The sequence below is a fragment of the Sphingomonas sp. UYP23 genome (assembly GCF_054059235.1).
In genome coordinates, this window is the sequence record NZ_JBSSBX010000001.1 from 3,841,557 (window position 1) to 3,952,755 (window position 111,199).

Genomic DNA, 111,199 nt, shown 5'->3' on the forward strand with positions numbered 1-111,199 from the left:
AGGCGCGGCGGAAGCTCAGGCGGCCTGTGTTGGGGTGTTTCTGCACGTGCCTTAAAATAAATATTCCCATCGCCGGTTTTGTACCTCCGCCCTGTGCCCTGGCGAGGTAGAAAGCAACGACAATCAGCCATTCCTAAGGGTTTTCAGCCCCTTAGGTCGTGCTTGGTGCGGACGGCGGGACTCGAACCCGCACACCCTGAGGGCGAGGGATTTTAAGTCCCGTGCGTCTACCAATTTCGCCACGTCCGCGTGGGGTTCGTCCAAGCGCACCCGACGCGTCGCGTCAACCCGCTCAGACGTTCAAATTGGCGCGCATTTCCTTGCCGGGCTTGAAATACGGGACGCGCTTTGCATCGACATCGACGAGTTCGCCGGTGCGCGGGTTGCGGCCGGTGCGGGCATCGCGCGCGCGGGTCGAGAAAGCGCCGAAGCCGCGCAACTCGACGCGGCCACCGGAGGCGAGCCGTTTGATGATTTCATCGAAAAAGGTCGTGACCAGAGCCTCGATGTCGCGGAGCGACAGATCGGGATTTTCGGCAGCCAGTGTCTGCACAAGTTCTGATCGAATCATCGTACGCTTTCCTTACCCCCAAGCCCCGTCCGATCGGGACGATATGGCCGCTTCGGCTTGATCTACAGCAAGTCTAGCACGAGGATAGGTTGAAAACGACGGAAAAAAGCAAAACGGGGCGATTTCCTGTGAAGGAAACCGCCCCGCCGTCGCGCAAATTATTACTTCTTTGCGTCGGCGCCCTGCGCCTTGAGCGCTGCACCCAGGATGTCGCCCAGCGACGCGCCCGAATCGGACGAGCCATACTGCGCCACGGCCTGCTTCTCTTCGGAGATCTGCATCGCCTTGATCGAGAAAGTCGGCTTCTTCGAACGGTCGAAACCGGTGACCATTGCATCGAACTTCTGGCCGGTCTGGAACCGCTCAGGGCGCTGCTCGTCGCGATCGCGGCCGAGGTCGGTGCGCTTGATGAAGCCCGTCGCGCCGTCGTCGCCAACCTGCACTTCGAGACCCGCATCGCGGACTTCGAGCACGGTGACCGTGACGATGGCGTTCTTGTTGAGACCCGATGCCGCTGCCGAGATGCCGCCGGCGGCGACGCCGCCTGCTGCCGGAGCGCCACGCTCGAGCTGCTTCATGCCGAGCGAGATACGCTCCTTCTCAGCGTCGATGTCGAGCACGATGGCCTGAACCATCTCGCCCTTGCGATGCAGGTTGAGCGCGTCCTCGCCCGAAACGCCCCAGGCGATGTCGGACATGTGGACCATGCCGTCGACGTCGTTGTCGAGGCCGATGAACAGACCGAATTCGGTCGCGTTCTTGACTTCGCCTTCAACGGTCGAACCGATCGGATGCGCTTCTGCGAAGGCCTCCCACGGGTTGCTGATCGCCTGCTTGAGGCCGAGCGAGATGCGACGCTTGTCGGGATCGACCTCGATGACCACGACGTCGACTTCCTGCGAGGTCGAGACGATCTTGCCGGGGTGGACGTTCTTCTTGGTCCACGACATTTCCGAAACGTGCACCAGGCCTTCGATGCCCGGCTCGAGCTCGACGAACGCACCATATTCGGTGATGTTCGTAACGCGGCCGGTGAGCTTGGCGCCAACCGGGTACTTCGCGGCTGCACCTTCCCACGGATCGCTCTCGAGCTGCTTCATGCCGAGCGAGATGCGCTGCGTGTCCTTGTTGATGCGGATGATCTGAACCTTGACGGTGTCGCCAATGTTGAGAACTTCCGACGGATGGCCGACGCGCTTGTAGCTGAGATCGGTGACGTGGAGCAGGCCGTCGATGCCGCCGAGGTCAACGAACGCACCATAATCGGTGATGTTCTTGACGACGCCGTCGATGATCTGGCCCTCGGCGAGCGACAGGATGAGGCCCGAACGCTGCTCGGCGCGGGTCTCTTCGAGGATCGCGCGACGCGACACGACGATGTTGCCGCGCTTGCGGTCCATCTTGAGGATCTGGAAGGGCTGGGGGATGTCCATCAGCGGGGTGACGTCGCGCACCGGGCGGATGTCGACCTGCGAACCCGGCAGGAAGGCCACGGCGCCGTTGAGGTCGACCGTGAAGCCGCCCTTGACGCGGCCGAAGATGACGCCCTCGACGCGTGCGGTCTTGGCGAATTCGGTTTCGAGCGTGTCCCATGCGGCTTCGCGGCGGGCGCGGTCGCGCGACAGCATCGCTTCGCCATGCACGTTCTCGACGCGATCGACGAACACTTCGACTTCGTCACCGACCTTGAGATCGGCCTTCTGGCCCGGCATCGCGAATTCGCGGAGCGGAACGCGGCCTTCGGACTTCAGGCCGACGTCGATGACGGCCAGGTCGTTCTCGATTGCGGTGACGGTGCCCTTGACGACGCGGCCTTCGAAGCTGTCGGCACCGCCGAGAGTCATTTCGAGGAGGGCGGCGAAATCGTCGCGGGTTGGGTTTGGCTGAGTGGCCATAAAGGGATCAGATCCTAAATCATTGTTCCGGCCAGCCGGTTGTCTCCGGCGGTCTTGGCCTATGTGTCGGAACAGCCGAATGCCGGGCCGACATCCGCCGATTGACGTTCGCGGGGGCGGGCAACTCGCTAAATGCGAAAAGGGCGCGAGAGGACATGCCTGTCGCGCCAGCCTCCGCGAGCACCGCTCGCCGGACCTCGCGTCTATAGCCGAGCGGGGGAGGGGGATCAAGTCGCGTCGGCGTTGACAAAGATTGGCATTGTGAGATCTTCGAGAGCGGAGACTCACATGGCCACGATGAACATTTCCCTGCCCGATGCGATGAAGGATTGGGTAGAGGCCCAAGCTGCGACGGGGCGGTTCGGCAACAGCAGCGATGTCGTCCGCGACCTGATCCGGCGGGAGCAGGTTCGGGTGGATAAGATCGCCAACATGCAGAGGATGGTCGACGAAGCCCTGGAAGGTGGAGTCTCCGATCTGACAGCGGAAGACGTGTTTGCTGAAGCTCGCCGGCGTTTCCTCGCGCGCGACGGTAGCGATGCCCTATAGGCTTTCGCAGCCGGCAAGGCGCGACCTCGACGAAATATACATCCGGGGGGCGGAGCTATTCGGCATAGCCCAGGCCGACGAGTACAGCGCTGGCATGGCGCAGACGCTCACGTTTTTGGCATCCTATCCGCGCGCAGCGCGGGAGCGAACCGAGATCGTGCCGCCGATGCGTGCGCATCGGTACAAGGCGCATGTCGTGATCTATCGATTGGAGGAAGATGGGATCCTGATCTTGCGGGTCCGTCACGGACACGAAGATTGGACGTCCAACCCAGTATGATCAATCGCGGGTGATTCTCGACTCGACGATGTCGATGGCACGCTGGACCGCCGCCTCGATCGAGAGAAAGCTCGTGTCGAGAAATGCCGCGTCGTTGGCGGGGACGAGCGGGGCGTTCGACCGCGTCGAATCGCGCAAGTCGCGCGCGCGGATGTCGGCGAGCACCTTGTCGATGCTGATCAGCGATCCGTGCGACCGCAACTCGGCGTGTCGGCGCTTGGCGCGGATGGTGGGGGTGGCGCGCACGAACAGTTTGGCGTCGGCGTTGGGGGCGATGACGGTGCCGATGTCGCGCCCGTCGAGGACCGCGCCGCCGGGCTGCTGCGCGAAACGCTTCTGGCGCTGAAGCAAGGACGCGCGCACTAGCGGATGCGCCGAGACGACCGAGGCGAGCGAGCCGATCGCATCGCTGCGCAGCAACGGGTCCTCGAGCAGCGAATCCTCGAAGTCGCACGCGGCGACCGCATCGGCCTCGACCGCGGCGTCGAGTTCGAGCCGCCGCACGTTCGCCGCCACCGCGCGATACAGCAGACCGGTATCGAGGTGTGGGAGGCCGTAATAGCGTGCGAGCGCCCGCGCGATCGTGCCCTTGCCCGAGGCGGCGGGTCCGTCGACAGCAATAATCATCGGCGTCTAGCCAAGATGCGTACCAATCCAATGAGAGCGATTGCGGCCCAGGCCAGTTCGAGGGCGAGCGCCGGCAGGTTGTAGTTCACCACGAGCGAGAGCGCGAGTAGCGAAGCGCCAACAAAGTTCAGGCCGGTCGACAGCAGGTTCGGCGCGGCATTGCGCAGCGTCTGGTAGGCGAAACCTGCGAGGATGACGATCGCGCCGACGAAGCCGACCAGGTCGGCGGTATGCGAATCGATCATGCGCCGCCGCTCTGCAACTGCGCGATCTGGTCGAAGAAGGCAGGGTAGCTCGTCGCGACCGGGGACGCGTCGTCGAGCGTGATTCCGCCGCCGGCATTCCCCTTGCGGCAATGCAAAGCGGCGACAGCCATGCTCATCGCGATGCGGTGGTCGAGCAGCGTCGCGATCGTCGCGCCGCCGGGCAGCGGGTCGCCGCCGGTGCCGTCGATGATCATGCCGTCCTCGACCTCCTCGACCCGCGCGCCGATCGCACCCAGCGCGGCGGCCATTGCGGCGATCCGGTCTGATTCCTTGACGCGCAGTTCGTCGGCGCCGCGCGCGATCGTGCGGCCGGTGGCGAAGGCGGCGGCGACGAACAGCACGGGATATTCGTCGATCATGCTCGGCGCGAGATCGGGCGGGATCTCGATCCCGGTGAGTGCTGCGTGGCGGACCCGCAGATCGGCGACGGGTTCGCCCCCGACGTCGCGGGGCTTCTGCTCTTCGATGCTCGCACCCATCAGGCGGAGCGCGGTGAACAGCCCGGCGCGCGTCGGGTTGAGACCGACATTTTCGATCACCACGTCCGATCCCGGCACGATCGTGGCGGCGACGACCAGGAACGCGGCGGAGGAGGGGTCGCCCGGCACAACGATCTGCTGCGGCTTGAGCTCGGCCTCGCCGGTGATCTCGATGATGCGGCCCTGCGGCGACGGTTCGACCGTGACGGTCGCGCCGAAGCCGCGCAGCATCCGCTCGCTATGGTCGCGCGTTGCGATCGGCTCGATGACGCGGGTGATCCCGGGCGTGTTGAGACCGGCGAGCAGCACTGCCGACTTCACCTGCGCCGACGCGACGGGAAGCGTGTAGGTGATCGGGATGGCGGGGCACAGGCCGCGCAGCATCAGCGGCAGGCGGCCGCCCGGGCTCGACGTGATATCGGCGCCCATTTGCGACAGTGGCGTGATGACGCGCCCCATCGGCCGCTTCGACAAGGAGGCGTCGCCGATGAAGGTCGCGGTGATCGGATGGCTTGCGACCAACCCCATCAGCAGGCGCGTCGAGGTGCCCGAATTGCCCATCTCGAGCGCGGTCGTCGGTTGCAGCAGCCCGCCGACGCCGACGCCCTGGACGCTCCACACCGCGTCGTCGCTCCGCGTGATCGTCGCGCCCATCGCGCGCATCGCGGCGGCGGTGGCGAGCACGTCTTCGCCCTCGAGCAGCCCCTCGATCCGGCTGGTGCCGACCGCCAGCGCAGAGAGCATCAGCGAGCGGTGGCTGATCGACTTGTCGCCCGGCACGCGGACGCGGCCGGTAAGCGGGCCGGATGGTTGGATTTCGCGGGCGATCGGCGTAGGGTGTGTCATCGGGGCTGCGCTTTGACAGTGCGCTTGCGCTATGGCAAGGCGCGCACCACTTTGCGGCCCAACGGGTCGCGAGACCCGCTTCCTATCAGCCCAGGGCCGCAACGCCCGCCGGCTCAACAAAAGGTTCAATCGGCATATGATCCAGCCGGAATGGGGCACGAAGCGTACGTGCCCGAAATGCGCCACCCGTTTCTACGATCTTGGCAAGGACGACCCCGTCACCTGCATCAATTGCGGTGCGCATTGGGAGCCCGAGCCGATCCTGAAGTCGAAGCAGCCGCTGCCGTTCGAGCAGGCCAAGCCCGAGCTGGTCAAGAAGGACGACGATCTCGCCGGCGACGACGAGGATATCGATACCGGTGAAGACGAGGAGCCCTCGCCCGACGACGAGGTCGATCTAGGCGGCGACGACGATCTCGGCGTGGAAGCGCCGCAGAGCGAAGACGAGCATTGATCCACAGGTAATTGATGTTTTTATGGCAAGCGGCACTCAGACCGCTTGCCAAGGGCGCGTCGCCTCGGTAGGGGCGACGCCTTCCCGCAAAGAGGTTCCGGTTTCGGACCTCTTTCCAGAATACGATGGGGCCGTAGCTCAGCTGGGAGAGCGTTCGCATGGCATGCGAAAGGTCAGGGGTTCGATCCCCCTCGGCTCCACCATTTCCAATATATAGCGCGCGATTGATCGCAGCGTTCCGGTAAGACTGCCGATGGCGCAGCTTCCAAGCTTCTCCTTACACCCTCCGCTTCAGGTTTCGGGCGATCGCGCGCCCGGCGCCGGAAAAAGCGCCGCCCGCGCGCGCCTTATTGTTCGCGCGGACGATGTCGGCTTGCCCCGAAGCGAGGCTGGAATACTCTGCGTCAGCCAAGCGATCGTTGCCCCCCGCCGGCCGAAGCCGAAGAGGCGGCCGATTCGATCGACCAGCTTCGAGTCGGGGGCGTCCGACCGGCGGATCGGGAGCATCCGATCGGTGCGACCGGCGCGCGCCCGATCGTCACGCTGCTCGGCGTGATGCAACTGCGTGACGTCACGTGTCGTGTTGCGACGTTTTGCATCGTGGGCGGCGGCGTAGCCAGCGCGGGCGCGATCGAGCGGGTCGAAGGGACGTCGAATCGGCGGGGCCGGGTGATAGCCGCGCCATCGCGCCGGTATGCACGCCGCCGTAGCGCGATCAGCCAGGACCGGGATGCTGTGGGATAACGTTCGCAGAGGGTGCGGCGTCGTCACGCTCCGCCCAACCGGCGAGCGCCTGGAACATCGCCATGCCGCGATGGCCCCATTCGGTCAGCTCATAGACCTGCACCCGGCCGGAAGGCGGCAGCCGGCGCTGGCGGATCATACCGACCTTCTGAAGTTCCCGGAGACGCTGGGTGAGCACGTTTCGGCTGATCCCGGGCAGCTGGTCGAACAGCCCGCCGAACCGGAGCGGGCCCGACATCAGGAGGCGCACGGCGAGCATCGTCCAGCGCCGCGCGAAGATATCGAGCAGCGCCATTTCCTCGCGGGTCGGCGCGGCGAGCGGCGTGCTGGCCGTATCGTAGTAGAGGGGTGTGCCGAATTCGTGCACCGTGCGTCCTTATCGTTGTCCCGCCGCCATTCCGCCGTCGGGCATGGCTGTTATTCGATTGATCCGAGAACGATCGCGATCCCTTGGCCGCCGCCGATGCAGGGCGTGGCACGCGCATCGGGCTCGCCCTCGCGCTCCAGGATGTGCGCCGCCTTGGCGGTCATGCGTCCGGACGGCGCCGCGGCCCGCGCGACAGGGGCGGTGCCGAGGCGAGGGGGTCGCACACCGCGTCGCAGGCGATCCCGAGCGCGACGGTGCGATCGGCCGCGCGGGCGAGGTGGAACCGGCGGAAAAGGTCGTTGGGGGGCACGCCTCCGGCCTTGATCGCGACGCCGCCGAATGGATCCCAGCCTGTTTTCGGCATGTCGGGGATAGGGCGTGCGGTGGTATGCAAGGCGGTGTCTTTCGCGATCCGCTGGTGGCTCATGCGACAGAGACGGAGCGTCGGCGGGAAACCCGTAAGCGTTTTTCGGGGGCTGGCGTTTTGCCGCGCGGCGGGCTCGGGCGCGGCGTCGGGGGCGGTAAGCGGTCCCGCCGTCCTTGCGATATGCCGCTGGCCCCTGACGCCAGCGGCCGATGGCGGTGGCGCCATGTCGACCAGCGAGGATCGGGCGTAGCGCCACACCATCGACGCGCCGGCACCTCCGCTACGCGTCCCGACGGGCGAGGGGTAACCGGCCCAACCGCATTATCGCCGCCTGTTTCGTGCGCTGAACGCGCGCCAAAACAGCATGCAAACGCCGGCACAGCAGATTCTTTGCGGCGTATCGTGGCAAACCAACTCTCGTTATAGACTTGTGTTATGCAAGGGACTTGGCAAGGCCGGTCTCAGGGTTCTAGAGCCGCGAACACCCGACGCAGGACGGCCGTGTCGGCTCCGATGCGCCGTGCGGCGGTTGGCGCGGCGCACGACGCAGCATGACGATGGACCCTGGTTTTCGAAATGGATGCAGAACGGCAGGAAAGCGGGCTGCAACGCCTGATCCTCAACGAGCGTGCCCGATTGTTACGGTTTCTCGCGGTACGCGGCGCCGGCGACGAGGCCGAGGACGTGCTTCAGGATCTGTGGCAGCGCGTTGCCGCATCGACGGGGCAGCCGATTGCCGACCCTATCTCCTATCTCTTTCGCGCCGCGGAAAATCTGATGCGCGACCGGCGTAGATCCGATCTCAGCCGGGAACGACGGCACCACGAATGGCACACCGCCGGTGATGCGCCGACCGACCTTCCAGGCGGCGAACGCACGCTGATCGCGCGGCAACGGCTGCGCCAGGCCGAGTCGGTGCTTGCCGCGCAGGGGACACGCGTCGATCGCGTCTTTCGGCGTTACCGGCTCGAGGGCGAGGATCAGGCGTCGATCGCCGAAGCGTTGGGGGTCAGTCTGAGTTCGGTCGAGAAGGATCTGCAGAAGGCCTATCGAGCGCTCGCCGCCTTAAAGGTAAAACTCGATGCGGAATGAGCGATACCAATCCGTCTCGGGGGGGAGATGGTCATGAGCGCACCTGATGTCGCAACGGTCGAAGAGACGGCCCGCCGGTGGGTGCTCGGCATCCACGACGCATCGTTCGCCGACTGGGACGGCCTGACCGACTGGCTCGAACGCCATCCTGCGCATCTCGCCGCTTATGACGCCGCGGTCGCGGACGATGCCTGGGCGGAAGCGGCGCTGCGCACGCCGCCGCCGCCACCGGCGATCCCGGTCGATGCGCATCCGCGGCCGCGGGTCGGTCGCCGCTGGGCGATGGTCGGTGGCGCGGCGGCCGGCGCTGCAGCGTTCGCGTGTGTCGGCAGCTGGGTCGCGCCCGGTCCCGCCGCCGCGCGCAAGGAGATCGCTACGGGACTGGGCCAGCATCGCAGCATCGCACTGGCCGATGGCTCGACGGTGACCCTGAACGCCAATACGCGGATCGCGTTCGATGCAAACCGGCCGCGCGCCGTGACGCTTGCAACTGGCGAAGCGCTGTTCACCATCCACCACAATCCCCGCGATCCCTTCGTCCTGACGGTTGGCGGTACGCGGCTGGTCGATGCCGGAACGGTGTTCGATGTCGTCCGCAACGGCGGCGCGCTCGACGTCGCGGTGGCGCAGGGCGCGGTGGTCTATGCGCCCGACACCGACAATATCTGCCTGCAGGCCGGGACCATCTTGACGCGCGCGGACGCGACCGCGCCGCCGCAGCTCGGCAGGGCGACTCCGGAGTCCGTCGGGAGCTGGCGTAACGGACGGCTTTCTTACGACGATGCGCCGGTCGAGCGCGTCGCGCGGGATTTGAGCCGTAACATCGGCGCGCCGATAAGCGTGTCCGGCAAGGCGCGCGGCCTGCGCTTCAGCGGGACCGTGACCTTGACCAGCATCGCGCAACGGACGCTCGATCGGGCCGGCCCCTTACTCGGCGTTCGCTTCATCCGCGTGAACGAGGGCTGGGCAATGACCGTGACCGATGCTGCACCGTAGGGTACTCTGGCCGCTTGCCGCGGCCTGCATGGCGACTCCTGCGCTGGCACAGGACAACGCCGCCTCGGTCGATGTCGGCGCCGCACCGCTGGCGCAGGCGGTCCATACGCTGAGCATCCAGACCGGCACGAGTATCGGCTTTCGGGAGGCGCACCTCGCGGCGATCCTGGTGCGGCGCGCGCGCGGTCGGCTGACCGCGGCGCAGGCGCTCGCTCGCATGCTGAAGGGCACCGGCCTGCGCGCGCGCCGCGTCGCCCCGGCGACCTATCTGGTCGAAGCGGCACCGTCCGCCGCCGCCTCGGCAGCGGTGGCCGGCACGCGGGTGGCACAGGCGAGGGCCGAAACCGAGGCGCGCGATATCGTGGTAACGGGATCGAAGCGCGACATTCCGCTCACCGCCTATCCCGGCGGCGTACAGATCATCGACGGCCGAAACGTGAGCGCAGCCGCGGCGGGGCATGGCAATGATCTGCTCGAAACGCTGCTTGCCAGCGTCGCTTCGACACATCTTGGCCCGGGCCGCGACAAATTGTTCATCCGCGGCATCGCCGATTCGAGCTTCACCGGGCGAACACAGGCGACGGTCGGGCAATATTGGGGCAACAGCCGCATCACCTACAGTGCGCCCGATCCGAGCTTGCGCCTGTACGATGTCGATCGGGTCGAGGTGCTGGAGGGGCCGCAGGGCACGCTTTACGGGGCGGGGTCGCTGGGCGGCGTGGTGCGCGTCGTGCCGCACGCGCCGGAGCTCACCACATTCGGCGGGCAAACCTGGGCCGGCGTCCAGGCGGTGCAGCACGGTGGCGTGGGCGGCGATGGCGGTGCCGTGCTCAATATCCCCGTGCTGCCCGATCGCGCGGCAGTGCGCGCCCTCGTCTTCGCGTCGAGCGATGCCGGCTATATCGACGACGTGCAGCGTGGCGTGAAGAACACCAATCGCGTGCGCACCCTCGGCGGACGGCTTGGAGTGCGGATCGAGCCCGGGGACGGATGGACCGCCGATCTCGACGGCGTCGGCCAGAGCATCCACGGTGACGATGCGCAATATGCCGACCGCGGCGGCAATGGCCTGACCCGTGCCAGCGCAATCGCGCGGCCCTATCACGACCGCTACGCCCTGGCGGAGGTGGTTGCGCGCAAACGGTCGGGCACGCTCGATGTCACGGCGTCGTTGAGCTATAGCCGACAAAGCGTGGCGGAGATTTTCGACGCGCTGGAACTGGCCGACGCCGTCACGTCGCCCGTCGATCCGAGGACGAGCAGTCCAATCGCCGCGGTCGGACATACGAACCATATCGAGCTGGTCTCGGCCGAGGGCCGGATCGTTCGCCACAGCCGTGACGGCACCGGCTGGATCGTCGGGCTGAGCCTGCTCAGCAATCGCGCGAGCCTCAATCGCCGGACGTATCTTGGCGTCGCAGGATCGCTCGCGCCGGCACCGCTGACCGGCGTGCGTAACGCGGCGCAAGAAGCGACGGTCTATGGCGAAGGCACGTTCGCGCCGCTGCCGCGCGTGACGGTGACGCTTGGCGGGCGCCTGACAACGGTTCGGCTGTGGGGCCAATCGCTTGATGCCGTGCCCGCGATTGCGCTGCGGGTCGATCCGGGCGCGGAGTCGTCGCGGAGCGAGACGCGCTTCCTCCCATCGACCGCAATCGCCTATCGCATCGACGGCAGCTGGACGCTGTTCGCGCGCTATCAGCAGGGCTTCCGGCCCGGCGGGATCGCGGTGCGAGAGGACTATATCGAGCATTTCAGGGGGGATCGCCTCGGCTCGCTGGAGGTCGGCGTGCGGCGCCACACACGCCGGCTCGACCTGAGCGTCGGCGCCGCGTTGACGATGTGGACGAACATCCAGGCCGATCTGATCGACAGGCTGGGCTTCCCGACCACATCGAACATCGGCGACGGGCGCCTGCTGTCGCTCGGCCTCGCCGCGAAATGGTGCCCGGTCGACGGGCTCGAGCTCGATGGCGCGCTTTATATCAACGATAGCCGGGTGATCGCGTTCACGCCCGCTGCGATCGCGCTCGACGGGGCCACGCTGCAGTCGAGCCGCTTGCCCAACGTGGCCGACGCGAGCGGCCGGATCGGTCTGACCTACCGGCGCCGCCTCGCTGGCACGACGGCGCTCCAGCTGACCGGTTTCGGCCGATATATCGGCCATTCGACGCTGGGCATCGGCACGATCCTCGCAAAGCCGCAGGGAGGCTATTGGGATACCGGCGCAGAGCTCCGCGTCGGTCCGCCGCGCCACGGGATCAGCCTTGCGGTTACCAATCTGTTCGACAAGCGCGGCAACCGCTTCGCCTTTGGCTCGCCGTTCCTGCTGCGCGATCATGACGAGATCACCCCGTTGCAACCGCGCAGCGTCCGGCTCGGCGTCGATCAGGCGTTCTAAGCCGTCGGGCGCTGGCCCGTTGCGAGCCTGCCGCGCTCGGCCCTGCTTCCAGCCGGAGACCCGGCGCTGGACTGGGGCGGTCACGGGACGTCGCGCCGTCGCGGGCGGCGCGGTTGAGCGGTATATCGCGCTGTCCGAAGGGGGGCGTGTCCGGCCGGTCGCTCAAGCGCCGGCTGGGCCGTTCCGTAAAATGGGCGCCGGCACTTATGCCGATTCTATGCCCCCCGCGGCCAATCCGCATCGCCCCTTTATGCAGTCGCGCCCTATCTGCTTCGCTGCAAGCCTGTCCTCCCCCCTCGCACCTTCACGGTGCGCGCGCGGCACGGCGGATCAGCATGAGGAAGCGTAGCCATGATAGCGTCTCTCAACCCGGAGCCCGACCAAGCGCGCCCGGTCCTGAAGGTCGGACAGGATCGCGCCGGCCATTGGCTGGTGCAGGATGATGGCGGCACGCTCGAGGGGCGCTTCGTGTCACGCACCGCGGCGATGGGCTTCGCGCGGGGCGAACTCCACGCCTTTCCCGGTGGCACGATCGTGATGGCGGCGATGCCGCTGGTCCCGACGATCCCCTTCGCGCCGGTCCAGCCGTGGGAAACCGCGCAGCACCATCGCAGGGCCGCCTGATGCGCCCCGCTCTCATCCGCAGCGCGATCCGGGGTGCAGGGCGATGACCCATGTCGCCGAATATGGGATCGATGCGCCCATCCGCGCGCGCCGCGCGTCACCCAAGCGCGGGAGCGCCACCCGCCGCCCGCGCTGTCGCGATACGCGCTGGCCCGAGGTTGCAGCGGCGCTCTCCGCGTTGCGCGCCGCCAAGCGCTGCAGCGTGCGGATCGTCGACGCCGATTGCGGGGCGGGGACGCTGTTGCTGTGCGCGGTGCGCTTCGCGCGCGCGCTGGGGTTCACCGCGATCGAGGGGCGCGGGATCGCCACGGCCCCCGCACTGATCGGCCGCGCGCGCGCCGCGGCCGCCGCGGTGCGCGATCCGGCGATCGGCATCGTCTTCGAGCGGGGCGAGCCGATCGCGGCGTTGGGCGAGGAGTGCGCGTTTCCTGCCGACATCGTGCTGTGGCACGGCGCCACCGGCACCCCGGACGACACCGCAATCTGTACCCAACGCGCGGCGCGCTGCGCGGGGCATGCCGTGATTGCGGATCACCCGACGGAGTGGATCGCGGCATGACGCATCGCGACCGCTTCTGGCGCGGGCTCGGCGTCGCACTCGTCGCCGTGGCCAGCGTCGTCCGAATGACGGAGGGCTTCGAGACACAGATCGGCGCGGGTCTCGCTGCCTTCATCCTGATGCTAGCCGGTCTCGTGCTCATCGTCCAGGGCAAGCGCGTCCCCGCCGCGCTGCGCGTCGAGCGCAGCCGACACCGCCTGCTTGCCCAGGCGATCCGCGATCGCCGCCACCGGCGCCCGCGCGATCGCGACGCCTGATCCGCACGATCGACCGCGTCCCCTCTGCACGATGGAATCCCTATGTCTCTCCCTTTCGACTGTCGCGACGGCGTCCTCCATGTCGAGGACGTGCCGCTGCCCGCGATCGCGGCTGCGGTCGGCACGCCGGCCTATGTCTATTCGACCGCGGCGCTTCGCGCCTCCGCCCGCGCGTTCCGCGCCGGGCTGGCGGCGGTGCCACGCAAGCAGCTTGCCTTTGCGGTCAAGGCCAATCCCAATCTGGCCGTGCTGACGCTGCTCGCTGCCGAAGGCTATGGCGCCGATATCGTCTCGGCAGGCGAAATGCTCCACGCGCTGGCGGCGGGGATGCCGGCGCGCAGCCTGATCTTTTCGGGGGTCGGCAAGACGCGGCGCGAGCTCGCCGCCGCGCTCGATGCCGAAATCGGGCAGTTCAATCTCGAGCTGGAAGAGGAGGGCGTCGTCCTTGCCGGTATGGCCGCAGCGCGCGGCGAGCGGGCGCCGGCGGTGCTGCGGGTCAACCCCGATGTCGATGCCGGCACCCACGCCAAGATCTCGACTGGCCGCAAGCAGAACAAGTTCGGCGTCGCGATCGCGGATGCGGGCGCGATCTATGCGCGGCTGGCGCCGCTCGACGGGCTCGACCTGCATGGGATCGCGATCCATATCGGCAGCCAGCTGTCGGATCTGGGGCCGCTCGAAGCCGCTTATGCGCGCATCGGCGAACTTGTCGCCGAGCTTCGCGCGGCCGGGCACGCGATCACGCATGTCGATCTGGGCGGCGGGCTTGGTGTGACGTACCGGCCGGGGGAGGTGATGCCGAGCCCGGCGGCCTATGGCGCGATGGTCGCCCGCGTGACGCGCAACTGGGACGTGACGGTACTGTTCGAGCCGGGCCGCTTCATCGCGGGCGATGCCGGCGTGCTGCTGACCGAAGTGCTGTGGGTGAAGCCCGGCGCGGTCGATCCCTATGTCATCGTCGATGCCGCGATGAACGATCTTGCCCGCCCCGCGCTCTACGACGCCTATCACGATTTCGGTGCGGTCCGGCCAAGCGGGGAGCGGATGACCGCCAATATCGCCGGTCCGGTCTGCGAAAGTGGCGATACTTTCGCGATGGCGCGCGAGATCGATGCGGTCGTGGCGGGCGATCTGGCGGTGTTCCGCACCGCGGGCGCTTACGGTGCGACGATGGCCTCGACCTATAATTGTCGCGCGCTGGTGCCCGAGGTGCTGGTCGACGGCAATCGCTTCGCCGTCGTGGCCGACCGGATCGCGCCCGCAGCGATGCTCGCCGCGCAGCATCTTCCGCCCTGGATGACGGACGACGCGGCCGTTCCGCGCAAGGTCGCCTGAGGCCTCGCTAGGGGGCGTGCGCGGAAGGCGGCTCGCGGACCGCGATCTCGTCGAAGCGCATCCAGCGATAGATCAGGAAGCTGACGATCCACGCGCTCGCGAACAGCCCGATGATCCAGAAGCCGAGCAGGTTGAGATGGCTGCCGAGTCCGGTCGCCACGTCCCATACCCCGCCCGACAGATTGAGCTTGTCGGCGAGCAGCGCGGTGGTCTCGATCCCGCCGATCATCACCGCGACCAGCGCCGACACCGCGGTGATCGTGACGTTGTAATAGAGTTTGCGGATCGGCCGGACGAACGCCCATTCGTAGGCGCCGAGCATGAGGATCGCGTCGGCGGTATCGACCAGCGCCATCCCGACCGCGAACAGCGCGGGGAATACCAGCACCGCGGCAAACGAAAAGCCGTGCGCCGCCTGCGCGGTCGACAGGCCGAGGATCGCGACTTCGGTCGCGGTGTCGAAGCCCAGGCCGAACAGGAAGCCGAGCGGCGCCATGTGCCACGGACGCGTGATCAACCGGAACAACGGCCGGAACAGGCGGGAGAGGGGGCCCTTGCCGGCGAGCAGCACGTCGAGATCGTCGGCGTCATAGCTGCCGCCGTCGCGCACGTAGCGGAAGGTCTTCCACACCGAGCGCAGGATGACGAGGTTGATCGCCGCAATCGCGAACAGGAAGCCGGCGGAGAAGAGCGTCGCGATGACGCTCCCCGCCGCCTTGAGCGTCTCGAACTGCGCGAGCGCGTTGGCGGTGGCGGCGATTGCGACCGAAGCAATCAGGATCACCGCGCTGTGGCCGATCGCGAACCACAGGCCGACGCTGATCGGCCGCGTGCCGTCCTGCATCAGTTTGCGCGTGACGTTGTCGATCGCAGCGATGTGATCGGCATCGACCGCGTGGCGCAGCCCCAGCGTCCAGGCGAGCAGCGCGGTGCCGAGCATGGCGGGAGCGGCATGGAACAGGCTGCCGGCCCAGATCCATGCGCCGATGTTCGCCGCGAGGAGCAGGGTGAACAAGGCGACGATACGCGCCCGCAAGCGCCGCCCGTGGTGGGGCTCGCGTGCCGTCATCGGACGGTTTCCCACCCTGATGAAGGGCGGGCAGGCCGCGCGCTTGACCCACATGGGTGCGCGGTCGTCTCCCGATCCGCGCCGTACGATCGACATGGCATGAAAAGTCCCCCGGCGTCGGACGAAACCGGCGGGCCTTCCGTGTGAACGGCGGCAGTCGTGCCGTCCGGACGCCATCGCGACCGGCACGCCTGTTCGTGCGGCCCCCCGCACCTTCGTCGCTCGACGGACTTCACCGTGCCGCGGCCATCCCCTGGACCAAGGCAAGAGCGACCCACGCCGGCAGGTCTCCTGGCTCACGGGTCACCGCCACGCTGCACGGCCTTCCCAGGGCGATCACGCACGCGTGTCCGTCCCAGTGGCTGCCCTCGTCGCAACGACGGGGGCGATGTGCAGCGGGCTCGCCGCTTACAGTTGCAGGGACAGCCTCGGCTTCGGGGCAAGCCCCTCACCGCGTTCCCTTTTAAGTCCCTCACGGGACACCAGCGTGGTCGCGAGGCGGCCGGTCACGTCGACCGTTCGCCTCGATTGATGGCGTATCGAAACGATGGTGCACGAGCAAGCGCGCATCGTCAGCGTTCGAACAGGCGATCGGCAAGCGGTTCGCGTGCCTGCCAGTCGCGGCGTTCGAGCTCGGGAACGTCCGACGCTGCCAGCGGAGTGCCGAGGCATAGCAAGGCGACAAACGACCACGTTGCCGGCACGTCGAGCAGCGCTGCAACGGCTTCGGGATCGAGGATCGACACCCACCCAAGGCCGTATCCACGGGCGTGCGCCGCCAACCAGAGCGTATGGATCGCGGTGACGGTCGAATCGCGGAGCGTTTGGGCGATCGTCGCGCGGCCGAGTCCGTAGCCCGCAAGGGGATCGAGCGCATTGAACACCGCCAGGATCTCGGGGGCTTCGCGCAGGCCATGCAGCTTCAGCATGGCATAGTGCGCACGGCGCCCCGGGTCGGCGATACGATCGGCCGCGGCGCAGCTGGTGGCATCGACATGCCTGGCAAGCGTGTCGCGCAACCCCTGCGAGCGGATGCGGACGATCCGCCAGGGCTGTGCATTGCCGACCGACGGCGCCAGGGCGACCGTGGCGATCAGGTCGTGGAGATCGCATTCGGGGATCGGCCGCGTTTCGAAATGCCGGACGTCCCGCCGCCAGCGGAAGAGGTCATCCAGTCGCGCAACGAACGCATCATCGAAGCACGGTGGCGTCATGGCGCTTTCACTGCCCGGCGCAGCAGATAGGTGTCCATGATCCAGCCATGCTCGGCGCGCAACGCCGCGCGGCGCAGCACGATCGCGTCGGCGACGTCGGCAAGCGCGCCGGCGAGCAGCGCCTCCTGCGGCATGCCGAGATACGCGCCCCACCAGATCGCGACGCCCTCCGGCGCCAGCGTGGTGAAGCCGCAATCGCCGTCGAGCATCACCGCGAGACTGTCGGTCGCCTCGGGCCAGCCGTGATCGCGCAGCCGTCGACCGGTGGTGATGACAACCGGCGCGCCAAGCGTGTTGAGCGGGATCGCATGCGCCGCGGTCAGCGCCTGCAGGCTGGTGATGCCGGGGATGACCTGCACGCGCAGCGACATGCCATCGGTGCGCAGCCGCTCGGCGATCCGCAGCGTACTATCGTAAAGCGAAGGGTCGCCCCAGACGAGGAGCGCAAGCCGACCGCCGTGCGGCAGATGCTCGGCGATCTGCGTTGCCCAGGTCGCGGCGATCGCATCATGCCAATCGCCCACTGCGGCGAGATACTCGCCGGTCGCGGCGCGGACCGGCAGATCGAACTCGACGATCCGCACCGGCTGCGTCAGCGCGGTGGCGCAGAGCGTGCGGCGCAGGTCGATCAGGTCCGACGTGGCGTCACCCTTGCGTGGGAGCAGGATCAGGTCGGCGGCGTTCATCGCCGCCTCGGCCTGGCGGGTGAGATGATCGGGATTTCCCGTGCCGATGCCGATCAGAGCGAGGTCGATCATCACGCTTCCTCCATCAGCGGGCCGTAAAGGATCAGCGCGGGCGCAGTGCCGATGTCGGTGGCAAGGCTTTGTGCGAGCGCTGCGATGGTCGATCGGAGCAGCCGCTGGTCGGGATGGCCGACATTCTCGGCGAGCAAGGCGGGGGTGGTCGGCGGCAGGCCGTGCTCGACGAGGCGCGCGACGAGCGCGGCGAAGGTGCGCTTGGGCATGAAGATCACCGTCGTCGCCTCGGCGTCGGCGAGCGCGGCCATGTTGAGCGCGCCGGGCAAGCCGCCGGTGACGTCGTGCCCGGTGACGAACTGCACCCGCCGCGCGCTGAGCCGGCGGGTGAGCGGGATCGCCGCAGCGGCGGCGGCCGCCGAGGCGGAAGTGACGCCGGGGACGATCTCGAACGCGATCCCTGCGGCGCGGAGTGCGACGATCTCTTCCTCGAGCCGGCCGAAGATCGCCGGGTCGCCCGACTTCAGCCGGACGACGCGCGCGCCGGTCGCGGCATGATCGACCAGCAGTTGCGAGACGTGCGCCTGGCTCGGCGAGGCTCGCCCGGCGCGCTTGCCGACCGCGACAAGCTCGGCGCCGGGGCGGATATGGCCGAGCAGCGGGCCCGAGGAGAGATCGTCGAACAGCACGACATCGGCCGCCTGCAGCCGCGCGACGGCTTTCAGCGTCAGCAGTTCGGGGTCGCCCGGGCCCGATCCGACGAAGGAGACGAAGCCGCTCACTGCGCGGGCGCGATCAGGTGGAAGAAGGTCCCCGAGACGCGACCGCGATACGACCCGGCTTCGGCGACGGCCGTGCCCTCGGCGTCGACGACATGCGCGAGCGCGGCGTCGGGCTGATCGAGGATCGTCGAATAATGGAATTCGTGGCCGCGCAGCGCCGTGCTTTCGGGCAGCCCGGCCATCGGCGCGAGCAGCGTGGCATGGCGATAGCCCAGATGCATCTTGCGTTTCGCATAGCTGGTGACGAGCCCGAGCAGCCCCGCCATCCGGTGGCTGGTCCCGTCCGCGTCGATCAGCGCCTCGCCGAGTGCCATGTAGCCGCCGCACTCGCCGTGGATCGCGCGGGTGCGGGCTTGCTCGGCGAGGCCGGCGTGGAAGGTCGCTGCGGCGGCGAGGCGACCGGCATGGAGTTCGGGATAGCCGCCGGGCAGCCAGACGAGATCCGCGCGCGCGTCGGGCGCCTGATTGGCCAGTGGGGAAAAGGGTAGGATCTCCGCGCCGGCGTTGCGCCACGCATCGAGGATATGCGGATAGGTGAACGAAAAGGCGGCATCTTGTGCGAGCGCGATGCGCTGTGCGGGGGGTGCGAAACGCCATTCTTCAGACGCAGTGTGAGGTTTGGCGAAAGCCGCGTCGCGCAATCCGGCGAGATCGACATGCTCGCGCAGGAAGGTCGCGTAATGCGTGATGCGCGCGTCGAGATCGGCATGTTCGCCGGCCTGCACCAGCCCCAGATGCCGTTCGGGCAGCGTGAGGTCGGTCCGACGCGGCAGCGCGCCGAACACGCGGATGCCTGCCGCTTCCATCCCGCTGCGCGCGAGCCGGTCGTGGCGCGGGCTCGCCACGCGGTTGAGGATCACGCCCGCGATCCGCAGGTCCGGATCGTAGCGTGCGAAGCCGAGCGCGGTGGCGGCGGCGGATTGCGCCTGGCCCGACACATCGATGACGAGCACGACCGGCCATCCCATCCGCCGCGCGACGTCGGCGCTCGCGCCGTTGCCCGTCGCGCCCGCCGCCGCGACGCCGTCGAACAATCCCATCGATCCCTCGGCGAGCACGAGATCGGCGTCACGCGCGCTGGCGGCGAGGCTGTGGAGCATCGGCTCGGGCATCGCCCAACTGTCGAGGTTGAACGATCGCCGGCCGCTCGCCGCATGGTGGAAGGCGGGGTCGATATAATCGGGGCCGCTCTTGAACGGCTGGACGCTCAAGCCGTCGTCGCGGAACGCGCGGAGCAGCCCGAGCATCACCGTCGTCTTGCCGGTGCCCGAGGCGGGCGCGGCGATCATCAGGCCGGGGGTCATGCCGCGGACTCGCTGAAGGGGGAGGTGGCGCTTTGCGGGCGGAAGCGGCGGTCGTAGCCGGCGGCGTAGAGGCTGCTTTCGACGAAATCGTCCGCCGCTAGCACGGGGCCGACGAGGATCAGCGCGGTGCGCTCGGGGCCATCCGCCGCGGCCGCCGCGATCGTCGCGAGCGTCGCGCGGACGATCCGCTCGTCGGGCCAGCTTGCGCGCCACACGATCGCGACCGGGCAGTCCGGCCCATAAGCCGGGAGCAGGTCGGCGACGACGCGGTCGAGCGCGTGGATCGACAAATGGATTGCGAGCGTCGCGCCGGTGGTGGCGAAGGTGGTGAGGCGCTCGGCGGGTGGCATCGTGCTCGCGCGGCCGGGGGTGCGCGTCAGCACGACCGACTGCGTCAGGCCGGGCAGCGTCAGCTCGGCCTCTAGCGCGGCAGCGGCGGCGGCGAAGGCGGGGACGCCCGGCGTGATCGTGAACGGTATGTCGAGCGCACGCAGCCGGCGGAGTTGCTCGCCCATCGCCGACCAGATCGACAGATCGCCCGAATGGAGCCGCGCGACGTCCTGGCCCGCCGCATCCGCCGCCGCGATTTCGGTGATGATCGCGTCGAGCGACAGCGGCGCGGTGTTCACGATGCGCGCGCCGGGCGGGCAATGGTCGAGCAATGCCGGCGGGACGAGCGAGCCGGCATAGAGGCAGACCGGCGATCCGGCGATGCGGTCGCGCCCGCGCAGCGTCAGCAGGTCGGGCGCGCCGGGGCCGGCGCCGATGAAATGGACGGTCATGGATCGAGTCTTTCGGCGATGGCGCAGCTGGCCATGCGGTCGGGGGAGATATGGCGGTGCGCGATCAGGCGTGCGCCGGGGCCAGCCCCGGCGAGCGCGGCGGCTTCGGCGACGCTCCCCGCGCCACGCGCGGCGAGGCTGGCGGGGGATCGGGTCGGGGTCGGCGTGGCGCGCAATGTTGCCGATGAAACGGCGATCAAGGGGATGCCGAGGGTTTCGGCGAGCGCGGCGAGCAGCGTGGTTTTGTCGGCTGGCGCCGCAAGCGCGGTGACCGGCGGATGCGTGCCGCGCGCCAGGTCGAGCGCTGCAGACAGCGAGTCCACGCACGCGCCGGTTCGATAGCCGAAACCGGCGACGATCACAGCGTCACGCTCCACTGCACGATCGGATAGTGCGAACGCCAGCCGCGTCGCGTCCCGATCGGGGCAGCGCGCGCGAGCTCGATCCGCAACAGGTCGCCGCCTTTGCGGCCCTGCCACAGCGCGAGTAGCGCCTCGGATTCGAGCGTGACGGCATTGGCGACCAGCCGCGTGCCTGTCGGCAAGTGCTGCCACAGCCACACGAGCAAGGCTTCGGACAGCCCGCCGCCGATCACGACCGCGTCGGGGACGGGCTGGTCGACGAGCCTGTCGGGCGCGCGACCTTCGATGACGCGCAGCCGATCCATGCCGAGCGCGGCGGCGTTGTCGCGCGCGCGGGCGGCGCGGGTCGAGTCGGCTTCGAACGCCAGCGCGCGCATCGATGGGGCGCAGAGCAGCCATTCGATCGCAATCGATCCCGATCCCGCGCCGATGTCCCACAGCAATTCGCCCGGACGTGGAGCGAGCGCGGATAGCGTGAGCGCGCGAACCGGGTGCTTGGTGATCTGCCCGTCATGCGCAAACCAATCATCGGATCGGCCGCTGGCGGCTGGCAGAACCGCGCCCGAACCGGCAACCTCGATCCCGACAGCGACCGGATGCTGGATGTCGGCGAACGCTTCTGCCGCAGCGCTGGTCTGACGGATGCGTTCCCGCGGCCCGCCGAGTGCCTCGAGGACCCACAACGCGCTGTCTCCGAAGCCACGGCCGGTCAGATAACCCGCCAGCCCAGCAACCGCCGCGCCATCGCGAACCGTGACGATCACGCGGCGGCGGGGGGCGAGATACTGGCGCAGCCGCTGGAACGGCGCGGCGTGGAGGCCAAGGCATTCGGTCTCCTCGATCGCCCAGCCGAGCCGCGCCGCGGCCAGCGCAAAGCTCGACGGGGCAGGGTGCGCGACCCATTCGTGCGGCGCCAGCTGCCGCGTGACGACCGACCCCGCGCCGAACCAGAACGGATCGCCCGACACGAGCATCACCACCCGGCTCCCGCGCCGCGCGAGCAACGGCGCGATGCCGTCGGCGAACGGGACGGGCCAGCATGCCGTTTCGCAACCGGGATCGCGGAGCAAGGCGAGGTGTCGCGCGGCCCCCGTCAACCAATCAGCCTGCGCGATCGCATCGCGGCTTGCCGCGGACAGGCCTGCCGGTCCATCCTCGCCGATCCCGACGATCGTCAGCCACGGATTGCCGACACCCTCAGCCATGACGCACGTCCTGATCCTTGGCGGAACGACCGAAGCCAGCGCGCTCGCGACCGCGCTCGCCGAACGCGGCGTGCGCGCGACGCTGAGCTATGCCGGACGCGTCGCCCGTCCGAAGCCGCAGCCGGTGGCGGTGCGGATCGGCGGTTTCGGCGGCGTAGCGGGTCTGGTGGCGTGGCTGGGCGCGGAACGTGTCACGCATCTGGTCGATGCGACGCACCCTTTCGCGGCGCAGATGAGCGCGAACGCCGTCTCCGCCGCGGCACAGGCGGGGGTTCCGAACATTGCGCTGAGCCGTCCCGGCTGGGTCGAAGAGGATGGCGATCGCTGGACCCGCGTCGCCGATATCGCCGGTGCGGTCGCCGCGCTCGCCGGTCCGCGCCGAAATGTGATGCTCGCGCTGGGGCGAATGCATGTCGCGACCTTCGCGGCGCAACCGCAGCATCGCTATCTGCTGCGGTTCGTCGATATGCCGTCCGAGGCCGTTGCGCCGCCCGACTGTCGGCTGGTCGTCGATCGCGGGCCCTTCACGGTCGCTGGCGATGTCGCGCTGCTGCGGGAGAATGCGATCGATCTGGTCGTCTGCAAGGATGCCGGCGGTACCGGCGCCCACGCGAAGCTGATCGCTGCGCGCAGCCTCGGTGTGCCGGTCGTGATGATCGATCGCCCGTGGCTTCCCGAACGAACCGAGGTCCACGACGTCGCCGCGGTGCTGGCCTGGATCGGTCATGCCGCCGACCGCGGCGTATAGAGGAAGCGGGTCCCCGCGATCATCCGCGTGCGGCTCGACCCGACGATGACGACCGTGCGCATGTCGGCCATCTCGGCCCGGGCCTCGGGCAGCGCGACGACTTCCAAATGCTCGTCGGGCGTCGAGACGGCGCGCGCGAACAGCACCGGGCGCTGATCGGCACAGGTCTCGCGCAGGATGGCGAGCGCCGAGACCAGCCCATCGGGCCGCGCCCTCGAACGGGGATTGTAGAAGGCGATCGCGAAATCGGCTTCCGCCGCGAGCCGCACGCGGCGATCGATGATCGCCTGCGGCTTGAGATTGTCCGAGAGGTTGATCGCGCAGAAATCGTGGCCGAGCGGCGCGCCGGCGCGCGCGGCGGCGGCGAGCATCGCGGTGATGCCGGGAAGCACGCGGACGTCGAGCGTCCGCCATTCGGGCGCGCCCTGCTCGATCGCCTCGAACACCGCCGCCGCCATCGCGAACACGCCGGGATCGCCCGACGACACGACCACGACGCGATGCCCCGCCAGCGCGAGGTCTAGCGCGTGCCGGGCACGGTCAAGCTCGACGCGATTGTCGGAAGGATGCAACGTCAGCCCGTCGCGCGGCGCGACGCGCGCGACATAGGGGATGTAGCCAATCACATCGGTCGCCTCGGCGAGCGCCGCGCTGACCTCGGGCGTCACCAGACCAGCGTCGCCCGGCCCGAGCCCGGCAATGGCGAGCCAGCCGGTCACGGCCGCCGCCCTTGCCCGTGGATCAGCAGGATCGCGAAATAGGGGGCGACCGCGCCGGCATCGACCAGCCGCGTGACGCGCTGGTCGGGCATCGCGGCATGCTTGACCAGCCAGGCGGCATCCTCGCGCCCCGCAGCGGCGACCGCGCGGCGCAACTTGCCGAGATGGCGGCCGATCTTCATCACCACCAGCGCGTCGGTACCGCGGATGCGGCGCGCAAGCTCGTCCTCGGGCAGCGTCGCGGTCAGCACGGTCAGCACGTCGTCGCCCCAGGTGATCGGGCGCGCGCTGGCGGTCCACGCGCCCGACATGCCGGTGATGCCCGGGACGACCTGGACGGGCACGATTCCGGTCAGGCGGCTGTGGAGGTGCATGAACGACCCGTAGAAGAACGGATCGCCCTCGCACAGCACGACGACATCCGCGCCGCCCTGCGCCAGCGTCGCGAGCTGTTGCGCGCACTCGGCGTAGAAGCCGCTCAGCTGCGCGTTGTAGCGCGGGTCGGCGAGCGGGATCTCGGTGGTGACGGGATATTCCATCGCGAATTCGATCGCATCGTCGCGGAGCATCCCCTCGACGATGCGGCGGGCATGGCCGGGGCGCCCGGCCTTGCGGAAGAAGGCGATGTGGCGCGCGGCGCGCACCAGCCGATCGGCGCGTACGCTCATCAGATCCTGCGCGCCGGGGCCGAGGCCGACGCCGTGGATGGTGCCGTTGGTCATTCGGCGCGGCTCGCCAGCGCATTGATCGCGGCGACGGTGATCGCGCTGCCGCCCATCCGCCCCTCGACGATCACGCACGGCACCGGCTGCTCCGCCCACAACGCCGCCTTCGATTCCATCGCGCCGACGAAGCCGACCGGGCAGCCGATGATCGCGGCGGGACGCGGGCAGGCCGGGTCTTCGAGCATGTTGAGCAGATGGAACAAGGCGGTCGGCGCGTTGCCGATCGCGACCAGCGCGCCGGCGAGATGCGGGCGCCACAGTTCGAGCGCGGCGGCCGAGCGCGTGTTGCGCATCGCGCTCGCGCGCTCGGGCGTTTCGGGGGCGTGGAGCGTGCAGATCACGGGATTTTCGGCGGGGAGGCGGGCACGCGTGATCCCTTCGGTGACCATGCGCGCGTCGCACAGGATCGGCGCGCCGGCTTGAAGCGCCGCCCGCGCTACGCTGGCGAAGCCGGGCGAGAAGCGGATCTGCGCCGCGAGCTCGACCAGCCCGGCGGCGTGGATCATCCGCACCGCGACGGGTTCCTCGTCGCGATCGAAGCGCGACAGCGCGGCTTCGGCGCGGATCGTGGCGAACGACTGGCGATAGATTGCGGCGCCATCGGTCTCATAGACATGCGGCATCAGGCGGCTCCGAAATGGTCGAGGATCTGGCGCACGTCGAGGCCCGCGCGCGCCGGCGGCGCCCCGGCGCGGGCGTCGAACGCGAGGTCGTAGCGTCCGTCGCGGCCGGTCAGCACGACGGCGGCGGGGGCGGCGCGCGCGCAGCCCTTGGCGCATCCCGAGACGTGGAGCGGGCCGGTAACGAATGGGGCAAGCCGGATGGCGAGGTCGCGTGTCGCGACGCTGGCTTGCGGGCAGGCGGGCGCGCCGACACAGGCGTCGGTCGTGGCGAGTGGGTCGGGGGCGGGGTCATGCTCCGCGTCTTCGATCAGCAGCAGGCGCCATGGGGTGGTGCGGACGGCGCTGGCGGGAGAGGTGGCCAGCATCGCGATGAAGGATTTGGCATCGATCCGGCCGAAGGGGAGCGGCTGCGCGGCGCCGAGCGGATGGCGGCCGGGGGCGATCGGGGGTGCGGGTGGGGCCGGGCAATCTTCGCTGGCTGCCCAGTCGGGGAGCGGTGCGGTATGGCGCGCCATCCGACCGGCCTCCGCGCCGCAGGTGGCGACGAACCAAGTGGCGAGCGCGATCAGCGCATCGACTTCGCAGCCCATTGCGATGGCCACCCCGGTTTCGCGGCCTTCCGCCCGCAGGATCAGGCCGCCCGTCGCGGCGCGTTCGATGCGAAAATCGGCGGGAGCTTGCGCCAGGACCGGCGCAGGGCTGGCGTCGATCGCGAAGCCAACCTTGCCTGGCAAGTCAGGCAGGTCTGCGAGCCGTACGTCGAGTTCGGTAGCGATGCGATGCGTATCGTCGCCCGTCTGCCAGTTGGGCGCGACGAGGATCGCCCGGCGTGCTTCACGCTGTGGATCGGGATCGACCAAAGCCATGTCCACGAGCGCGCCGACAAGCGCTTGCCAGCTGGAATCGGTAGCCCCGCGGATTTGGAGGTTGGCCCGGTTGGTCACGTCGATCTGGCCGTTGCCATGCCGCACCGCCGCTGCGCACAGGCCCAGCATCTGCTCGCGGTCGAGCCGCCCGAGCCGCGGCCGAACGCGGACCAGCAAGCCGTCGCCCGCCGCCATCGGCCGCCACGCGGTCGGGCACCAGCCACGCACCGCGCTCATGCCGCGCCGTCCAGTTGCGCGAGGATCGAATTGCGCCGCGTCTGCCACAGCCCCGCCGCGCGCAGTGCCGCAAACCGCGCCTCCATCGCCGCGAGCGCACCCGGGTTTGCGGCGGCCAGGAATGCGCGGACATCGTCGCGCGCCAACGTCGCGTCGAAATAGAGGTCGAACGACTCAGGCGTCACCGCGCCCGCCAGATGCGCGAAGCTGCCAAGATGATCGAGCGTCGCCGCAATCTCGGCCGCGCCGCGATAGCCGTGCCGCATCATCCCGGCGATCCAGCCCGGATGCGCAGCACGCGCGCGGACGACGCGGGCGATTTCTTCGGGAAGCGGCCGCGCGCGCGGGCGATCGGGATCGGTCGCATCGAGGTGATAGGCGGTCGCATTCCCGCCCGTTACCGCCTGCGCGGCGGTAAAGCCGGCTTCGTGCGCGGCATAATCGGCGGCGAGCAGCAGGTCGGTTTCGGGCAGGTCCTGGACATGGACGAACAGATCGGCGGCGGCGACCCGCGCGCGGATCCCGGCGGGATCCGCGCGTTCGGCTTGGCCATCGAACGCGTGCGACGACGCGGCGAGCCACGCTTCCCCCGCGGATCGGCGTGCCTCGGGCGTGTAGATATCGACGGTGTCGCCCAGGCCGACGCCATAGCGTCCGGGTGCGGGGCCAAACACGCGCGCGGCGGCCGGTGTGCCGACGAACGGGTTGCGATCAGCGGGCTCGTCGCGTGCGGCGATCGCGCGGACCGCTTGGCCGAACATCGCGCACAGCGTTGGGAAGGCATCGCGGAACAGGCCGGATATGCGCAGCGTCACGTCGATCCGCGGCCGGTCGAGCAGCAGCAGCGGCAGGATCTCGACCCCGGTCACGCGCTCCGACCCCATGTCCCACACCGTCTCTGCGCCGAGCAGATGAAGCGCCATCGCGAACTCCGCGCCCGCGGTGCGCATCGTCGCCGATCCCCACAGGTCGATGACAAGCGCGCGCGGATAGTCGCCCTGATCCTGCAAATGACGGCGGATCAGTTCGTCGGCGAGCCGCACGCCCTGCGCGTGCGCCGAGCGCGACGGCACCGCGCGCGGATCGGTCGTGTAGAGGTTGCGGCCGGTCGGCAGCACGTCGCTTCGCCCGCGCCACGGCGAGCCCGACGGCCCCGCCGCCACGCGCCGACCGTCGAGCGCGGCGAGCAGCCCGTCGCGCTCCGCCGCACCTTGGTGCTCGCGACCGAAGACGTGGAGCCCGTCGCCGAACTGGCTGTCCTTTACGTCGCAGACGAAGGTGTCGATCCGCGTGATCGCCTCGGCATCCGAGCGCGCCGCGTCGAGCCCGAGCACGCCGTCGATCCCGAGCGCGCGCGCCTCGTCGCGGATGTCGCCGCGCAGCCGGGCGCGCCGCGGCGGATCGAGCCCGTCGGCGTTGGAGAATTCGTCGAGCAACGCTTCGAGCCGCCCAAGCCCGGCGCCACCTCCGCTGCACTCGAGCGGCGGGGGGACATGGCCGATCGTCACCGCGCCGATGCGGCGCTTGGCCTGCGCCGCCTCGCCGGGATCGTTGACGATGAACGGATAGATGACGGGGAGCGCGCCGGTCAGCGCCTCGGGCCAGCAGGCGTCCGACAGCGCGACCGCTTTCCCGGGCAGCCATTCGAGCGTGCCGTGCGCGCCGACATGGACCAGTGCGTGCGTGCCGCGCGCCTGCAGCCAAAGGTAGAAGGCGACGTAGCCGTGCCGCGGGCAGCGCGAAACATCGTGATATTCGTCCGCGCGGACTGCGGAACGTCCGCGTTCGGGTTGCAGCACGACGATGCTCTCGCCGCTGGCATAGGCGGCAAAGCGAAACTGGCCGTCGCTGACCGAAGGGTCGTCCTCGGGCTCGCCCCACGCGGCGAAGAGATCGTCGCGCAACGTGGCCGGCAGCCCGAGCAACGCTGCACGATACGCCGCGACTGGCCAGTCGAGCGTCTGCGTCGCGAGCATGGCGGGAAGATCGGCGGCGCCGGGGCCGGTGGCATAGCCGGCATCGGCCAGATCCTCCAGCATCGCCGCAACCGAGGCGATCGCGTCGAGCCCGACCGCATGCGCCAACTGGTGCGTCTTGCCCGGATAGGTCGACACGACGATCGCGAGCCGTCGCTCCGCCGCCGGGGTCTGCGCGAGCGTGATCCAGCCGAGCACCCGCGCCACGATCGCGGCGATCCGCGCGGGATCGGCACGATGCTCGCGGCGGGCGAATTGCAGGTCGCGATCGAACGGCGCGTCGTCCTTGAAGCTCGCGACGCCCGCGAACAGGCGGCCGTCGACTTCGGGCAGCACGACATGCATCGCGAGATCGACCGGCGAGAGCCCGCGCTGCGCCCCCGCCCACGCCGCGCGATCCGACGTGGCGAGCGCGACCTGAAACACCGGGACGCCCGCCCCATCGAGCGGGGTGGTGCCGGTGTCATCGCGCGCGGAGAAAGCGGTGGCGTTGACGATCGCCGCCGGCCCGAGGCTCGCGACCCAGCGTCGCAGCCAGCCGCTTGCCTCCGGGTCCTTGAGCGACGGCGCGAACAGCGCAAGGACGTCGCAGCCGCGCGCCTCGAACGCGGCTTGCAGCGCAGCGATCGGGTCGAGATCGGCGGCGGTGAGATACGATCGATAGAAGACGAGCAGGATGCGCGGCCGCGTCGCGGTAATCGCGAACGCTGCGGGGCAGACGATGCCGCGCCCAGCCTGCCACCCCCCGACCGGCGCGATGGCGCGCGCGCCATGGACCGGCCGGATATAGCAGCCCGAGGCCAGCGCGAATTGCGCAAGCGCCGCCTGCGCCGCCGCCGCGCCGCCGATATCGCACAGCTGCGCGAGCCGATGCAGCGTCGAGACCGGCACCGTCGAGGCGGCCTCGAGCCGTTCGTCGCGGCGCCCATCGGCGGGGATCACCGCCAGCGCGATCCGCTCGCGCCGCGCCAGCGCCTCGACCTGCTGCAATCCATAGGACCAATAGGCCGCGCCGCCGATCAGCCGGATCAGGATCCCCTTCGCGCCCGTCAGTGTCCGCTCGACATAGGTATCCACCGACAGCGGGTGCGTCAGCTCGGCGAGATTGGCGAGCCGTACGCTCGGCAGCGCGGCATCGCCGGCATCCGCCACGGCGCTGCGCCACCCGGCCGCGAACGCGCCGAGATCGCTGTCGGAGAACGACAGGAGCACGAGATCGGCGGCGTCCTGCCCCAGATCGCGGGGCGATGCGCTCTCCTCCAACCCGTGGGTTTCGCGGAAGATGACGTGCATCGCAGCGTCAGCCCTGCAGCGCCGCCCGGATCGCTGCGGGGTCGAGCCGGTCGCGCTCGGCGATCACCACCAGGCGCGTGGCGCGCGGTTCGTCGCTCCGCCACGGCCGGTCGTAATGCGTGCGGACGCGCGCGCCGACGGCCTGCACGAGCAGCCGCATCGGCTTGCCCGCCACCGCGGCATAACCCTTCACGCGCAGCACGTCGCCACCGCCGCCAAGCGCCTCGATCCGCGCGGCGAGGTCATCGGGCGCGGCGATCTCGCCGAAGTCGAGGACGATGCTGTCGAAATCGTCATGCTCGTGCTCGTCCTCGCCATCGTGATGCGACGGGCGCGCGGCGATATCGTCCTCCGCCGCGGCGCCGATGCCGAGCACGATGCGCGGATCGACGACGCCATCGATCAGTTCGAGCACGGGCAGCGCGCGCGGCGTCTCGGCGGCGATCACCGCTCGCGCTGTGGCGATGCCATTTGCGCCGGCGAGGTCGCATTTGGTGAGCAGCACCATGTCGGCGCAGGCGAGCTGATCCTCGAACACTTCGGACAGCGGGGTTTCATGATCGATGCTGGGATCGGCGGCGCGCTGCGCTTCGAGCGCCGCGAGATCGGGGGCGAAGCGCCCGGCGGCGACCGCCTCGGCATCGGCGAGCGCGATCACCCCGTCGACGGTGATGCGCGAGCGGATCGCCGGCCAGTCGAACGCCTTGAGCAGCGGCTTGGGCAAAGCGAGCCCCGAGGTTTCGATCAGGATATGGTCGGGCCGCGGATCGAGCGCGAGCAGGGTCTCGACCGTCGGGATGAAATCGTCGGCGACGGTGCAGCAGATGCAGCCGTTGGCGAGCTCGACGATATTCTCCGCCGGGCAATCGGGGATCGCACAGCCCTTGAGGATGTCGCCATCGACGCCGAGCGTGCCGAATTCGTTGACGATCACCGCGAGCCGGCGCCCGCCCGACTGACGGATCAGATGGCTGATGAGGGTCGTCTTGCCCGCGCCGAGAAAGCCGGTGACGATAGTAACGGGGATTTTCGAAAGGTCGGACATCGGGATTCCCACGGCGCTGGCAACGAACGGCGGGGACCTCATGTCGGTCGGCGCGCGCCATTGGTGGGGCGCCGAAAGCCCTCCGCAAGCGCACACCGATGCGGCCCCAGCCACACAGGTTCGTCGCTCAGACGGAGAACCGTGCCGCAGCCATCCCCTGGGCCGAAGCAAGAGCGACCTTATCGCCGGCAGGTCTCCTGGCTTGCGGGTCAAAGCTCGGGCATCGCCTTCCCAGGAATGCATCGCTCGATGCACCATCCCAGTGGCTGCTCCAGAGAGGAGCCTGACGCCGTCGCTCACCGCTCACAGTTGCAGGGACAGCCGCGGATTTGGGGCGAACCCCGCACCGCATTCCCATTCAAGCCCCTCGCAGGGCACCGGCGCGATCATCGAGAACCGAATTAGGTTCCTACGCATCCGTTTAGCTGCGCCGCACCGGCTTGCCAATTGATCATTCGCGGGAGGGCCTGTGCCGCACGATGCGTTGGCAGGCTGCATTTCGCGCGCTAGGGCGCTCGGCACCGCGTCGGCGGTTCTGGCGACGTGACCGACTCCGTCGATAAGGACGTCCGCTGCGCGCCGTGCTCCTCCTGAAATGGTTTCGCCGCCGCGTCCGCGCGAGCGAAGCGATGTTCATCGTGCTCGCGACGATCGTCGGGGCCGGGGCAGGGCTGCTGAGCGTCGTCCAGGGTGCGCTCGCGCGCGGCATCCAGCGCGTGCTGTACGACCTGCCGCCCGGCGCACGGCTCAGCGCGATGCCGTCGCTGCCGCTGATCGCCTTGCTGATGCTGCCGGTCGGCGGATTGGTGTTGGCCGCTTTCTCCTGGGCGGTGCGCGCGCGCCGGCGGCGGCTGGTCGATGCGGTCGAGGCGAACGCACTGCATGGCGGGCGGATGTCGCCAGCCGACAGTCTCGTGATCGCCGGGCAGACCGTGCTGTCGAACGGGTTCGGCGCTTCGGTCGGGCTCGAGGCGGCCTATGCGCAGCTCGGCGGGGCGCTCGCCTCGTTCGCGGGCGGGGCGTTCAACCTGCGTCGCGCCGATTTGCGCAACCTTGTCGGCGCAGGCACGGGGGCCGCGATCGGCGCGGCGTTCGGCGCCCCGCTGGCGGGCGCCTTCTATGCGTTCGAGATCGTGATCGGCGCCTATACGCCATCGGCGCTGGCGCCGGTGGTCGCGGCGGCGCTGGCGGGAACGCTCGTCGCGCAGGGGCTCGGCGCGCAGCCCTATGTCATCGACGCGGCGACGATGCCGACCGAGACGCATCATTATCTGATCTATGCCGTGCTCGGCGCGATCTGCGCAGGGCTGGGAATCCTGCTGATGCGCGCGGTCGCCCTGGTCGAGGCGGGCACGCGGCGCTTGCCGGTGGCCGACTGGGCACGGCCCGCAATTGGCGGCGTGCTGTTGATCCCGATCGCGCTGGTCTCGCCGCAGGCGCTGTCGGCGGGGCATGGCGCGCTCCATGCCGATCTCGCGCTCGGCGCGCCGCTCACGCTGATCCTGCTCGTGCTCTTCGCCAAATGCGCCGCGTCGATCGTGTCGCTCGGCTTCGGCTTTCGCGGGGGGCTGTTCTTCGCCTCGCTCTTCCTGGGGACGCTGATCGGGCATCTGTTCGCTGGCGGCCTGGCGATGGTGGTCGGGCACGATGTGGTCGATCCGCGCAATGCCGCCCTGGTCGGGATGGCGGCACTTGCGGTCGCGGTGGTCGGCGGGCCGATGACGATGGCGATGGTCGTGCTGCAGGCGACGCAGGACTTCGCGCTGACCGGCGCGGTGCTGGCGGCGGCGCTGGTCTCCTCGGCGATCGTGCGCGAGACGTTCGGCTACAGCTTCTCGACCTGGCGGCTCCACCTGCGCGGCGAGACGATCAAGAGCGCGCGCGACGTCGGCTGGGTCAAGACGCTCACCGCGGGGCAGATGATGCGCCGCGGCGTCGCCGCGATGCCGGCGGACACGCCGCTTGGCGTTTTCCGCAGCCACGTGCCGCTCGGATCGTCGAGCCGCACGGTGTTGGTCGATAGCGCCGCGCACTATGCCGGGATCGTTCAGACGCCGGCGGCCTATGCCGAAGGGCTCGACCCGCAGGCGCTGGTCGGTACGCTCGCGATCAACGTGGACGCGGCACTGACGCCGGCGACGGATATCGCTGAAGTCATGCGGCGCTTCGACGCGTCGGGCGCCGACGAGCTCGCCGTGCTCGACGACACGCGCGCGGTGCTGGGGATCGTGTCGGAATCGTTCGTCCGGCGGCGCTATGCCGAGGAATTGGAAAAGACCCAGCGCGACCTGTTCGGCGAACGCTAGCCGGGGGTACGGATCCGCGGCCCTTGTCTTCCGCCCCGGATCGCGGCACTCCCGCGGCGTGGAGACAGAGACCGACTTGGAAACCACGCTGCTCGGGCCGGTCCTCGCCGACCGTTCCTGCGGCGATTGCACGGCGTGCTGCACCGTGCTGACGGTCAATACCCCCGAATTCTCCAAACCTGCGGGGACGCCGTGCGTCCATCTCGGCGCGCACGGATGCGGCATCCATGCCGTCCGTCCGCGCATCTGCCGGACCTGGTTCTGCGCCTGGCGGCGCGTCGCGGCGATGCCCGAGGGCGCGCGGCCCGATCGATCGGGGCTGCTCGTCTCGCTCAATTTCGTCCAGCATCCTGAGAACTGTCTCGAGGGCATGTCGATCACCGTCCGCGCGCTCCCCGGGAGCGACGCGATCGCGAACGGCATGGCCGCCGCAGTGCTCGACAGCGTGTGCGATCAGCTCGTTCCCGTCTGGTTCAGCGACGGGGCGGAGAAGATGCTGATGCATCCAGATGCCGAGATCGCCACCCACGTTCTGTCCGGGACTCCGGCGCCCGCCGATCTGCACGACGAAGTGGCGGCCTGGCGCGCACGCTACGGCGTCTTCGCAGCATAACCGCCGCGCGGCCTGTCATCGTCCCGTAGCGATCCGCGCGTAGCGCGTGCGGGTCCGCCATCCGGCGGCGCCGGTGATGGACCCAATCTCGATGATCTTGCCTCTGCTCGCGGCCCTGCTCGCGCCGCCGCTCCCGCCCGTGCCCGTTCCGGTGCGGTCGAACGATATCAGCGTGGTCGGCACGCATAACAGCTACAAGCTGGCGATGCCGGCAGCGACGATGGTCAAGCTGCGCGCGTTCGACCCGAAGATCGCCGACGCGCTCGATTATGCGCATCGCCCGCTCGTCGAACAGCTCGACGCCGGCGCGCGGCAGCTCGAGATCGACGTCAATTACGACCCCGCCGGCGGCCATTACGCCAAGGGATCGAGCGACCCCAAGCTGCTGCGGCCGGGGTTCAAGGTGCTCCATATCCCCGGCATCGACAATTCGAGCAGCTGCGTGCTGCTGACCGAATGCCTGACGCAGATCCGCAGCTGGTCGGCGACGCATCCCGGCCATGTGCCGATCCTGTTGATGTTCAACGCCAAGGACGAGAAGAACGCCGCGCGCGGCGGGATCGACGCCTTGCCGTTCACCGAAGCCGCCTATGACGCGCTCGATGCCGAAATCCGTTCGGTGATGACGCCCGCGATGCTGATCGTGCCCGACGACGTGCAGGGCCGCTACCCGACGCTGCGCGACGCGGTGCTCGCCAACCAATGGCCGACGCTCGACACGGCGCGCGGCCGCTTTCTGTTCGCGCTCGACGAGCCGCCCGCCAAGGTCGCGGTGTATCGCGGCAAGCGCGCTTCGCTCGAGGGGCGCGTGTTCTTCATCAACACCGACGAGCAATCCCCCGCCGCGGCCTATCTGACGCTCAACGATCCCGTCGCCGATGGCGCCCGGATCAAGCGCGATGTCGCCGCCGGCTATCTCGTCCGCACCCGCGCCGACGCCAATACCAAGGAAGCGCGCAGCAACGACACGCGCCCGCGCGACGCCGCGCTGGCGAGCGGGGCGCAATATATCTCGACCGACTATCTCTGGCCCGACCCGCGCTTTGTCGGCGGGTATCAGGTGCATCTGCCGGACGGCGCGGTGGCACGCTGCAATCCGGTGCGGCGTCCGGCCGGGTGCAGCGACGCCGTGCTGGAACGCCAGCCGTGAGCGCCCGCCGCCTGCTTCTCCCGCTGCTCGCCGGCGGCGCGCTGGTCGCCGCCGCGCAAGCTCCGCAGCCGTATCTCGCGAACGTGCCCCTGCCAGACCTGATGCGGATCCTGCCGCCGCCGCCCGCGCCGGGCTCGCCGCGCAATATTGCCGACCGCGCGCAGTTCCGCGAGACCCGCGCGCTGCAAGGGAGCGAGCGCTGGCAGGTCGCGACGCGCGACGTGACCGATGATCGCTTCACCACCTTCGCCTGTGCGATCGGGATGCAGCTCGACGCCAAGACCGCGCCGGCGACGTTGCGCGTCTTCGCGCTGGCCGGCGGCGGGGCGATGGTCGATCGCGTCAAGCAGGGCTATGCCACGCGCCGCCCGTATCTCAACGACGCGGCGCCGATCTGCGAGCCCAAGACGGCGCATCTGGCGAGCAATGGCGATTACCCGTCAGGGCACACCACGAATGGCTGGTCGAGCGCGCTGCTGCTCGCCGAACTGATGCCCGAACGCGCGACCGAGATCCTCGCGCGCGGCCGGGCTTACGGCGAGAGCCGCTCTATCTGCGGGTCGCATAGCGCGAGCGCGGTCGAGGCGGGCTTCATGGCGGGATCGGTGGTGGTCGCGACGCTCCATGCCTCGCCCGAATTCCGCCGCGACATGGAGGCCGCGCGCACCGAGCTCGCCGCGCTGCGGACGACCGCGTCGCCGATCCCGGCGGCGCGCTGTGCCGCCGAAGCGCGCGCGCTGCGCTGAGCCGCGACTGTCATGCGGGCTTCACGCAGAAAAGCTAAGCGCATGACGAATCGCGGCATTCCGTCCGCAGGGGAGCGACCGATGACCGACCTGTCGCGCCTGCGCGCGTTCCGCCGATGACGCAGCACGCGTCCACGCTGTCGCGCGCCAGCGAGCATGGCGATCTGCGCCCGCTGCTCCAGCGCTTCGTCGAGCGTCGGCTCGGGCACCGCGCCGATAGCGAGGATATCGTCCAGGAAATCTACGTCCGGCTGTACGAGTATCGCCGCACGCGCTCGATCGGCGATGTCGGCGCGTTCTGCTTCACCGTCGCGCGCAACCTGATCAACGATCATCTGCGCCGGATGCGCCGCGTCGGTGTCGCCGAAGCGGTGTCCGAAGAGCTGATCTGCCCCGCGCCGCGCGCCGACGAGATCCTCGCCTATCGCGAGCGCGTCGATGTGCTGATCCGCGCGCTGAAGGCGATGCCCGCGCTCCGCCGCGAAGTGTTCACGCGGCGCCGGCTCGAGGAGCAGCCCATCGCGACGATCGCCGCCGCTCTCGGCATGACCAATGCCGCGGTCGAGCGCCATTGCGGCCGTGCGGTCGCCGATCTGCGCCATGCGCTCGCGCGGCGCGGGCTCGCGCTGGGCGAGGGGGCATGAGCGTGGCGACGAAACCGGCGTCGGCGCCGCGCGGCGTCGCGGAAGCGGCGCTGCTCGAAGCGCTTGCCACCTGTGCCGCAAGCGAGCGGCTGTCCGACGCGCAGGTCCATGCGATGCGCGCCAAGCGCCGCCGCAAGGTCGGCGCGAGCGGTGCCGCCGCCGCGCTGCTGCTGGTTGCCGGGTACGGGGTGTGGCTCGGCGGGATGGGGAGCACGCGACCGGTCGCGCTCGCGCATCTCGAAACCCAGCGCGGCGAGCAGCGCCGTTTCCAGTTGCGCGACGGCTCGACCGTCCGGCTGAGCGGGGCGACCGCGGTCGATATCCGGCTCGCGGCGGACGCGCGCAGTGCGGTGCTCCGCCACGGCGAGGCCTATTTCGACATCGCGCACGACCCGGCCCGCCCTTTCTCGGTCAAGGCGGGGAAGGCCGACACGCAGGTGCTCGGCACCGCGTTCGACGTCGATCTCGCCCCCGATGGCGCGGTGCGGCTCGCGGTCTATCGCGGGCGCGTGCGGTTCGGGCCGAGCAGGCCCGTGCGCGCTGGCGGCAGCGTGATCGTTCCGGCCGGCTGGCGCTCGCGCTTCCGCGCTGGTGTCGCGGGCGCGCCGTCGCGCTTCGACGCGGCGCAGCAGGATTGGCGGCATGGCTGGCTCGACACCGATGCGATGCGGCTCGGCGATATGGTCGCGACGCTCAATCGCGGGAGCGGACCGGTGATCGCCGCGCCGCCGCCCGGGCTTGCCGACCTGCCCTTGTCGGGGCGTTTCAAGCTCGACCAGCCGCGCCAATTGCTCGAAGCGGTCGGCGACGCCTATGGTTTTACCGTCCAGGGTGACAGCAAGAGGTTGCGATTGCAGGCTCACCCGACGTCACAAAAGTGACGCGTAAATGCCTGTAAATCGTAACAACTTTCTTTTGTCCGGATCGCCGCCTTTCCCCGTCTTCCCTTTCGAGGCGCCGCATGGCGCGCAAGGGGGAAACCAGCATGCACCGTTCCAAGATGATCCTGCTCGCCGGGCTGGCGACCGTCGTCACCACCGCCGTCGCCGCGCCCGCGCAGGCCGCCCAGGTCGCGTTCGAGCGCCGCATGGCGTTCGCGATCGCGCCGACCGACCTGCGCGGCGCGATTTCCGAATTCTCGCGCACGACCGGTGTCCAGGTGCTCGTCGCACCAGCGGCGGTGCAGGGGCGGCATACCGCGGGCATCAGCGGCACCCACAGCGTGCGGGACGCCCTGACGCTGTTGCTCCACGGCACCGGCCTGACCGCCTCGATCCGCGGCAGCGTCGCGGTGCTCAAGCCGGGCGCGACGCCGCGCATGACGCGCGCACGGGCCACCAAGGTCGAGACGCGCGCCGTCGCCGAGCCTGCGCCGGCGCCGTCCGAGGGCACGGAAAACAGCGGCCCCGACATCATCGTCTCGGGCTATCGCCAGAGCCTGCAGCGCGCGCAGGATCTCAAGCGCCGCGCCGTCGGCACCGAGGACGACATCCTCGCCACCGACATCGCCTCCTTCCCCGATCTCAACCTCGCCGAGTCGCTCCAGCGCGTCCCCGGCATCACGATTACGCGCGACAGCGGTGAGGGCCGCCAGATCGCGCTGCGCGGGCTCGGCGCCGATTTCACGCGGACCCAGCTCAACGGCATGGAGGTGCTCGGCAACACCGCCTCGGGGATGGACAATCGCGGCGGCGTGACCCGCTCGCGCGCGTTCGACTACAGCCTGTTCGCCTCGGAACTGTTCAACCGCGTCGCGGTGCAGAAGTCGTTCTCGGCCGAGCAGGACGAAGGCGGCATCGCCGGCACCGTCCAGCTGTCGAGCGCGCGGCCGTTCGATTATCCGGGCACCAAGCTCGTCGTTTCGGCCAAGGGGCAGACCAACGACAATACCAGCGGCATCACCCCGCGCTTCGTCGCGCTCGCCTCGACCCGGCATGGCGATTTCGGCGCGCTCGTCTCGGTCGCGTACAGCCAGATCAAGAACAACGAATATGGCTATCGCAACTGGGGCTGGGGGCTCACCAAATACAACGCCGCCAATATCGGCCCCAACATCGATGCCGCGACGCGCGCCAATCTGCTGGCGGGCGTGTGGCAGCCGACCGCGCAATCGCCGTCGAGCTGGTTCACCGATCGCAAGCGGCTCGGCATCACCTCGTCGGTGCAATATCACCCCGGCAGCCGCTTCAAGCTCGATATCGACGGCTTGTATGGCCGCCTGCAGGACCATCGCGACGATTATGCGATCGCGACGGCTGGCATCAATGCGCTGACCGGCACCTCGATCACTGGCACGCAGGTGATCCAGAGCGCGGTGATCGACAAGACCAACACGCTGCGCGCGGCGAGCTATACCGGGATCGATCTCCGCTCCGAGCATCACATCGTCAAGAACCACACCGATTTCTACCAGGGCGTCGTCAACGCCAGCTGGGACGTCAGCGATTGGCTGAGCTTCCATGCGCTCGGCGGCTATGAGGAATCGGATTTCGGGCAGCCAGTGTTCGACAAGGTCTTCATGGAATTGAAGAACACGCCGTTCAGCTATGACGACCGCCCGACCGTACCCGGCAACACCTATGGCAAGGACATCACCGATCCCAACAATTGGGCGGTGCAGCGGCTCGACGTCCAGGAAAACAAGATCACCACGCAATATGCCAATGCCAAGCTCGACGGCGCCTACAAGCTGACCCCGGCGCTGACCTTCAAGACGGGCGGCGAGTTCAAGCATTTCATCAACAGCGGCTACACCTGGGTCAACAAGGTGTTCCACAACGTCCCCGCCGACATCGCCGTGCCCAACGCGCTTAAGCAGACCGTCGGGGTCGACACGCTGACGCAATATATCGTCGGCAACGTCGATGGCATCTACAGCTATATCGGCGATCCGCGCAGCCTGACCGCCGCCAACCTCCAGGCGGGCAGCGACTACCGTGTCGATGAAAAGACCTATGCCGGGTTCGGGCAGGTCGATCTCGACACCTATGTCGGCGGCATGCGGCTGCGCGCCAATGCCGGCCTGCGCTATTATTCGACCGACCTGATCTCCTCGGGGCATCTCGCGACGCCGACGGGGTTTTCGGCGGTGTCGATCTCGACCAACAGCCACGGCTTCCTGCCTGCGGCCAATCTCGCGCTCGACGTGGCGAAGGACGTCGTCGTGCGCCTCAGCGCCAGCCGCAACGTCAACCGGCCCGGGCTCGGCGATCTCGCCGCTGCGGGCTCGATCACGACGCGCCCCAACGGCGGATCGCTCAGCCTCGGCAATCCCTATCTCAAGCCATACAAGGCGACCTCGATCGAGGGCGGGGTCGAATGGTATATGGGCCATACCGGCTTCGCGTCGGTCGGCCTGTTCTACAAGCATATGGACAGCTTCATCGTCTCCTCGACGCAGCAGATCCCCTATGGCCAGACGGGGCTGCCGCTGTCGCTGCTGGTGCAGGGCGAGGATGCCAACACGATCTTCGACGTCAGCCAGCCGATCAACGGCCCCGGCGCCAACATCAAGGGGATCGAGGCGGCGTTCCAGCACGACTTCACCTTCCTGCCCGGCGTGCTCAAGCATCTTGGCGTCGTCGCCAACGGGACGTGGTTCGACGGGCACCAGACGGTGTTCTTCAGCGGCGTGCCGCGCGACCTGCCGCTCTACAATCTGTCGAAATGGGCGGCCAACGCGACGCTCTATTACGAAAACACGGTGTGGGGCGTGCGCGTGTCCGACGCCTATCGCAGCCAGTATCTGACCGGGGCGAGCAACGCCTATGCCAATGCCGGCGACGGCATCAAGGGCACCAACAACGTCGATTTCCAGGCGCATGTGAATTTGCGTCCCGGCGTGCGGCTGATCGCTGAGGGGATCAATCTGACGAATACCGCGATCCGGCAGTTTGCGAGCGTCGATTACGACCGACCCGAAGTCTATACGACGAGCGGCCGGACCTTTTCGGTGGGCGTGACCGCGGAATTCTGATCCGTTCCGCCTGGCCGGACCGCGTTCGGCCAGGCGGCGCATCTCGCAGGGCTGCGGTGGCAACCTGACGGCAAGGAAAAACACGCACGATCGGTTAACTAAACTTGATCTATGTGGTCTTATGACCAAGTTCGACGCCGATCCGATATGGCCCTCGCCGTTGATGCTCCCCTCGGCCTCGCGGCTGCTCGATATGCTGCCGGGGCTGGTCGCCTATTTCGGCCCCGATCTGCGCTATCGCTATGCCAACGCGACCTATGCGGCGTGGCGCGGGCTCGCGCCGGCGCAGATCGTCGGCAGTTCGTGCCGCGAGATCGTCGGCGAGACGAATTATGCAACCGTGCGGGGCCTGATCGAGCAGGCGCTGAAGGGAGATTCGGTCACCGCCGAATATACGCTGTTCGACGGCGCGAACGCGCGCGACGTCCAGGGTAGCTATGTCCCCGATCTCGACACGACGGGGCAGGTGCGCGGCGTGGTCGTGCTGGTCACCGATATCAGCGTTCGCCGCGATCTCGAGGCGCGGATCGTCGAGACCGAGGGGATGTTCGACGATGCCTTCCATCATGCCCCGGTCGGGATGGTGGTCACCAATCCCGACGGCCGGATGGAGCGCGTCAATCGCGCGTTCGCGACGATGCTCGGAATGTCGAGCGCGCACTTGGTCGGGACCGATTTCCGCGCGATCACGCATCCTGACGACGTCTATGCCGACGATCGCCAGTTCCGCCAGCTGCTGGCCGGCCGGCGGAGCAGCTATCGCATGGACAAACGCTATCTGCGTGCGGGTGGCGAGATCGTCCATGCCACGCTCGCCGTCTCCGCGGTGCGCGGTCTCGACGGCACGCCGGTGCGCTTCATCGCACAGATCGAGGACGTGTCCGAGCGCCGCAAGGCCGAGCGCGAGCAACAGGAAGTCACCGCCCGGCTGATGCTCGCGATGGAGGCGGTGCGCGGCGGCTTCTGGCATATCGACGTCGAGACGATGCGCTTCGAGATGTCCCCCTCGTTCCAGCGCTTCGTTTCGGGTAGCGAGACCGCCGGGTCGCTCGATCTCGATGCTTATGCGGCGCGGATCGTGCCCGCCACGCGCGAGGCGGCATCGGTGCAGGCGCTGCTCGACGGGACGATCGACGAGACGTCGGTCGAATATGAATTGCAGACCGTTGCCGGGCCGCGCTGGATGCGCTGCGACCGGCGCCTGCTGCGCGCCCCCGATGGGAGCCCGCTACGCATCGTCGGCGTGACGATCGACATTTCGGAGGACCATGAACGCCAGCTCGCGGCCGAGGCGGCCGCAGGTACCGATCCGTTGACCGGGCTGCTCAACCGGCGCGGGCTCGACCGGCGGCTCGCCGGACCGAGCGCGGGCCAGCCGAGCTTCGGCCTGTCGCTGGGCGTGGTGGCGATCGATCTCGACCGCTTCAAGGCGGTCAACGACAGTATGGGCCACGCGGTCGGCGACGCCGTGTTGGTCGAGGTGGCGCAGCGTCTGCGCGCGGCTGTCCGCCCGACCGACCATGTCGCGCGACTCGGCGGTGACGAATTCGCCGTCCTGCTTCCCGGATCGACCGCCGAGCGCGTCGCCGCGGCGGCGCAACGGATCGAAGCGACGCTCAACGCGCCGATGCTGCAGGGCGAATCGGAGGTGCCGATCAGCGCGAGCGTCGGCGTGGTCATGACCGAGCCGGGCGATGGCGCGACCGCGCTGGAGAGCTTCACGGCGGTGTGGCGTCGCGCCGATTTAGCGCTCTACGCGGCGAAACGCGCGCGCCATGCACGCTGGACGGACCCCGGCTGATCGCGGCGGTGCGCGCACCGGTCGATCAGAGCACGCCAGGCACGAAGCGCTTCACGCGCGCCGCGTAGCGATCGAACGCCGACCCGAACGCAGCGCGCAGCACGACTTCCTCGTGGCGCACCCGCATCCATGTCCCCAGCGCAAAGATCGGCACGCCGACGAGCAGGCTGGCGGTATGGCCATAGGCGATCGCCATCGCCAGCATGACGAACGCCAGCGAGACGTAGATCGGGTTGCGGATCAGCGCGAACGGCCCGGATTCGACCAACTGCCCGTCGCCACGGGTGCGTGCGACCAGTGCCCAGTTCCGGCCCATCGCGCGCGAGGCGGAATCGAACAGCCAGACTGCCGCCAGCATAAGGGCCAGCACGACCGTCGCCTCGATCACCGCTTTCGTTGAGAGCGGATCGAGCGCGATGCGGATCCGCCCGAGCCCGGCGCTGCCGATTCCGAAGCCTTGGACGACGATCCACAGGATCGAGGCGTTCCGGCGTTCCGAATCGGGGCTCGCCGGAGCTTTTCGGCCGCGCGCGCGCGCCAGCAGCAACGCGGTCAGTCCCGCCAATATGCCGATCGCGAATGCCGCGAGGCCGGGAAGCCCGACCGGATCCAACGGAATGAAATTCACGACGACTCCCTTTGCCACGGCAACTGTAGTATTTAGCTAATACACAAGGGTGTCAACTGGCCGGTTTCGCCGCCTTTGCCGCTGCGTCGCGCCACGCCTGATAGTCCTCGATCGCGCCCGCGCGGCGCAGCAGCTTCGCGCTGGGATCGACCACGACGTGCGCGCCGCGCGGCACCGCAACGCTGCCAAAGCCGCCCGTCATCGCCAGTCGGACGATCCGTCCGCCGACCTGCACCTCGACCGGCATCGGAAAGACCCCGCCGCCCGGCGCCTGCCAATGCAAAGCGAGGCGAGTCGCGCTGCGCGTCTCGATCAGCTCGGGGAGCGCCGCCTGGCGCAGATAGACGTCGAAGAACCAGCCATAATCCTTCCCCGTGACGCGCCGCACGATCTTTTCATACTCGGCGGTGGTGGCATAGCGCGGTACGAAATTGCCCGGCCGAGGGTCGAGCCGGCCGTAGACGATCAGCCGCGTCACATCGCGGAACGCTGGGTCTCCGATCAGCGTGCGTAGGCTGTGGAGCATCCACGAGCCCTTGTAATAGATGTCCTGGCCTGGCCCGCCCTTGCTGATCTCATACACCTCTTCCTCGGTGCGGACCTTGCCGGAGACGACGGGGCGGAGGTTGGCGATCTTGTTGCGCTGGTCGGAAAGCATCGTCGCATAGCGCGCCTCGCCCTCGCGCCAGCGGCCGTAGAGCGGCTGCATGTAGCTGCCATAGCCCTCGTGCAGCCAGTAATCGTCCCAATTGGCGGCGGTCATCTGGTTGCCGAAGAATTCGTGCGCGAATTCGTGCTGGAACAGCCAGTCGAAGCCTTCGGGCGCCTTGGCATAGCCGTTGCCATAGGCGTTGATCGTCTGATGCTCCATGCCCTTGTAGGGGGTCTCGACGACGCCGAGCTTTTCGTCGCCGAACGGGTAGGGGCCGACTTCGCTCTCGAAGAAATCGAGCGTCGGGGCGAATTCGGCGAACAGCGCCCTGGCCTTGGCCTCTTCGCCGGGGAGATACCAATAGACCATCGGAATCGTGTTGCCGTAGCGGCTCTTGTAGCTGCCCGCGACCTCCTCGAACGGCCCGACCGTCAGGGCGACGCCGTAGGTGTTGGGGTGCTTGACGCGCCAGTTCCACGTCGTGCGACCATCGGCGAGCGTGTCGACGCCGAGCAGCACGCCGTTCGACGGCGCCTTCAGCCCCTTGGGCACGGTGATATGGAGCGTTACCAGGCCGGGCTCGCCGGTCGGGAAATCGAGGCACGGCCAGAACAGGTCGCACCCGGCGCCCTCCGCGGTCGTGCCGAACCACGGCGCGCCGCTCGGCGTCTTCGCCCACACCACGCCCGGATCCCACGGCGCGTTGACCGCGACGTGCGGCGTGCCGCCATAGGTAAGCTTGGCGGTGACGTGCCCGCCCGCCGCGACCGTGCGCGGGAGTGTGATGACGAGCTGGCCCTCAGGATTGCGCCATGCGCCGGGCGCGAGCGGCGTGCCATCGATCGCCACCGCATCGACCGGCAGGTTGCGGTCGAGATCGAGCACGAGCTTGGTCAACGGCGCCTTGGCGGTGAAGCGCAGCGTCGCGACGCCGCGCAGCGTCTCGGTCTCGGGCAGCACCTCGAAGGCCAGATCGGCGGTGTCGAAGCCGAGCTTCGCCTGCTCGGCGTCGATCGGTCCGCCTGATTTCTGCGTCTGCGCGGTGAGCGGCGGCTCGCCCTTGGTGGGCAAAGCAGCGGCGGTCAGCGCGAAGCAGCCGCACAGGAGCGCGAGACGGGGAGGGATCATGCGGGGCTCAGTTCCACGGAGAAATCGGTGATCGTCAGGCGCAACGACGGGCGGCCATCCTGCAGCATCGTCGTGACGCGCGGGAAGCGGACGCCTTGCGCGCTTACGTTGCCGGTAAAGCTGAAATGCTGGCGGATCGCGGGCGCGCCGGGGGCGGGGGCCGTAAGCACGTAATCGGCCGCGGCGATCTGGCCATCGCGGCCCAGCGTCAACGCGATCGGCGGATAGCCCTCGCGTGCCGCGTTGAGCCGGTTGCGACCCGCCACCGAGACGAACGCCGGGGCAAGCAGCAGATAGGAAAACGCGCCGAGCCGCTGGCGTTCGAACCGCGCTTGCGCGGCGGGGAGGGTGGTCTGCGCGCCGCCCTGCACCAGAAACGCGCTGTCGCGCTCGATCATGACGGTGCGCGCGGTGTCGCGCGTTTCGCTGGTCAGCCAGCTGTCCGAGCGCGCCCGCGCGAACGGCTCGATGCGGCTTTCGACCTGCAGAGTGACCGGCGTTTTTCCGAGCATCATCCATGCCGTGCCGCTCCAGGAAACCACCCGGACGCGCGCCAGCCGATCGCGTCCCCCCGCCGCAGCGAAGGCGCGCGCGAGCGGGTCGCCACCGCCACGCGGCGCGGCGTCGAGCAGCGCAGGCGCCGCCGCCATCGCGATCGTTCCGCCCAAAAGCGCTCGGCGATTGATGGATCGGCAACTCCCCCCATATAAGGGGTCAAGCACGCGGCCTTGTCGCGATCTCGGAGTATCCATGACCCAAGCTTCTTCCACCCCGTCCACTCAGGCTTATCCCGTCCTGCCGTTGCGCGACATCGTCGTTTTTCCGAACATGATCGTGCCGCTGTTCGTCGGGCGCGACAAGTCGGTCGCAGCCCTGGAAGCCGCAATGGCCGCCGACAAGGAGATTTTCCTCGTCGCGCAGCTCGATCCCAGCGAGGATGATCCCGATCGCGACGATCTCTACGAGATCGGCGTCACTGCGGTCGTGCTTCAGCTGCTCAAACTGCCCGACGGCACCGTCCGCGTTTTGGTCGAGGGCAAGCGCCGCGCCGCGCTGACCTCGCTCGTCCAGAGCGATGGCTATCTGTCGGCCGAAGTCGACATGCTCGAAGGCGAGACCGGCGAGTCGGATCTCGACGCCGCGAGCGCCGAGCTGGGCGAGCGCGTCGGCAAGCTTTCGGCCGACGATCTCAGCCCTGATCTCAAGGCGCTGATGCGCTCCGTGATCGACCAGTTCGAGAATTACGCCAAGCTCAACCGCAAGCTTCCGGCGGAAACCGCCGTTCAACTCGGCGAGATCGAGGACGCCTCGAAGCTGGCCGACGCGGTCGCCGCCAACATCCAGGTCAAGGTCAGCGACAAGCAGGCGCTGCTGATCGAGCGCGATCCGGCCAAGCGGCTCGAGATGGTGTTTGCCTTCATGGAGGGCGAGCTCGGCGTCCTGCAGGTCGAGAAGAAGATCAAGTCGCGGGTCAAGCGCCAGATGGAGAAGACCCAGCGCGAATATTATCTCAACGAGCAGCTGAAGGCGATCCAGCGCGAACTCGGCAACGAGGGCGATGACGGCGAAGGCGACGAGATCGCCGAGCTGACGCAGAAGATCGCGACGATGAAGCTCTCGAAGGAGGCGCGCACCAAGGCGACCGCCGAGCTCAAGAAACTGAAGACGATGGCGCCGATGAGTGCCGAGGCGACCGTCGTGCGCAACTATCTCGACGTGCTGCTGGGTCTGCCGTGGGGCAAGAAGTCGAAGATCCGCAAGGACATCTCGGCCGCGCAGGCGGTGCTCGACGAGGACCATTATGCGCTCGAGAAGGTCAAGGACCGGATCATCGAATATCTCGCGGTGCAGGCGCGCACCAACAAGCTGAAGGGGCCAATCCTGTGCCTCGTCGGGCCTCCGGGCGTCGGCAAGACCTCGCTCGGCAAGTCGATCGCCAAGGCGACCGGCCGCGAGTTCATCCGCCAGTCGCTCGGCGGCGTGCGTGACGAAGCCGAGATCCGCGGGCATCGCCGCACCTATATCGGCTCGCTGCCGGGCAAGATCGTGACCAATCTGAAGAAGGCCGGCACCAGCAACCCGCTGTTCCTGCTCGACGAGATCGACAAGCTCGGCCAGGATTTCCGCGGCGATCCGGCCTCGGCGTTGCTCGAGGTGCTCGATCCCGAGCAGAACGCCAAGTTCCAGGATCACTATCTCGAGATCGACGTCGATCTGTCCGACGTGATGTTCGTCACCACCGCGAACACGCTCAACCTGCCGCAGGCGCTGCTCGACCGCATGGAGATCATCCGGCTCGAAGGCTATACCGAGGACGAGAAGGTCGAGATCGCCGAGCGGCACCTGATCGAGAAGCAGATCGAGGCGCACGGTCTCAAGCCGGGCGAGTTCACGCTCACCACCGAGGGCCTGCGCGCGCTGATCCAGTATTATACGCGCGAGGCGGGTGTCCGCACGCTCGAGCGCGAGATCGCCAAGCTCGCGCGCAAGGCATTGCGCCAGATCCTCGAGGGCAAGACGACGAGCGTCACCGTGACGCCCGACAATCTGTCCGACTTCGCCGGCGTGAAAAAGTATCGTCACGGCCTGGGTGAAGAGGAGAACCAGATCGGTGCGGTTACCGGGCTCGCCTGGACCGAGGTCGGCGGCGAGCTGCTGACGATCGAAAGCGTCACCGTGCCCGGGCGCGGTCAGGCCAAGATCACCGGCAAGCTTGGCGACGTGATGAAGGAGTCGATCGAGACTGCGTTCAGCTTCATCAAGGCGCGGTCGCCGTCGTATGGGATCAAGCCGAGCATCTTCGCGCGCAAGGACATCCACATCCATCTGCCCGAAGGTGCTGTGCCCAAGGACGGTCCGTCGGCGGGTATCGGCATCGTCACCGCGATCGTCTCGACGCTGACCGGCGTACCGGTCCGCCGCGACATCGCGATGACCGGCGAGGTGACGCTGCGCGGCCGCGTGCTGCCGATCGGCGGGCTTAAGGAGAAGCTGCTCGCCGCTCTGCGCGGCGGGATCACAACCGTGCTGATCCCGCACGAGAACGAGAAGGATCTGGCCGACATTCCGGCCAACATTCGCGACGGGTTGAAGATCATTCCGGTGGCGCATGTCGACGAGGTTCTGCGCCTTGCGCTGACGGGCCCGCTCACCGCGATAGACTGGACCGAGGCCGACGACCTCGCCGCGCAGCCGCCGGCGGGTGTCCCGGCCATCGGGGGTGAACTGCACCACTAAGCTCGGAATAGCGTATATTACTGCATCCTCGCCGTTTTCACCGGCGGCGGGGGTGTTTTTGCTTTGACAGCCCCGATGCGAGCCGCCTTACTGTACCACCGGCTTTTGCCTGGGAATCATTTCAGCGTATTTTTTTTCAAACGGGGGTTTCGTGGCCATGAACAAACAGGAACTGATCGCGACGGTGGCCGACACGTCGGGTCTGACCAAGGGTGATGCAAGCAAGGCCGTCGAAGCCGTGTTCGAAGCAGTGTCCGCCGCGCTGAAAAAGGGCGATGAAGTGCGTCTCGTCGGCTTCGGGACGTTCTCGGTTTCCAAGCGCAAGGCCTCGACCGGTCGTAACCCGCGCACCGGCGAGCCGATGACGATCAAGGCCTCGTCGCAGCCCAAGTTCAAGGCCGGCAAGGGCCTCAAGGATTCGGTCAACTGATCGAACGTTCGGAATTTTCGGGCATCGGCGCTGGACAAACGGCGCCGGCTCGTTTTAAGAGATCGGCATCAGGGCGGCGCTAGGCCGCCCTTATCCGTTTCGCCCCATCGCATCGCGCGGGGCAGCGGGCGCGTAGCTCAGTGGTAGAGCACACCCTTCACACGGGTGGGGTCGCAAGTTCAATCCTTGCCGCGCCCACCATATCGAAGCCGCCGGATCCGCTTGGGTCCGGCGGCTTTTTTTCGGTCGTTCGGCTATCGCCACGGGCGCTCGCGATACCATTTGGTGATGACGTATTTGGTCCCCGCGCGGCTTTGTTGCATAATTACGCGAGAGCATGACCGACGTTTTACTTGAAGATGTTATTGGATGCGGACGGTCACCGGCGTTCCTATTTCGGAGAACCGATTGAGAATTGCAGCACGGACTTTGAGCTCGGTAATCTGACGATCGAAGGTGCGGGCGACAACGCGCTGGCCCAGGAGTTTGAAGCAGTGCATTTTGGTCTCGACCAGACTGCGGCGATGATAGCCGCTCCACTTTTTCCAGATTGCGCGACCAAGCCGCTTTGTCGCGCGTAGCGCTCCATTGCGTGCATCGACGCCGGGACCGCCTTCTGCCCATGGTTGCCCGTTGCGGCGGACCGGGATGACCGCATCGGCACCGCGCCCGGCAATAGCGGCATGGCAGTCCCTGGTATCATAAGCGCCATCTCCGCCGACGCTGAGTATCCGCTCGTCTCCGGGAATTTGCGCCAGGAGAACGGGCAGCGTCGGTGCGTCACCAATGGCATTCGTCGTGACCTCAATGGCCCGGATATCCAGCGTCCCAGCATCAATCCCGAGATGCACCTTGCGCCACTGGCGACGGTAGGACGGTCCGTGTTTGCGCGTCTTCCACTCGCCTTCTCCCGTCATTTTGATCCCGGTGCTGTCGACCAGCAGGTGCAGTCCGCCCGAGCTGATCCGCCCGCCGAGGTTGACCTTCAACGTCTTCTGCCGTCGGCACAGCGTCGTATAATCCGGCACCGACCAATCCAGCCCCGCCATTTTGATCAGGCTCGAAACCAACCCCGTCACTTGCCGCAAAGGCAGGTTGAACAGCGTCTTCAGCGTCAGGCACAGCTCTATCGCGCTGTCTGAAAACCGCATCGGGCGACCAGGGCGACCACACGGCTTCGAAAGCCAGTGCATCTCCGGATCAAACCATATTTCCAGCGACCCACGCCGCTTCAGCGCCGCATTATACTCAGGCCAGTTCGTCGTACGATACACAGGTGCGGCAGGTTTGGGCATTACGCCTATCTATACCGCTCGATTCCCTGCGTGAATCCCCGCCATCAGTTTTGCAACAAAGCCCCCCGCGCGCACTTTCATGCCGTGGTGGAGGCTCGCAGGATTGGGCGACCCATCGGGTCGCCGGTTGTTCCAGGCGAGCAATTTGCCCATCTCGGGCTGGATGATCTTGTCGATCGCCTTGAAGCGTGTCGCGCCACCCGCGTCGGGCTCGTTGAGATAGAGCATCACGGTCCAGGTGCGGTTGCCCGCGATCCGGCAATAGCGGTCGAAATCGATCCCGAGCGGATCGAAATAATCGGTATGCGGTTTGAACTCCTGGCCGACTGCATAGCGTTGGCCCTGGATCGGTTCGCCATGCGTCGGGTCGAGCCCGGTAAAGGCGGCGATCTGCGCATCGAGCGCGATCGTCAGCGGGTCGAGCGGGTCGAGATCTCCCGTCTCGCTGGTGCGGAAGGCGCGGTCGCCGTTGAAGTCGGAGACCGTCGAGGGGCGGCGCGTGGCGTCAACGGCGGCGCGCAAGCCGGTGCAGGTCTCGGCGTCGAGGAAGGCGCGGCGAACGAAAAGGGGGAGCTTGGGCGAGGGCACGCGCTGGACGCCGGGCTGGCTTGCCAGATGCGCGGTCATCGCCGCCGCATCGAGGCCCGAGCCGAAGCGGGCGGCGGCTGGTGGAGCGGGAGCATCGGTCACGCCGCCTCCCTTGCCAAAGGTCCTGCAGGTTTTCCAGACGATAGCGGCGCGTCCGATCGGCGACCTGCCACGTACACGGTTCACAGCGGCGCTGCGTGACGGTAACACGGGTGTCGACGGGACGTCGCGATCGGGGATGGGTCCACATGCGCTTGGTTTTGGATGCGCGCGCGCGGGCGTTCCTGCGGCGGCTTCCGGTTACGACGGTCTATTCGACGCTCGAGCTGGCGCTGATCGCGCTGCTGGCGATCCAGAGCGCGCGGCTGGTGTGGGCGGTGCTGACTCCGGTCGGCCCGGTCGGCATCTGGCGCCCCGAGCAAGGCGCGGTCGCGGGCTCGCCCGAAGCGATCCTGCGCGGCTTCGATCCTTTCTACCGCGCGAGCGGCGGCGATGCGGTGGGGCCGGCGGTCGTCACCACGCTCCAGCTGACCCTGTTCGGCGTGCGAATCGACGAAGCGCAGGGCGGCGGCTCGGCGATCATCGCCGGGCCCGACGGTGTCCAGCAAAGCGTCGGCGTCGGGCAGGAGATCATGCCCGGCGTGCGGCTCAAGGCGGTTGCGTTCGATCATGTCACGATCGACCGCGGCGGTGCGGCGGAGGATCTGTATCTGCCGCAGACCGAGCAGGCGCCCGTCCAAGCCGTGCCGAACGGGCCACCGCTGATCGGCGGCGGCGCGCTGTCGGGCGGCGCTGCGCCACCGTCCGCCGAGATCGGACCGCAAGGCGTCAGCTTCGCACAGATGCGCCGCGACGTCGGCTTCATCCCGCGGATCGATGGCGGCCGGGTGAGCGGCCTCACCGTGCGCGCGCAGGGCGCGGGCGCAGGGTTCCGCGCGGCGGGCTTGCGCGACGGTGACGTCATAACGCAGATTGCGGGCAAGCCCGTCGGCGGCGCCGAAGACATAGAGCGTCTTGCCGCGCAATATGCCAAGGGCGGACAGCTGAGCTTATCGGTCGAGCGCGGCAAAGACACGGTACCACTCGTCATTACGATTGCGGGGCAATGAAGAAACTGATCCTGACGCCCATCCTCGCGATGACGCTAGTCGCCGCCGCGCAGGCGCAACAGACGATGAACGTGCGCGATGCCGACATTCGCGCCTTTATCGCCGATGCCGCGCGCGTGACCGGGCGGACCTTCATCATCGACGCGCGCGTGGCGGGCAAGGTGACCGTCGTCACCGATCACCCGGTGAGCAGGTCGCAATATTTCGAGATCTTCCTCTCGACGCTGCGCGCCAACGGGCTGGTCGCGGTGCCGACCACCAACGGCGCGTTCCGCATCCAGCCGACCGACAGCGCCGCCTCGCAGCCGAGCCGCGTCGGCGTCCGCGGCGCGACGAGCAACAGCTATATCACCGAGATCGTCCGGTTGCGCTCGATCGACGCGCAATCGGCGGTCGATACGGTGCGCGGGCTGATCTCGCCGCAAGGTTCGGTCACCGCGAACCGCGGTGGCAACAGCCTGGTGATCGTCGATTTCGCCGACAATGTCCGCCGCGTCCGCGAAGTGCTGCGCCGGATCGACACCGACACTGCATCGACGCGGATCATCGCGCTGAAAAATGCCGGCGCGCGCGAGATCGCCACCGCGCTGCAGGCGCTCGCCGGGCAAAGCGTGGGCGGAGCGGGGGGCGGTGCTGCACCCGCAGCGGGCACGTCGGTGAGCGTCGTTGCGGTGAACAGCTCGAATTCGGTCGCGATCCGCGGCGATGCGACATCGGTCGCGCGGCTCGCCGCGGTCGCCGAGGATCTCGACCGCCGCGCCAAGAACGGCACCGAGATCAAGGTGATCTTCCTCGAAAACGCCGATGCCGAGCAATTGCTGCCCGTGCTCCAGCAGCTTGTCGGCCAGACGCCGTCGCCGATCACCAATCAGCAGCTGTCGGCGTCGAACTTCGGCAGCAACAGCCAGTCGACCGGCAGTACCGGCGCCAATTCCGTCTCGCGTCCCGCCAATACGCCCGCGGTGCAGCAGGACACCGGATCGACCGGCAACGCCCCGAGCCAGACCGCGATCACCTCGGGCGGTCGGACGGCGTCGGTGGTGACGCGCTTCGTCGGCGCGAACGCGATCGTCATCGCCGCACCCGCCGAAGTGCAGCGCCAGCTCGCCGAGGTGGTCCGCCAGCTCGACACGCGGCGCGAGCAGGTGCTGGTCGAGGCGATCGTCGCCGAGGTTTCGGATTCGATGTCGAGCCAGCTCGGCGCGCAATTCGCGGTGGGGAGCGCGAGCGGCGGGGTGTTCGCGGCGTCGAGCTTCAGCAACGCTGCGCCGAGCTTGCTGACGATCGCCGGCGCGGTCGCGGCGAACCAGCTCGGGAGCACGACGACCACGATCAACGGGTCGACCGTCACGACCAGCACCAACAGCGCGGCGAGCGATTCGCTGACGCAGAGCGCGCTGAGTTCGGTCCTCGGCGCGAGCGGCGGGTTCGGCGGATTTGCCGGCAAGATCGGCAGCACCGTGTTCGCCTCGATCATCAATGCGTTGAAGAGCGACACCACGTCGAACCTGTTGCAGGTCCCGCATCTGGTGATGCTCGACAATCAGGAGGCACACAGCCTCGTCGGCCAGGAAATCCCGATCACGACCGGAAAGGCGCTCTCGACCAATTTCGACAATGCCTTCCAGACCACGCAACGGGAAAACGTCGGGATCGAGCTGACGGTGCGCCCGCAGGTCAATTCCTCGGGGACGGTCAAGCTCAACCTGCGGCTCGAGGTCAGTTCGATCGCCGGGCCGGTATCGAGCAGCAATGCCGACCTCATTCTCAACAAGCGCGAGGTCGAGACCGTCCGCACCGTCGACGATGGCGATATCGCGGTGATCAGCGGCCTGCTCGATGATAACGAGCGGCGCACGATCGAGAAGATTCCGTTGCTCGGCGACATTCCGGGGCTGGGCAATCTGTTCCGTTCGAAGGCGAAGTCGCGGACCAAGACCAATCTGATGATCTTCATCCGTCCGACGATCCTGCGCAGCGCCGAGGACAGCCGCAAGCTGACCGAGCAGCGCTATGGCTATTTGCGGCTCCAGCAGGGGCTGGCGATGCCGAACGACGAGCCGTCGATCGACCAGCTGGTGCGCGATTACATGGGCGCCGCTCCGCCGATCCCGAGCGCGCCGGTCCCGGGGAATATCGAGGATCCGCGGATCATGGTGCCGGTGCAGCGGAGCTCGAGCACGGTGATCCATACGAAGCGGGACCGGTGATGGCGGGGGATGAGCCCGCCGCTCCCCTCTTATCCCCCTCCCGCGTGCGGGAGGGGCTAGGGGAGGGCCGTGCCGCAAACGCTGCGCTCGACCTAGACGGCCCTCCCCCAACCCCTCCCGCAAGCGGGAGGGGAGTCCTGTCGCCCGAGCTGGTAGCGGCAACCATCCCCTACGCCTTCGCGCGTCGCTTCGGCGTCGTCCTCGACCCCACCCACGACCAGCTCACCGTCGCGATGCGCGAAGGCTCCGACCCCAAGGTCCTGCTCGAACTCCGCCGCCATCTCGCGCGCGCCTTCGACGTGACCTTCGTCGCGGCGCCCGAATTCGACCGCCTGCTCTCCGAAGCGTACGCCATGGACGGCCAGGCCGCCGCGATGGCCGCGGGTACGCTCGGCCTCGGCGATGAGCTCGACCTGCTCGCCGATCATCTCCCCACCGCCGACGATCTGCTCGACACCGCCGACGATGCCCCGGCGATCCGGTTGATCAACGGCATCATCGCCGATGCCGCGCGCAACGGCGTGTCGGACATCCATATCGAGCCGTACGAGACCGGCCTCGTCGTGCGCATGCGCATCGACGGCGTCCTGCGCGAGACGCTGCGCATGCCGCCGCACGTCGCCCCGGTCGTCGTCAGCCGCGTCAAGGTGATGGCGCGGCTCGACATTGCCGAGCGGCGCGTGCCGCAGGACGGTCGCATCGGGCTGACGCTGGGGGGCAAGCTGCTCGACGTCCGCGTCTCGACGCTGCCGAGCCGCGCGGGCGAGCGCGTCGTGCTGCGTATCCTCGACAAGGAGAATGCCGGGATCACGCTCGACGTGCTCGGGATGACGCCGGCGATCAACCAGTTGCTCAAGGAAGCGATCACCGAGCCGAACGGGATCATCCTCGTTACCGGGCCGACCGGCTCGGGCAAGACGACGACGCTCTATGCCTCGATGCGCTTGCTCAATGACGGCAGCCGCAACATCCTGACGGTCGAGGATCCGGTCGAGTACGCGATGGAGGGCGTCGGGCAGACGCAGGTCAATGCCAAGGTCGGGCTGACCTTCGCCGCCGGCCTGCGCGCGATCCTGCGGCAGGATCCCGATGTCGTGATGGTCGGCGAAATCCGCGATCGCGAGACCGCCGAGATCGCGGTGCAGGCGTCGCTGACCGGGCATCTCGTGCTGTCGACGGTCCACACCAACGACGCGGTCGGCGCGATCACGCGGATGCGCGACATGAAGGTCGAGCCGTTCCTGCTCGCCTCGACGCTGCGCGCGGTGATCGCGCAGCGCCTGGTGCGGCGGCTGTGCGAGGTGTGCCGGCGGCCGGTGGCGGCGGATGCATCGGTGGCGGCGCTGCTCGGGTTCGAGCCGGGCGCGATCGTCTATCAGGCGGTCGGGTGCGAGCAGTGCCAGGGGACGGGCTATAAGGGCCGCGTCGGCGTCTATGAAGCGATCCGCATCGACGAAACGGTGCGGCGGCTGATCAACGATGGCGGCGACGAGGCGCTGATCGCGCGGCATGCGTTCCTGCATGCACCGACGCTGGGGTCGGCGGCGCGGCAGTTGGTGCGCGACGGGGTGACGACCGCCGAGGAAGCGGTGCGCGTGTCGCGGCGCGATATGGCCGATGCCGAGGCGCCGATGGTGGTGCCGGAGATTGTCAGTGAGTGACCTCCCTTCTTCCTCCCCTCCCTGGAAGGGAGGTGCCGGGGGTGGGCCGGCCCGTGGCGCGGTCGAGGCTTGCATAGGCGTGGGATCACCGTCCCGGGGAGAGAGCAACGCCTGCATTGGGCCGACCCACCCCCAACCCAGCGCCGGGTCGGCCATGCCCCCGGCATGGCCTGAACAGCGTGGGGCGCTGTTCACCCGGCGCTCTTCCAGGGAGGGGAGTATCCGTGCCTGACTTCGACTATCTCGCGATCGACACCAAGGGCCGCGAGGCGCGCGGGGCGATCGCCGCGCCGTCGATCGACGCCGCGCGCGCGCTGCTCGACCGGCGCCGGCTCTACGTCGTCAAGGTCGAACCCGGTTCGGGTCGCCAGCCCAAGGGCAAACCGCTCCTCTCTGACCTCCGCCTGGGCTCGAAAAAGATGAGCACCAAGCAGCTCACGCTCTTCACCCGCCAGCTCGCCACGCTCAACCGCGTCTCGCCGCTCGAGGAATCGCTCCGCACGATCTCGCGCCAGACCGAGCAGCCGCATGTCCGCGCGATCGTCGAATCGGTCCATGCCGGCGTGGTCGAGGGTCGCCGCCTGCACGAGGCGATGGCGCGCGAAGGCAAGAGCTTCCCATCGCTCTATCGTGCGATGGTGTCGGCCGGCGAGAGCTCGGGCTCGCTTCCCGTCATTCTCGAACGCCTCTCGGTGCTGCTCGAGCGGCAGGCCGAGATCAACGGCAAGATCATCACCACACTCGCGTATCCGGCCGTGCTCGCGGTGGTGGCGATGGCGGTCGTCACCGCACTGATGGTATTCGTCGTGCCGCAGGTGGTCGAACAGTTCGACACCGTCGGGCAGCAGCTCCCGTTCCTCACCCGCGTGGTGATGGGGCTGTCGAATTTCATGGTCGGCTATTGGTGGGCGATCCTGCTCGTCATCCTGCTCACCGGTTTCGGTTCGTGGCGTGCTCTCAAGAACCCGCGGATCAAGCTCGGCTTCGACAGCTGGATCCTCAAACTGCCGATTCTCGGCCGCCTGTTCCGCGATCTCCACGCCGCCCGCATGGCGCGCACGCTCGCGACGATGGTCGCCAGCCGCTTGCCCTTGCTCGAAGGCCTGACGCTGACCGGCAGCACGATCCATAACCTGCGGCTCAAGCAGGCGTCGGACGAGATCATCGAATCGATCCGCGGCGGCGGCAGCCTGTCGGCGGCGATGCGCCGGGCGGGCGTCTTTCCGCCGCTGCTGACGTATCTGGCTGCATCGGGCGAGACGGCAGGACAGCTCGACGACATGCTCGAGCGCGCCGCCGAATATCTCGAGCGCGAGTTCGATCGGTTCACCACCACCGCGCTGTCGCTGCTTGAGCCGATCATCATCGTCGTGATGGGGGGTGTCGTCGCGACGATCGTGCTATCGATCCTGCTGCCGATCCTGCAGCTCAACACGCTTGCCGGACAATGAGGTTTGTTATGTCTGTTTCCGCTCCCCGCCCATCGCGCCGCCGCCGCAAGCAAGAAGACGGCTTCACGCTGATCGAACTGATGGTCGTGATCGTCATCATCGGCCTGCTTGCCGCGATCGTGACCTACAACGTCCTGCCGCTCGGCGACAAAGGCAAGATCGTCAAGGCCAAGGCCGACATCTCGACGATCGAGGGCGCGCTCGACCTCTACAAGCTGCAGAACGATTCCTATCCGTCGACCACCGACGGCCTTCAGGCGCTCGTCGCTGCGCCGGCCGATGCCGATGCGTCGAAATACCAGCGCGGCGGCTACATCAAGAAGCTCCCGCTCGATCCGTGGGGCAAGCCGTATCTCTATGCGGCACCCGGCGCGCATGGCGAGGCCGATGTCTGGACGCTCGGCGCAGACAAGAAGGAAGGCGGCGAGGGCGTCAATGCCGATATCGGCAGCTGGCAGTAAACGCCGCAAGGGCGAGCCGGGGGGCGAGCGGGGGCGCGAGCGCGGCTTCACGCTGATCGAGCTGATGGTCGTCGTCACGATCATCGGCCTCGCCAGCGCCGCGGTCGTCTTCGCCTTGCCCGATCCGCGCGGTCGCCTTGCCGACGAGGCCGCGCGCTTTGCCGCGCGCGCCAGTGCCGCACGCGATCTCGCCGTGGTCGGCGCGAAACCGATCAGCGTGTGGGTGTCCGAAGGCGGCTACGGGTTCGACGAGCGTGTCGACGGCGCCTGGGTCGCGATGGCCGAAAAACCGCTGCGCGTGACGGGGTGGGGCAAGGGGACGCACGCCACGCCATCGGGCGCCGGAACGCGCGACCGCGTACTGTTCGATTCGGTCGGCAGCACCGATCGTCCGCTCGACGTGACGCTCGTGCGTTCGGGCGAGACGCTGGTCGTCCATATCGGCAATGACGGCAAGGTCCGCATCGGTGGCTAAGTCCCGCGGCTTTACCTTGATCGAGATGATGGTCGCGCTCGCCGTGTTCAGCCTCGCCGCGCTTGCCCTGATCCGGCTCGAAGGCGCGACGATCCGCGGTGCGGCGACGCTCGACACGACGCTGCTCGGCCAGACCGTCGCGCGCAATGTCGCGATCGAGGCGATGACCGATGCGCGCCCGCCGACGATCGGCACCGCGAGCGGCAGCGAAAGCAATGGCGGGAGCAGCTGGAGCTGGACACGGACGGTCCAGCCGACCGGGAACATCCGCGTCTTGCGAATTGATGTCACCGTGCGCGATGCGGCGGGGCGCCAGGCTGGGCATCTCACCATGGTCCGCGACGGGACCCGCACCCCATGACGCGCCGCCCCGCCGAACACGGCTTCACTCTGGTCGAGGTGATGATCTCGCTGCTGATTTTCGGCCTGCTCGCCGCGGCGGGGGTGGCGCTGCTGTCCTTCTCGGTCCGCGCGCAGACCGCCACCGGCGTCAAGCTCGACGACGTATCGGCGATGAACCGCCTCACCTCGATCCTCACCGCCGATCTCGCCGAGGCGACCACCCGCCAGACGCGCGGCGAGGATGGCGGCGCACGTCCGCCCTTCACGGGCGAAGCGGGCGCGGCAGCCGCCCCAATGCTCCGCCTCGTCCGCAGCGGCTGGAGCAACCTCGACGGTACGCCGCGCGCGAGCGTGCAGAAGGTCGAATATGGCGTCGTCGACGGCGCGCTCGCGCGGACCGCCTATCCGATGCTCGACGGTGCCGCGCCGCTGCCGCCGACACCGCTGCTGACGCACGTCCGCCAGGTCACGCTGCGCTACCGCATCAAGGGCGCGTGGAGCGACCGCTGGACCGGCACGCCGCAGACGCCGCTCCCCGATGCGCTCGAACTGCGCGTGTTGCGGGATAGCGGCATCGCGACGCGCCAGCTGTTCCTCGTCGGCACCGGCTATGGGAGGCGCGTCGATGACCGCGTCGGTTGAGCGTAAGGCCTCCGAGCGCGGCGCGGCGTTGCTGACGGTGTTGCTGCTCGTCGCGGTGATCGCGGTGCTGGCCGGGACCGCGCTCGAGCGGCTGCGGCTCGCGACGCGGCTCGGCGGCAACGCCGTCGCGCTCGATCAGGCGCGGGCTTACTCCTTCGCGACCGAGACGCTCGCGGTGGTCAGGGTCAGCGACCTGCTCCGCAAGAGCCCCGACAAGGTCACGCTGCAGGGCGGCTGGAGCGGCACGCCCTATCCGCTGCCGATCGCCAACGGCACCGCCACCGCGACCGTGGTCGACGGCGGCAATTGCTTCAACCTCAACAGCCTCGTCACCGAGACGCCCGCCCGAAGCGGCCAGTATTTCGCCTATACGCCGGCGCAACTGCAGTTCGCCCGGCTGATCCGGCTGGTCGATCCGTCGGCCGGCTCACCCGACGCGATCGCCGCCGCCGCCGCCGACTGGATCGACAGCGACGATGCCCCGCTCACCGGCGGCGCCGAGGACAAGGACTATCGCGGCGGCGCGCAGCCCTATCGCACCGCCAACACGCTGATGGCCGACCCGAGCGAGTTGCGCGCGGTCCGCGGCGTGACGCGCAACGATTACGAGTCGCTGCGCCCGTGGCTCTGCACCTTGCCCGTCGCCGCGCCCGCGAAGATCAATGTCAACACGCTGCTGCCCGAACAGGCGCCGCTGATTGCGATGCTGCGGATCGGGCTGTCTCCCGAAGCGGTGCGCCAGGTTCTGCTGCAGCGCCCGGCGGCGGGCTTTGCGACGAGCACGGCGTTCTGGGCGCAAAGCGCGGTGCGCAGCACCACCGGCGACGACGCGCCGGGGCAGACCGACATCAAGACGACATGGTTCTCGCTCACCGTGCGCGTTGCGCTGGGCGGGGCCACGCTGGAACAAACCGGACTGATCGACGCGACGGTGCTTCCCGCGCGGCTCGTATCGCGGCAATGGGGCGAGCCATCATGACAGAAACGCTTGTCCTCTTCCTTCCCGCGCACGATCTGCCGTGGCGCTGGCTGCGCATCGCGGGCGATGCCGTGACCGCGCGCGGCGAGGGCTTTCCGCTGCTCGCCGCCGATGCGCCGGTGGCGCATGTCGCGGTCGCACCCGCCGATGCGGTGACGCTGCACTGGGCCGAGCTGCCCGATCGTTCGCTCGCGCAATCGGTCACCGCCGCGCGGATGCTTGCCGCCGATGCGAGCGCGAGTCCGATCGGCGAGCTTCACGTTGCGGTCGGACGCGAGGGCGCGATCCTCGAACGCCCGATCGGCGTGGTGGCGGCCACGCAGATGCGCGCCTGGCTCGACCTGCTTGCGGAAAACGGCGTCGATCCCGCGGCCGTGCTCCCCGCGCCGCTGCTGCTGCCGCGCCCCGAATCAGGCTATCTGCGCGCCGATCTTGGTGGCGAAGGGGTCGTGCGCGGGACGACCAGCGGGTTCGCCGACGAAGCGCGGCTGACCGAGCTCGTCACCGGCGGCGCCGCACCCGCCATATTGCCGCGCGATGCGCTCGAGGCGGCGATCGTCGCGGCGGTCGTGGCGCCGCCGCTCGACCTTCGCCAGGGTGCGTTCGCGCGCAAGACGCGGATCGGGGTCGATTGGGCGCTGGTCCGTCGGCTCGGCTGGCTCACCGCCGCGACGCTGGTCGTGACGCTGCTGATCACGATCGTCCAGCTGATCGCCTATTCGACCGCCGCCGACGATCTCGAGCGCCGCACCGATCTGCTCGCGCGCACCGGCCTTGCGCGTGCCGAGGCGGTCAGCGATGCGGACCGCCAGCTCAGCGCGCGGCTCGACCGGCTGCGCGGCGGCGGCCAGGGCTTCAGCCGGACCGCGGCGGCGGTGTTCGCGGCGATTCGCGCGACGCCGGGGAGTGAGGCGCATACGCTCGGTTTCGATCCGAACGGCACGCTGCGCGTCGGCGTCGGGGTGCAGAACGAGGGGCAGATCCTCGATCTGCAACGGCGGCTCGAGGCGAGCGGGTTCGCCGCCGTCGCGCAGGGCCAGTTTCAGGCGGTCAACGGCCGCCTTTCGGGAGATCTGACGGTGAAGCCGCGATGACCGAGCGTTTCCTCCTCTGGTATCGTACCCGCAGCCAGCGCGAACAGTATTTGCTGATCGCCGGCGGGGTCTTCGCGGCGCTGGTGTTCGGCTATTTCCTCGTCGTGCCGCTGAGCGATGCGCTCGATTCGGCAAAGGCGCGCCATGCCGACGCCGTGATCGCGCTCGGCGAGACGCAGGTCCGCGTCGATGCGGTCAAGGCAGCGCAGGCGATGCTTGCCGCGCCGCTCGACGCGCCGCTCGAATCGGTGATCCGCGCGCGTGCCAACGATGCAGGCTTTGCGCTGACCAATGTCACGCCGCAGGGCAATGACCGCGTCGCGATCGCGATCGCTTCCGCGCGGCCGGGCGCGCTGGTCGGCTGGCTCGCGCAGCTCGAGGCCGACGGCATTCTGGTCGATCAACTCGCCACCACCGATACCGGCGACCACGGCGTCGCGGTCCAGCTCACGTTGAAGGCGAAGCATCCATGACGCGCTTTCGCCTCAAGACAGGTCCGGTCGCGCTGTTCGGCGCGGTGTTCTTTGCGGCATTGCTGATCCTGCTGCCATTGCGCTTCCTGCTCGGCTGGTTCGATCTCGATTTGACCCGCGTCGCGGCGCGCGCCGCGACGGGAAGCGTGTGGTTCGGCGGACTGCGCGAGGCGCAGGTCGGGACGATCGCACTGGGGGACGTGAAGGCCTCGCTCTCGCCCTGGGCGCTGCTCGGAGGCCGGGCGCGGGTCGCCCTGGCAAGCCCCGACGTGGGCGGCGATCCCGCCACGACTCGCGCGGTCCACGGCGCGATCAGCGTCTCGCGCCACGGTGTCGGGCTCGATTCGATGAGCGCGCGGCTGCCGGCGGGCGACGTCTTCGCGCCGCTTCCGGTCAGCGGGATCGATCTCGACGAGGTCACGCTCCGCTTCGTCGACGGCAAGTGCGAGGCGGCGGAAGGTCGGGTCAAGGCGACGCTCGGCGCCGATATCGCCGGTATCAGCCTGGGGCAGGGGCTTGCCGGCACCGCGCGCTGTGACGCCGGCGCGCTGTTGCTCCCGCTGGCAAGCCAGTCGGGGACCGAGCAGATCGCGCTGCGGCTGTGGCCGGCCGGCCGTTTCCGCGCCGAGCTGACGGTGAAACCGGTCGATGCGACCGCCGCGCAGAAACTCGAGCTCAGCGGCTTTCAACCGACCCCATCGGGGCATCGCCTGACGATTGACGGTAAATTCTGAGCGATCCATTCTTGACGCTGGCCCCCCGACCCCGCTAGGGGCGCTTCCTCTGCGGCGATCGTAGTTCAATTGGTTAGAGCGTCGGCTTGTGATGCCGGATGTTGCGGGTTCAAGTCCCGTCGGTCGCCCCACTTCTTTTCAGCAGCCAGGAATTTGTCCGTGACCACCGGATGGGGCTTCCCCGATTTCGACGATCATGAGGGCGTGCACCTCTTCACCGATCCGGCCTCGGGGCTTCGGGCGGTCATCGCGATTCATTCGACCAAGCTCGGACCGGCGGCGGGTGGCGTGCGTTTCTGGCATTATGCCGATAGCGATCGCGCGATCACCGACGCGCTGCGTCTGTCGCGCGGGATGAGCTTCAAGAACGCGATGGCCGATCTGCCGATGGGCGGCGGCAAGGGCGTCGTGCTCGCGGCGAACCCCGGCGAGACGATCAGCCACGCGCAGCTCGAGGCGTTCGGCCGCGTGGTCGATTCGCTCGGCGGGCGCTATGTGACGGCCGAAGACGTCGGCATGTCCGAAGCGAGCATGAAGACGATCGCGACCAAGACCAAGCATGTCTCGGGTCTCCCCGTCGCGGCGGGGAGCGCCGGCGGTGATCCCGGGCCCTACACCGCAATGGGCGTCTATCTCGGCGTCAAGGCCGCCGCCAAGCGTGGTCTCGGCACGACCGACATGAAGGGCGTGCGCGTCGCGATCCAGGGCGTCGGCAGCGTCGGCGGCGGGCTCGCCCGGCTGCTCGCCAAGGACGGCGCGGTGCTCACGCTGGCGGACGTCAATGCGGATCGCGCCAAGGCGCTCGCCGAAGAGCTCGGCGCGCAGACCGCAGCAGCAGATGACATTCTTGCCGTCGAGGCCGACATCGTCAGCCCGAACGCGCTCGGCGCGATCCTGACTCCGGCTTCTATCGCGGCGCTTCGCACCACGATCGTCGCGGGCGGTGCGAACAACCAGCTCGAGACCAAGGCCGAAGGCGCGGCGCTGCAGGCGCGGGGCATCCTTTACGCGCCCGATTACGTCATCAACGCCGGCGGCATCATTAACGTCGCGCTCGAATATCTCGGCCACGGCGATCAGGCCGAAGTCGAGGCGCGCATCGCGCGGATCCCCGACCGGTTGATCCAGGTGTGGGACGAGGCCGAGCGCACCGGCGCGCCGATCTCCGACGTCGCCGACACGATCGCCCAGCGTCTGATCGGGCGCGCCTGAAAGGCCGCCGCGCGGGCGCCTTCGGGTGTCCGCTGAATGGCGGTCGGGCATTGGCGCGACGGGCGCCATCGGTCAGAATTTTCGCATGCCACAGCGTCTCACCCTGACCTCGCTCCTCGTCGCGGACTATGATCCGGCCATTGCCTTCTTTGTCGACGCGCTCGGCTTCGAGCTGCGCGAGGACACCGCGCTGGGCGATGAGAAGCGCTGGGTCGTCGTTGCACCGCCGGGCAGCGCAAGCGGGCTGCTGCTGGCGCGCGCCGTCGGCGATGTCCAAGTCGGCGCGGTCGGCAATCAGAGTGGCGGACGCGTGTTGCTGTTTCTGGAGACCGACGATTTTGCCCGCGACCACCATGCGTATACGCAGCGCGGCGTCCGGTTCGTGGAGGCGCCGCGGCGCGAGCCGTACGGAATCGTCGCCGTCTTCGAGGATCTCTACGGCAACCGCTGGGATCTGATCCAGCCCCTACGCGCCGGCGACTGACGCCGGGTCGATTGCGCGCGCGAAGAGGCGGCGAGTCCGCACTTGTGGTTAGACGTTGCGCGCAAATCCCGTACAGCAGCGTGATGAACACACGACAGACGCAATGAGTGGCTGGATAGGCTTGGCGCTGATCGGCGTCGTCGTAGCTGGAGCCTTGTGGGTCAGCGGCGTGTCCCGCGCGCTCTGGACGCTGGTCGGCGCGGCCCTGATGCTCGGCGCTGCCGGTTACGCGCTCCAGCAACGCGCCGGGCTCGGGGAGCATCTGGCGGTCTCCGACGCGATCCCCGTGGCGGTCGCGCCCGAGATGATCGAACTGCGCGATGCGATGCTCGGGCGGTTCACCGGCGATGGGGCGTATCTGATGGCGTCGGACGCGTTGATGCGCTCAGGCAGCCGACGCAGCGGCGTCAACGTCGTGCTGCTCGGGCTCAATCATTATCCGCTAAGCCTGACGCTGTGGACCGGGCTGGGGACGGCGTTGGTACAGCATGATGCATCCGTGTCGCCCGCCGCGCGACTGGCGTTCGACCAGGCGACCCGGCTCGCGCCCGAGCATCCCGCGCCGCCGTTCTTCGAAGGGCTCGCTTATGCGCAGACCGGACAGTATCGCACCGCGCGCCTCTATTGGGCGCGTGCGCTGAAGTTGGCGCCGGCCGCTGCCGGATATCATCGCGACATCGCGCTGCGCTTGGCGGCGCTCGATCTGGTGATCGCGCAGCTCAACTGATCGGCCACGAAAAAGGGCGCCTTCCGCTAGGAAGACGCCCCAATCGTCAGACCTGGGCCGAAGCCCGGCAGGTCTTACTTGGCAGCCTTGGCGACGTTGTCGGCCTTGGCTTCGCCCGCGTCACGGACGTTGTCGGCAGTGTCATGCAGTTCGTCGGCCTTGTTCGCCAGGACGTCCGAAGCAACCGCGTTCGAGGTGTTCGAAGCCATGTCGTCGATCATCGACGCGTTGTTGTCGATGCCGTCGGCGATGACGTCAGCATTGTTTTCGATTGCAGCAGCTTCAGGGTTCTTGTTGCAAGCGGCGAGCGAGACCAGGCCGGCGGCGACGAGAACAAGGGCGATCTTCTTCATGCAATTGCTCCCAAGCAAATTAGCGCTTCGCAACCGGCCCTATGCCGCTCGCGAAGATCGGAGGCATAGCGCCCCGCTGCGGTGCGTCAATCGCAAATCGGCCATAGACGGGCGCTTCTGCCACCTTTCGGCCATATTTGCGACGAGCCGAGCAACCGTCATTTCTTCGGCGTAACCGGGCCGATCGCTTCGGGCGCATCGGCGACGACGGCTAGAACCGCGGTCCAAGCTGCGACATTTTGCCGCAATTGCTGCGGGTCGATGCGCTCCAGCGTGTCCTCGGGCGTGTGGTGGTAATCGAAATAGCGGGTCCCGTCCTGGTTGAGATCGACCGCCGCGACCCCGGTTGCGAGCGTCGGCCCGACATCGGTTCCGTCGCCCGCGATGCCTGCGCCGTGCACGATGCCAAGCGGCGCAAGCGCGGCGGTCAGGCGATCGCCGACGGGCTTGGCGGTCGCCGGAAGGTTGGTCTCGAAGCGCCACACCCGGTCGGCGCCGAAATCGGATTCGGCCGCCATCGCGTGCGTCTCGCCGGCATGTGCCTTTGCGTAGGCGAGCCCGCCGAAACCGCCCGTCTCTTCATCGCCGAACCAGACGACGCGGATCGTGCGACGATGCCGCCCCGCATCCATCATCCGCTTGGCGGCGGCGGTGGTGATCGCGACGCCGGACGCATCGTCGATCGCACCGGTGCCGAGATCCCAGCTGTCGAGGTGTCCGCCGATCAGGATCGTGCCGGCTGCCGGATCGGTGCCGGGGACTTCGGCGACGACATTGCCCGACATGCGGCTTGGCACGAACGTAGGCGTCAATGTCAGGTGGAGCGTGACGGGCTTGCCGCGCTTGACCATCCGCTCGAGATTGGCGGCATCGGAGACCGACAGCGCAGCGGCGGGGATCGGCGCTACACCGGGCGCGAAGTTTGTGACGCCCGCATGCGGCCCGCGGCCGTGGTCCGATCCGATCGAGCGAATGACGATCGCGCTCGCGCCTTTCTGCGCCGCGATGCTCGGCCCGGCGCGGCGCGCCTGGCCCTCGGGGCCGTAGGCCGAGCCGTCCTGATTGGCCTGCATCGCGTTCGAGACAAAGGCGATCTTGCCGGTCAGGCTGCCATCGGGTGCCGCCCGAAGATCGGCGAGCGAGGCGAAGAACACGACCGGCAGCGTCAGCCCCTCGGCCGGCGTAGCGCCCGAATTGCCGAGCGCGGTCAGCCGCAGCGGCTGTTCGAACGGTGCGACGACGTCGGCGGTCTCGGCACCGCGCACCCAGACGTTCTTGAGCTCATAGGGCTCGATCCGCACATTCTTGAAGCCGAGGCTCTTCAGCTTGGCGACCGCCCACTGCCGCGCGCGCTCTTCCTTGGGCGATCCATCGGGGCGGGGGCCGACCTCGGTGGTGAGCCCCTCGACGATGTCATAGGCAATATCGTCGTTCAGCGCCTTGTCGCGCAGCGCCGCGACTGCGGGATCGACCAATGGCGCGGGGCGCTGCGCCAGCGCGGGACCGGCGAGCAAGGTTGAGGCGAGCAGCAACGAAGGGGCGAGGGCGCGGAGCTTGGTCAAGAAGGAGTCCCGTCTGTGTGCAAGGGGTTGATGGCGGCGACACCGAGCGAGACGGCGGCGCGGACCTGGCGGATGTCGGTCGAAACCAGTGTAAGCCCGAGACGCCGCGCGACCGCAATGTGAATCGCATCGGGAAAGCGCAGTCCGAGTTCGAAGCGCAGCATGTAGCCCGTGGCGACGGCAATATCGGATGGCTCGATCGTGATGTGGGCCCAATCGGGAAGACGCGTGGGGAGATCGAGCAGCAGCGCCTGCGCCTTGCTAGCATCCAACTGCTGCATCCGGACCCGCCGACCGACCGCCGAGGCGAGCTTCCCAAAGCCGAAGTCACTATAGGTAAGGCTGGGCTTCGTCGTCTCGATCCAGTGACGCACGCCGATCCAGTCGGTATCGCGGAACACCAGCGTGCCGATCACACTGGCATCGCAATAGTGGCTCAATGATCGTCCTCGTCACGCATCTCGCTGACCAGATCGCCCCAACTCTGTTCGAAGTGCGGCATCGGGTATTCAGAGTGCAAACGCGCAAGCCCCGCTATGTCGAAGGTCCTTGGTTCCACGGCGGCTGGCGCAGGCGCTGGAGCCGCAACGGTCGCCACCACCACGCCATCGCGCACGATCACCACCGCGTCGCCGCGCTCGACCGCTTCGACCAGAACGGCGACGCGGCGCCCGTCCGAGATGTCGATCCGTTCCATACCAGGAAGCTACCGCACCCCGCCCACGTTGCCAACGCCCCCGCGCATCGCTATCTGCCACGCCAACAATCCACCATCTTTACCCCCGGAGTCCGCAGCCGATGGCCGTGCAGTACAGCTATGTGATGAAGGGCCTGACCAAGACCTTCCCCGGTGCCCCCAAGCCGGTGCTCAACAACATCTCGCTCCAGTTCCTTCCCGACGCGAAGATCGCGATCATCGGGCCGAACGGCTCGGGCAAGTCGACGCTGATGAAGATCATGGGCGGGATCGATCCCGAATTCACCGGCGAGGCATGGGCCGCCGAGGGCATCAAGGTCGGCTATCTGCCGCAGGAACCCAAGCTCGACGAGACCAAGGACGTGATCGGCAACGTGCGCGCGGGCGCCGGCCCGATCGGCGGGATGGTCGATCGCTATAACGAGATCGTCGCGATCATGGGCGATCCGCCCGAGGATTGCGATTTCGACGCATTGCTCGCCGAAATGGGCGACCTGCAGGAGAAGATCGACGCGGTCGACGGCTGGAGCCTCGACAACCAGCTCGAGATCGCGATGGAAGCGCTGCGTTGCCCGCCCGGCGACAGCCCCGTCACCAATCTGTCGGGTGGCGAGAAGCGTCGCGTCGCTTTGTGCAAGCTGCTGCTCGAAAAGCCCAACATCCTGCTGCTCGACGAGCCGACCAACCATCTCGACGCCGAGAGCGTCGCCTGGCTCGAGAATTACCTGCGCGACTATGTCGGCAACGTGATCCTCGTCACCCACGATCGCTACTTCCTCGATAACGTGGTGAACTGGGTGCTCGAACTCGATCGCGGGCGCTATTACACCTATGAATCGAACTATTCGGGCTACCTCGAGAAGAAGGTCAAGCGGCTCGAGCAGGAAGACCGCGAGGAGCAGGGCAAGGCCAAGGCGATCTCGGACGAGCTCGCCTGGATGCGCCAGACCCCCAAGGCGCGCCAGACCAAGTCCAAGGCGCGTATCCGTGCGTTCGACGAGCTGATGGAGAAGCAGGAGAACCGCAGCGTCGGCAAGGCGCAGATCCTGATCCAGCTGCCCGAGCGGCTCGGCGGCAAGGTGATCGAGGCCAAGGGCCTGACCAAGGCTTACGGCGACAAGCTGCTGTTCGACAATCTCGACTTCGTGCTGCCGCCCGGCGGCATCGTCGGCGTGATCGGGCCGAACGGCGCGGGCAAATCGACCTTGTTCAAGCTGATCACCGGCCAGGAACAGCCCGATGGCGGTTCGATCGAGGTCGGCCAGACCGTCAAGCTCGGCTATGTCGACCAGTCGCGCGATGACCTCACGCCGTCGAACACGGTGTGGGAGGAAGTCTCCGACAAGCTCGAAGTGTTCCGCTTCGGCAAGCAGGAGCTCGGCACGCGGGCCTATGTCGGCGCGTTCAACTTCAAAGGCCAGGACCAGCAGAAGAAGGTCGGCCAGCTGTCGGGCGGTGAACGCAACCGCGTCCATCTCGCCAAGATGCTCAAGGAGGGTGGCAACGTCCTCCTGCTCGACGAGCCGACCAACGATCTCGACGTCGAGACGCTGCGCGCGCTCGAGGAAGCGCTGGAGAGTTTCGCGGGCTGCGCCGTGGTCATCAGCCACGATCGCTTCTTCCTCGATCGCCTCGCGACGCACATCCTCGCCTTCGAGGGCGACAGCCATGTCGAATGGTTCGAGGGGAACTTCGAATCGTACGAGGAAGACAAGCGCCGTCGCCTCGGCGATGCGGCGGATCGTCCGACGCGTCTGGCCTACAAGAAACTGACGCGCTGACGCGCGCGTCCGGTGCGGCGGGCCTTACAGGCTCGCCGTATCGACCCGCAGTCCGGCGACCGTCACCGCGATGATCGGATCGCCGAAGACGACCGCGCGGCGCTGCGTGTACACGTCTTGGCACGGCGCCCACATCTGGTGGATCGTGCGCGCCTTGACGTCGACCACCCAATATCGGGCATCGCCGCGCGCGCATAGCTCGCGACCTTGTGGCGGATGTCGCTGCGCATCGTCGTGTCGGACACTTCGATCACGAGATGGACCGAATCAAGCGGGACCAGCCCTTCGCCGCGCGGTTCGCTGGTCAGCACGATGTCCGATTCTGGCACGTCATGCGGCGACAAGGCGATGCTCGCCTCGACCAGCGGGCGCAGCGGCGATTGGATCGAGCGGAGCGCATCGCGGATCGCATCGTACAGCTCGATCTTGGCGAGCGCATGCGGCCGATGCTGTGCGTTCACGAAATACACCCCCCCGTCGATCAACTCGGTGCGGTTGTAGGATGCGAACGCTCCTGCTTCGTGAAGCAACAGATAGTCCTCGATCCGCAGCCGGACCGGGAGCGGCGCGGGGCTTTGTTGCATAATTACGCGAGAGCATGACCGACGTTTTACTTAAAGATGTTATTGGATGCGGACGGTCACCGGCGTTCCTATTTCGGAGGGCTTTGTTGCAAAACTGATGGCGGGGATTCACGCAGGGAATCGAGCGGTATAGATAGGCGTAATGCCCAAACCTGCCGCACCTGTGTATCGTACGACGAACTGGCCTGAGTATAATGCGGCGCTGAAGCGGCGTGGGTCGCTGGAAATATGGTTTGATCCGGAGATGCACTGGCTTTCGAAGCCGTGTGGTCGCCCTGGTCGCCCGATGCGGTTTTCAGACAGCGCGATAGAGCTGTGCCTGACGCTGAAGACGCTGTTCAACCTGCCTTTGCGGCAAGTGACGGGGTTGGTTTCGAGCCTGATCAAAATGGCGGGGCTGGATTGGTCGGTGCCGGATTATACGACGCTGTGCCGACGGCAGAAGACGTTGAAGGTCAACCTCGGCGGGCGGATCAGCTCGGGCGGACTGCACCTGCTGGTCGACAGCACCGGGATCAAAATGACGGGAGAAGGCGAGTGGAAGACGCGCAAACACGGACCGTCCTACCGTCGCCAGTGGCGCAAGGTGGATCTCGGGATTGATGCTGGGACGCTGGATATCCGGGCCATTGAGGTCACGACGAATGCCATTGGTGACGCACCGACGCTGCCCGTTCTCCTGGCGCAAATTCCCGGAGACGAGCGGATACTCAGCGTCGGCGGAGATGGCGCTTATGATACCAGGGACTGCCATGCCGCTATTGCCGGGCGCGGTGCCGATGCGGTCATCCCGGTCCGCCGCAACGGGCAACCATGGGCAGAAGGCGGTCCCGGCGTCGATGCACGCAATGGAGCGCTACGCGCGACAAAGCGGCTTGGTCGCGCAATCTGGAAAAAGTGGAGCGGCTATCATCGCCGCAGTCTGGTCGAGACCAAAATGCACTGCTTCAAACTCCTGGGCCAGCGCGTTGTCGCCCGCACCTTCGATCGTCAGATTACCGAGCTCAAAGTCCGTGCTGCAATTCTCAATCGGTTCTCCGAAATAGGAACGCCGGTGACCGTCCGCATCCAATAACATCTTCAAGTAAAACGTCGGTCATGCTCTCGCGTAATTATGCAACAAAGCCGGATCAAACCATATTTCCAGCGACCCACGCCGCTTCAGCGCCGCATTATACTCAGGCCAGTTCGTCGTACGATACACAGGTGCGGCAGGTTTGGGCATTACGCCTATCTATACCGCTCGATTCCCTGCGTGAATCCCCGCCATCAGTTTTGCAACAAAGCCGCGGCGCGGTGTTGAGGGGCGACACATTCGTCATCACACCAGAATAACACTGCTGCAGGTTAAGTGCAGGTGCGAATTTGGCGTCGCCCGCAGGTCCGCGCGGGTACGGTGTTACGCCGTGAACCGTTTGGTGAAACCCATCGGCGCGCGCTCTTCGGCGGGCAGTGCCTCGACATGGTCGACCCGCGAATGTTCGGATCCCTGGCGGCATGCCTCCGCCATCGCCGTGACGGCACTCTCGTCGCCTGCAACGAGCAATTCGACCCGACCGTCATTCAGGTTGCGGACCCAGCCCTTGACGCCGAGCTCGTGCGCCTTGCGCACCGCCCAGTCGCGATAACCCGTCCGCTGCACTTTTCCACTCACGAACACGCGTTGCATCGTCATTGTCTTGTACTGCTCCCGACCCGGCGCGCGGCAGTGGCGCATGCCGGGTCGGCGCTATAGCCATGTCGATCGCGGAACGCACGAAGATCGATCGCATGGCCTGCGCCGTTCATCGCACGCCGCGCTTCAGATCTTCGACCGGCGGGCGTCCACGCTGATCGGGCCGGCGCCCGCCGCCGCGAGATACAGGAACACGAAGCAATAGAGCATCGCCGCCTCGCCACCGTTTGCCGCCGGAAAGACGCTCTTGGGGAAATGCGCGATGAAATAGGCGGCGGCCGACATGCCCGACAGGACGAATGCCACCGGCCGGGTGAACAGCCCGATCAGGATCAGTGCGCCCCCGCCGAGCTCAAGTACGCCTGCCACGGTCAGGAGGGGATTGAGCGGCATGGGGAAGGGCGGGATACCGAAGAATTTGGAGCAGCCGTGCTGGACGAAGCCGAGGCCGACGATGATCCGCAGCAGGCTGAGCAAGCGGGGCGCCCAGAGGGCAGGGATTGGCATCGGCAAGAGTCCTTTGATGGTCAGGGCCCAACCGTGTGCGGCGCACTCCGCAGCGTCAATCGCCGGGGGGGAAACGCTCGGTTGCCGGGTAGGTGATCGCCATGACTTCATACTCGCGCTCGCCAGCGGGCAGCAGCACGCGCCGCACATCGCCGATCGTGGCGCCGCGCAGAGCCCGCGCGATCGGCGCGTTCCAGCCGATCTTGCCCGCGGCGGCATCGGTCTCGTCGTCGCCGACCAGCGTCAGCACGCGCTCGCTATCGTCTTCATCGGCGATCGTGACGGTCGCGCCGAACCACACGCGGGCGCGATCGGGCTGCTGGGCGGGGTCGATCACCTTGGCAGCCTTCATCCGCCGCGCGAGGAAGCCCAGCCGCCGGTCGATCTCGCGCAGCCGCTTGCGGCCGTAGATGTAATCGCCATTCTCCGAGCGGTCGCCATTGCCTGCCGCCCAAGAGATGACATCGACCAGCTTGGGCCGCTCCTCGCCGAGCAACTGGCGATATTCGGCGCTGAGCACGGCGTAGCCGGCGGGGGTGATGTAGTTGGGGCGGTCGGTCATCGGGGTGCGTCGGTGAGCGGCGATCGGACGCGCTTGACCAACACGCTGCCGTTACGCCGCTCTACGACGAACCCCGGCACTGCATCCATAAGGTCCGAAAGCCGCGAGAAGCCGTAGTTCCGCGCGTCGAAACTCGACCGGTTGCTGGCGCGCTGCCCAACCTCGCTGAGCGAGGCGAACCCCTGCGCGTCGCGTTTGGAGGCCTGATACGCGTCGATCAGCAGCCGTGCGAGAGCTGTGTCGATCGCAGACTTGCCTTCCTTGGGCAGGATCGCCGGCGGGAGCGGCATCGGCATCTCGGCGGCGGTCTTCTCCAGCGTCTCGACATCGATGAAGCGGTTGCACGCCTGGCGAAAGCCTTCGGGCGTGTTGGCGCGCCCGAAGCCGTAGACCTGCAGCCCCTGCTGGCGAATCCGCGTCACCAGCGGCATGAAATCGCTGTCCGACGACATAATGCCGAACCCCGTGACGCGGCCCGTCAGCAACAGGTCCATCGCGTCGATCGTCATCTTCATGTCGGTCGCGTTCTTGCCCTTGGTCAGGTCGAACTGCTGTTGCGGATCGAGCGCATAGCGCAGCGCGACTTCGCTCCACCCCTTGAGCGCGGCTTTGCTCCAATTGCCGTAGATCCGCCGGATGTTGACGGTACCGAGATCTGCGAGCGCGGTCAGTACCGGGTCGATCGCGGTATGGCTGGCATTGTCGGCATCGATCAGCAGCGCGACGTTGCCGGTAGGGATAAGGTCGTTCATCGCGGCTTTCTAGCCGCTCGCCCTTGGCTGGGCCAGCCTCCGCGCTCAGCCCGGGATGCTCTTCCCGAGATACCAGCTGATTCGATTGTTGCCCGAAGACCGCGAGCGCGCCGGGTTCATCAGATCGTACACCACCGCATTCTCGAGCACGCGCTGGACGTAGTTGCGCGTCTCGTAGATCGGGATCGCCTCGATCCAGTCGAGCATGTCGACGCCTGGCGTGCGCGGATCGCCATTCGCGCGGAGCCATTTGTTCACGTTGCCGGGCCCCGCATTGTACGCCGCCACCGCGAGCGGATAGCTGCCGTACAGGTCGTAGATATGCCGGAAATAGGTCGAGCCGACCATGATGTTGTAATCGGTATCGGTGGTCAGCGCGGCGGCATTATAGGCGAGGCCGAGCTTGCCCGCCTGGTCGCGCGCGGTGCCCGGCATCAGCTGCATCAGCCCGCGCGCGCCGGCATGGCTGATCGCGGCACGGTCGAACTGGCTTTCCTGGCGCGCGATCGCGTGGATCATCGTCCAGTCGTCCTGGCTCGCCACCGGCACGCGGACATTGGGGAAGCCGACGGTCGAATATTCGCTGAGCCCGTTCTGCAGCGCGCTGCGCCCGACCATCACGCCGAGATCGGGCCGCCCGAGCGTACGCGACAATTCAGTCGAGAGGACATGGTCGCTGTCGCTCTTGGCGTCGAGCGCGATCTGGCGGACGAACGCGGTCTGGTCCTCCCAATTGCCGACCGTGCCGAGATATTGCGCGGCGCGCACCGTCTCGCGCGCATAGAATGCGGACCGCGTCGCGGGATCGACCGGGCGCAATACCGGGTCGCCCGGCGCGACGAGCGGCTGCCCGATCCGCTCGGCAGCGAGCTGGCCGTAGAACAGGTCGTGGAACGCGGCGGCGCGCGCATAATAGCCATTGGCCTCGCCGCGGCGCCCGGCAGCCTCGGCGGCGCGGCCGGCCCAATAATAACCCTTCGATTGTGTCGTCGGAGTCTTCGAGGCGGCGGCGTAGTTCAGAAACAGCGGCACAGCATCGCCCGGCCGGGCGAGCTGCTTCAGCGCGGTACGCCCCGCGAGCCAGGCGAGGCTCGTATAATCGTCGCGCTCGCCATAGGGGCGCGTGCTGACATCGGTGCCCGCCGGATAGGCATCGCTCAGCTGCCGCGCGATGTCGTAGGCAAGCGAGTTCTGCCCGTCATTCGCCGCCGCGCGCGCATTGGTGAGCAGCACCTCGAACCATTGCTCGGCGTTCCCCGGAACCACCGCGAGCGCGGACCGCTGTGCGAGCGCGTTGCGCGCGCTCGCCGAGGCGCCGGTGTTGCGATACCAGGTCGCCCGGTCGGCGACCCAGCCGGGATCGGTGGCGCCATAGGCTTGCGTCGCGATCAGCCGATCGCCCGCGTCGGGCGCACTGGTGCGGAAGGCGAGCCGCGCGGCGAACACGCTCTGCCGCGCTGGGCTGGTCAGCATCAGCTGACGCTGCGCCGAGGCGGTCGCGCCCTGCCATAGCAGCATGTCCATCCGCGTATCGTGATCGGCGGGCGACAAGGCACCGGGGAAGGCCGTGAGAATCCTGCTCTCGTCGACGCTCGACAGCGTTCCCGAGATCCAGGCGGTGCGCGCCGCGCTGGCCGCTTCGCTCTGCTGCCCCGTCGCAGCGAGCGCCTCGGCGAAGCGCGTCTTCCCCGCGCCGGTCAGCGCGGGGAAACGGCCGAAGAAAGCGACGACGGTCGCGGGCGACCAACCGCCGCTGTCGAGCGACTTCTCCGCCATCCGCCGCATCGCGGTCTCGCCGGGCCAGCCGGGATGCGCGAGCAGGAAGCGGGCATAGCTGTCAAAGCTGTAGCTCGACGATTGCTGGAGCGATTTCCACTCGGCGATCGAGGCGGAGAGCGCGGTGTTGGCGGCGGTGGTGCCGGTCAGCACCTGCGTCGCGCGACCCCAGCCGAGCTGATCCTGCGCATCGCCCGAGGTGACGGCGAGGGTGGAAACCCCGGCCAGGAAAACGCCGGATTTGATGAGCCATGCAATCATGTGGACAGACTATGCCTCCCGTCCGTATTTGTCCCGTTCAATACACCACAAATGCGACGAAATTCCGTCCGCAGGAGCAATTCGCTATGTTTTCGGGATCGATCCCGGCGTTGGTCACGCCGTTCGCCGCTGACGGCAGTTTCGACGAGCGCGCCTATCGCGATTTCGTCGAGTGGCAGATTGCCGAGGGCTCGGCCGGCCTCGTCCCGGTCGGCACGACCGGCGAGGCCGCGACGCTCACCGCCGAAGAACATTTCCACATCGTCGGCGTCTGCGTCGACCAAGCGCGCGGCCGCGTTCCGGTGCTGGCGGGCGCGGGCTCGAACGATACGCGCGTCGCGATCCACAATATCAAGGCGGCGAAGGCTGCGGGTGCGGACGCCGCACTGATGGTCCCGCCTTACTATAATCGGCCCAACCAGGAGGGCATCTTCCGCCATTTCGAGGCGGTCGCCGAGGCGTGCGATCTGCCCATCGTGCTCTACAACGTGCCCGGCCGCACCGTCACCGACATCGCGGTCGAGACGGTCGCGCGGATCGCGCACGCCATGCCGAGCGTGATCGGCATCAAGGACGCGACCGGCGTGATCCAGCGTGTCTCGGCACAGCGCGCGGCGTGCCCGCACGGGTTCGAGCAGTTGTCGGGCAATGACGACATGGCGCTGGCGTTCAACGCGACCGGCGGGATCGGGTGCATCTCGGTGACGGCAAACGTCGCGCCGGGATTGTGTGCGGAGTTCCAGGCGGCGTGCGCGGCCGGGGATTACGTCGAGGCCTTGGCGCTGCACGACCGGCTGTTCGCGCTCCATGTGTCGCTGTTTACCGACGCCTCGCCCGGCCCGGTGAAGTATGCGGTCAACAAGATCCGGCCGGACTTCCCCAAGGCGCTCCGCCTGCCGATGACCTGGCCGAGCGAGACGAGCCAGCGCGCGGTCGATGCTGGGCTGGTAGCGGCGGGGTTGGCCTAACAAGTCTTAGCCCCACCCCTTCAGGGGAGGGGTAGGGGTGGGGGAAGCTTCGCAGAGACCAGCGCGTGCCGAGACGTCCCCACCCCTACCCCTCCCCTGAAGGGGAGGGGCTTAAGAAGCCTCAATCCTTGGCGAAAAACCGGTCGATCACGCCCTGTGCGAGCCGCGCCGGGCGCATCGTCTCGACATTCAGGCAGCACCAGCTCGACTTCACTTCGGCGAGCACATCCTCGCCGCGCTTGATCACCGTCTCGTAGAACGCCCGCGCGCCCTGCACCTTTTCGAGCAGCACGGTCGCGATCACCTCGTCGTCGAGGAAGGTCGGCTTGCGATAGGTGATCTCGTGCTTGAGCGCGACCCAGGCGTGCGTCGCAAGCGCCTCGCTCGGCGCGAAACGCTGCCAGTGGCTCACCACCGCATCCTGTACCCATTTGAGATAGGAGGCATTGTTGACGTGCCCCATGAAATCGATGTCGGCCGCATCGATGGCGATCGCAAAACTGTGGCTTGCGTATTTGGGGGCAGCGAGATCGGACATGGCGAGACTCTACATCGAAACCGGCAATCGCGCGAGCGGCCATTGCATCTTAACCCTAGATAGGCGCTCATCGCGCGCTTTACGCGGTCCGCTCGGCTAAATTGTCGGGATGGCTTTTGTTTCCGCGCGGCAACGCCTACATCGCGGCTCCCATGGCGCGTCCCAAACCCCCACTCTTCGAAAAGACCAAGATCGTCGCCGAGAACCGGCGCGCGCGGTACGATTATTACATCGAGACGGTCTATGAGGCGGGCATCGCGCTGACCGGCACCGAGGTAAAGTCGCTGCGCAGCGGGACCGGCTCGATCGCCGAAAGCTATGCCGAGGTGAAGGATGGCGAGGTCTGGCTGATCAATTCGAACGTTCCCGAATTCAGCCATGGCAATCGCTACAATCACGAGCCCAAGCGTGTGCGCAAGCTGCTTCTGAAGGAGCGCGAGATCAACAAGATGCACGGCGCGGTCAACCGCGAGGGCATGACGCTCGTGCCACTGATGGTCTATTTCAACTCGAAGGGCCGCGCCAAGATCGAGCTCGCGCTCGCCAAGGGCAAGAAGGATCACGACAAGCGCGACTCGATCAAGGAGCGCGACTGGAAGCGTGAGCAGGGCCGGATCATGCGCGACCGTGGCTGACCGCGCCGCGCCGCGCTCCGGACCCGTTGCCCGTGCGGCGGGCTGGGCGCGTGGCCATGTGCCGACGCGCGACAGTATCGAGGCGAATCGCTATCTCCGCCCGGTCGCGCACCGCATCCTCGCGCCGTCCTTGTGGCGCTTCACGCGCCGCTCGGTCCCGCGTGGTGTGGCGCTTGGGCTGTTCACGGGCATCCTGTTTCCCTTCGCGCACATGCCGCTCGCCGCGCTGACCGCGCTTCCGGTGCGCGCCAACGTGCCGGTCGCGGTCGGCACCACGCTGCTGCACAATCCGATCACCACCGTCCCGCTGTTCTGGAGCGCGTATGAGATCGGTCATTGGGTGCTGCGGCTCGACCGCGACGTGCCCGGCGCGCCGATCGCGAGCAACGTCCAGGCCAATGCCAGCTGGCTCCACTGGCTGGTATCGCATGGCGGCCCCGCGACGATCGTCGGCCTGGTGATCCTGGCGATCGGCCTGTCGATCACGGGCCATGCCGTGGCGAGCCTCGTCTGGCGCTTCCGGATCGCGCGCAAATGGCGCGCCCGTGCGCATCGCGAAGGGCCGACAAGAACGATTTGACTGCCCGTGTCATAGCGGTACAACACGCAGCAATATTGTTCAGGAAGGATACATTTGTATGCGTTTTTCGCTCCTTACGCTCTCGCTGCTGGCATCGGCCGCGGTGGGCGGCGTAACCTACGCGCAGACCAGCAAGCCGAAACCCGTAGCCGCGCCGAGCGCGAGCACCGGCGCCGAGCTCGGCAGCTTCGGGATCGACATGGCCGGCATGGATAGCGCGGTGAAGCCCGGCGACGATTTCGGCAAATATGCCGGCGGCGCGTGGGAAGCCAAGACGCAGATCCCCGACGACAAGGCGACCTACGGGATGTTCAACGCGCTCGCCGATCGCTCGCTCGAGCGGACGCGCATCATCCTCGACAAGGCGACCCAGACGCCGGGCAACAAGATCGGCGATTTCTACGCCAGCTTTATGGATGAAGCCGCCGTCAACGCGAAGGGCATCGCGCCGATCCAGCCCTGGATCGGCGAGATCAAGGCCGCCAAGGACAAGGCCGCGCTCGCGACCGAGATGGCCAAGCTCCAGCAGCGCGGCGTCGGCGGCCTGTTCGGCGTCGGCGTCGGCCAGGACGACAAGGCTCCCGAAAACTATATCGTCCACGTCTACCAGGGCGGCCTCGGCCTGCCCGATCGTGATTATTATCTGAAGGACGACCCCAAGCTCGCCGACACGCGCACCAAATATCAGGCGTATCAGGCAACGATGCTCGGCCTTGCCGGGCAGGACAATGCCGCACAGCGCGCCGCAGCCGTGTTCGCGTTCGAGAAGACGCTCGCCGAGGCGCATTGGGACCGCGTCAAATCGCGCAACGCCGATCTGACCTACAACAAATATCTCCCCGCCGACTTCGACGGCAAGGCCGCGGGCTTCCCGTGGGCGGCGTATTTCCAGGCGGCCGGGGCTGCGGGCCAGGCGAACTATATCGTCGGGATGCCGAGCGCGATCGCGGGTGAGGCCAAGGCGTTCGCCGATGCGCCCGTGCAGGTCGTCCAGGACTTCCTGATCCTGCGCACGATGCGCTCCTATGCGGGCTATCTGTCGAAGCCGATCAACGACGCCAATTTCGCTTTCTACGGCACCGTGCTCAGCGGAGCGCCGCAGCAGCCGGTGCGCTGGAAGCGTGGTGTCTCGACGGTGTCGGGTGCGCTTGGGGAAGAGATCGGTCAGCAATATGTCGCGGCCTATTTCCCGCCGGCATCGAAGGCGTCGGCCGACCAGCTCGTCAAGAATATCATCTCGGCGATGGGCACGCGGATCGACAAGCTGACCTGGATGGCACCCGAGACCAAGGTCAAGGCGCACGCCAAGCTCGCCGCCTTCACCCCCAAGATCGGCTATCCGACCAAGTGGCGCGACTATAGCGCGGTCGTGGTCAAGCGTGACGATCTCGTCGGCAACGTCGCCTCGGCAAACCAGTTCGAGTATCAGCGCGATCTGAAAAAGCTCGGCCAGCCGATCGACCGTACCGAATGGGGCATGACCCCGATGACGGTGAACGCCTATGCCAATCCGCCGATGAACGAGATCGTCTTCCCGGCGGCGATCCTCCAGCCGCCGTTCTTCGATGCGAAGGCCGATCCGGCGGTCAACTATGGCGGCATCGGCGTCGTCATCGGCCATGAGCTCAGCCATCATTTCGATGATCAGGGCCGCAAGTTCGATCCGACTGGCGCTTTGAAGGAATGGTGGACGCCGCAGGACGTCGCGCGTTTCACCGCGATGACCGATCAACTGGTCAAGCAGTATGACGCGTACGAGCCGCTCCCCGGCCAGCACATCAAGGGCGGCCTGACGCTCGGCGAGAACATGGCCGATCTCGCAGGCCTCGCGCTTGCGTATGACGCCTATCATCGCTCGCTCGGCGGCAAGCCCGCGCCGGTGATCGACGGGCTGACCGGCGATCAGCGCTTCTACCTCGGCTATGCACAGGTCTGGCGGATCAAGTTCCGCGAGCCCGCATTGCGCTCGCAGCTGCTGAGCGATCCGCATTCGCCGGGTCCGTTCCGCACGATGGAAGTGCGCAACGTCGATGCCTGGTACGCCGCATTCGGCGTCAAGCCCGGCGACAAAATGTACCTCGCCCCCGCCGAGCGCGTGAAGGTCTGGTAAGCCGATGCGCCGGCCCCCGCAGTCTGTGCGGGGGCCGGCCATGTCGTGCGGGGTTTCGTCGCGAACCCCAAACGATCCGCGGCACAGCGCCGCTTAAGTCTTGACGCGCGCTGCGCAGCGCCCACAGCATGCGCCGATGGCCACGCTCCCCGCGCTCCCGCAAACCGATGCCACGCGCAGTGCTGCGCTGATCGCGATAGGCTGCGGCCTGCTCGCCGCGCTCGTCATCCTCGCGCTCCTCCACAGCACTCCGGTCGCCGGCGCCTTTCTCGCCGCCGCCTTGGTTATCAGCGGCGGGTTGATCGCCTGGCGCCGTCTGTTCCCGGCCAGTGTCGGGACGGCGAATGAGCCCGATTGGAGCGTCGCGCGCGCGCTTGCGGCGAGCAGCCCCGACGCGATTGCGGTGACCGATCGCGCCGGCCGGCTGGTCTGCGCAAACGATCGCTATGAAGCGCTGTTTGGCGGGTTTCCAACGCCGCCGGGCCTGCCGCTCGATGCCGCCGGGGTCGATCGGCTCGGCAGCACCGGGCGCGCGGCGTGGCGCGACGGGGCGGCCACGGTCGAGCGCCTCGTCGTCAAGGGGGCGACGGTCTCGGCCGAAGTGATGCGCGTCGGCGAGGACGACAATCTGCTCGTCTGGCGCTTCTTCGCGCCGCAGGGGCTCGATCTCGCCAAGACGATGGAAAACCTCATCGCCGGCGCGACCGGCGACCGGCTCGGCAGCGCCGGGATCATGGCGGCGCTGATCAACCCCGACGGCCGCATCCGCGCCGCCAACCGCGTTCTGCGCGCGCGCGCGATGGGGCAGGAGGAGGGCGCGATCCTCGGCCGCGATTTCGCGCGCTTCCTGATCACCGATGCGCAAGGCATGGCGCGCTTCGAGCGCGAGGGGCTGACGCGCAACCCGTTACGCGTGCTCCAGATCCCGTTCCTCGATGGCGAGGACGCGCCGATGCTCGTCGCGCTGATCGACGAGGAGGAGGGGCACGCCGCGATCGGCGAGAGCGCGGGCGCGCATATCCGCAGCCTCGTTTCGCTGATGCCGTTCGGCGTCGCGCTGATCGGGGCCGATGGCCGCTTCCTCCAGATGAACGACGCGTTCGCGCGTGCCGCCGCGGTCGACCCGGCGAGCCCGCCGATCTATCCCGGCGATCTGCTGGTGCGCGAGGACAAGGGCGTCGTCGCCGATGCGATCCGCCGCTTTGCTGGTGGTGCCACGCATTCGACCGATCTCGCTGTGCGACTGAAGGATCATCCGGACGAGCCCGTCGCGCTGTCGATCGCGGGCGCGCGGGGCCTGGGCGATTCGGCGGTGCTGCTCAGCCTCAAGGACAATAGCGAGGAAACGCGGCTCAAGCGCGAGGTCGCGCAGGCGACCAAGATGCAGGCGGTCGGCCAGCTCGCCGGCGGAGTCGCGCACGATTTCAACAATATCCTGACGGCCATTATCGGGCATTGCGACCTGATGCTGATGCGCCATTCGCCCGGCGACAGCGATTATGACGACATCCAGCAGATCCGCGCGAACTCGAACCGCGCGGCGAGCCTGACGCGCCAACTCCTCGCCTTCTCGCGCCAGCAGACGCTGCGCCCGCAGGTGTTGCAGCTGCCCGACGTGATCTCGGAGGTTTCGACCCTGCTCAAGCGGCTGCTCGGCGAGACGGTGACGCTGACCGTGAAGCACGGCCGCAACCTCTCGCCCGTCCGCGCCGATCCAGGGCAGCTCGAACAGGTCGTGGTCAATCTCGCGGTCAATGCGCGCGACGCGATGATCGCCAAGGATTCGCGTGGCGTCGGGACGCTGACGATCCAGACCTATGCCGTCACCGCCGCGCAGGTGCGCAAGCTCGGCTCGGACATCCTGCCCGCAGCGGATTATGTCGTCCTCGAAGTGTCGGACACCGGCGGCGGCATCCCGCCCGACATCCTGCCCAAGATCTTCGAGCCGTTCTTCACGACCAAGGAAGTGGGGAAGGGCACCGGACTCGGCCTTTCGACCGTCTACGGCATCGTCAAGCAATCGGGTGGCTGGATCTTCGCGGACAGCGTCAAGACCGGGCCGAGGGGCGGCGCGGGGGCGGTGTTCACAATCTATCTGCCCGTCCACACCGCGGGCGCGCTGGTCGAAGCGACGCCGGCAAAGGCGCTCCCGCGCGAAAAGCCAGTCGATCTGTGGGGAACGGGCACGATCCTGCTGGTCGAGGACGAGGACATGGTCCGCGCCGTCGCCGAGCGCGCGCTGACGCGGCAGGGCTATACCGTGCTCACCGCCGAAAATGGCGAGGCCGCACTGGAACTGCTCGAATCGTGCGATAAGCCCGATCTGCTGATTTCCGACGTCATGATGCCACTGATGGATGGCCCGACGATGGTCCGCCAGGTCCGCACCCGTTATCCCGATCTGCCGATCCTGTTCATGTCGGGCTATGCCGAGGAAACGCTGCGCAAGTCGATCGATCTCGACAATGTCGCCTTTCTTGCCAAGCCGTTCTCGGTGCAGCAACTCGCCGAGGCGACGCGCGAGGCGCTGCGCGCGAAATGACTTGGCGGATGGCGTTATAGGGCGCTAAGGACGCACAATGAGCGCCCAGAGTATCCTGATCGTCGAAGACGAGCCCCTTATTGCCATGATGATCGAGGATTTTCTCGATGTGCTCGGCAAGACGGTGGCGGGATCGGCGGATACGATCGAGGCGGCGCTCGCGGTGATCGCCGAGGGCGGCGTCGATGCGGCGATCCTCGACGTCAACCTGCGCGGCGGCGAGAAGAGCTTCCCGATCGCCGACGTGCTCGCCGAGAAGGGCATCCCGTTCGTCTTCGCGACCGGCGGATCGCACGATACCGTCGCCGAACAGTATCGCGATCGCCCGACCTTGCCCAAGCCGTTCACGATGGACGGCGTGTCGAAGGCGCTCGACGCGCTCGGCTGACGCACGCCACGGCCTGGCGTTTTTCATGAACCCGTTGCGGGCTGGTGGGGTTTCCCCTGCCGAAGCTCCAATCGACGGGAACATGACATGGCCATTCTCAAGGATCCGCGGCAGGGCCCCAAGCCGCCGTTCGAAAAGCAGACCCAGGACTGGCCGGGGCTTGCCAGCAAGATGACGCCCAAGCCCGATCATGGCGAGGACAGCTATCGCGGTTCGGGCCGGCTCGAGGGCCGCAAAGCGCTCATCACCGGCGGGGATTCGGGCATGGGCCGCGCCGCCGCGATCGCCTATGCGCGCGAAGGCGCCGACGTGGCGATCAACTATTTCCCCAATGAGGAAGCGGATGCGCGCGAGGTGATCGCGCTGATCGAGGCGGCCGGTCGCAAGGGTGTCGCCATTCCGGGCGATCTGCGCGACGAGGCGTTCTGCCAGACGCTGGTCGCCACCGCGGTCGAGCAGCTCGGCGGGCTCGACATCCTCGTCAGCAACGCCGCGCGCCAGCAGACCCGCGCCTCGATCCTCGATCTGACCAGCGAGGATTTCGACGCGACGATCAAGACCAACATCTACGCGCCGTTCTGGATCATCAAGGCGGCGGTGCCGCATCTCCAGCCGGGTTCGTCGATCATCGGTACGACGTCGGAACAGGCGACGATGCCGTCGAAGGACCTGTACGATTATGCAATGACCAAGGCCGCGACGACGAGCTATGTCCGCAGCCTCGCGCAGCAGCTTGCCGAGAAGGGCATCCGCGTCAACGGCGTCGCGCCGGGGCCGGTGTGGACGCCGCTCCAGGTTTCGGGCGGCGCGACGATGGAGAAGCTCGAGCAGTTCGGAGGCCAGACCCCGCTCGGCCGTCCCGGCCAGCCGGGCGAACTGGCCAACATCTATGTCGCGCTCGCCGAGAACGACGCAAGCTTCACCACCGGCCAGGTCTACGGCGCGATGGGTGGCGGCGGGCTTCCCTAACCTGCCGCTGTAACCTGTCCTGCGACCTTCGGAAAACGCCTGGCGTTCCGCTCTTGTTCTTGCAGAACAAATGCGATACATCGTCGTCACGCATTGAACGCGACGGGCGTTCGGTCTAGCGACGGGAGCTACCAATGGCGGTATCTTTGAAGGTCATCGACAGCAAAATGGCAGCATCCACGGACAAGGCCGCCGAAAAGGCCAAGGACGAGCGCGCGAAGGCGCTCGAAGCCGCACTCGCGCAGATTGATCGCGCGTTCGGCAAGGGCTCGGCGATGAAGCTGGGCTCGAAGCAGACGATGCAGGTCGAGGTGATCTCGACCGGCTCGCTCGGCCTCGACATCGCGCTCGGCGTCGGCGGCCTGCCGCGCGGGCGTGTGATCGAGATCTATGGTCCCGAATCGTCGGGCAAGACGACGCTCGCGCTGCACGTCATCGCCGAAGCGCAGAAGACCGGCGGCACCGCTGCCTTCGTCGACGCCGAGCATGCGCTCGACCCGGTCTATGCCAAGAAGCTTGGCGTCAACATCGACGAGCTGATCGTGTCGCAGCCCGACACCGGCGAGCAGGCGCTCGAGATCGTCGACACGCTGGTGCGCTCGAACGCGATCGACGTGCTGGTGGTCGATTCGGTCGCGGCGCTGGTGCCGCGCGCTGAAATCGAGGGCGAGATGGGCGACAGCCATGTCGGCCTGCAGGCGCGTCTGATGTCGCAGTCGCTGCGCAAGCTCACCGGCTCGATCAGCCGCTCGCGCTGCATGGTGATCTTCATCAACCAGCTCCGCATGAAGATCGGCGTGATGTACGGCAATCCCGAGACGACGACGGGCGGCAACGCGCTGAAATTCTACGCCTCGGTCCGCCTCGACATCCGCCGCACCGGGCAGATCAAGGATCGCGACGAGATCATCGGCAACACGACGCGCGTCAAGGTCGTCAAGAACAAGGTCGCACCGCCGTTCAAGCAGGTCGAGTTCGACATCATGTACGGGCAGGGCGTGTCGAAGATCGGCGAGATCCTCGATCTCGGCGTTAAGGCGGGGCTCGTCGAGAAGTCGGGCGCGTGGTTCTCCTACGACAGCGTCCGCATCGGCCAGGGCCGCGAGAATTCGAAGACGTTCCTCAAGGAGCATCCCGAAATGTCCGACCGGCTCGAAGCCTCGATCCGCGCGCGCACCGACAAGGTCGCCGAGGAAATGATGGTCGGCGGCGAGCCCGACGACGGTGACGAACCCGAGATGTGAGGTTCGCTCCGGGCCGTTTTGGTCCGGGGCAGGGAGCGACGGCAGGGCTCGGCCGCGCTCTTACGACAGGCGGCACGATCACGCCGTCGCAAAACCGGGAAGGCCCGCCAGCAATGGCGGGCCTTTCATATGGCGGGCCCCATCGCAAAGCGCGCGGCGATGGTGCGACTTTAGTGCGACTTTCCGCGTTGCGCGCTACGAACCATCGATCTTTTCCGAGTCCGGAGCGCGCGCATGACCCTCATCGTCCACCATCTCAACAATTCGCGCTCGCAGCGCATCCTGTGGATGCTCGAGGAGCTCGGGCTGCCCTATGAGATCAAGCGCTATCAGCGTGACGCCAAGACCATGCTCGCCCCGCCCGAATTGAAGCGCGTCCACCCGCTCGGCAAGTCGCCGATCCTCGAGGACACCGCCGCCGGGCAGACGCTGGTCGAGACCGGCGCGATCATCGATTATCTGGTCGAATATGCCGACGGCAAGCTCGGCCCCCCGGCGCACCGCGACGACGTGCTGCGCTATCGCCAGTTCCTGCATTATGCCGAAGGGTCGGTGATGCCACCGTTGCTGCTGCTGCTCGTGCTCAACCGCATCCCGGTGATCGGAGCCTCAGCCGCGAAGCGCGTCCAGCCGATGATCGACGTCCATCTCGATTATGTCGAATCCGAACTCGCCAAGCGGCCGTGGTTTGCCGGTGACCAACTCACCGGCGCCGACATCATGATGAGCTTCCCGCTCGAAGCCGCAAAGAGCCGCGCGGGTCTCGACGACAGCCGTCCCGCGACGATCGCCTGGCTCGACAAGATCCACGCGCGCCCGGCCTATCAGGCCGCGCTCGAAAAGGGTGGGCCCTACGCCTACGCTTGAGCCGATCGCCGCCCTGTCCGTCGTTCCGGGCGCCGCCGCCTAAGGCCGAGCAGGCCGCCCACACTTTCCGTCACCCCGGGCTCGTCTCGGGGTCCACCGTGATCCCCTTCTGCCGTCGCAGCACGCGCGACACCGTGGAGTCCGGCACAGCGCCGGGGTGACGGTTGGATAAAATGGTGCGCTAAACCGCTACGCCCGATGCGGCGCATGCGGCGGTTCGATCTCCGCCGCCACCGGTTCGCCGAGCGCGCCCTCCCACTTCGCCACCACCGTCGTCGCCACCGCATTGCCGACGACGTTGGTCGCCGAGCGGCCCATGTCGAGGAACTGGTCGACCGGCAGGATCAGCAGCAGCCCTGCCTCGGGGATCCCGAACTGCCCCATCACCGCCGCGATCACCACGAGCGAAGCGCGCGGCACGCCGGCAATCCCCTTGGAGGTGATCATCAGCACCAGCAGCATCACGATCTGCGTGCCGAGCGGCAGGTCGATCCCGTAAACCCGCGCGATGAACAGCGTCGCGAAGGTCATGTACATCATCGACCCGTCGAGATTGAACGAATAGCCGAGCGGCAGCACGAAGCTCGAGATCCGCCGCGGCACCCCGAACCGGTCGAGCGCCTCGAGCGTGCGCGGATACGCCGCCTCGGACGAGGCGGTGGAGAAAGCGAGCAGGATCGGCTCGCGGATGTAGCGCGCCAGTCCGAACGCCCGCGGGCCGATGAACACGAACGCCGCACCGAACAGCAACAGCCACAGTGTCGCCAGACCGAGATAGAATCCGCCCACGAACAGCCCGAGCGACCACAGGATGCCGAGCCCGTTGACCGTGATCGTCGCGGTGATCGCCGCGAACACCGCGAACGGCGCGCAGCGCATGACGTAATCGGTGATCTGCAGCATCATGGCAGCCAGCGCCTCGGCACCGCGCACGATCGGCGCGCCCTTCTCGCCGATCGCGGTCAGCGCGACGCCGGCGAACACCGAGAACAGCACGATCTGGATGATCTCGTTGGTCGCCATCGCCTCGACGACCGACGACGGCACGATGTGCGTGATGAAATTGGTGAGGTTGAACGCCTTCTCGTCGAGCCCGACCGAGGCGGCCGGTGGCGGCAGCTTGAAGCCGAAGCCGGTGCCCGGCGCGACCAGATCGATCACCGCCTCGATCCCGTGGAACAGCAGCAACCCGAGCCCGAGCGAGACGAGCGATGCGGTGACGAACCAGCCCATCGTGCGCCCGCCGACACGGCCGAGCGCCGCGATGTCGCCCATATGGGCGATCCCGACGACAAGCGTCGAGAACACCAGCGGCGCGATGATCATCTTGATCAGCCGCAGGAAGATCGTCGTGACGATCGAGAAGCCCGCGCCGATGTCCTTCAGCCGCGCGGTCGCCTCTGGCGTACCGTCGGCGATCCGGACATTGATCGCCCAGCCGACGATCAACCCGAGCACCAGCCCGATCAGGATATAACTAGTCAGCCGTTTCGCCACGTATCGCCCCGTTTCGTCGCAATGTCGTCTTTGCGATCATCAAGGGGAGATTGCACGCCCGGTCAAGCGCGCACCGCCGGGCAAGGCGTTGCGAGGTGCCGGCGGGGCTGTCACACAGGCGGCCGAATCAGGGAGAGCGCGCGTGCCACAGCAGATCCGAACCGCGGCCCCGACAGCGCTGCTGACGCGCCGCGCGCTGATCGGCGCCGCCGCGGTGGTGCCCGCGCTATCGGCGACCGCGATCGTGTGCGCCGCCACGCCCGACCTCACCGGCCTTCGCTCGCTCACGACCGGCACGACGCCGATCGGCCCCACTGAGCGCCGCGGTCGGTTAGAGCGCGCGCAGGCGCTGATGCGCGCGAACGGGATCGGCGCGGTGCTGATCGAATCGGGCTCGAGCCTGGTCTATTTCACCGGCGTGACCTGGCACCGCAGCGAGCGCCTCACCGCGGCGCTCCTGCCGGTCGAGGGCGAACCGTGCATCGTCACGCCGTTCTTCGAGGAACCCTCGGTCCGCCAGACGCTCGGGATTCCTGCCGAGGTGCGCGTCTGGCAGGAGGATGAGGATCCGGCCAAGCTCGTCGCCGGCTTCCTGCGCGACCGTAAGCTTGCCGGGAGGCCGATCGGGATCGAGGAAACGGTGCGCTATTTCGCGGTCGACGGCCTCGCGCACGCGCTGCCGGGCGCGAAGATCGTCAGCGCCAACCCGGTCGTCCGCGGCGTGCGGATGCGCAAGACCGCGCCCGAGATCGCGCTGATGCAGGCCGCCACCGACGTCACGATCGCAGCCTATCGCTGGACCTGGCCGCGCGTCGAAAAGGGCATGAAGCCCGCCGATATCGCCGCGCTGATGAACGCCGCGACGGTGCAGCTTGGCGGCGACCCCGAATTCGCGCTCGTCCTGATCGGCCCCGCCGCCGCCTTCCCGCACGGCAGCCGCGATCCGCAGATCGTCGCCGACGGGCAGATCGTGCTGATGGACTGTGGCTGCACCGTGCAGGGGTATCAATCCGACGTCTCGCGCACCTTCGTCTACGGCGCAGCGAGCAAGGCGCAGCGCACGGTGTGGGACCAGGTCCGCACCGGCCAGGCGAAAGCCTTCGCCGCCGCGCAGCTCGGCACGCCGGCGGGCGCGGTCGACGATGCGGTTCGCGCCTATTACACCGCGCTCGGCTACGGCCCGCGCTATGCGCTTCCCGGCCTGTCGCACCGCACCGGCCACGGCATCGGGCTCGACGGGCACGAGCCGGTCAACCTCGTCCACGGCGAGACGACCAGGCTGGCCGAGGGGATGTGCTTTTCCGACGAGCCGGGGCTGTATCTGCCGGGCAAGTTCGGCGTCCGTCTCGAGGATTGCTTCCACATGACCGCGAACGGCCCGAAATGGTTCAGCATCCCGCCGACTTCGCTCGACGCGCCGCTGGCATAAGAGGAGACGGACATCATGCGACTGCCCCATATTCTCGTCGCGACGACACTCCTGGCGGTGTTGCCAACCGTGGGCAACGGTGCCGCGAAGCGCGGGTCGTCCCCTCCCACTCGGATCGGTACGTGCGTGTTCACGTCGGTCCGCGAGGTTGGCCAGCGGCTCGAGGATCGTGCGCACCGTCCGGTCACGAATTCGGGATCGAATGTCGGGCTCGCGAATGGGGTGTGGGGCGTCTCCTACGATCAGGGCGCGGCGGTAAACGCTTCGCGGCCGGGTGACCGCGCGATGACCTGCCTCGTGCGCCTGCCGCGCAATTGCCCGGCGGGCGACCAGCGCGGGCGCGTCTACACGACGACGAACCTGCGCACCGAGCAATCGTGGACGCTGCCTGATGCCGAGCACCAATGCGGCGCCGCCTGACGATCACGACCAAGCGGGCCCCGCTTGAGATACAGCGCGCGCTCGCCTAAGCCACGGCGCATGACCCAGACCTTGATCTCGACGCCCGTCTCCACCAACGACATCCGTCGCAGCTTCCTCGACTATTTTGCGGGCGAGGGACACGCCAAGGTCGCCTCCGCGCCGCTCGTGCCGCAGAACGATCCGACGCTGATGTTCGTCAACGCCGGGATGGTGCCGTTCAAGAACGTCTTCACCGGGCTCGAATCGCGGCTGTATGTCACCGCCACCTCGTCGCAGAAGTGCGTGCGCGCTGGCGGCAAGCATAACGACCTCGACAATGTCGGCTACACCGCGCGCCACCACACCTTCTTCGAGATGCTCGGCAATTTCTCGTTCGGCGACTATTTCAAGGAACGCGCGATCACGCTCGCCTGGAATTTGCTGACCAAGGAATGGGGCATCGACCCCGACCGGCTGACCGTCACCGTCTATCACACCGACGACGAGGCGTTCGACCTGTGGCGCAAGATCGCCGGGCTCCCCGAAGAGCGCATCATCCGCATCGCCACCAACGACAATTTCTGGTCGATGGGCGACACCGGCCCGTGCGGACCCTGCTCTGAAATCTTCTTCGACCACGGCGACCATATTCCCGGCGGCCCTCCCGGCAGCCCCGATGAGGATGGCGACCGCTTCGTCGAGATCTGGAACCTCGTCTTCATGCAGTTCGAGCAATCGGCCGACGGCACGCGCACCGCGCTGCCTAAGCCGTCGATCGACACCGGCATGGGGCTCGAGCGCGTCGCGGCGGTGCTGCAAGGCGTCCACGACAATTACGACACCGACACCTTCAAGGCACTGATCGGCGCCTCGGTCGCGCAGTCGGGCGCGGCGTTGACGGCGGAGACGCAGGCGAGCCACCGCGTTATCGCCGATCATCTGCGCTCGTCGGGTTTCCTCGTTGCCGATGGCGTGCTGCCGTCGAACGAGGGTCGTGGCTATGTGCTGCGCCGGATCATGCGCCGCGCGATGCGCCACGCGCATCTGCTCGGCGCGAAGGAGCCGTTGATGCACCGGCTGGTGTACGCGCTGGTCGCGGAAATGGGGGCGGCGTACCCCGAGCTCGTCCGTGCACAGGCGTCGATCGAATCGACGCTGCTCCAGGAGGAAACGCAGTTCCGCCGCACGCTCGTCAACGGCCTGCGGCTGCTCGACGAAGCGACCGCGAGCTTGGCGCCGGGCGCGACGCTCCCCGGCGAGACCGCGTTCAAGCTCTACGACACGTTCGGCTTCCCCTATGATCTGACCGAGGACGCGCTGCGCGCGCAGGGCTTCGGCATCGACCGCGCCGGCTTCGACACCGCGATGGCCGAGCAGAAGCGCGCCGCGCGGGCCGCCTGGAAGGGCTCGGGCCAGCGCGCCTCCGACGACGTCTGGTTCGACATCGCCGAGGCGACCGGCAGCACCGAATTCATCGGCTACACCGCCGAGGAAGGCGAGGGGCAGGTCGTCGCGATCGTCAAGGACGGTGCGCGCGTCGAGCGCGCTAGCGCTGGCGAAAGCGTCGAGATCCTGTTTAACCAGACGCCCTTTTATGGCGAGAGCGGCGGCCAGGTCGGTGACACCGGCACACTCACCGCGCCGGGCGTGCTCGGCCAGGTCGGGGATACGCGGAAATATCTCGGCCGTCTGTTCGCGCACGCCACCACGATCGCCGAGGGGGAGATCGCCGTCGGTGACGCGCTCCACCTGACGATCGACCGAGCGCGTCGCGACCGGATCCGCGCCAACCACAGCGCGACGCATCTGCTGCACGAGGCGCTGCGCCAGCGGCTTGGTCTGCACGTCGCGCAGAAGGGCAGCCTGGTCGCGCCCGAACGCCTGCGCTTCGATTTCTCGCAGCCCAGCGCGATCGATCCGGCGGCGCTCGCCTTGGTCGAGGCCGATGTGAACCACCACATCCGCGGCAACTCGCCCGTCGCGACGCGGCTGATGACGCCCGACGAAGCGATCGAGGAAGGCGCGATGGCGCTGTTCGGCGAGAAGTACGGCGATGAAGTGCGCGTCGTCTCGATGGGGACCGCCAAGGAAGACGGGGTCGACAAGACCTATTCGCTCGAGCTGTGCGGCGGCACGCATGTCCGCGCGCTCGGCGATATCGGCCTGTTCGCGGTGATCGGCGAGGGCGCGGTGTCGTCGGGCATCCGCCGCGTCGAGGCGCTCACTGGGGAGGCCGCGCGTGCCTATTTCACCGGCCGCGATGAGAAGCTGCGCGAAGCCGCGACTGCGCTGAAATCCTCGCCCGACGAAGTGCCCGCGCGTGTCGCCGCTCTGGTCGAAGACCGTCGGCGCCTCGAACGCGAACTCGCCGAGGCCAAGAAGGCGCTGGCGCTTGGCGGCGGAGCAGGGGCGGCGCCCGCAGGTCCCGAGACGATCGGCGACGTCGCGTTCCTCGGCCAAGTGGTCGAGGGGCTCGATCCCAAGGGCCTGCGCGGCACGGCGGACGAGATGAAGCAGCGGCTCGGATCGGGCATCGCGATGATCGTCGCGGTCAATGACGGCCGCGCCTCGGTCGCGGTCGGTGTCACTGCCGATCTGACCGGCACGCGCAGCGCCGTCGCTCTCCTCAAGATCGCGGTCGCCGCGCTCGGCGGGCAGGGCGGCGGCGGGCGACCCGACATGGCGCAGGGCGGCGGCCCCGACGGGGCCAAGGGCGCCGAGGCGGTCGACGCGGTCAAGGCGGCGCTGGCGGCCGGCTAAGCCGCCGCGCCGAGGCGGTGGGTGCGCGGCGGCTGCGGCGTCAGGCTGCGCTGCCCTCGGTTCGGATGATGCCGCGGACGCGCTTGAGCCGCGGCAGGACTTCCATCTCAGCCGCCGCCTTTATTTCCCGGCGCAGCTCGTCGCGCTTTTCGTGGATCGAGGCGATCACCGGCCCAACCGCGACGCCGAGATCGGTCAGCACCGCTTCGGCCAGTTGCAGCGAGCTTTCGAGCGTCTCCGGGACGGCGTCGCTCGCGCCCGCCTTGTAGAGTTGCGCTGCATGCGCCGTATCCCGCGCACGGACGATGATCGGCAGATCGGGCACCCAGCCGCGCACGCGCCGCGTCATCGAGACGCTCAGCACCGGATCGTTCATCGTCAGAATAAGCGCCTTCGCGCGCCCAAGATTCAGCCGGTCGACCAGTTCGGGACGCACCACGTCGCCGAAGATCACCGGATAGCCTTCCGCGCGCGCCGCGGTCACCGCGTCGATATCGGCCTCGACCGCGACATAAGGCTGGTCGTGCACCGCCAGCATGTCGCAGACCATCCGGCCGACGCGACCGAAGCCGATCACGACGGTGCCCGGCCCTTCGGGTGAAATCTCCGCCTCGGGCAAGGTGTCGCCGCGCTGTTCGATCCGCTTTGCCGCGCGCTTGCCGAGCATCGCCAGCAGCGGGGTGATGGTCAGACCGATCGCGGTCACCGTCTGCCAGAAGCTCGCGAGCCCTGGCGCCAGCAATTGCGCCTGTCCCGCCGCGCCGAGCACGATCAGCGTCGTCTCGGACGGGCTGCCCATCAGAACCCCTGTTTCCGCCGCAACGCCGCCACGCAGGCCCGAGAGCCGCAGCAGCCCGAAGGTCACCACCGCCTTGATCGCGACAACCGCGCCGATGCCGAGCAGATAGCTGCTCCAATCGGCGAGGATTGCGCCGATGTCGACGCTCATCCCGACGGTAATTAGGAACACGCCGAGCGCGAGGCCTTTGAACGGCGCGGTCATCACCTCGACTTCGCTGTGATAATCGGTCTCGGCGATCAGCAACCCGGCGATCAGCGCGCCGACGATCGGCGAAAGCCCCGCCGCGGTCGTGGCGAGGCTCGCCGCAATCACGACGAGCAGCGAGGCGGCGAGGAACAGCTCGGGGCTCTTGGTGCGTGCCGCCTGCGCGAACAGACGCGGGAGCAGCAAGCGGCCGCCGACGAACAGGATCGCGACCGTCAGCACCGCCAGCCCGCCGACCTTGGCGAACCCCGCCCAGCCGGCGGCCGCGGCCATCGGCCCGAGCGCGCCGAGCACGAAGATGATCGGAACGAGCGCGAGATCCTCGAACAGCAGCATCGCGAACGCGGTCCGCCCGACCGGGCTCGCCGTCCCTGCGATCGGCAACACCAACGCGGTCGAGGACAGCGACAGCGCGATGCCCAGCGCCATCGATCCGGCCCAGGCCAGCCCCATCAGCAGGTGCAGGCCGGTGCCGAGGATGATCCCCGACGCGATCAACTGCGCAGCGCCGGTGCCGAACACCAATTGCCGCATCGACCACAGCCGCTTGAACGACAGTTCGAGGCCGATCGAGAAGAGCAGCAGAACGATGCCGAACTCGGCAAAGGGTTCGATCGCGTGCGGATCGGAGATCGTGATATGGTACAACCAGGGATAGCTCTTGACGAGCGCGCCGAGCCCGAACGGCCCGACGAGCAGACCGACCAGAATGAAACCGATGACGGGACTGATCTTCGCGCGGGCAAAGGCCGGGATGACCAATCCCGCTGCACCAAGAATGACGAGCGCGTCGCTGAAGCCGGAAGAGAGAAGGGGGGATGCCATGTCTCCGTTAGACCAGCTTGAAGGCGCTTTGTCAGCCAATGCGTGACGTGGATGTGCTAATTGTCGGCGGTGGCCCGGCAGGCCTGGTCGCAGGCCTGCTGTTTGCACGTGCCGGTTTGCAGACGGTCGTGCTTGAAAAGCATGGCGATTTCCTGCGCGATTTCCGTGGGGATACGGTGCATCCTTCGACGCTTCGGGTGTTCGCCGAGCTCGGACTGCTCGACGCGCTGCTCGCACGTCCACACCAGAAGCTGCGTATGCTTAGCGCGCGGATTGCCGGCGAGCAGCTCGAGCTCGTCGATTTCACCCACCTGCCCGTACCAGCGCCTTATATCGCGCTGATGCCGCAATGGGAGTTCCTCGATTTCGTCGCGGCGGCGGCGGCGCGCTATCCTGGCTTCGACCTGCGCCGCAACTGCCGCAGGCTCGATCCGATCGAGGCGAACGGGCGTGTCGTGGGGGTGCGCACTATCGACGGCGAGGCGATCGGCGCAAGGCTGGTGCTCGCGTGCGATGGTCGCGATTCCCGCTTTCGCGCCGGCCTGCCGCTGACGACGGTGGGCGCGCCGATGGATGTGTTCTGGTTTCGCCTGCCCAAGCGCGGAGCGCCGGACAATGCCTCGATGGGGGTGTTCGAGACCGGCCGGATCTTCATTTTGATCGATCGCGGCGACTATTGGCAGTGCGCGTTTGTCTTCGCCAAGGGCGCGGCCGATCGGATCCGCGAAGAGGGGCTCGCAGCGTTTCGCGACCGGGTACGCGCGGTCGGCCCGGAAACCGCGACCGTCGACGCAGCGCTTGCGAACTGGGACGCGGTGAAATTGCTGAGCGTGAGCGTCGACCGGCTCGAGCGCTGGCATCGCCCTGGGCTGCTGGTGATCGGCGATGCGGCGCATGCCATGTCGCCGATCGGCGGGATCGGGATCAATCTCGCAGTGCAGGACGCTGTCGCGGCGGCGAATCTGCTGGCCGGGCCGATGGCCGCGGGTGCGGACCCGGACCCGCTGCTCGAACGGGTCGAGCGGCGGCGAAAGGGACCGACGCGGGTCACGCAGGAGGTCCAACGTCTGGTGCAGGACCGCGTGATCACACCGTTGCTGGCGGACGGCGCGCCGATTGCGCGGCCGCCGCTTCCGGCGCGATTGCTCGATCATCTGCCGCTGCTCAGGCGGTTGCCGGCGCGGATGATCGGCCTCGGTGCACGCCCCGAACATGTGCGCTCGCCCGAGCGGTGACCCGTCTTTGAAAAATCCTCCCCCCAGCCCAGGGGGAGGTGGCGCCGAAGGCAACGGAGGGGGAGGTACGGGGAGCCTCTCCAACTGAGAGGACGGCGTTTCCGCCCCCCCCCCCCGTCACGCTGCGTGTAACACCTCCCCCTGGCCGGGGAGGGTTACGCCTCAGCCGGTGATTTCGCCCATCTTGGCTTCGAGATTGACGCGGACCTGTTCGAAGAACTGCTCGGTCGTCATCCACGGCTGTTCCGGGCCGATCAGCAGCGCGAGATCCTTGGTCATGTGACCGTCCTCGACCGTCTTGATGCAGACGCGCTCGAGCGTCTCGGCGAACTTGGTCACCTCGGGCGTGCCATCGAACTTGCCGCGATACTTGAGGCCGCCGGTCCACGCGAAGATCGACGCGATCGGGTTGGTCGAGGTCGCCTTGCCCTGCTCGTGCTGGCGGAAGTGGCGCGTCACGGTGCCGTGTGCGGCTTCCGCTTCGACCGTCTTGCCGTCGGGCGTGAGCAGCACCGAGGTCATCAGGCCGAGCGACCCGAAGCCCTGTGCGACCTGGTCCGACTGGACGTCGCCGTCATAGTTCTTGCACGCCCAGACGAACTCGCCGTGCCACTTGAGCGCCGACGCGACCATGTCGTCGATCAGGCGATGCTCGTAGACGATGCCCGCTTCCTTGAACTTGTCCTTGAACTCGCTCTCGAACACTTCGGCGAAGAGGTCCTTGAAGCGGCCGTCATAGGCCTTGAGGATCGTGTTCTTGGTCGACAGGTACACCGGCCACTCCAGGTTGAGGCCGTAATGCATCGAGGCGCGCGCGAAATCGCGGATCGAATCGTCGAGGTTGTACATCGCCAGCGCGACGCCCGGCGACGGGAACTGGAACACTTCCTGGTCAATCACCGTACCGTCATCGCCATCGAACACGAGGCGCAGCTTGCCGGGGCCGGGGACGAGGAAATCGGTCGCCTTATACTGGTCGCCGAACGCATGGCGGCCCACGACGATCGGGTGCGTCCAGCCCGGGATCAGGCGGGGGACGTTCTTGATCACGATCGGCTCGCGGAAGATCGTGCCGCCCAGGATGTTGCGGATCGTGCCGTTGGGCGACTTCCACATCTTCTTGAGGCCGAACTCCTCGACGCGCTGCTCGTCGGGGGTGATCGTCGCGCACTTCACGCCGACGCCGTATTTCTGGATCGCTTTCGCGCTGTCGACGGTGATCTTGTCGTCGGTGCCGTCGCGGCTCATCATCCCGAGGTCGTAATATTCGAGATCGATATCGAGGTAGGGGAGGATCAGGCGCTCGCGAATCCACTGCCAGATGATCCGCGTCATCTCGTCGCCATCGATTTCCACGACGGGCGTCTTTACCTTGATCTTGGCCATTTCCGCTCTTTCTTGAAGGGAGGTTTGGGGGAGCGTCTAGGAGCAAGGCGCGCGGTGATCAACCCGCGCCGAGCGCGACGGCGCACGCTATTCGGGTTCGCGATTGTCGACGGCAGGGGGGTGGGCTACAGTTTGACGCATGATATCATCCGACAAGCCGAACCCGCCCGCCGAAGCCGTCAAATGGCGCGTTCCCGATCTGCACCCGGAGGGGCGCAAATATGTTGCGATCGCCGCTGCTATTGTCCTGCTGGCGTGGATCTTCGTGCCCATCCTGACCTGGCCGCTGATCGGGCTGACCCTGTGGGTCGCCTTGTTCTTCCGCGACCCGGTCCGCGTGACCCCGGTGGGCGAAGGGCTGATCATCTCTCCGGCAGATGGCCTCGTCTCGATGATTCAGCGCGTTCCTGTTCCGCGCGAGCTCGCCGGGCCCAATGGGCTGGGCGATGCACCGCTGATCCGCGTCTCGGTGTTCATGTCGGTGTTCGACGTGCACATCAACCGCACGCCGATTGCGGGCACTGTCAAGCAGGTCGTCTATATTTCGGGCAAGTTCGTGAACGCCGAGCTCGACAAAGCGAGCGAGGATAATGAACGCCAGCATATCGTCGTCGAAGGACGCGATGGTCGGCGGATCGGCTTCACGCAGATCGCCGGGCTGCTCGCGCGGCGGATCGTGCCGTTCGTCAAGCCGGGCGACATGATCGCCGCGGGCCAGCGGATCGGGCTGATTCGTTTTGGCAGCCGACTGGACGTCTTCTTGCCCGACGATTGCGCCTGTCAGGTCGTGCTGGGCCAGCGCAGTGTTGCCGGCGAGACGATTCTCGGGCGCGTCGGCGGCACGGTTGCAAGCGGGATCGCGCAGTGATGCCGCGATCAGCTGCCGCGTCGGGCTCGCTTATTCGCGGTACTGTTCGCGCTAAGCCTGTCGAAGGGGGGCTCCGCGCCAGCAAACACGCGTGCGAGGTCGGGGTCGAGCTTAGACAAATCCAGCGCGGCCGGGCGAGGGGGCAAGGCGCCCGCTCCCGTCCGGGTCGGAGCGGTCTGTCGAGCGCCGCTGCATGACCAACCCCCTGCGCCGGACCGCTGCGCGCGGCTTGCCGCTGCGTGCGGTCGCGCCCAACGCCGTTACCGCACTGGCCTTGTGTTCCGGGCTTACCGGGATTCGATTCGCGATCGCCGAACAGTGGGAAACCGCGGTTCTGATGGTGATGATCGCCAGCGTCCTCGACGGCATCGATGGCAGAATCGCGCGAATGGTGCGCGGCGAGAGCCGCTTTGGCGCCGAGCTCGATTCGCTGTCGGATGCGATCTCGTTCGGCGTTTCGCCGGCGCTGATCCTGTATCTTTGGTCGCTCAAGGAAGTACCGCGCTTCGGCTGGCTCGTCGCTTTGGTGTTCGCGGTGTTCTGCGCTTTGCGATTGGCGCGCTTCAATGCCGGGATCGACGTCGCCGAACAGCCGCATAAATCGGCCGGCTTCCTAACCGGCTCGCCGGCCCCTGTGGGCGCTGGACTAGCGATGCTGCCGCTCTATTTGTGGTTCTGGACTGGCCTCGATATCTGGCGCTCGCCGCTGATCGTCGGGCCGTGGGTCGCGTTGATGGCGATCCTGATGGTGTCGAGCGTCGCGACCTATAGTTGGTCGTCGCTCAAGCTCCGTACAAACATCCGCTTCGAAGCGATCGCTGTCGTCGTGTTGCTCGGCGCTGCGCTGATCTCCGCGCCGTGGCACACGCTCACCTTCCTGTGCGCCGCATACCTGGCGACGGTGCCATTCAGCATCGCCGCCTATGCGCGGATCAAGCGGCTGCGCGCAGCTTCGGGCGGGCTACCGCCGACACCGTCCGCATCCGCGCCCGAAGACGGGGCTCGCTGACGATCCACACTGGCGCGCGCACCGCCATCGGGTCGACACCGTCGCGCAGCAAGGCGACAATCCGCGGCAGCGCCGGAGCCAGCGTAAACCAGAACACCGCACCGCTTGCCGCGAACGCGCTTGCGAAAACCAGGAAACCGACAACAGCCATCGTTCATCTCCGTCTATCACGGTGAAGCGTCACAAAGTCGCAACATCCTTACGGCGTTCGGGTTCCCCGTTCCGCCCACGACCATGGTATGTTCTGTTTACGTTCCTGATGTCAAGCGCTGTTCCGGGTTGATTGTTGGGGCAAGGTCGGCTAACGGGGCCGCCTTCACACCGCATGGGAAGCACATATTGCCGGTGTCCGTCCGGGGTTTGACCCTGGATCAACGGATTACTCGCTTCCCAGAGGCACAACCGGAAAGGAACTCTCTTATGGCGGCACCAGTCGTCTCCATGCAGCAATTGCTCGAAACGGGCGCGCACTTCGGCCACCAGACGCATCGCTGGAACCCGAAGATGAAGCCTTACATCTTTGGCGACCGCAACGGCGTCCACATCCTCGATCTGTCGCAGACCGTTCCGCTCTTCGCGCGCGCGCTCGAATTCGTCTCGGCATCGACCGCTGCTGGCGGCAAGGTCCTGTTCGTCGGCACCAAGCGCCAGGCGCAGGAGCCCGTCGCTGACGCCGCGCGTCGTTCGGGCCAGCATTTCGTCAACCATCGCTGGTTGGGCGGCATGCTCACCAACTGGAAGACCATCTCGGGGTCGATCAAGCGCCTCAAGACGCTCGAAGAGCAGCTTTCGGGCGACACGCACGGCCTGACCAAGAAGGAAGTCCTCCAGCTGACGCGCGAGCGCGACAAGCTCGAGCTCAGCCTCGGCGGCATCCGCGACATGGGTGGCATTCCCGACGTGATGTTCGTGATCGACGCGAACAAGGAAGAGCTGGCGATCAAGGAAGCCAACACGCTTGGTATCCCCGTCGTCGCGATCCTCGATTCGAACGTCTCGCCCGACGGTATCGCCTTCCCGGTTCCCGCGAACGATGACGCCAGCCGTGCGATCCGCCTGTATTGCGAAGCGATCGCGATCGCTGCGACGCGCGGTGGCAACGAGCAGATGTCGCGCCGTCAGGACATCGGTTCGATGGAAGCGCCGCCCGCCGAGGAAGCGCTGACCGTGGCACCGGAGGCTCCTGCCGCCGAAATCACGCCGGCATCGGACGCAGCTCTGCAGGCCGAAATGGTCGCCGAGGCCGAGCGCCAGATCGACGCGTAAGCGTCACCGAACTGACCTATGGGCGGGGTAGGGCTTCGGCCCCGCTCCGCCTATATTCGTATCTACAGACAAGAGGATTTTCACATGGCCGAGATCACTGCAGCAGCGGTTAAGGACCTGCGCGAAAAGAGCGGCGCGGGCATGATGGACTGCAAGAAGGCGCTGACCGAAGCGGCTGGCGACATGACCGCGGCGATGGACTGGCTGCGCGCCAAGGGCCTCGCGGCAGCTGCCAAGAAGTCGAGCCGCACCGCGGCAGAGGGCCTGATCGGCGTCGAAGTCAACGGCACCACGGGTGCTGCGGTCGAAGTCAATTCGGAGACCGATTTCGTCGCGAAGAACGACCAGTTCCAGACCTTCGTCCGTGACGTGACTGCTGTTGCGCTCGCGCTCGGCGACGATATCGAGATGATCAAGAAGGCCTCGATCGGCGAGAAGACCGTCGAAGAGACACTGACCAGCAACATCGCGACGATCGGCGAGAACCAGAACCTGCGTCGCGCCAAGCGCCTCGAAGTGACCGCCGGCGCGATCGTGCCGTACATCCACAACGCAGCGGCCCCCGGCCTCGGCAAGATCGGCGTGCTCGTCGCGCTCGAGAGCGAAGCTGGCGAGGACGTGCTCCTCCCGCTCGGCAAGCAGATCGCGATGCACATTGCGGCCGCCTTCCCGCTAGCGCTCAACGAGGACGGCCTCGACCCCGAGATCGTCGCCCGCGAGCGCGCAATTGCGACCGAGAAGGCGTCGGAGAGTGGCAAGCCTGCCGAAATCGTCGCCAAGATGGTCGATGGTGCGATCGCTAAGTACTGCAAGGAAAACGCGCTCGTCAGCCAGCTGCTGGTGATGGACGGCAAGACCAAGATCTCGGACGTCGTCGCCAATGCTGCCAAGGCCGCCGGCAAGCCGATCGAGCTCAAGGACTATGTCCGTTTCCAGCTCGGCGAAGGCATCGAGAAGGAGTCGAGCGACTTCGCAGCCGAAGTCGCTGCCGCTTCGGGCGTTCCGCAGCAGCCCGCCGCGTAAGCGATTCGGTTTCGCCTCAGGGCGAGGCAATAAAGGCAGGGGCCGCGCCGGATGGTGCGGCCCTTGTCGTGTCGGAAAACGGTAGGTCGTGGGTAAGCCCCTCCCCGTCATGGGAAGGGCCGCGGTGGGGAAGTATCGGGCGCTGGTCTTTGCGAGGCCCGTCCCACCCTCATCCCCTCCCCTGGAGGGGGGCGACCTTGTCGCTTCAGCCGAGCCCATCCGCGCCCACCCGTGCGTCCTGCACGGTTTCCGCGCTTCCAATCGCCCGGCGTCGCCGATAAGGTCCGCGCCGCACCGCCCACCGGCGGTTCAAACCCATTGCAGTCTGGATTCCCGTGACGATCGCCCACAAACGCATCTTGTTGAAATTGTCTGGCGAAGTCCTGATGGGCTCTGCCGGTCTGTCGATCGACCCCGACGTGATCGCGCGCGTCGCCGCCGAAATCGCCGATGTGAAGCATCAGGGCTATGAACTTTGCGTCGTCGTGGGCGGCGGCAACATCTTTCGGGGGATATCGGGCGCGGCGCGCGGCATGGACCGCGCTACGGGCGATTACATGGGCATGCTCGCGACGGTGATGAACGCGCTGGCGGTGCAGAACGCGCTCGAGCAGATCGGCGTCGAGACGCGCGTGCAGTCGGCGATCCCGATGGCCTCGGTGTGCGAGCCCTTCATCCGCCGCCGCGCCGAGCGTCATCTCGAAAAGGGTCGCATCGTGATCTTCGCCGCCGGCGTCGGCAGCCCGTTCTTCACCACCGACAGCGGCGCCGCCCTCCGCGCCGCCGAAATGAAGTGCGACGCCTTGTTCAAGGGCACTTCGGTCGACGGCGTCTATGATGCCGACCCGAAGCTCGTTCCCACTGCCAAACGCTACGACATCGTCAGCTACGGCACCGTGCTCGCGCAGGATCTCAAGGTGATGGACGCGAGCGCGATCGCCTTGTGCCGTGACAACAATATTCCGATCGTCGTCTTCAACATCCGGCAGTCGGGCAATCTTGCCGCGGTGCTGCGCGGTGAAGGCGTCTCGACGGTCGTCCAGAATTCAGCAGGAGAATAATCATGGCCGCGTACGACAAGGCTGATCTGGAACGCCGCATGGCCGGCAGCGTCGAATCGCTGAAAGGCGATCTCAGCGGCTTGCGCACTGGCCGCGCTTCGACATCGTTGCTCGATCCGGTAACGGTCGAGGTCTATGGCGCGCAGATGCCGCTCAACCAGGTCGCGACCGTCTCGGTGCCCGAGCCGCGGATGATCTCGGTCCAGGTGTGGGACAAGATGAACGTCGGCCCATGCGACAAGGCGATTCGCTCGGCCGGGCTCGGCCTCAACCCGATCGTCGATGGCACCACGCTGCGCCTGCCGATCCCCGATCTGACCGAGGAGCGCCGCAAGGAGCTCGCCAAGCTCGCCGGGAAGTACGCCGAGGACGCGCGGATCGCCGCGCGCAACGTGCGTCGCGACGGCATGGACTCGCTCAAGGTCGATGAGAAGAAGGGCCTGTTCGGCGAGGACGATCGCAAGAAGCTCGAGACCGAAGTCCAGAAGCTGACCGACAAGACGATCGCCGATATCGATGCCGCGGCATCCGCAAAGGAAAAGGAAATCCTGGGCAAGTGAGGCCTTTTGCCGCCCGTGCTGCAGATCCTGCGACGGTCGCGGGCGTCTTGCCGCGCCATGTTGCGATCATCATGGACGGCAATGGTCGCTGGGCCAAGAAGCGGCATCTGCCGCGGATCGCGGGTCATCGCGCCGGGGTCGAAGCGTTGCGCCGCGTCGCGCGCGCGGCGCGCGCGATGGGGATCGAAGCGTTGACCCTCTACGCCTTTTCGAGCGAGAACTGGCGGCGTCCCGAAGAGGAGGTCAGCGACCTGATGGGTCTGCTGCGCGTCTTCATCAAAAGCGATCTCGATGAGATGGTACGCGATAACGTGCGCCTGCGCATCATCGGCGACTATCGCCGCTTCACGCCCGATCTGGTCGAGCTGATCGACGGCGCGATCGCGCGGACTGCCGTCAACACGGGCCCGATGCTGGTGATCGCGCTCAATTACGGCGCGCAGGCCGAGATCGTCGACGTTGCGCGGCGCATGGCGGAGCGCGCGCGCGCGGGCACGCTCGATCCCGCGACGATCGATGCAGCGATGTTCGAAGACGAGCTCGAGACGCGCGACCTTCCGCCGCTCGATCTGCTGATCCGCAGCTCTGGCGAAGTGCGGCTGTCCAATTTCCTGTTGTGGCAGGCGGCTTACGCCGAATTGCTGTTCGTCGACACGCTCTGGCCGGAATTCGACGCCGAGACACTCGCCAGTGCGATCGCGACCTTCGGCCAGCGGCAGCGGCGGTTCGGCGGCCTGTGACGGCTGCGCCCAAGGCGGCCGGTCCGTCGAATCTTACGCTCAGGATCCTGTCCGGCGCCGTGCTGATAACGGTCGCGCTGGCCGGGGTCGTGCTCGGCGGGATCCCGTTCTGGCTGCTGTGCGTCGTGCTCGGCCTGTTCATGATGGCCGAATGGTCCGATCTGCACGGCGTGCCGCCGCAGACCAAACGGCTCGCGCAATACGCGCTGTCGGTGCCGCTGGCGATCATGATGCCGGTGATCGGGGCAGGGGCGGGGTTCTTGTCGTTGGGGCTGTTGGTCGGTGCGGCGTTCTTCATCGTGATCGTTACGCGACTCCCCGGCCTCGCACGCGGCATTCTCTATGTCGGCCTGCCGATCATGGCGCTGCTGCTCATCCGGCATCAGCGCGAGGGCGTGGTGCTCACGCTCTGGGCGCTGGCGCTCGTCTGGGCCTGCGACATCGGCGCGTACGCCGCCGGGCGCTTTTTCGGCGGACCCAAGCTCGCGCCCACGATCAGTCCGAACAAGACCTGGGCCGGACTTGCCGGCGGCGTTGCTGCGGCGAGCCTTTTCGCCGCGGTGATGCATGCGCGTTACGGCCTGCCGCTCCGCCTGACGCTCGCGACGCCACTGCTCGCGGTGTTGGCGCAGGCGGGCGATCTCTATGAAAGCTGGCTCAAGCGCCAGGCTGGCGTCAAGGATAGCGGTACGCTGCTGCCAGGGCATGGCGGCGTGCTCGATCGATTCGACGGACTGGTGCCGGTTGCCCCCGTCGCGGCACTGTTGATCCTGTTACCGAAAGTGTATTGGTGGTGAAGACGATTACGATTCTCGGCGCGACCGGCTCGATCGGCACATCGACGCTCGATCTGATCGAACGCGAGCCCGATCGGTTCGAGGTGCTTGCGCTGACCGCCAATTGCGACGTCGCGCGGCTCGCGGCGGCTGCAATCAGGACCAATGCCAAGCTTGCCGTGGTCGCCGATGAGAGCTGCCTGACCGACCTGCGCGCGGCGCTCGCTGGAACCAATATCGGCTGCGCAGGCGGGCGCGCTGCGATCATCGAGGCGGCCGCGATGGGCGCCGACATCACGATGGGCGCGATCGTTGGTTGCACCGGGCTCGAGCCCGTGATGGCGGCGATTGCGGGCGGCAAGACGGTGATCCTTGCCAATAAGGAGCCCTTGGTGTCGGCGGGCGAAGTCGTGCTTGCCGCGGCGGCGCGCTCGGGGGCGACGCTGCTCCCCGCCGATTCCGAACATAATGCGATCTTCCAATGCTTCGACGCGGCGCGCCCCGAGCGCGTCCGGCGGATCATCTTGACCTGCAGCGGCGGCCCGTTCCGCGAATGGTCGATCGAGCAGATGCGCAGCGTCACGCCCGAACAGGCGGTCGCGCACCCGAACTGGTCGATGGGTGCGAAGATTTCTGTCGATTCGGCGACCTTGTTCAACAAGGGGCTCGAACTTATCGAGGCGGCGCGGCTCTTCCCGGTGCCGCACGACGCGATCGAGATCGTGATCCATCCGCAGTCGGTGATCCATTCGCTGGTCGATTATGTCGATGGCTCGGTGCTTGCGCAGATGGGCCCGCCGGACATGCGCGTGCCGATCGCGTCATGCCTCGCCTGGCCTGACCGGATGGCGACGCCGATGACGCCGCTCGATCTCGTCGCGATCGGTCGGCTCGATTTCTGCGCGCCCGATCCGGTGCGCTTCCCGGCACTGCAGTTGACGCGCGGCGCGCTCAACGCAGGGGGCGCGCGCCCGGCGATTCTCAACGCCGCCAACGAGATCGCGGTCGCGGCTTTTCTCGACCGCGAGATCGGCTTCCTCGAAATTGCCGCAATCGTCGCCGATACGCTCGACGGCTATGATCCGGCCGCGCCGGCGACGTTGGAAGACGTGCTGGTGGTCGATGCCGAAGCGCGCAACGTCGCGCGCGGCTATGTCGGGTCGCGCGGCGGGGTTGCGAGAGGGGCGAACGTGAAGGATATCTCGGTTTGAGCCACTCCCCAGGTCTGTTGCTTACCATCCTGGCTTTCGCGCTCGTCATCGGGCCGCTCGTTTTTCTGCACGAATTGGGACATTATCTCGCCGGGCGAATCTTCGGGGTGAAGATCGATGCCTTTTCGATCGGCTTTGGCCATGAACTGTTTGGCTGGACCGACCGGCGCGGGACGCGATGGAAGTTCAGTGCGCTGCCGCTCGGCGGCTATGTGAAGTTCGCGGGCGATCTGAACGCGGCAAGCGTGCCCGATCCGGCATGGCTCGAACTGCCGGCCGAGGAGCGCGCGCGCACGCTGCAGGCGCGCCCGGTGTGGCAGCGCGCGATCGTCGTCGCGGCGGGGCCGATCACCAATTTCCTCGTCGCGATCATCATTCTTTCGGGATTCGCGATGACCTTTGGCGTCGACCGGACGCCGTCCGTCGTCGGTCTGGTCAGCCCCGGCAGTGCGGCGGCGGCGATCGGCCTGCAGCCAGGTGATCGCATCACCGCGCTTGGCGGACGCCCGATCGAGACGTTCAACGATGTCGCGCAATTCGCCATGCTGCGCCCCGGCGAGCATGTGATGGTCGATTATGTGCGCGGTGGGGCGGCGGGCACGCGTGAAGCGGTGCTTGGCACCGCGACCGAGCGCGATCGCTTCGGCAACGAATACAAGAAGGGCTTGCTCGGGATCGGCCCGACCGCGCCGATCGCACGACCGGTCGGCCTGCTCGAGGCGCCCGCTTTCGGCGTCGCGATGACGGGCAACATCCTGCGCACCACGCTCGATGGCCTGGGGCAGATCATTACCGGGCGCCGTTCGGTCGACGAGCTCGGCGGGCCGCTCAGGATCGCCAAGGTCTCGGGCGAGCAACTCGCGCTTGGCTGGCCCGACCTGATCTTTCTGATCGCGGGCGTGTCGATTAATCTCGGATTCATCAATTTGTTGCCAGTCCCGTTGCTCGATGGCGGCCACCTGTTCTTTTACGCGATCGAGGCGATCCGGCGGAGGCCGGTGACTCCGGCGATCCAGGAATGGGCGTTCCGCGGCGGGCTGGCGGCAATTTTGGCGTTGATGGTCATGGTAACGATCAATGATCTCGGCGCTTTCGGCCTGTGGAAGTCGCTGACCGGCTTGATCGGTTGACGCAGGTAAGGCAGGGCGGGCCGACTATTTATCGGCCACGCGGAATTTTCTCCGATTTGGGGTGGGATGTGACAGCGATCAAGGTTTCAAATTTCGGCGCACGGGCCACCGCCGTGTTGCTGGCCGGCACGATGCTGACGGGCGTGCCGCTTGCGGCGTCGGCGCAGACGACGGGTCAGCCCGTTGCTTCTGCCGCGCAGGCTACGCCTCCGGCCGTGGCGGCCGCTACGCCGGCGGTATCGCGTGCGATCAAGTCGATTCGTGTCGAGGGTGCGCAGCGGCTCGAGCCCGAGACGGTGCTGTCCTATACCAAGCTGCGTACCGGCCAGGCGTTCACCAACGAGACGCTCGATCAGGCGATCAAGGATCTCTATGCGAGCGAGCTGTTCGCCGACGTGATCATCGCCGGCGCCGACACCGGTGAGCTGGTGCTGCGCGTGCGCGAGAACCCGGTGATCAACCGCGTCATCTTCGAGGGCAACAAGCGCCTCAAGGAAGACAAGATCAAGAAGGAGGTGAAACTCGCCCCCCGCCAGATCTTCACGCGCACCGCAGTCCGTCAGGACGTCGCGCGGATCGTCGAATTGTACCGCCGCCAGGGCCGCTTCGCAGCAGTCGTCGAGCCGAAGATGGTCAGCCTCGACCAGAACCGCGTCGATGTGATCTTCGAGGTCTCCGAAGGGCCGAAGTCGAAGGTCCGCCAGATCAACATCCTCGGCAACGAGGTCTATTCCGACAGCAAACTGCGCGAGCAGATGGCGACCAAGCAGGCGCGTCTGACCACGCTGCTCAGCTCGAACACCAGCTACGATCAGGATCGCCTGGCGTACGACCAGCAGAAGCTGCGGCAATTCTACCTGACCGAGGGCTATGCCGACTTCAAGGTGACCTCCGCGGTCGCCGAGCTGACGCCCGACAAGAAGGACTTCATCATCACCTACGTGGTGGAGGAGGGGAAGCGCTACAAGTTCGGCGACGTGACGGTCGACAGCGATATCCGCGACTTCGACAACAAGAAGCTCGCCGCCAATCTCGGGATCAACAAGGGCGACTGGTACAACGCCAAGAAGGTCGAGACATCGGTCGATTCGCTAAGCGAGGCGGCCGGCCTGTTCGGCTACGCCTTTACCGAGGTGAACCCCGACTTCCAGCGTGACAAGGACACGCTGACGATGGGGATCAACTTCCACATCGCCGAAGCCAAGCGTACCTATGTCGAGCGGATCGACATCAACGGCAATACCCAGACGCAGGACAAGGTGATCCGTCGCGAGATCCGTCTGTCGGAAGGCGACGCGTTCAACAGCTTCCAGGTCAAGCGCTCGCAGGACCGCATCAACTCGCTTGGCTATTTCCAGGACAAGTTCGAGATCAAGCAGACGCAGGGATCGGCGCCCGACCGCGTCGTGCTGACCGCGAACCTCGAAGAAAAGTCGACCGGCGAGCTGTCGCTGTCGGCGGGCTATTCGAGCCTCGAGCGCTTCATTATCCAGGCGTCGATCCGCCAGCGCAACTTCCGCGGCAAGGGCCAGGAATTGCGCGCAAGCGTCAATTACTCGACCTATTCGAAGTCGGTCGAACTCGGCTTCACCGAGCCGTATCTGTTCAACAAGAACATCGCGATCGGCGGCGACATCTTCCGGCGCGATTACAATGCGTTCAACTACACGGTCGATAACCAGCGGCAGACGACCTACACGCAGGTCTCGACCGGCTTCCAGATCCGTTCGGGCGTACCGCTGACCGAATATTGGCAGCTCGCCGGCCGCTACGGCCTGTCGTACGACCAGGTCGGGTTGGACAAGTCGACCTATTACACCGACAGCAATTTCGACGGCGTCCGCGGCAACTCCTCCGCCGACGCGTGCGACCCGCTCCAGGCGGGCCGCTATCTGTGCGACGCGATCGGCAATCGCTGGACGTCGTCGGTCGGCTATTCGCTGATCTATGACAGCCTCAACAGCCGGCTGCGGCCGACCGCCGGGCATCGCTTCATCTTCAGCCAGGATTTTGCCGGGCTCGGCGGCGATGTGAAGTACATCCGCACCAAGTTCGAAGGCTCGAAGTTCTTCAACATCGGCAGCGGCTTCATCGCCTCGGCCAATCTTGAAGGCGGCTATATCAAGTCGCTCGAGAAGAGCCGTGGCGACGGGATCGATCGGGTCCGCATCACCGATCGCTTCTATCTCGGCGAGCCCGATTTCCGCGGCTTCGACATTCGCGGCGTCGGACCACGCGTCCAGCGCCAGAGCTACACGACTGATTCGGCGGGCAACCAGACGCTCGTCACCGACCGGACGCAGTTGCTCGCCGACGATGCGCTCGGTGGTCGGGCCTATTATCTCGGCAAGCTCGAGCTCGAGATTCCGCTCGGGGCAGGCGCGCGCGAGCTCGGTCTGCGGCCGTCGATCTACGTCCAGGCGGGTGCGCTGTTCGGCATCACCTCGCCGGTGCTGCAGGGCAGCCAGTTCCCGACGCAGATCGATCCCGTCACCGGGCGCGTGACCTATCTGCCGCTGATCACGCAGAATTTCGCGTCGAACGGCAACCCGCTCTACGTCGTTCCGACGACCGATGCGATCAATGCGGGCTCGGCAACGACCTGCGCGGTCGGTTATTCCTCGACGATCGGCGGCGCCTGCACGGGCACGTCGGTCAACACGGCCTCGACCAGTTCGACCGCGCCGTTCAAGGAAACGTTCGGGGGCGATTCGCCGCGGCCACGTATTTCGGTCGGTGCGGGCGTCAACTGGAACTCGCCCTTCGGCCCGCTCCGGATCGATCTTGCTTATGCGTTGCTCAAGGATAAGAGCGACGATTCGAAACTCGTTACTTTCAACGTAGGGACACAGTTCTGATGAAGACGTACCAGAAGCTCATGCTGGGTTGCGCGGCGATTCTGCCGGCGCTCGCGATGGCGAATTCTGCCCAGGCGCAGGCCAACGGCGTGGCGATTTCGGATCCCGAGACGGTGATCCTCACCGCCAAGGCGCTCGACGCTGCCAACCAGTCGATCAGCACGACCTACAAGGCGCAGCTCGACCAGGCGAGCGCACGTCAGGCGGCGCTGCAGACCGAGATGGCGACGCTCGGCGCGCCGCTCGACACCAACAAGGACAAGCGCCTGTCGGACGAGGAAATCGCCGCAGCGCAGACCGCCCGCAGCCCGATCCTTGCCAAGATGGAAGCCGCCCAGAAGGCTGCACAGGCCGAGTCGGCACGCCTTAGCGCACCTGCAACGCGCGCGCAGGCCTATGCGATCGAGCAGATCTCGCAAAAGTATTCGGCTGCGGTGAAGACCGTTGTCGATACCAAGAAGATCAGCCTACTGCTGTCGGCCAATTCGGTTCAGTACAGCGCACCGGCGGTCGACATGACCGACGAGATCAAGGCAGCGCTCGACGCTGCGTCGCCGACCGTCTCGATCACGCCGCCCGCCAACTGGCAGCCGAGCCAGCAGACGGTGCAGCTGCAGCAGCAGTTCCAGCAGCTCGTCTATCTCTCGGCCGTGCGTCGCGCACAGGCGCAGCAGGCTGGTGGCGCCCCCGCCGGTGCGGCACCGGCTGCCGGCGCCAAGACGCCGTCGGGCCGCTGAGCGCCAGCGCGATGAGCGAAGGTGACGTCCGGGGTTCGCTTGGCCCGCTCGATATCGGGCGGGTCATGGCGGCGCTCCCGCATCGCTACCCGATGCTGCTGGTCGATCGTGTCGAGGACCTGATCCTCGACCGGTCGATCACGGCCATCAAGGCGGTGACGATGAACGAGCAGTTCTTCCAGGGCCATTTCCCTGGCCGTCCGATCATGCCTGGCGTGCTGATCGTCGAGGCGATGGCGCAGGCCGCCGGGATCCTCGCGGTCGAATCGCTCGGGCTCGCGGGCTCGGGCAAGCTCGTCTATTTCATGGCGATCGACGGCGCGAAGTTCCGCAAGCCGGTCGAACCAGGCGTTCTGCTCAAGCTCGAGGTCGAGTTCGTCCAGAAGCGCTCGAGCGTCTGCAAGTTCGCAGGCCGGGCGACGATCGACGGACACCTCGCCGCGGAAGCCAATTTCACCGCGATGATCGCCGATCCGCCAAAGGCGTAATGGACGCGCTGACCTGGTTCGGTCTGTTGGCCGTGTCGGCGATGCTCGTCTGCTATGCCTTTGAGCAGCGCTCGCCTTGGTGGGTGCTCGGCTTTGCCGGGGCGTGCGTGCTCGGCTCGACCTATGGTTTTCTTCAAGGCGCTTGGCCGTTCGGCGGGGTCGAGGCGATCTGGTCGTTGATCGCGCTCCGGCGCTGGTGGGGATTGCGGCGCGGTTGAGTTTGCAAACGCCGTCCCCTCCTGCTAAGGGCCGCGACTTCGCTGCTGGTCGGTAACCAGCGGCCTTTCGGAGGTTCAAGACGTGAAAAAAGGCATTCACCCCGATTATCACACCATCACGGTGCAGATGACCGACGGCACGCAGTTCCAGACCCGCACCACCTGGGGCAAGGAAGGCGATCTTATGACGCTCGACATCGATCCGCTGGCGCATCCGGCATGGACCGGCGGGCGCGGCACGATGCTCGACGCAGGCGGCCAGGTCGCACGCTTCAACAAGCGTTTCGGCGCGATGTCGTCGATCGGCAAGAAGTAAGCTTTCACGTCGGCGCCCCCTGGCGTGGCGCCCCGTGCTCGAGCCGGCTCGTTCCCCGTTGGGGAGCGGGCCGGTTCTGCGTTGGGCCCGGAAATTCGGGTGGTCGCGGCATCGCTAACCGCGCCTTAACGATAGAGGCATAGATTTGCCGTCTCGCGACCGCCGCGGGGAGGAATTGCCGATGATCGCCGCCGAATTCGAACCCGCCATCCGGACCGAGCGCCGCCGCAGCCCGCGCTCGCCGATCTCGCTCGACGCCAAGATGGGGCGCGGTGGGCTCGATCGCGCCTTGTGCAAGGTGACCGACATCTCGCTGCACGGCGCCAAGATCCACACCTATTCGCCGATGACCAAGGGCTCCATGATCTGGCTGACCTTGCCCAAGATCGGGCAGATCATCGCGACGATCATTTGGGCCGATGACTATGAAGCGGGGTGCCAGTTTCGCGAACCGCTCGATGACCACGCCTTTGCGCGCTTGACCGGCAAGACGCTTGAACTGGCCTGATCAGGGCGCCGCGAGTTTTCGCGTAAAATCGATGAAGGCGCGCAGCGGTGCGGGCGGATTGCGGCGACCCGAATAGTATAGGAACGGCCCGCGAAAGGCTTGCCACCAGTCCTCCAGCACCGGGACCAACGCACCGCTTTCGAAATGCGGCCGCAGCCAGTCTTCGAACAGGAAGATGATCCCGGTCCCGGCGATCGCCGTCGCGACCGCAAGATCGGTTCCGGCATGGACGACGGTGAGCGGTCCGCTCGGCTCGACCAGCACGATTTCGCCGGCGCGCTCGAATTCCCATGGGCCCACCCGTCCGCCCGTCGGGCGGCCGCCCAGACACGCATGGTCCAGCAGATCGCGAGGGTGGCCGGGAACGCCGTGCTGCGCGAGATAGGCGGGGGCGGCGGCGGCGGCAAAGCGCTGTTCGCGCGGGCCGATCGGCACCGCGATCATGTCCTGCTCGAGCCGCTCGTCATAGCGGATGCCCGCATCGTAGCCCGCCTCGACGATATCGACGAACCCGTCCTCGGCAGTGATCTCGAGCCGGATGTCGGGATAGGCGGCGAGGAAGCGCGGCACGATCGCGGGCAGGAACAGCCGCGAGGCACTGATCGGCACATTGAGCCGCAGCGTTCCCGTCGGCGAATCACGAAAACCGTTGACGATATCGAGCGCGGCCTCGATTTCGGCGAGCGCCGGCGTGAGGCGGCTGATGAGTTGCGCGCCCGCCTCGGTCGGGAGAACGCTGCGCGTCGTGCGATGGAGCAAACGCACGCCGAGACTCGCCTCGACCCGCCGCACCGCCTCGCTCAGCCCCGAGGCGCTGCCGCCGCCGCTGCGAGCAGCATCGCGAAACCCGCCGGCGCGCGCCACGGCGAGAAAAGCGGAAAGATCTTCCAGGCTGGCCACTGTGCGCGGTTTCGCACGGGGCGTGCCGATTGTC

General features: G+C 67.3%; 110 protein-coding genes, 4 tRNA genes, 1 pseudogene and 2 riboswitches (1 of these 117 running past the window's edge). Of the genes and pseudogenes, 71 read left to right on the forward strand and 44 right to left on the reverse strand.

The genetic code is table 11. The features are described 5' to 3' along the window. From ACVWYO_RS18930 to rpsA, 4 genes are all read right to left on the reverse strand, one after another. Positions 1 to 46, reverse strand: the 5' portion of a protein-coding gene (locus tag ACVWYO_RS18930; protein WP_457353439.1) for a recombinase XerD. The gene continues 1,541 nt to the left of window position 1, outside the view; the window shows 46 of its 1,587 coding nt (coding positions 1-46); the start codon lies at positions 44 to 46; its stop codon lies beyond the left edge, outside the window. A gap of 117 nt (positions 47 to 163) precedes the next feature. Continuing rightward, a tRNA-Leu gene (locus tag ACVWYO_RS18935) sits at positions 164 to 249 on the reverse strand. Positions 250 to 292: 43 nt separating this feature from the next. Beyond that, complete coding sequence (locus ACVWYO_RS18940) at positions 293 to 571, reverse strand: integration host factor subunit beta (RefSeq protein WP_140849158.1); 279 nt, start codon at positions 569 to 571, stop codon at positions 293 to 295. A gap of 161 nt (positions 572 to 732) precedes the next feature. Then, a complete protein-coding gene (rpsA, locus tag ACVWYO_RS18945) occupies positions 733 to 2,466 on the reverse strand; it encodes a 30S ribosomal protein S1 (RefSeq protein ID WP_133188650.1) in 1,734 nt (577 codons plus the stop codon). A 288-nt stretch (positions 2,467 to 2,754) separates the two neighbouring features. Between rpsA and ACVWYO_RS18950 the strand changes: the two genes are divergently transcribed. Then, positions 2,755 to 3,015, forward strand: a complete 261-nt coding sequence (locus tag ACVWYO_RS18950; RefSeq protein ID WP_133188648.1) for a type II toxin-antitoxin system ParD family antitoxin — start codon at positions 2,755 to 2,757, stop codon at positions 3,013 to 3,015. Then, a complete protein-coding gene (locus ACVWYO_RS18955; RefSeq protein ID WP_457353443.1) occupies positions 2,963 to 3,295 on the forward strand; it encodes a type II toxin-antitoxin system RelE/ParE family toxin in 333 nt (110 codons plus the stop codon). Before ACVWYO_RS18950 ends, ACVWYO_RS18955 begins: the two co-directional genes overlap by 53 nt. On the opposite strand, the gene cmk is transcribed toward ACVWYO_RS18955, so the two are convergent. Genes cmk through aroA form a run of 3 tightly spaced genes read right to left on the reverse strand, consistent with a single transcriptional unit; the run spans position 3,296 to position 5,513 of the window. Further along, positions 3,296 to 3,922 carry a (d)CMP kinase gene (gene cmk / locus ACVWYO_RS18960; protein WP_457353445.1) on the reverse strand — a complete coding sequence of 209 codons (627 nt, stop codon included), beginning with the start codon at positions 3,920 to 3,922 and terminating at the stop codon, positions 3,296 to 3,298. It lies immediately after the preceding gene. After that, positions 3,919 to 4,167, reverse strand: a complete 249-nt coding sequence (locus tag ACVWYO_RS18965) for a CBU_0592 family membrane protein (protein ID WP_457353447.1) — start codon at positions 4,165 to 4,167, stop codon at positions 3,919 to 3,921. Before ACVWYO_RS18965 ends, cmk begins: the two co-directional genes overlap by 4 nt. Next, a complete protein-coding gene (aroA, locus tag ACVWYO_RS18970) occupies positions 4,164 to 5,513 on the reverse strand; it encodes a 3-phosphoshikimate 1-carboxyvinyltransferase (protein WP_457353449.1) in 1,350 nt (449 codons plus the stop codon). The genes ACVWYO_RS18965 and aroA overlap by 4 nt, the downstream gene beginning before the upstream one ends. A gap of 136 nt (positions 5,514 to 5,649) precedes the next feature. Here aroA and ACVWYO_RS18975 point away from each other — a divergent pair, with 136 nt between their 5' ends. The 3 genes from ACVWYO_RS18975 (at position 5,650) to ACVWYO_RS18985 (ending at position 6,711) form a co-directional block, all read left to right on the forward strand. Then, positions 5,650 to 5,967 (forward strand): FYDLN acid domain-containing protein, encoded by a 318-nt coding sequence (locus ACVWYO_RS18975; protein WP_133191968.1) that lies wholly within the window; start codon positions 5,650 to 5,652, stop codon positions 5,965 to 5,967. 127 nt (positions 5,968 to 6,094) lie between these two features. Further along, positions 6,095 to 6,170, forward strand: a tRNA-Ala gene (locus ACVWYO_RS18980). Between the two features lie 307 nt (positions 6,171 to 6,477). Then, positions 6,478 to 6,711, forward strand: a complete 234-nt coding sequence (locus tag ACVWYO_RS18985) for a hypothetical protein (protein WP_457355055.1) — start codon at positions 6,478 to 6,480, stop codon at positions 6,709 to 6,711. On the opposite strand, the gene ACVWYO_RS18990 is transcribed toward ACVWYO_RS18985, so the two are convergent. Together ACVWYO_RS18990 and ACVWYO_RS18995 are read right to left on the reverse strand one after the other, a co-directional pair. Next, on the reverse strand, positions 6,683 to 7,078 hold the full coding sequence (locus tag ACVWYO_RS18990; protein WP_457353451.1) for a winged helix-turn-helix transcriptional regulator: 396 nt from the start codon (positions 7,076 to 7,078) through the stop codon (positions 6,683 to 6,685). The genes ACVWYO_RS18985 and ACVWYO_RS18990 overlap by 29 nt on opposite strands. Positions 7,079 to 7,238: 160 nt before the next feature. After that, a complete protein-coding gene (locus ACVWYO_RS18995; RefSeq protein ID WP_457353453.1) occupies positions 7,239 to 7,442 on the reverse strand; it encodes a hypothetical protein in 204 nt (67 codons plus the stop codon). Between the two features lie 579 nt (positions 7,443 to 8,021). Here ACVWYO_RS18995 and ACVWYO_RS19000 point away from each other — a divergent pair. The 7 genes from ACVWYO_RS19000 (at position 8,022) to lysA (ending at position 14,709) form a co-directional block, all read left to right on the forward strand. Next, the gene (locus ACVWYO_RS19000) at positions 8,022 to 8,537 is read left to right on the forward strand and encodes an RNA polymerase sigma factor (protein WP_457353455.1); all 516 of its coding nucleotides are present in this window, start codon (positions 8,022 to 8,024) and stop codon (positions 8,535 to 8,537) included. A gap of 33 nt (positions 8,538 to 8,570) precedes the next feature. Beyond that, positions 8,571 to 9,533, forward strand: coding sequence for a FecR family protein (locus ACVWYO_RS19005; protein WP_457353457.1), 963 nt, complete (start codon positions 8,571 to 8,573; stop codon positions 9,531 to 9,533). Beyond that, positions 9,520 to 11,934 carry a TonB-dependent receptor domain-containing protein gene (locus ACVWYO_RS19010; RefSeq protein ID WP_457353459.1) on the forward strand — a complete coding sequence of 805 codons (2,415 nt, stop codon included), beginning with the start codon at positions 9,520 to 9,522 and terminating at the stop codon, positions 11,932 to 11,934. Before ACVWYO_RS19005 ends, ACVWYO_RS19010 begins: the two co-directional genes overlap by 14 nt. Positions 11,935 to 12,285: 351 nt before the next feature. Beyond that, positions 12,286 to 12,558, forward strand: coding sequence for a hypothetical protein (locus tag ACVWYO_RS19015; protein ID WP_457353461.1), 273 nt, complete (start codon positions 12,286 to 12,288; stop codon positions 12,556 to 12,558). 43 nt (positions 12,559 to 12,601) lie between these two features. After that, the gene (locus ACVWYO_RS19020) at positions 12,602 to 13,117 is read left to right on the forward strand and encodes an SAM-dependent methyltransferase (RefSeq protein ID WP_457353463.1); all 516 of its coding nucleotides are present in this window, start codon (positions 12,602 to 12,604) and stop codon (positions 13,115 to 13,117) included. Continuing rightward, positions 13,114 to 13,374: a hypothetical protein gene (locus tag ACVWYO_RS19025; RefSeq protein WP_457353465.1), complete on the forward strand. Its 261-nt coding sequence runs from the start codon at positions 13,114 to 13,116 to the stop codon at positions 13,372 to 13,374. The genes ACVWYO_RS19020 and ACVWYO_RS19025 overlap by 4 nt, the downstream gene beginning before the upstream one ends. Positions 13,375 to 13,416: 42 nt before the next feature. Then, the gene (gene lysA, locus ACVWYO_RS19030; RefSeq protein ID WP_457353467.1) at positions 13,417 to 14,709 is read left to right on the forward strand and encodes a diaminopimelate decarboxylase; all 1,293 of its coding nucleotides are present in this window, start codon (positions 13,417 to 13,419) and stop codon (positions 14,707 to 14,709) included. 7 nt (positions 14,710 to 14,716) lie between these two features. Here lysA and ACVWYO_RS19035 read toward each other — a convergent pair whose 3' ends face one another. The 8 genes from ACVWYO_RS19035 to cbiE form a co-directional block, all read right to left on the reverse strand. Further along, entirely contained in the window at positions 14,717 to 15,778 is a 1,062-nt protein-coding gene (locus ACVWYO_RS19035; RefSeq protein ID WP_457353469.1) for a HoxN/HupN/NixA family nickel/cobalt transporter, read from the reverse strand. 264 nt (positions 15,779 to 16,042) lie between these two features. Continuing rightward, positions 16,043 to 16,280, reverse strand: a riboswitch (cobalamin riboswitch). A 70-nt stretch (positions 16,281 to 16,350) separates the two neighbouring features. Further along, the gene (bluB, locus tag ACVWYO_RS19040; protein WP_457353471.1) at positions 16,351 to 16,992 is read right to left on the reverse strand and encodes a 5,6-dimethylbenzimidazole synthase; all 642 of its coding nucleotides are present in this window, start codon (positions 16,990 to 16,992) and stop codon (positions 16,351 to 16,353) included. Beyond that, complete coding sequence (cobF, locus tag ACVWYO_RS19045; RefSeq protein ID WP_457353473.1) at positions 16,989 to 17,750, reverse strand: precorrin-6A synthase (deacetylating); 762 nt, start codon at positions 17,748 to 17,750, stop codon at positions 16,989 to 16,991. Before cobF ends, bluB begins: the two co-directional genes overlap by 4 nt. After that, positions 17,750 to 18,472, reverse strand: coding sequence for a uroporphyrinogen-III C-methyltransferase (cobA, locus tag ACVWYO_RS19050; protein WP_457353475.1), 723 nt, complete (start codon positions 18,470 to 18,472; stop codon positions 17,750 to 17,752). The genes cobF and cobA overlap by 1 nt, the downstream gene beginning before the upstream one ends. Further along, complete coding sequence (locus tag ACVWYO_RS19055; RefSeq protein WP_457353477.1) at positions 18,469 to 19,776, reverse strand: cobyrinate a,c-diamide synthase; 1,308 nt, start codon at positions 19,774 to 19,776, stop codon at positions 18,469 to 18,471. Before ACVWYO_RS19055 ends, cobA begins: the two co-directional genes overlap by 4 nt. Beyond that, positions 19,773 to 20,558, reverse strand: coding sequence for a precorrin-4 C(11)-methyltransferase (gene cobM, locus ACVWYO_RS19060; protein WP_457353479.1), 786 nt, complete (start codon positions 20,556 to 20,558; stop codon positions 19,773 to 19,775). Before cobM ends, ACVWYO_RS19055 begins: the two co-directional genes overlap by 4 nt. Further along, the gene (locus ACVWYO_RS19065) at positions 20,555 to 20,935 is read right to left on the reverse strand and encodes a cobalamin biosynthesis protein (RefSeq protein ID WP_457353481.1); all 381 of its coding nucleotides are present in this window, start codon (positions 20,933 to 20,935) and stop codon (positions 20,555 to 20,557) included. Before ACVWYO_RS19065 ends, cobM begins: the two co-directional genes overlap by 4 nt. Continuing rightward, a complete protein-coding gene (cbiE, locus tag ACVWYO_RS19070) occupies positions 20,917 to 22,125 on the reverse strand; it encodes a precorrin-6y C5,15-methyltransferase (decarboxylating) subunit CbiE (protein ID WP_457353483.1) in 1,209 nt (402 codons plus the stop codon). Before cbiE ends, ACVWYO_RS19065 begins: the two co-directional genes overlap by 19 nt. On the opposite strand from cbiE, the gene ACVWYO_RS19075 reads away from it, so the two are divergent. Continuing rightward, a complete protein-coding gene (locus ACVWYO_RS19075) occupies positions 22,124 to 22,873 on the forward strand; it encodes a cobalt-precorrin-6A reductase (RefSeq protein WP_457353485.1) in 750 nt (249 codons plus the stop codon). The two genes, cbiE and ACVWYO_RS19075, sit on opposite strands and share 2 nt — an antisense overlap. Here the strand turns inward: ACVWYO_RS19075 and cobJ are convergent. Genes cobJ through cobW form a run of 6 tightly spaced genes read right to left on the reverse strand, consistent with a single transcriptional unit; the run spans position 22,849 to position 30,357 of the window. Continuing rightward, a complete protein-coding gene (gene cobJ, locus ACVWYO_RS19080) occupies positions 22,849 to 23,592 on the reverse strand; it encodes a precorrin-3B C(17)-methyltransferase (protein WP_457353487.1) in 744 nt (247 codons plus the stop codon). The two genes, ACVWYO_RS19075 and cobJ, sit on opposite strands and share 25 nt — an antisense overlap. Then, complete coding sequence (gene cobI, locus ACVWYO_RS19085) at positions 23,589 to 24,314, reverse strand: precorrin-2 C(20)-methyltransferase (RefSeq protein WP_457353489.1); 726 nt, start codon at positions 24,312 to 24,314, stop codon at positions 23,589 to 23,591. The genes cobJ and cobI overlap by 4 nt, the downstream gene beginning before the upstream one ends. Beyond that, a complete protein-coding gene (locus tag ACVWYO_RS19090; RefSeq protein ID WP_457353491.1) occupies positions 24,311 to 24,940 on the reverse strand; it encodes a precorrin-8X methylmutase in 630 nt (209 codons plus the stop codon). The genes cobI and ACVWYO_RS19090 overlap by 4 nt, the downstream gene beginning before the upstream one ends. Next, complete coding sequence (locus ACVWYO_RS19095; RefSeq protein WP_457353493.1) at positions 24,940 to 26,043, reverse strand: cobalamin biosynthesis protein CobG; 1,104 nt, start codon at positions 26,041 to 26,043, stop codon at positions 24,940 to 24,942. The genes ACVWYO_RS19090 and ACVWYO_RS19095 overlap by 1 nt, the downstream gene beginning before the upstream one ends. Beyond that, the gene (gene cobN / locus ACVWYO_RS19100) at positions 26,040 to 29,312 is read right to left on the reverse strand and encodes a cobaltochelatase subunit CobN (RefSeq protein WP_457353495.1); all 3,273 of its coding nucleotides are present in this window, start codon (positions 29,310 to 29,312) and stop codon (positions 26,040 to 26,042) included. Before cobN ends, ACVWYO_RS19095 begins: the two co-directional genes overlap by 4 nt. 7 nt (positions 29,313 to 29,319) lie before the next feature. Then, positions 29,320 to 30,357, reverse strand: a complete 1,038-nt coding sequence (gene cobW, locus ACVWYO_RS19105) for a cobalamin biosynthesis protein CobW (RefSeq protein ID WP_457353497.1) — start codon at positions 30,355 to 30,357, stop codon at positions 29,320 to 29,322. Positions 30,358 to 30,527: 170 nt separating this feature from the next. Then, a riboswitch (cobalamin riboswitch) is annotated at positions 30,528 to 30,754 on the reverse strand. Positions 30,755 to 30,986: 232 nt separating this feature from the next. Between cobW and ACVWYO_RS19110 the strand changes: the two genes are divergently transcribed. From ACVWYO_RS19110 to ACVWYO_RS19145, 8 genes are all read left to right on the forward strand, one after another. Continuing rightward, positions 30,987 to 32,663, forward strand: coding sequence for a chloride channel protein (locus tag ACVWYO_RS19110; protein ID WP_457355057.1), 1,677 nt, complete (start codon positions 30,987 to 30,989; stop codon positions 32,661 to 32,663). A gap of 58 nt (positions 32,664 to 32,721) precedes the next feature. Then, the gene (locus ACVWYO_RS19115) at positions 32,722 to 33,276 is read left to right on the forward strand and encodes a YkgJ family cysteine cluster protein (RefSeq protein WP_457353499.1); all 555 of its coding nucleotides are present in this window, start codon (positions 32,722 to 32,724) and stop codon (positions 33,274 to 33,276) included. A gap of 91 nt (positions 33,277 to 33,367) precedes the next feature. After that, positions 33,368 to 34,426 carry a phosphatidylinositol-specific phospholipase C1-like protein gene (locus tag ACVWYO_RS19120; protein WP_457353501.1) on the forward strand — a complete coding sequence of 353 codons (1,059 nt, stop codon included), beginning with the start codon at positions 33,368 to 33,370 and terminating at the stop codon, positions 34,424 to 34,426. Then, complete coding sequence (locus ACVWYO_RS19125; protein ID WP_457353503.1) at positions 34,423 to 35,172, forward strand: acid phosphatase; 750 nt, start codon at positions 34,423 to 34,425, stop codon at positions 35,170 to 35,172. The genes ACVWYO_RS19120 and ACVWYO_RS19125 overlap by 4 nt, the downstream gene beginning before the upstream one ends. 116 nt (positions 35,173 to 35,288) lie before the next feature. Next, positions 35,289 to 35,816, forward strand: coding sequence for an RNA polymerase sigma factor (locus ACVWYO_RS19130; protein ID WP_457353505.1), 528 nt, complete (start codon positions 35,289 to 35,291; stop codon positions 35,814 to 35,816). A gap of 2 nt (positions 35,817 to 35,818) precedes the next feature. Next, a complete protein-coding gene (locus ACVWYO_RS19135) occupies positions 35,819 to 36,697 on the forward strand; it encodes a FecR family protein (RefSeq protein ID WP_457353507.1) in 879 nt (292 codons plus the stop codon). Positions 36,698 to 36,801: 104 nt separating this feature from the next. Then, positions 36,802 to 39,792 (forward strand): TonB-dependent receptor, encoded by a 2,991-nt coding sequence (locus tag ACVWYO_RS19140; protein WP_457353509.1) that lies wholly within the window; start codon positions 36,802 to 36,804, stop codon positions 39,790 to 39,792. A gap of 121 nt (positions 39,793 to 39,913) precedes the next feature. Beyond that, entirely contained in the window at positions 39,914 to 41,593 is a 1,680-nt protein-coding gene (locus ACVWYO_RS19145; protein WP_457353511.1) for a diguanylate cyclase domain-containing protein, read from the forward strand. 25 nt (positions 41,594 to 41,618) lie between these two features. Here ACVWYO_RS19145 and ACVWYO_RS19150 read toward each other — a convergent pair whose 3' ends face one another. From ACVWYO_RS19150 to ACVWYO_RS19160, 3 genes are read right to left on the reverse strand one after another with little or no spacing between them, the layout of a single operon-like run. Continuing rightward, the gene (locus ACVWYO_RS19150) at positions 41,619 to 42,221 is read right to left on the reverse strand and encodes a methyltransferase family protein (protein WP_457353513.1); all 603 of its coding nucleotides are present in this window, start codon (positions 42,219 to 42,221) and stop codon (positions 41,619 to 41,621) included. Positions 42,222 to 42,273: 52 nt separating this feature from the next. Continuing rightward, positions 42,274 to 44,001 carry a M1 family metallopeptidase gene (locus tag ACVWYO_RS19155; protein ID WP_457353515.1) on the reverse strand — a complete coding sequence of 576 codons (1,728 nt, stop codon included), beginning with the start codon at positions 43,999 to 44,001 and terminating at the stop codon, positions 42,274 to 42,276. Next, positions 43,998 to 44,651 (reverse strand): hypothetical protein, encoded by a 654-nt coding sequence (locus tag ACVWYO_RS19160; protein WP_457353517.1) that lies wholly within the window; start codon positions 44,649 to 44,651, stop codon positions 43,998 to 44,000. The genes ACVWYO_RS19155 and ACVWYO_RS19160 overlap by 4 nt, the downstream gene beginning before the upstream one ends. Positions 44,652 to 44,751: 100 nt before the next feature. Here ACVWYO_RS19160 and lon point away from each other — a divergent pair, with 100 nt between their 5' ends. The 3 genes from lon to ACVWYO_RS19175 all read left to right on the forward strand — a co-directional run bounded on the left by lon (position 44,752) and on the right by ACVWYO_RS19175 (position 47,869). Further along, the gene (gene lon, locus ACVWYO_RS19165; RefSeq protein ID WP_457353519.1) at positions 44,752 to 47,238 is read left to right on the forward strand and encodes an endopeptidase La; all 2,487 of its coding nucleotides are present in this window, start codon (positions 44,752 to 44,754) and stop codon (positions 47,236 to 47,238) included. Between the two features lie 157 nt (positions 47,239 to 47,395). Then, positions 47,396 to 47,668 (forward strand): HU family DNA-binding protein, encoded by a 273-nt coding sequence (locus ACVWYO_RS19170; protein WP_133191967.1) that lies wholly within the window; start codon positions 47,396 to 47,398, stop codon positions 47,666 to 47,668. Positions 47,669 to 47,794: 126 nt separating this feature from the next. Then, a tRNA-Val gene (locus tag ACVWYO_RS19175) sits at positions 47,795 to 47,869 on the forward strand. Between the two features lie 161 nt (positions 47,870 to 48,030). Here the strand turns inward: ACVWYO_RS19175 and ACVWYO_RS19180 are convergent. Together ACVWYO_RS19180 and ACVWYO_RS19185 are read right to left on the reverse strand one after the other, a co-directional pair. Then, positions 48,031 to 48,963 carry an IS5 family transposase gene (locus tag ACVWYO_RS19180; RefSeq protein WP_457348219.1) on the reverse strand — a complete coding sequence of 311 codons (933 nt, stop codon included), beginning with the start codon at positions 48,961 to 48,963 and terminating at the stop codon, positions 48,031 to 48,033. 9 nt (positions 48,964 to 48,972) lie between these two features. Beyond that, positions 48,973 to 49,590: a 2OG-Fe(II) oxygenase gene (locus ACVWYO_RS19185; RefSeq protein ID WP_457355059.1), complete on the reverse strand. Its 618-nt coding sequence runs from the start codon at positions 49,588 to 49,590 to the stop codon at positions 48,973 to 48,975. A gap of 209 nt (positions 49,591 to 49,799) precedes the next feature. Between ACVWYO_RS19185 and ACVWYO_RS19190 the strand changes: the two genes are divergently transcribed. The 16 genes from ACVWYO_RS19190 to ACVWYO_RS19265 all read left to right on the forward strand — a co-directional run bounded on the left by ACVWYO_RS19190 (position 49,800) and on the right by ACVWYO_RS19265 (position 63,605). Further along, entirely contained in the window at positions 49,800 to 50,660 is an 861-nt protein-coding gene (locus ACVWYO_RS19190) for a type II secretion system protein N (protein ID WP_457353522.1), read from the forward strand. Continuing rightward, positions 50,657 to 52,870 carry a type II secretion system secretin GspD gene (gene gspD, locus ACVWYO_RS19195; protein ID WP_457353524.1) on the forward strand — a complete coding sequence of 738 codons (2,214 nt, stop codon included), beginning with the start codon at positions 50,657 to 50,659 and terminating at the stop codon, positions 52,868 to 52,870. The genes ACVWYO_RS19190 and gspD overlap by 4 nt, the downstream gene beginning before the upstream one ends. A 44-nt stretch (positions 52,871 to 52,914) precedes the next feature. Then, on the forward strand, positions 52,915 to 54,531 hold the full coding sequence (locus ACVWYO_RS19200) for a GspE/PulE family protein (RefSeq protein WP_457353526.1): 1,617 nt from the start codon (positions 52,915 to 52,917) through the stop codon (positions 54,529 to 54,531). A gap of 224 nt (positions 54,532 to 54,755) precedes the next feature. Beyond that, positions 54,756 to 55,982: a type II secretion system inner membrane protein GspF gene (gene gspF, locus ACVWYO_RS19205; RefSeq protein WP_457353528.1), complete on the forward strand. Its 1,227-nt coding sequence runs from the start codon at positions 54,756 to 54,758 to the stop codon at positions 55,980 to 55,982. An 8-nt stretch (positions 55,983 to 55,990) separates the two neighbouring features. Beyond that, the gene (gene gspG / locus ACVWYO_RS19210; protein ID WP_457353530.1) at positions 55,991 to 56,443 is read left to right on the forward strand and encodes a type II secretion system major pseudopilin GspG; all 453 of its coding nucleotides are present in this window, start codon (positions 55,991 to 55,993) and stop codon (positions 56,441 to 56,443) included. Continuing rightward, complete coding sequence (locus tag ACVWYO_RS19215; RefSeq protein ID WP_457353532.1) at positions 56,418 to 56,918, forward strand: GspH/FimT family pseudopilin; 501 nt, start codon at positions 56,418 to 56,420, stop codon at positions 56,916 to 56,918. The genes gspG and ACVWYO_RS19215 overlap by 26 nt, the downstream gene beginning before the upstream one ends. Next, positions 56,890 to 57,279, forward strand: a complete 390-nt coding sequence (gene gspI, locus ACVWYO_RS19220; protein ID WP_457353534.1) for a type II secretion system minor pseudopilin GspI — start codon at positions 56,890 to 56,892, stop codon at positions 57,277 to 57,279. The genes ACVWYO_RS19215 and gspI overlap by 29 nt, the downstream gene beginning before the upstream one ends. After that, positions 57,276 to 57,902, forward strand: coding sequence for a type II secretion system minor pseudopilin GspJ (gene gspJ / locus ACVWYO_RS19225; RefSeq protein ID WP_457353536.1), 627 nt, complete (start codon positions 57,276 to 57,278; stop codon positions 57,900 to 57,902). The genes gspI and gspJ overlap by 4 nt, the downstream gene beginning before the upstream one ends. Next, positions 57,886 to 58,881, forward strand: coding sequence for a type II secretion system minor pseudopilin GspK (gene gspK, locus ACVWYO_RS19230; protein WP_457353538.1), 996 nt, complete (start codon positions 57,886 to 57,888; stop codon positions 58,879 to 58,881). Before gspJ ends, gspK begins: the two co-directional genes overlap by 17 nt. Further along, the gene (gene gspL, locus ACVWYO_RS19235) at positions 58,878 to 59,975 is read left to right on the forward strand and encodes a type II secretion system protein GspL (RefSeq protein WP_457353540.1); all 1,098 of its coding nucleotides are present in this window, start codon (positions 58,878 to 58,880) and stop codon (positions 59,973 to 59,975) included. The genes gspK and gspL overlap by 4 nt, the downstream gene beginning before the upstream one ends. Next, positions 59,972 to 60,448, forward strand: coding sequence for a type II secretion system protein GspM (gspM, locus tag ACVWYO_RS19240; protein ID WP_457353542.1), 477 nt, complete (start codon positions 59,972 to 59,974; stop codon positions 60,446 to 60,448). Before gspL ends, gspM begins: the two co-directional genes overlap by 4 nt. Then, positions 60,445 to 61,182 carry a type II secretion system protein N gene (locus ACVWYO_RS19245; protein WP_457353544.1) on the forward strand — a complete coding sequence of 246 codons (738 nt, stop codon included), beginning with the start codon at positions 60,445 to 60,447 and terminating at the stop codon, positions 61,180 to 61,182. The genes gspM and ACVWYO_RS19245 overlap by 4 nt, the downstream gene beginning before the upstream one ends. Positions 61,183 to 61,236: 54 nt before the next feature. Further along, positions 61,237 to 61,313, forward strand: a tRNA-His gene (locus ACVWYO_RS19250). Positions 61,314 to 61,341: 28 nt separating this feature from the next. Then, on the forward strand, positions 61,342 to 62,394 hold the full coding sequence (locus tag ACVWYO_RS19255) for a Glu/Leu/Phe/Val family dehydrogenase (RefSeq protein WP_457353546.1): 1,053 nt from the start codon (positions 61,342 to 61,344) through the stop codon (positions 62,392 to 62,394). Between the two features lie 25 nt (positions 62,395 to 62,419). Beyond that, the gene (locus ACVWYO_RS19260) at positions 62,420 to 62,878 is read left to right on the forward strand and encodes a VOC family protein (protein WP_457353548.1); all 459 of its coding nucleotides are present in this window, start codon (positions 62,420 to 62,422) and stop codon (positions 62,876 to 62,878) included. 103 nt (positions 62,879 to 62,981) lie between these two features. Next, positions 62,982 to 63,605, forward strand: a complete 624-nt coding sequence (locus ACVWYO_RS19265) for a tetratricopeptide repeat protein (protein ID WP_457353550.1) — start codon at positions 62,982 to 62,984, stop codon at positions 63,603 to 63,605. Between the two features lie 74 nt (positions 63,606 to 63,679). Here ACVWYO_RS19265 and ACVWYO_RS19270 read toward each other — a convergent pair whose 3' ends face one another. The 4 genes from ACVWYO_RS19270 to ACVWYO_RS19285 all read right to left on the reverse strand — a co-directional run bounded on the left by ACVWYO_RS19270 (position 63,680) and on the right by ACVWYO_RS19285 (position 66,217). After that, positions 63,680 to 63,958: a hypothetical protein gene (locus ACVWYO_RS19270; protein ID WP_140849051.1), complete on the reverse strand. Its 279-nt coding sequence runs from the start codon at positions 63,956 to 63,958 to the stop codon at positions 63,680 to 63,682. A gap of 158 nt (positions 63,959 to 64,116) precedes the next feature. Then, positions 64,117 to 65,520, reverse strand: coding sequence for a M20/M25/M40 family metallo-hydrolase (locus ACVWYO_RS19275; protein ID WP_457353552.1), 1,404 nt, complete (start codon positions 65,518 to 65,520; stop codon positions 64,117 to 64,119). Next, positions 65,517 to 65,960 (reverse strand): type II toxin-antitoxin system VapC family toxin, encoded by a 444-nt coding sequence (locus ACVWYO_RS19280; RefSeq protein ID WP_457353554.1) that lies wholly within the window; start codon positions 65,958 to 65,960, stop codon positions 65,517 to 65,519. Before ACVWYO_RS19280 ends, ACVWYO_RS19275 begins: the two co-directional genes overlap by 4 nt. Beyond that, positions 65,957 to 66,217 carry a hypothetical protein gene (locus tag ACVWYO_RS19285; protein WP_457353556.1) on the reverse strand — a complete coding sequence of 87 codons (261 nt, stop codon included), beginning with the start codon at positions 66,215 to 66,217 and terminating at the stop codon, positions 65,957 to 65,959. Before ACVWYO_RS19285 ends, ACVWYO_RS19280 begins: the two co-directional genes overlap by 4 nt. A 101-nt stretch (positions 66,218 to 66,318) precedes the next feature. Between ACVWYO_RS19285 and ettA the strand changes: the two genes are divergently transcribed. After that, entirely contained in the window at positions 66,319 to 67,998 is a 1,680-nt protein-coding gene (ettA, locus tag ACVWYO_RS19290; RefSeq protein WP_140849044.1) for an energy-dependent translational throttle protein EttA, read from the forward strand. 62 nt (positions 67,999 to 68,060) lie between these two features. Here ettA and ACVWYO_RS19295 read toward each other — a convergent pair whose 3' ends face one another. After that, complete coding sequence (locus ACVWYO_RS19295) at positions 68,061 to 68,582, reverse strand: Uma2 family endonuclease (protein ID WP_457353558.1); 522 nt, start codon at positions 68,580 to 68,582, stop codon at positions 68,061 to 68,063. A gap of 142 nt (positions 68,583 to 68,724) precedes the next feature. Here ACVWYO_RS19295 and ACVWYO_RS19300 point away from each other — a divergent pair, with 142 nt between their 5' ends. After that, the gene (locus tag ACVWYO_RS19300; protein WP_457353560.1) at positions 68,725 to 69,657 is read left to right on the forward strand and encodes an IS5 family transposase; all 933 of its coding nucleotides are present in this window, start codon (positions 68,725 to 68,727) and stop codon (positions 69,655 to 69,657) included. A 45-nt stretch (positions 69,658 to 69,702) separates the two neighbouring features. Here the strand turns inward: ACVWYO_RS19300 and ACVWYO_RS19305 are convergent. From ACVWYO_RS19305 to ACVWYO_RS19330, 6 genes and pseudogenes are all read right to left on the reverse strand, one after another. Next, a pseudogene (locus tag ACVWYO_RS19305) lies at positions 69,703 to 69,807 on the reverse strand (IS5/IS1182 family transposase); the annotation flags it as partial. 174 nt (positions 69,808 to 69,981) lie between these two features. Continuing rightward, complete coding sequence (locus ACVWYO_RS19310) at positions 69,982 to 70,257, reverse strand: acylphosphatase (protein WP_457353562.1); 276 nt, start codon at positions 70,255 to 70,257, stop codon at positions 69,982 to 69,984. A gap of 126 nt (positions 70,258 to 70,383) precedes the next feature. Then, the gene (locus ACVWYO_RS19315; RefSeq protein WP_457353564.1) at positions 70,384 to 70,764 is read right to left on the reverse strand and encodes a DoxX family protein; all 381 of its coding nucleotides are present in this window, start codon (positions 70,762 to 70,764) and stop codon (positions 70,384 to 70,386) included. A 55-nt stretch (positions 70,765 to 70,819) separates the two neighbouring features. Beyond that, the gene (greB, locus tag ACVWYO_RS19320) at positions 70,820 to 71,326 is read right to left on the reverse strand and encodes a transcription elongation factor GreB (protein ID WP_457353566.1); all 507 of its coding nucleotides are present in this window, start codon (positions 71,324 to 71,326) and stop codon (positions 70,820 to 70,822) included. Next, a complete protein-coding gene (locus tag ACVWYO_RS19325) occupies positions 71,323 to 72,078 on the reverse strand; it encodes an NYN domain-containing protein (RefSeq protein WP_457353568.1) in 756 nt (251 codons plus the stop codon). The genes greB and ACVWYO_RS19325 overlap by 4 nt, the downstream gene beginning before the upstream one ends. 45 nt (positions 72,079 to 72,123) lie before the next feature. Then, positions 72,124 to 74,115 (reverse strand): lytic transglycosylase domain-containing protein, encoded by a 1,992-nt coding sequence (locus ACVWYO_RS19330; RefSeq protein ID WP_457353570.1) that lies wholly within the window; start codon positions 74,113 to 74,115, stop codon positions 72,124 to 72,126. Between the two features lie 86 nt (positions 74,116 to 74,201). Between ACVWYO_RS19330 and dapA the strand changes: the two genes are divergently transcribed. Continuing rightward, complete coding sequence (gene dapA / locus ACVWYO_RS19335) at positions 74,202 to 75,083, forward strand: 4-hydroxy-tetrahydrodipicolinate synthase (protein WP_457353572.1); 882 nt, start codon at positions 74,202 to 74,204, stop codon at positions 75,081 to 75,083. A gap of 121 nt (positions 75,084 to 75,204) precedes the next feature. On the opposite strand, the gene ACVWYO_RS19340 is transcribed toward dapA, so the two are convergent. Beyond that, complete coding sequence (locus ACVWYO_RS19340) at positions 75,205 to 75,621, reverse strand: acyl-CoA thioesterase (RefSeq protein ID WP_140849031.1); 417 nt, start codon at positions 75,619 to 75,621, stop codon at positions 75,205 to 75,207. A 152-nt stretch (positions 75,622 to 75,773) separates the two neighbouring features. On the opposite strand from ACVWYO_RS19340, the gene smpB reads away from it, so the two are divergent. The 8 genes from smpB (at position 75,774) to ACVWYO_RS19380 (ending at position 84,956) form a co-directional block, all read left to right on the forward strand. Next, positions 75,774 to 76,256 carry an SsrA-binding protein SmpB gene (smpB, locus tag ACVWYO_RS19345; RefSeq protein ID WP_010186783.1) on the forward strand — a complete coding sequence of 161 codons (483 nt, stop codon included), beginning with the start codon at positions 75,774 to 75,776 and terminating at the stop codon, positions 76,254 to 76,256. Further along, complete coding sequence (locus tag ACVWYO_RS19350; RefSeq protein ID WP_457353575.1) at positions 76,249 to 76,836, forward strand: DUF2062 domain-containing protein; 588 nt, start codon at positions 76,249 to 76,251, stop codon at positions 76,834 to 76,836. The genes smpB and ACVWYO_RS19350 overlap by 8 nt, the downstream gene beginning before the upstream one ends. A 58-nt stretch (positions 76,837 to 76,894) precedes the next feature. Continuing rightward, positions 76,895 to 78,946, forward strand: a complete 2,052-nt coding sequence (locus ACVWYO_RS19355; RefSeq protein ID WP_457353576.1) for a M13 family metallopeptidase — start codon at positions 76,895 to 76,897, stop codon at positions 78,944 to 78,946. 136 nt (positions 78,947 to 79,082) lie between these two features. Further along, positions 79,083 to 81,488 carry a response regulator gene (locus ACVWYO_RS19360; RefSeq protein ID WP_457353578.1) on the forward strand — a complete coding sequence of 802 codons (2,406 nt, stop codon included), beginning with the start codon at positions 79,083 to 79,085 and terminating at the stop codon, positions 81,486 to 81,488. Positions 81,489 to 81,525: 37 nt separating this feature from the next. After that, complete coding sequence (locus tag ACVWYO_RS19365; RefSeq protein WP_457353580.1) at positions 81,526 to 81,876, forward strand: response regulator; 351 nt, start codon at positions 81,526 to 81,528, stop codon at positions 81,874 to 81,876. A gap of 87 nt (positions 81,877 to 81,963) precedes the next feature. Next, the gene (locus ACVWYO_RS19370; RefSeq protein WP_457353582.1) at positions 81,964 to 82,845 is read left to right on the forward strand and encodes an SDR family oxidoreductase; all 882 of its coding nucleotides are present in this window, start codon (positions 81,964 to 81,966) and stop codon (positions 82,843 to 82,845) included. Between the two features lie 134 nt (positions 82,846 to 82,979). After that, complete coding sequence (gene recA, locus ACVWYO_RS19375) at positions 82,980 to 84,089, forward strand: recombinase RecA (protein ID WP_029625358.1); 1,110 nt, start codon at positions 82,980 to 82,982, stop codon at positions 84,087 to 84,089. Positions 84,090 to 84,323: 234 nt separating this feature from the next. After that, a complete protein-coding gene (locus ACVWYO_RS19380) occupies positions 84,324 to 84,956 on the forward strand; it encodes a glutathione S-transferase family protein (RefSeq protein ID WP_457353585.1) in 633 nt (210 codons plus the stop codon). Positions 84,957 to 85,145: 189 nt separating this feature from the next. On the opposite strand, the gene ACVWYO_RS19385 is transcribed toward ACVWYO_RS19380, so the two are convergent. Beyond that, the gene (locus ACVWYO_RS19385; RefSeq protein WP_457353587.1) at positions 85,146 to 86,453 is read right to left on the reverse strand and encodes a dicarboxylate/amino acid:cation symporter; all 1,308 of its coding nucleotides are present in this window, start codon (positions 86,451 to 86,453) and stop codon (positions 85,146 to 85,148) included. A gap of 142 nt (positions 86,454 to 86,595) precedes the next feature. On the opposite strand from ACVWYO_RS19385, the gene ACVWYO_RS19390 reads away from it, so the two are divergent. The 3 genes from ACVWYO_RS19390 to alaS are packed head-to-tail and all read left to right on the forward strand — an operon-like array spanning position 86,596 to position 91,044. After that, positions 86,596 to 87,882, forward strand: coding sequence for a M24 family metallopeptidase (locus ACVWYO_RS19390; protein WP_457353589.1), 1,287 nt, complete (start codon positions 86,596 to 86,598; stop codon positions 87,880 to 87,882). A 15-nt stretch (positions 87,883 to 87,897) separates the two neighbouring features. Continuing rightward, the gene (locus ACVWYO_RS19395; RefSeq protein WP_457353590.1) at positions 87,898 to 88,302 is read left to right on the forward strand and encodes a hypothetical protein; all 405 of its coding nucleotides are present in this window, start codon (positions 87,898 to 87,900) and stop codon (positions 88,300 to 88,302) included. 60 nt (positions 88,303 to 88,362) lie between these two features. Continuing rightward, on the forward strand, positions 88,363 to 91,044 hold the full coding sequence (gene alaS, locus ACVWYO_RS19400) for an alanine--tRNA ligase (protein ID WP_457353592.1): 2,682 nt from the start codon (positions 88,363 to 88,365) through the stop codon (positions 91,042 to 91,044). 40 nt (positions 91,045 to 91,084) lie between these two features. Here the strand turns inward: alaS and ACVWYO_RS19405 are convergent, their stop codons facing one another. After that, the gene (locus ACVWYO_RS19405) at positions 91,085 to 92,875 is read right to left on the reverse strand and encodes a cation:proton antiporter domain-containing protein (RefSeq protein WP_457353594.1); all 1,791 of its coding nucleotides are present in this window, start codon (positions 92,873 to 92,875) and stop codon (positions 91,085 to 91,087) included. 38 nt (positions 92,876 to 92,913) lie between these two features. Here ACVWYO_RS19405 and ACVWYO_RS19410 point away from each other — a divergent pair, with 38 nt between their 5' ends. Then, positions 92,914 to 94,110, forward strand: a complete 1,197-nt coding sequence (locus tag ACVWYO_RS19410) for an FAD-dependent oxidoreductase (protein ID WP_457353596.1) — start codon at positions 92,914 to 92,916, stop codon at positions 94,108 to 94,110. Between the two features lie 162 nt (positions 94,111 to 94,272). On the opposite strand, the gene ACVWYO_RS19415 is transcribed toward ACVWYO_RS19410, so the two are convergent. Further along, entirely contained in the window at positions 94,273 to 95,496 is a 1,224-nt protein-coding gene (locus ACVWYO_RS19415) for an NADP-dependent isocitrate dehydrogenase (protein WP_457353598.1), read from the reverse strand. 139 nt (positions 95,497 to 95,635) lie between these two features. On the opposite strand from ACVWYO_RS19415, the gene ACVWYO_RS19420 reads away from it, so the two are divergent. The 16 genes from ACVWYO_RS19420 (at position 95,636) to ACVWYO_RS19495 (ending at position 110,265) form a co-directional block, all read left to right on the forward strand. Next, positions 95,636 to 96,364 (forward strand): phosphatidylserine decarboxylase, encoded by a 729-nt coding sequence (locus ACVWYO_RS19420; RefSeq protein WP_457353600.1) that lies wholly within the window; start codon positions 95,636 to 95,638, stop codon positions 96,362 to 96,364. Between the two features lie 193 nt (positions 96,365 to 96,557). Next, a complete protein-coding gene (locus tag ACVWYO_RS19425) occupies positions 96,558 to 97,373 on the forward strand; it encodes a CDP-alcohol phosphatidyltransferase family protein (RefSeq protein WP_457353602.1) in 816 nt (271 codons plus the stop codon). Between the two features lie 420 nt (positions 97,374 to 97,793). Further along, the gene (gene rpsB, locus ACVWYO_RS19430; protein ID WP_189674833.1) at positions 97,794 to 98,639 is read left to right on the forward strand and encodes a 30S ribosomal protein S2; all 846 of its coding nucleotides are present in this window, start codon (positions 97,794 to 97,796) and stop codon (positions 98,637 to 98,639) included. 84 nt (positions 98,640 to 98,723) lie between these two features. Continuing rightward, positions 98,724 to 99,662: a translation elongation factor Ts gene (gene tsf, locus ACVWYO_RS19435; protein ID WP_457353604.1), complete on the forward strand. Its 939-nt coding sequence runs from the start codon at positions 98,724 to 98,726 to the stop codon at positions 99,660 to 99,662. A 386-nt stretch (positions 99,663 to 100,048) separates the two neighbouring features. Then, positions 100,049 to 100,723, forward strand: a complete 675-nt coding sequence (pyrH, locus tag ACVWYO_RS19440; RefSeq protein WP_457355061.1) for a UMP kinase — start codon at positions 100,049 to 100,051, stop codon at positions 100,721 to 100,723. A 2-nt stretch (positions 100,724 to 100,725) separates the two neighbouring features. After that, positions 100,726 to 101,283, forward strand: coding sequence for a ribosome recycling factor (frr, locus tag ACVWYO_RS19445; protein ID WP_133188501.1), 558 nt, complete (start codon positions 100,726 to 100,728; stop codon positions 101,281 to 101,283). Further along, on the forward strand, positions 101,280 to 102,023 hold the full coding sequence (locus tag ACVWYO_RS19450; protein WP_457353606.1) for an isoprenyl transferase: 744 nt from the start codon (positions 101,280 to 101,282) through the stop codon (positions 102,021 to 102,023). The genes frr and ACVWYO_RS19450 overlap by 4 nt, the downstream gene beginning before the upstream one ends. Continuing rightward, on the forward strand, positions 102,020 to 102,820 hold the full coding sequence (locus ACVWYO_RS19455) for a phosphatidate cytidylyltransferase (RefSeq protein ID WP_457353608.1): 801 nt from the start codon (positions 102,020 to 102,022) through the stop codon (positions 102,818 to 102,820). The genes ACVWYO_RS19450 and ACVWYO_RS19455 overlap by 4 nt, the downstream gene beginning before the upstream one ends. Then, positions 102,817 to 104,010, forward strand: coding sequence for a 1-deoxy-D-xylulose-5-phosphate reductoisomerase (locus tag ACVWYO_RS19460; RefSeq protein ID WP_457353610.1), 1,194 nt, complete (start codon positions 102,817 to 102,819; stop codon positions 104,008 to 104,010). Before ACVWYO_RS19455 ends, ACVWYO_RS19460 begins: the two co-directional genes overlap by 4 nt. After that, a complete protein-coding gene (locus ACVWYO_RS19465; RefSeq protein ID WP_457353612.1) occupies positions 104,007 to 105,140 on the forward strand; it encodes a M50 family metallopeptidase in 1,134 nt (377 codons plus the stop codon). The genes ACVWYO_RS19460 and ACVWYO_RS19465 overlap by 4 nt, the downstream gene beginning before the upstream one ends. Positions 105,141 to 105,208: 68 nt before the next feature. Next, a complete protein-coding gene (gene bamA, locus ACVWYO_RS19470; RefSeq protein WP_457353614.1) occupies positions 105,209 to 107,998 on the forward strand; it encodes an outer membrane protein assembly factor BamA in 2,790 nt (929 codons plus the stop codon). Next, a complete protein-coding gene (locus ACVWYO_RS19475; protein WP_457353616.1) occupies positions 107,998 to 108,735 on the forward strand; it encodes an OmpH family outer membrane protein in 738 nt (245 codons plus the stop codon). The genes bamA and ACVWYO_RS19475 overlap by 1 nt, the downstream gene beginning before the upstream one ends. Before the next feature lie 11 nt (positions 108,736 to 108,746). Beyond that, positions 108,747 to 109,223: a 3-hydroxyacyl-ACP dehydratase FabZ gene (gene fabZ, locus ACVWYO_RS19480; RefSeq protein WP_457353618.1), complete on the forward strand. Its 477-nt coding sequence runs from the start codon at positions 108,747 to 108,749 to the stop codon at positions 109,221 to 109,223. Beyond that, positions 109,223 to 109,441 carry a hypothetical protein gene (locus ACVWYO_RS19485; RefSeq protein WP_457353620.1) on the forward strand — a complete coding sequence of 73 codons (219 nt, stop codon included), beginning with the start codon at positions 109,223 to 109,225 and terminating at the stop codon, positions 109,439 to 109,441. Before fabZ ends, ACVWYO_RS19485 begins: the two co-directional genes overlap by 1 nt. Positions 109,442 to 109,523: 82 nt before the next feature. Further along, positions 109,524 to 109,757, forward strand: a complete 234-nt coding sequence (gene rpmE / locus ACVWYO_RS19490) for a 50S ribosomal protein L31 (RefSeq protein ID WP_010186706.1) — start codon at positions 109,524 to 109,526, stop codon at positions 109,755 to 109,757. Positions 109,758 to 109,938: 181 nt separating this feature from the next. After that, positions 109,939 to 110,265 carry a PilZ domain-containing protein gene (locus ACVWYO_RS19495; RefSeq protein WP_457353622.1) on the forward strand — a complete coding sequence of 109 codons (327 nt, stop codon included), beginning with the start codon at positions 109,939 to 109,941 and terminating at the stop codon, positions 110,263 to 110,265. Here ACVWYO_RS19495 and ACVWYO_RS19500 read toward each other — a convergent pair whose 3' ends face one another. Beyond that, complete coding sequence (locus tag ACVWYO_RS19500; protein ID WP_457353625.1) at positions 110,266 to 111,165, reverse strand: LysR substrate-binding domain-containing protein; 900 nt, start codon at positions 111,163 to 111,165, stop codon at positions 110,266 to 110,268. It abuts the gene before it with no gap. Positions 111,166 to 111,199 lie beyond the last annotated feature (34 nt).

Excerpts from the sequence above, each read along its gene's own strand:
- ACVWYO_RS18950 (WP_133188648.1), top strand. The coding sequence starts at position 2,755 with ATGGCCACGATGAACATTTCCCTGCCCGATGCGATGAAGGATTGGGTA.
- ACVWYO_RS19155 (WP_457353515.1), bottom strand. The coding sequence starts at position 44,001 with ATGATCCCTCCCCGTCTCGCGCTCCTGTGCGGCTGCTTCGCGCTGACC.
- ACVWYO_RS19420 (WP_457353600.1), top strand. The coding sequence starts at position 95,636 with ATGATATCATCCGACAAGCCGAACCCGCCCGCCGAAGCCGTCAAATGG.
- ACVWYO_RS19010 (WP_457353459.1), top strand. The coding sequence starts at position 9,520 with ATGCTGCACCGTAGGGTACTCTGGCCGCTTGCCGCGGCCTGCATGGCG.
- ACVWYO_RS19000 (WP_457353455.1), top strand. The coding sequence starts at position 8,022 with ATGGATGCAGAACGGCAGGAAAGCGGGCTGCAACGCCTGATCCTCAAC.
- gspI (WP_457353534.1), top strand. The coding sequence starts at position 56,890 with ATGACGGCAAGGTCCGCATCGGTGGCTAAGTCCCGCGGCTTTACCTTG.
- pyrH (WP_457355061.1), top strand. The coding sequence starts at position 100,049 with ATGGGCTCTGCCGGTCTGTCGATCGACCCCGACGTGATCGCGCGCGTC.
- cobF (WP_457353473.1), bottom strand. The coding sequence starts at position 17,750 with ATGATCGACCTCGCTCTGATCGGCATCGGCACGGGAAATCCCGATCAT.
- cobN (WP_457353495.1), bottom strand. The coding sequence starts at position 29,312 with ATGCACGTCATCTTCCGCGAAACCCACGGGTTGGAGGAGAGCGCATCG.
- ACVWYO_RS19355 (WP_457353576.1), top strand. The coding sequence starts at position 76,895 with ATGCGTTTTTCGCTCCTTACGCTCTCGCTGCTGGCATCGGCCGCGGTG.
- gspJ (WP_457353536.1), top strand. The coding sequence starts at position 57,276 with ATGACGCGCCGCCCCGCCGAACACGGCTTCACTCTGGTCGAGGTGATG.
- ACVWYO_RS18975 (WP_133191968.1), top strand. The coding sequence starts at position 5,650 with ATGATCCAGCCGGAATGGGGCACGAAGCGTACGTGCCCGAAATGCGCC.
- ACVWYO_RS19120 (WP_457353501.1), top strand. The coding sequence starts at position 33,368 with ATGATCTTGCCTCTGCTCGCGGCCCTGCTCGCGCCGCCGCTCCCGCCC.
- ACVWYO_RS19380 (WP_457353585.1), top strand. The coding sequence starts at position 84,324 with ATGACCCTCATCGTCCACCATCTCAACAATTCGCGCTCGCAGCGCATC.
- cobI (WP_457353489.1), bottom strand. The coding sequence starts at position 24,314 with ATGACCAACGGCACCATCCACGGCGTCGGCCTCGGCCCCGGCGCGCAG.
- ACVWYO_RS19110 (WP_457355057.1), top strand. The coding sequence starts at position 30,987 with ATGTTCATCGTGCTCGCGACGATCGTCGGGGCCGGGGCAGGGCTGCTG.
- tsf (WP_457353604.1), top strand. The coding sequence starts at position 98,724 with ATGGCCGAGATCACTGCAGCAGCGGTTAAGGACCTGCGCGAAAAGAGC.
- ACVWYO_RS19185 (WP_457355059.1), bottom strand. The coding sequence starts at position 49,590 with ATGACCGCGCATCTGGCAAGCCAGCCCGGCGTCCAGCGCGTGCCCTCG.
- ACVWYO_RS19020 (WP_457353463.1), top strand. The coding sequence starts at position 12,602 with ATGACCCATGTCGCCGAATATGGGATCGATGCGCCCATCCGCGCGCGC.
- ACVWYO_RS19055 (WP_457353477.1), bottom strand. The coding sequence starts at position 19,776 with ATGACCCCCGGCCTGATGATCGCCGCGCCCGCCTCGGGCACCGGCAAG.
- ACVWYO_RS19170 (WP_133191967.1), top strand. The coding sequence starts at position 47,396 with ATGAACAAACAGGAACTGATCGCGACGGTGGCCGACACGTCGGGTCTG.
- ACVWYO_RS19410 (WP_457353596.1), top strand. The coding sequence starts at position 92,914 with ATGCGTGACGTGGATGTGCTAATTGTCGGCGGTGGCCCGGCAGGCCTG.
- cbiE (WP_457353483.1), bottom strand. The coding sequence starts at position 22,125 with ATGGCTGAGGGTGTCGGCAATCCGTGGCTGACGATCGTCGGGATCGGC.
- ACVWYO_RS19325 (WP_457353568.1), bottom strand. The coding sequence starts at position 72,078 with ATGAACGACCTTATCCCTACCGGCAACGTCGCGCTGCTGATCGATGCC.
- cobW (WP_457353497.1), bottom strand. The coding sequence starts at position 30,357 with ATGTCCGACCTTTCGAAAATCCCCGTTACTATCGTCACCGGCTTTCTC.
- alaS (WP_457353592.1), top strand. The coding sequence starts at position 88,363 with ATGACCCAGACCTTGATCTCGACGCCCGTCTCCACCAACGACATCCGT.
- lon (WP_457353519.1), top strand. The coding sequence starts at position 44,752 with ATGACCCAAGCTTCTTCCACCCCGTCCACTCAGGCTTATCCCGTCCTG.
- gspK (WP_457353538.1), top strand. The coding sequence starts at position 57,886 with ATGACCGCGTCGGTTGAGCGTAAGGCCTCCGAGCGCGGCGCGGCGTTG.
- ACVWYO_RS19365 (WP_457353580.1), top strand. The coding sequence starts at position 81,526 with ATGAGCGCCCAGAGTATCCTGATCGTCGAAGACGAGCCCCTTATTGCC.
- bluB (WP_457353471.1), bottom strand. The coding sequence starts at position 16,992 with ATGACGCCACCGTGCTTCGATGATGCGTTCGTTGCGCGACTGGATGAC.
- ACVWYO_RS18965 (WP_457353447.1), bottom strand. The coding sequence starts at position 4,167 with ATGATCGATTCGCATACCGCCGACCTGGTCGGCTTCGTCGGCGCGATC.
- gspL (WP_457353540.1), top strand. The coding sequence starts at position 58,878 with ATGACAGAAACGCTTGTCCTCTTCCTTCCCGCGCACGATCTGCCGTGG.
- ACVWYO_RS19295 (WP_457353558.1), bottom strand. The coding sequence starts at position 68,582 with ATGCAACAAAGCCCCGCGCCGCTCCCGGTCCGGCTGCGGATCGAGGAC.
- ACVWYO_RS19015 (WP_457353461.1), top strand. The coding sequence starts at position 12,286 with ATGATAGCGTCTCTCAACCCGGAGCCCGACCAAGCGCGCCCGGTCCTG.
- lysA (WP_457353467.1), top strand. The coding sequence starts at position 13,417 with ATGTCTCTCCCTTTCGACTGTCGCGACGGCGTCCTCCATGTCGAGGAC.
- gspM (WP_457353542.1), top strand. The coding sequence starts at position 59,972 with ATGACCGAGCGTTTCCTCCTCTGGTATCGTACCCGCAGCCAGCGCGAA.
- ACVWYO_RS19180 (WP_457348219.1), bottom strand. The coding sequence starts at position 48,963 with ATGCCCAAACCTGCCGCACCTGTGTATCGTACGACGAACTGGCCTGAG.
- cobM (WP_457353479.1), bottom strand. The coding sequence starts at position 20,558 with ATGACCGTCCATTTCATCGGCGCCGGCCCCGGCGCGCCCGACCTGCTG.
- greB (WP_457353566.1), bottom strand. The coding sequence starts at position 71,326 with ATGACCGACCGCCCCAACTACATCACCCCCGCCGGCTACGCCGTGCTC.
- smpB (WP_010186783.1), top strand. The coding sequence starts at position 75,774 with ATGGCGCGTCCCAAACCCCCACTCTTCGAAAAGACCAAGATCGTCGCC.
- ACVWYO_RS19145 (WP_457353511.1), top strand. The coding sequence starts at position 39,914 with ATGACCAAGTTCGACGCCGATCCGATATGGCCCTCGCCGTTGATGCTC.
- cmk (WP_457353445.1), bottom strand. The coding sequence starts at position 3,922 with ATGATTATTGCTGTCGACGGACCCGCCGCCTCGGGCAAGGGCACGATC.
- ACVWYO_RS19075 (WP_457353485.1), top strand. The coding sequence starts at position 22,124 with ATGACGCACGTCCTGATCCTTGGCGGAACGACCGAAGCCAGCGCGCTC.
- gspD (WP_457353524.1), top strand. The coding sequence starts at position 50,657 with ATGAAGAAACTGATCCTGACGCCCATCCTCGCGATGACGCTAGTCGCC.
- ACVWYO_RS19315 (WP_457353564.1), bottom strand. The coding sequence starts at position 70,764 with ATGCCAATCCCTGCCCTCTGGGCGCCCCGCTTGCTCAGCCTGCTGCGG.
- ACVWYO_RS19300 (WP_457353560.1), top strand. The coding sequence starts at position 68,725 with ATGCCCAAACCTGCCGCACCTGTGTATCGTACGACGAACTGGCCTGAG.
- ACVWYO_RS19415 (WP_457353598.1), bottom strand. The coding sequence starts at position 95,496 with ATGGCCAAGATCAAGGTAAAGACGCCCGTCGTGGAAATCGATGGCGAC.
- fabZ (WP_457353618.1), top strand. The coding sequence starts at position 108,747 with ATGAGCGAAGGTGACGTCCGGGGTTCGCTTGGCCCGCTCGATATCGGG.
- ettA (WP_140849044.1), top strand. The coding sequence starts at position 66,319 with ATGGCCGTGCAGTACAGCTATGTGATGAAGGGCCTGACCAAGACCTTC.
- ACVWYO_RS19425 (WP_457353602.1), top strand. The coding sequence starts at position 96,558 with ATGACCAACCCCCTGCGCCGGACCGCTGCGCGCGGCTTGCCGCTGCGT.
- ACVWYO_RS19475 (WP_457353616.1), top strand. The coding sequence starts at position 107,998 with ATGAAGACGTACCAGAAGCTCATGCTGGGTTGCGCGGCGATTCTGCCG.
- ACVWYO_RS19495 (WP_457353622.1), top strand. The coding sequence starts at position 109,939 with ATGATCGCCGCCGAATTCGAACCCGCCATCCGGACCGAGCGCCGCCGC.
- ACVWYO_RS19190 (WP_457353522.1), top strand. The coding sequence starts at position 49,800 with ATGCGCTTGGTTTTGGATGCGCGCGCGCGGGCGTTCCTGCGGCGGCTT.
- recA (WP_029625358.1), top strand. The coding sequence starts at position 82,980 with ATGGCGGTATCTTTGAAGGTCATCGACAGCAAAATGGCAGCATCCACG.
- ACVWYO_RS19485 (WP_457353620.1), top strand. The coding sequence starts at position 109,223 with ATGGACGCGCTGACCTGGTTCGGTCTGTTGGCCGTGTCGGCGATGCTC.
- ACVWYO_RS19395 (WP_457353590.1), top strand. The coding sequence starts at position 87,898 with ATGCGACTGCCCCATATTCTCGTCGCGACGACACTCCTGGCGGTGTTG.
- ACVWYO_RS19370 (WP_457353582.1), top strand. The coding sequence starts at position 81,964 with ATGGCCATTCTCAAGGATCCGCGGCAGGGCCCCAAGCCGCCGTTCGAA.
- frr (WP_133188501.1), top strand. The coding sequence starts at position 100,726 with ATGGCCGCGTACGACAAGGCTGATCTGGAACGCCGCATGGCCGGCAGC.
- ACVWYO_RS19025 (WP_457353465.1), top strand. The coding sequence starts at position 13,114 with ATGACGCATCGCGACCGCTTCTGGCGCGGGCTCGGCGTCGCACTCGTC.
- ACVWYO_RS19245 (WP_457353544.1), top strand. The coding sequence starts at position 60,445 with ATGACGCGCTTTCGCCTCAAGACAGGTCCGGTCGCGCTGTTCGGCGCG.
- ACVWYO_RS19340 (WP_140849031.1), bottom strand. The coding sequence starts at position 75,621 with ATGTCCGATCTCGCTGCCCCCAAATACGCAAGCCACAGTTTTGCGATC.
- ACVWYO_RS19035 (WP_457353469.1), bottom strand. The coding sequence starts at position 15,778 with ATGACGGCACGCGAGCCCCACCACGGGCGGCGCTTGCGGGCGCGTATC.
- rpsA (WP_133188650.1), bottom strand. The coding sequence starts at position 2,466 with ATGGCCACTCAGCCAAACCCAACCCGCGACGATTTCGCCGCCCTCCTC.
- ACVWYO_RS19215 (WP_457353532.1), top strand. The coding sequence starts at position 56,418 with ATGCCGATATCGGCAGCTGGCAGTAAACGCCGCAAGGGCGAGCCGGGG.
- ACVWYO_RS19265 (WP_457353550.1), top strand. The coding sequence starts at position 62,982 with ATGAGTGGCTGGATAGGCTTGGCGCTGATCGGCGTCGTCGTAGCTGGA.
- ACVWYO_RS19330 (WP_457353570.1), bottom strand. The coding sequence starts at position 74,115 with ATGATTGCATGGCTCATCAAATCCGGCGTTTTCCTGGCCGGGGTTTCC.
- ACVWYO_RS19285 (WP_457353556.1), bottom strand. The coding sequence starts at position 66,217 with ATGGAACGGATCGACATCTCGGACGGGCGCCGCGTCGCCGTTCTGGTC.
- ACVWYO_RS19090 (WP_457353491.1), bottom strand. The coding sequence starts at position 24,940 with ATGCCGCATGTCTATGAGACCGATGGCGCCGCAATCTATCGCCAGTCG.
- aroA (WP_457353449.1), bottom strand. The coding sequence starts at position 5,513 with ATGACACACCCTACGCCGATCGCCCGCGAAATCCAACCATCCGGCCCG.
- ACVWYO_RS19310 (WP_457353562.1), bottom strand. The coding sequence starts at position 70,257 with ATGACGATGCAACGCGTGTTCGTGAGTGGAAAAGTGCAGCGGACGGGT.
- gspG (WP_457353530.1), top strand. The coding sequence starts at position 55,991 with ATGTCTGTTTCCGCTCCCCGCCCATCGCGCCGCCGCCGCAAGCAAGAA.
- ACVWYO_RS19360 (WP_457353578.1), top strand. The coding sequence starts at position 79,083 with ATGGCCACGCTCCCCGCGCTCCCGCAAACCGATGCCACGCGCAGTGCT.
- ACVWYO_RS19160 (WP_457353517.1), bottom strand. The coding sequence starts at position 44,651 with ATGGCGGCGGCGCCTGCGCTGCTCGACGCCGCGCCGCGTGGCGGTGGC.
- ACVWYO_RS19270 (WP_140849051.1), bottom strand. The coding sequence starts at position 63,958 with ATGAAGAAGATCGCCCTTGTTCTCGTCGCCGCCGGCCTGGTCTCGCTC.
- ACVWYO_RS19140 (WP_457353509.1), top strand. The coding sequence starts at position 36,802 with ATGCACCGTTCCAAGATGATCCTGCTCGCCGGGCTGGCGACCGTCGTC.
- ACVWYO_RS19130 (WP_457353505.1), top strand. The coding sequence starts at position 35,289 with ATGACGCAGCACGCGTCCACGCTGTCGCGCGCCAGCGAGCATGGCGAT.
- dapA (WP_457353572.1), top strand. The coding sequence starts at position 74,202 with ATGTTTTCGGGATCGATCCCGGCGTTGGTCACGCCGTTCGCCGCTGAC.
- rpsB (WP_189674833.1), top strand. The coding sequence starts at position 97,794 with ATGGCGGCACCAGTCGTCTCCATGCAGCAATTGCTCGAAACGGGCGCG.
- ACVWYO_RS19095 (WP_457353493.1), bottom strand. The coding sequence starts at position 26,043 with ATGAGCGCGGTGCGTGGCTGGTGCCCGACCGCGTGGCGGCCGATGGCG.
- ACVWYO_RS18940 (WP_140849158.1), bottom strand. The coding sequence starts at position 571 with ATGATTCGATCAGAACTTGTGCAGACACTGGCTGCCGAAAATCCCGAT.
- ACVWYO_RS19405 (WP_457353594.1), bottom strand. The coding sequence starts at position 92,875 with ATGGCATCCCCCCTTCTCTCTTCCGGCTTCAGCGACGCGCTCGTCATT.
- ACVWYO_RS18995 (WP_457353453.1), bottom strand. The coding sequence starts at position 7,442 with ATGCCGAAAACAGGCTGGGATCCATTCGGCGGCGTCGCGATCAAGGCC.
- ACVWYO_RS19005 (WP_457353457.1), top strand. The coding sequence starts at position 8,571 with ATGAGCGCACCTGATGTCGCAACGGTCGAAGAGACGGCCCGCCGGTGG.